Raw genomic sequence first — 114,345 nt, forward strand, 5'->3', positions numbered from 1 at the left:
CACGGGCAAGGAGGACGTACCCGCCATGGCGCTCAACAAGATCGCCGATCCTGTGCCCGGTGACGAGGCCCGCGCGGCGCTGGGACCCGTTCGTGATCTTGTCGAAGACGCGATGCACGAGTTCCGGGATGCCAAGCCGACCAGGGCCGACGCCTGGCTCGCCCCGCGGCTTCACGCGACCTTGCGGCTCGACCGCCGGGAGGCAGCCGACCGCCGGATGTGGAACTACCTGGCGCTGGGCGTGGCCCCCGACTACGTGGTCTGGCGTCACATGTCGGTGAAGAAGGACGACAAGGTTCCGAAGGTCGCTGCCGCGCGATTTCGCGGTATGCACTACACGCAGGCCTTCGCCAGGCTCTGGTGGGCGGCAGAGCTGTTCCGCGACGGCTCGGACTACGGACCGGTGGTGACGGCCTGCTCCCATCAGGACATGCTCAACACCGCCCTGCGATTCGACGTGGTCGACCACCGTCCGACGGCTCAGGCGATGCTTCGACTCATCGAACGTGGCACCGTGCCGGGCGGCCGTGAGATCAACGCTCTGGCGTCGGCGGTCAACGCTTCCGCGGCAACGCTGATGTACGACGTCGTCGCCCCGGACATCGAACGGGACGGCCGTCCGTTGCGGGAATGGGTGGATGCCGCCGAGTGGGCGCCGCCCGTGCCGCGCAGGGCGCTTCCGGAAGGACCGGCCGAGGAAGGAGCTCCGGAAAGCTCGGTGGCCGAGCTCGTCGACCGTTTTGCGGGACTCTTCGCCGAGGCCCCCGTGCGCGGCAAGGAAGGCACGGACGACAGTGAGGCCGACGCGGTCTGAGAGACCGACCTGCCGCCGGCCTCAGGCCTCTTCGGGAAGTGCCTCGTTCGTGGACCGGGCCGGCGGCTCCCAGTCCTTCAACCGCGTGAACCACTCCTCCTTCGGGGGCTCGCGCAGGAGGGCGATGCTCAGGATGTGGAGGGAGAGGCGTGGCGGAATGGCGTTGCCGATCTGCTGGGCCACGTCGGTGGAACGCCAGGGATACCGGGCGGGGAACGACTGGAGGAGGCCGGCCTCTTCGAACGTCAACCGGTCCAATTCCTCGCCGACTTCCTTCGTGCCCGACTCTCCTTCCTTCAGAAGATAGAGGCGGTTCCGTCGGACCTTGCCGGTGACCGTCGCAGCGGGCTCCTGCGAAGTGCGGCGGCCCCGATTCTTCGGGTCGCCGCCCGAGCCGTAATTGGAGACCATCACAAAGTCGTGGGGCCGCGTCGCCGCGAGGGCGTCCTGCATGGCCACCCAAGGCTCGACCTCGTCTCCGACAGTTGTCGAGAACAAGGTGTCGTTCGGGTCCTGCTCTTGCTCCGTCCGTTTCCGGAGCCGCTCGACCCCCTTCTGATACCGCTGGTGGGTCGGCTTGGGGAACAGAACCTTCCGCTCCACGTTGTTCGGGTCGTACTGCGCGATCAGTACGGCCCGTCGACGTGCTTGGGGCACGCCGAAGTCCTCGGAGTGCAGAACGTGTGCCTCGGCGGCGTACCCGGTCTGCTTGAGGATCTTGACGTAGTGCCTCCAGACCGGGAGGACCGTCGGTACCTGCTCCAGGACGATCACCTCGTACGGCTTTCCGCGCCGGAGAAGGGCTTCCATGATCCAGCGCAGTGGCTGGAGTACGAGCCCTGTGCGCTCGTCGGACATGGCGTCGGTCTCGCCCTTGACCGCTTTCCACGCCGCCTCGAAGGATGCGAAGTCGTCATGGCCGGCGAGGCATGTGGCCAAGCGCGTCACGTCGTCCAGGGCCTTGTGGCCCTTCCGATTACCGGCGACGGAGAAGGACTGGCACGGCGGGCCACCGGTCAGCACAGTTGCGTGGGCGACATCGGGGTCGCACGGGCCGAGCTCGGCGACGTCCTTCGCTTCGGTGGTCAGGAGACCGGCAGCCCTTCGGGTCTCCCGGGTGGCGTCGTCCCACTCGACTCCGATGCTCTCCACGCCGTCCATGATCGTGGCGGCGATGTCGAGGCCGCCGGGGCCTGCGAAGAGATCGACGATCCCGAATTTCGCAGGCGGAAGCGGTGGATCAAGTGGGCGGGTCATGAGGTGCAAGTGTAGCCGGCGTAGGAGGTCTCCGGTCCCGGCATGCGGTCCTCGCGGGCCATGACGGATCAGGCGCCCAGCGCTGCCACGATGGCGTCTCCGAGCGCCTTGCCGACCGGCGGTGGCGAGGCGTGCCCGATCTGCCGGTAGCGCGCGGTCTTCCGGCCGGCGAATCGCCAGCTTTCCGGGAATGCCTGCAGCAGCGCGGCCTGTGAGTCGGTGAGTTTGATCGGCTCCGACGGATCGTCGTCGGGACCCGGAACGTCGTCCGCCAGGGCGCCCCCGTTGACTCCCATACGAGCCCAGGCCTTCTTGCTCCCCGTCGGCCCGAGATCGGCTCCACCCCGATATTCGGAGCCACCCACCAGTGTGGGTGCCACGCTCACGGCCCGAGCTGCCCAGCTGTCGGCGCCCGGCCAGCCGCGGGACGCCATGGAACGACGCAGCGCACGGCCGACCGAGAGGTGGGTTCCGACAGTTGGGGCCGGCGGCCGAAAAGCGTCGAAGTACCGCTCCTTCATCGCCACCAGCACACCCTGCTTGCGGTCCTGCGGTACGCCGAAGTCTGCCGCGTTCAGAACGAACCAGCCGAACCGATATCCCAGGTGCTCCAGTTCCTCGCGGATGAACTCGCGGGTGGACTCGAAGTTCGGAGCATCGACCAGTCCGGGCACGTTCTCGATGAGGAGTGCGCGTGGCTGGACGGAGTGGACGAGGAGAACCGCGGCCTCCAGAAGACGCAGCTCCCCCTCGGTGTCGGCCCGTGCTGCGGTTGCGCTGGATTTCACCCGTGGGAGCCCCGCCGACAACAGGTCGACGTCGTAGGTTTCCGGATGTTCGTCCGGGACGAAATCCAGGAGGTCCATTTCCAGGACCTTCCACCCCGGGCGGTTGAGATGCAGCGTCTCGCAGGCCACGGGCTTCCGGTCCAGCAGCAGCACCGGTTCGAACCCGGCCTGTTCCAGCCCCAGCGCCAAGCCACCGGCCCCGGCACACACATCCACGAACCGCAGCGCTTTCTCCCTCACAGGTCCCCACCTTCTTGTCGTGTTCGGCGCCCGGAGCGCTTCTGATCGACGACCGCGGCCACCTGCTCGGCGATCCTGGCCGGTGACTCGTGTTCCCAGAAACGCAGAACGGTCCATCCCGCTCTTGCCATGTGTTCGGTGGTCTCGGTGTCCCGATCCATGTTTCGCTGCAGCTTCTGCCGCCACCACTCCGCGTTCGCCTTCGGCTGCGTTGCGTGTTCAGGGCAGCCGTGCCAGAAGCAGCCGTCCAGGAAGACAGCCACTTTCGCGCGGGTGAAGGCGATATCGATCGTTCGACGCGGCATGTCCGGAACGCGCACGTTGAGTCGGTAGCGGCGCCCAGAGGCATGCAGCAACTTGCGCACCGCCAGCTCGGGAGCGGTGTCCCGACTGGCTTGGCGACTCATGCGGGCGGAGACGTCGGGGGAGGAGGGCTTGGCGGTACTCATCACTGACAAGTTTCCTACTCGACGCCGTCTTCGCGATCAATGATCACGCGATCACGCTTCCCCGAGTCGATGGCGCGGAAGCGCACGCGGCGTTCCCGCTCACCGTCCTTCGGCAACGGTGCGACCAAGGAGAACGCCATCACCAGATGCCGGGGGTCGAGTGTTCCGTCGGCGAGCAGCCGAGGCTCGTCCTCGATCACGGGATACAGCACCAGGGCGCCTCGTCGCCCCCGGGTCGGCAACTCTGCCGACGGGTCTTCCGTACTGTTCGGCGCACCTGCCACGGCCAGGGCGACGCCACGGTGCTTCGGTTCGCTGACCGCGCCGAAGAGATCGCCGCGGCGCCGTGTTCGATGCGCCAAGGAGAGAGGGCGGGAACCGAAGATCCTCGCTTCGGTACGGCGGAGCGACGTCTGCTGTGGGACGATCACCAGCCAATCCTCGATACGGTCGGCTCTGCCGGCCGAGACGAGTGACGCCAGGTGCGGCGAGAAATGCGTGGGGATGGACCAGCGCAGATCACTCAGAATCCCGACCAGGGCATCGTGGCCCAGGGTGCCGAGAACAGCTTCGTAACCGCCGTTCCGGCCGTGAGTGGGGGAGACGTGCCTGGGCGTGGGGTCCAGACCTTCCAGAACGGGGCGCCAGGCCTCCGCATTGTGAACGAGGTCCGTCGGGTCGGTCGGATACGCGGTCGGCTCCACCCACTCGCCCGGCGACCGGATCTCCACCAGCTCCGCATTGAACATCTTGTTCCGTGCTGCGGGCCTGAGCCAGGGGAGGTGCTGCGACACCAGCGGTGGAATCTGCGCGGGCGTCAACTGGGGCTTTCCGTCGATCAGTTCGGCGTACCGTGCCAGCTGCCCTCGGAAATCCTCCTCGTCGCGGCAGATCGCCTCGAAGGCCTCGTACAGATCGACCGTTCCGGACTTGCCCAACGGCTCGTTTCGCCCGATGTACAGGCGTACCAGGTCGCGGTATCCCGGGCGGAAGCCGAACCATCGACCCATCTGCATCAGAGTGTCCGCCTGCTGTGTGGTGCGGCGGTAGTAGGTGACCGTCAGGCCCTCGACCGTGAAGCCACGGGAGAGCTTGGTGCCACCCACAAGGATCTTCCAGACGTGCGGGGTGCGATCGAAGTCCAGACCGAGTTGTTCGAAGTAGCGGTCCGAATCACCGTTGACGACGATCACCGGCCTGCCGCCCTGCCCTATGAGCTGGCGGGCGCGGCTGACGTACGGGCGCAGCTCGTCGTACGACGAGGGAGTGGGCAGGCCACCTGCATGCGCCTCGCTCACCCGGGAGAAGTCGTCGGCGAAAAGTGCTGCCAGGCGGTCGTGGCCCGCCATGGAGGCATAACCGGCCTCGTGCCACATGGAGTTGATACGGAGTGCCAGTTCGGCGTGATCGTCCTTCTTGACCGACTCGTGTACCAGCATGGTGTGGTGGCGGAAGGGCGCTTCGGGAGTTCCGTCGGCCGCCCGGAAGAGCTTCATGGCGCCCGAGAGGACGAAGGCGTCCATGGCCTCCTGCAGGCGGTCGTTCGACGCGTCGTGGATGCCTCGTACATGTGCCAACTCCTGCGAGTCGGCGCACGTGCGTTCGCCGTCGCTGACCGGCTTGTCCAGGTCGTGGAAGTCCTGGACTCCCATGTATCCGGCCGGCCGTGGCAGCGATATGAGGAAATCCGTGGGGAAGATGTCCTCGACATCGCTCGGGTCGATGAAGACGTTCGCGAAGGGCGTCGCGGTGTAGCCCACGTACTGGGCCCGGGGGAGGAGTTCGAGGAGTTGGGAGATCAGCGAGTTGATCGCGGTCCGCTCGGCTCGGCCCTTTTCCCAGCGCTTCGGATTGGAGGTGTTCACCGAGGCCTGATCGGACTCGTCATCGATGATCAGGACCGGGAGTTCACCGAGGAGCCCGTGGATCTGCTTCAAATCCTTGACGAGCTTGGTGAGAACAGACTTGTTCTTCTTGACCACCATCACGCGCGCGTCGGCATGATGCAGATTGCGTGGGTCGTGCAGGGGGAGGGTGTGTTCGCGCTTCTCGACCTCCAGGGCGCGGATGCCCTGAGCCAGACTGTTGTAGTCCTTGTCCCGGGTCGTCAGCCGTTCGATGTCGAAGTGCCCCAGCATCGACGGGCGGCCCCCGTGACGCACGAACGTCGACCAGTCGGGGTCGTCTCCGACGTAGTCCACACCGATCAGCGTGTCCGCGTCCGCAGGGTTCGCGCCACGCAGGATGTTCTCCTGACCGATCAGTTCCATGTCCATGCGGCGTTGTGTCTGCGCGCGGAGCAGGTTGAGGGTGCCGCCGAGGACGATGACCAACCGGTAGCCCGCGTCGATCGCTTTTGCCGCCACACCGGTGAAGTTGGCCGTCTTACCGGACTGCACGTAGCCGACGACGAGGCCCTTGGCCTGGCGTACAGCCGACTGCTCGGGGTCCGTGAGGCGCTCGACGACCGCGCGGCTCGCCTCGTCGAGGCTTGCGATCGCCGCGTCCGACCAGCCCTTCGCGCGAAGGGTGCGCTCGTAGGCCGTCCAGTAGAAGGAGTGCGCCGCCACCCGGTCGGAGGTGTACCAGGGGGTGAACTCGCGTGCGATGACAGTCGCGCCCTGCACCGTGTTCACCGGGATCGCCGCGTCAAGCACCTTGCGCAGGTCCGGGCCGATGCGAAGTCGTTCGTACGCCGCTGTACGCCGCGCGTCGGTACGGGGCGGCGTGTCCGACGCCCACCGCGGGGTGTCGGCGAAGTCCCAGGCTGTCAGGGCTCGGCTCCACAGCGCGATCAGGAGTCCGTCCCCGCCGGCGACGCACGCCCGGAACGTCTCCTCGGTGAGGTCGGCGTCGGGGTGGTCCTCGTCGGCGGCGAGCGCCGCCCACTTCGCCAGGTGGCGTGGGCTGTCCTGCATACCGGCCAGTGCGGAGGCGTGAATCTTGAGAAGTACGTCGCTCATGGGGGAAATCCTCGGAAGTTGACGGCCGGCGGTGTGCTGAGTCAGGGCCGGCTACGGAGACGGCGCTCGCGCTGTGCTCGCACTGACGCGAGCAGAATCGCGTTCCAGTAGTCCAAGCGGTCCGCGCGGGCCTTCTCCCAGCGGCCCAGCCCGAAGCAGTCCTCGACGAGTAGATAAAGGAGTGTCTTGGTCACCGGCGCGTCATTGGCGCCGCCGCGCCGCCCGTCGTTGAAGTCGTCCCGGAACTCACCGTTGAGGACGACGACGTTGTTCTCGCGGTCGAGTCGGAAGAAGCAGTCGTCGGGCAACGGGCCCCAGACGAAAGCGATGGGAGTCTCCCCGGGCTTCTCCGGTAGCTCCTCCTTCACGGCACGCTTGACCTTCGGGTCCAGGCCCTTGCCGGGAGCCGTCACTGCCTTCCGCACGATCTCGGACCGTTTGCCGCCGTCCCTGTACGCGGCTTCCGCGTCGGCGAGGTAGGCGTGGAAGGAATGTCCGGACGTGTCCGTGGCCTTGTCCATCCCCAGGGTGAACGCCGGCGTGACGGTGACGTCCTCCTTCTTCACATCCAGGCTGAACACACTGTTCGGTTCGGCAGGCAGGTCCACGGCCACCCGGGCCAGGCCGAGGTGACCTTCCGGGCCCCTCAGATCGTTCCAGCCCCCTGCCTGAACGAGACGGTCGTTGCGGTAGAAGTAGAACCCCTGCCGCTCGTGGAGCGCACCGATCTGGCGGAAGCCCGCGTGCTTGGACTTCGCCGGCCAGATGTGGGCCGTCAGCCGGACATCGCCGACGCCTTCCACCGGCGCGGTGAGCACGCGCGGGTAACCGGCCCTGCCCGGTATCACGTAGCCGAAGGGGTCCAGGGGGTCGACCGAGATGTGGTCGACCTCCTCGCCGAGTTCATCCGTGCCCGTTCCGACGTCCCACACCGCGATGTCCAGCTTCAGGCCGCGGGCGAGGAAACGGTGAAGGTACAGACCCAGGTGGGTTTCCAGTCGGGATATCGCCTTGGACAGGTACTGCTCGCTCTGCCCACGCGCGACCGTCTCGAAGGCGCGCACCTGGTCCCAACGCACAACTGTGCCGTGCCACTCGATGACGCCGTCGTAGCGGTCGATGAGGTCCTGTGCGTAGCGGGGGTCCACCGTGTCGCAACGGAAGCCGTCCTTGATCCCCTCGGCGGTGAGGCGGCGCCCCGCGGCGCGGCTGCGTTTCGTGCGGCTGACGACAGTGAGTTCGTCGGCAAGTGAAAGGGACGCGGACTTCAGCCCGGTGCCGTACATGCCCAACGCGTTCTCGCCGTAGGAGCGCAGCCGCCCCACCGTCATCGCGGCGTCCAGCCCTGCGTCGTCCATTCCTTTGCCGTTATCGACAATGAGAAGCGTGAGGATGCGGTCCGTGTCCCGCAGGAAGTGCACGACGATCTCGCCGGCAGCCGCGTCGATGGAGTTGTCGATCAGATCCGCGACAGCGGCCTCGAAGCCATAACCCTGGTTCGTGAGTGCCTTGCCGTAGTCGGCGTCCGGGGGCAGATGAGTACTGCCGCTGGTCGGTACGTCGTACTGCCAGCCGGCACCGGGCTCGTAGGGCATGTATTACCTCGCACGCGCAGCGGACTGTGCCTGCGTGGGGGACGGGCGGCAGTCGAATCACTTCTACTGTTCGTGAAGATACTGCAAAGGCAACGTGACAGTCATGCGGTCACCGATATTGCTCTCGGCGCCTGAACGGCTGTGTGCGGGCCGTTGGACTCGGGCGGTGCGCAGCTCGTCGTCGTGGGGCCTGTGCCCCATGGCGGCCCCGATGCACCAGCCCAACCGGACCCGCCCGTCGGCGAGTCGGGTAGTCCCTCGCTCCGGCCTCGGACCGTGATCTTGCTGGTTGTCAGGGTCGGCGCGGGGACAGTACGGCCATGTTGATCATCGTGACTTGTGCGGACTGACCAGGAGGCGGTGGTCGCAGGTCACAGCATGGTTGCGTGCGCGATCGGCCGGGCTTGCGCGCCGCTTTCTGGGTAGGCGCGCGGCACAGGAACACCGATCTCTCTCGGTGAGTGGCGTGCGGAGCTGATGTAGGGCCTCCCGTCGCGTTGCCCCCCGGAGGGCAGTCCCCGGCCCGGCCAAGTGGCTTGTGCGGAAGAAGTCTTGGACCGACGGCCTGGCTGAGCCGGGGCGCAGGGACAAGGGGATGTCGTATGGCCGATATATCCAACTCTCCGACTGGGTCCTCGGAGAAACCAAGGCTACGGCGAGACATGGGCCGGATCAGTCTGTTGTTCGCCGGCGTGGGGTCGATCATCGGCTCGGGCTGGCTCTTCGGTGCGCTCAATGCGGCCAAGCTGGCTGGGCCGGCCTCGATCTTCTCGTGGGCGATCGCCGCCGTGATGATCCTGCTCATCGGGCTGTGTTTCGCCGAGCTGGGGACCATGTTTCCGGTATCCGGTGGAGTGGTGCGTTTTCCGCATATCTCCTTCGGGTCGTTCGCCAGTTACACCACGGGATGGATCAACTGGATCGCCGCGGCGACGGTAGCTCCCATTGAGGTGGAAGGCGCCCTTCAATACGCCACTAAATGGGCAGATTTCACCCAGTTCCATCCGGATAGTGGGGCGCACACTCTGACGTCACTCGGTTATGTGGTCGCGGTCATCGCGATGGCGTTCTTCGTGGCGTTGAACTACTTCGGTATCCGCTGGTTCGCGCGGGTCAACAACGCGCTGGTGTGGTGGAAGCTGGCAGTCATCATCCTGGTGGTCGTCGCCTTCGCCGTCACAGCGTTCCACGGCCGGAACTTCACCGCTGCGGAGTACGGCGGGTTCGCACCGGGCGGGATGAAGGGCATTTTCACGGCCATCTCGACCGCCGGCATCACCTTCTCCTTCCTCGGCTTCCGCCAAGGCGTCGAGCTGGCGGGTGAGACGGACAACCCCAAGCGCAACGTCCCGTTCGCGGTCATCGGTTCGGTGCTGGTCACCGGAGTGATCTACATCCTGCTGGAGATCGCCTTCATCGCCTCCGTCCCGGGGCACGATCTGAAGTCCTCCGGCGGCTGGCTCAGCCTGACGTTCGCCAACGACTTCGGCCCGCTGGCGGCGATCTCCAGTGCCATTGGGCTTGGCTGGCTGGCGTACATCCTGTACGTCGACGCGGTGCTCTCTCCCGCGGACACCGGACTGGTCTACACGACGGTCACGGCTCGTATCTCGTATGCCATGGGACGGAACGGGAACGCGCCGGAGGCGCTGACGAAGACGACCTCGCGGGGAGCGCCGATGATCAGTCTGATCGTCACGTTCGTGCTGGGGCTGATCGTCTTCCTGCCCTTCCCGAGCTGGCAGCAGCTGGTCGGATTCATTACTTCTGCGACGGTGCTGTCCTTCGGTTCCGGTCCGCTCGTGCTGGCTGCGATGCGGCGCCAGATTCCGGACTGGGACCGGCCGTTCCGGGTGCCCGGCGGTGATGTGATTCCGTTCCTCGGGCTGTACTCGGCGAACCTGATCGTCTACTGGGCAGGCTGGAACACCAACTGGAAGCTGTTCGCGACCATCGGCATCGGCTTCGTTCTCCTGGCCATCTTCGAGGTCACCGACAAGGGCCGAGCCCCGAAGCTGGACTGGCGGGCGGGTCTGCCGTGGCTGGCGCCGTGGCTGGTGGGCCTGGCCATCGTCAGCTGGATGGGCGATTACGACGGGGGCCAGGGGTACATCGGGCTCGGCTGGGGCTTCCTGGCCAACCTCGTTCTCGCCGCGGTCGTCTATCTGCTGGCGCTGAGGTTCAGGCTTCCGGCGGCACGGGTGGAGCGTCATATCGAGGAGGCCCGTGCCGAGGCCCGGGTTGAAGAAGAGGAACTGGGCTGACGGAGTAGCGGGCGCCCGTCCTGCGGTGGTGAGCGGCGCCGGCCCCGGCGTCGCTCGCACCACCCCGCCCGGCGGCGAACCTGTCGCTCGCCCGGGGGAGGCCCGCGGAGGCGGGGGCGCTCCGCGTAGCGTGGCTGTATGAGTACAGGCACGACCCCCGGCACGCTGACGCTGCACATCGGGCACGAGGAAGTGGCCATCCGGCGGCGTTACGAGGTTGCCAGCATCCTCAACGACATCCTTGTCGCCGTGTGGTTCATCGTCGGCAGCGTGATGTTCTTCTCCGACGACTGGACCGTGACGGGGACGTGGTGTTTCCTCATCGGCAGCATCGAACTGCTGATCCGCCCGGTCATCCGCCTCTTTCGGCACCTGCACATCCAGCGTGTCCGTTCCTCCTCCGAGAACGGGCAGGTCACTGACTCCGCGCAGGATTTTTAGCTGGCTTATCAGCGCTGGATTACGAGGGCTGGATCATGAGGGCCGTGACCTCAGGGGCTGTCCGGCGGATCCGGTCGGAGGACAGCCCCTGAGGTCGCGGCCCGCCGCGCCGACCCACCCGTAGCGCTATGAGGAACGTCCAGCGGCGCCCTATGCCCCGTGGCACTCCCGGTAGGCGCTCCCCGACCCGCACCAGCACCCCGCGTTGCGGGCCGGCGGCCACGGTACGGCCCGGCCGCGGGCTGCCAGTGTGGTGGCGTACAGGGGGAGCAGTTCCGTCTCCGACGGGGACGCCGACTCCGAGGCTGCGAAAGCCTCGTACGACGGGATGCTTCCCGTCACGATGCCCAGGTTGGTCGTGCCCGCCGCGGACAGTTCCCGCAGTGCCGCTTCGATTTCGATCAGGTGCGTCGCGTGGGAGGGGTACTCCGACTCCAGGGCCGGGTACGCCGCCAGGAGTTCGGCGAGTTCCTGGGCCTGCCAGTGCAGGACCGCCACCGGGAACGGGCGGGACAGCGCCGCCCGGTAGGTGCCCAACTCCGACTGGAGGCGGGCGATTTCCGCGCGCAGGACCGCCGGGTCGTTCGAGCCGAGGGCCCACAGGCGGTTCGGGTCGTGGAGTTCGTCCAGGCTGATGTCGCCGGTGTGCAGGGAGTCCGCCAGGGCGTCCCAGGCGTCGTGCTCGTTGCCCAGTGCCCTGCTCACGCGGTGCCGGCCCGTGAGAAGGGCCTGGGCCGCGTACGGGACCTCTTCCGCCGGGTCGACCAGCAGGGTCAGGGCCTTGGTGAAGGTGGCGTGGGCGGCGTCCGGTTCGTCGTGGGCCTCCAGGGTCTCCGCGACGATCGCCCACGGAGCCGGGTCCTGCGGCGTGGAGGCGCGGATGCCGTCGATCATGGCGCGGGCTTCCGCCTCGTGCCCGTACTCCCACAGGTTGGCCGCCTGTAGAGCCTTGATCAGGGCGAGGTTCTCGGCCGGGCCTGTCAGCAGCCGGTCGTAGAGCGTCGTGGCGCGGGCGCGGTCGCCGGCCAGTTCCAGGTGGGCCGCGGCCTGGAGCAGCAGCGGCTCCTGGTCCTCCGGGTACTGCTCTGCGGTGCGCAGCAGCCGCTCGGCTTCGGCGTGGTGATCAGCGGGAGTGTCGGGGCGCATGCTGCACACCGTACTGCCGTACGGGACTCTGGAGACTTCTGGATCCAGCGCTTATGGTGCCGCCCGTGCAGCAGCCGATGCGGGACGCGATTCCGGTAGTGGTGCGGCGGGCGGCCTCACGGCGCCGTACCGTCCTCGCGCGCGGGCTGTGGACCGGCGCCGAAGTGACCGTGACACTGGGGTTGATCGTGCTGCTGTTCGTCGTGCAGCAGCTGTGGTGGACCAACCGCGAGGCCCGGCAGGGCGCCACCCGTCAGGTGCAGGCGCTGGAGCGGCAGTGGGACAGCGGCTCGGGGCGCGGAAGTGGTGCGGGCGACGGGGATGTGACTCCTGCCACTCCGTCGCCCCGTCCGGACGGCAGTCCCGCGGCGGGTTCCGGTGGCCGGTCGCGGCCCACGTCGGGAGGCGGCCAACGCGCGGCCCGTGCGCCCGTCTACGACAAGGCGTACGCGGTGATCCGGATCCCGCGCATCGGGATCACCGCGCCGATCGCCCAGGGGGTCAGCAAGCAGAACATTCTCAACAAGGGATATGTAGGGCATTACGTGCAGACCGCCGGGCCCGGCCAGGCGGGGAACTTCGCGCTCGCCGGACACCGCAACACCCATGGCGAACCGTTCCGTTACATCAACCGGCTGCGGCACGGCGACACCGTCACCATCGAGACCGGCAGCGCCGTGTACACGTACGTCGTCGACAAGGGGATCCCGCAGACCTCCGCGCGCGACAGCGGGGTGATCGCCGCCGTGCCGCGCAGCACCGTCAGGCCGCAGTACGGCTACAGCACGCCCGGCTACTACCTGACCCTGACCACCTGCACCCCCGAGTACACCTCACGCTACCGGCTCGCCATCTGGGCCACCCTGCGGTCCATGCGGCCTCGCTGAGCGCACCGGAGCCGGGACACCGCCCCCCAATTGCCGGTGGGGCTAAGGTCATTTACGTGCTCAGACGTCGTCCTCAGTTGTTGTGGCTGCTTGTGCCCTTTGTGCTGTTCCTGGGGGCGGTGCCGTTGGTCAATCGCGTGCGGCCCGTTCTGCTCGGACTGCCCTTTCTCTTCCTCTGGATGATCGCGGCGACGCTCCTCACGCCGCTCGCCGTCTGGCTCACCCACCGCGCGGACCGGCGTGCGGGCCGGGGCGCGGGCGGGAGCGCGGGCCGGGGCGCGGATCAGCGGGGTGGTCGTCGGTGAACGCGGCCATCGCCACGTCGATCTTCGCGGTGTTCATGGTCGCGACCGTCGTCCTCGGACTGGTCGCCGTCCGCGGCGGCCGGACCGGCGGGCTCGCCGAGTGGTCCGTCGGCGGGCGCAGCCTCGGCCCGGTCTTCATCTGGGTCCTGATGGCCGGCGAGGGTTACACCAGCTTCAGCTATCTCGGCGCGGCCGGCTGGGGCTACAACTTCGGGGCCCCGGTCCTCTACGTGGTCGCGTACATGTCCTGCGGATACGCCCTCGGCTACGTCGTCGGGCCGACGCTCTGGGCGTACGCCGGACGGCACGGTCTCGTCTCGATCACCGACATGATCGCGCACCGCTACGGCAGGCCCTGGCTCGGCGCGGCCGTCGCCGTCCTCGCGACCGTCTTCCTGCTGCCGTACATCCAGCTCCAGATCACCGGCATGGGTGTCGTCGTCTCGACCATCTCGTACGGGGCCATCAGCCTCAACTGGGCCTATTTCGTGGCCTTCGCCGTCACCACCGGCTTCGTCGTGATCAGCGGGCTCCGGGGGAGCGCCTGGGTCTCCGTCCTCAAGGACGCGCTCGTCATCGGCACCCTCGCCTTCCTCGCGCTCTATGTGCCGTTGCACTACTTCGACGGGTACGGCGACTTCCTGCACCGTGTCGTCACCGAGAAGAGCGACTGGCTGACCTTCCCCGGCCACGGCGGCTCCGGGCCGGGCGGCAGCGGTCTCGGGCAGGCCTGGTACGTGACGACCTCGCTGCTCAACTCGCTGACCGTGGTGATCTTCCCGACCACCGTCGCCGGATACCTCGGGGCGCGCAGCGCCGACGTACTGCGCAAGAACGCGGTCTGGCTGCCCGCGTACAACATCCTGCTCTTCGTCCCGATGTTCCTCGGCCTGGCCGCCCTGTTCGTGGTGCCGCACCTGACCGGCGCCGACTCCAATCTGGCGCTCTTCAAGCTGGTGGTGGACTCGCTGCCCGCCTGGGCCGTCGGCGTCATCGGGGTCGCGGCGGCGCTCTCCTCGATCGTGCCGATGGCCATCTTCATGCTGGTGATCGGCACGATGTGGGGACGCAGCGTGCTCTCGCTCGTACCGCGCTGGCAGGAGCGGCAGAAGGGCGCGTCGCAGTGCGTGGTGGTCGTCGCGGGCACGCTGGCGCTGGTGCTGACGTACGCCGCGCCCAACACGCTGGTACGCCTGTCCCTCATCTCGTACGAGGGGATGGCGCAGCTCCTGCCGATGCTGCTGCTCGGTCTGGTGTGGCGCCGGCTGACGTTGCTCGGCGCGGGCAGCGGACTGGTGGTCGGGGTGGGGGTGGTCTGTGCCTTCGTGTTCAGCGACCACGATCCGGTGTGGGGTGTGAACGCGGGGATCGTCGCGCTCGGCGCCAACCTCGTGGTCGCGCTGGCCGTGACGTACGCGGGGCCGCGGGACCGTGACCCGCGGCCGGACGGGGAACTGCTCGCCCGCGACCCGATCGGGGCCGCGGGCGGTGGCGGTGGCGGTGGCGGTGGCGATGACGGTGGCGGCGCGGGCGGAGCTGATGTCCTCGCCTGAGGCGGCCATGCGGCTTCGCGGGGGCGAGGCGTCTCAGTGGCTCGTGTCTCAGCGGTGCGCGTCTCAGCGGTGCGTGTCTCAGTGGCGCGGGCGGAGCAGCAGCATGCTGAGCACGCCCAGCGCCGTCAGACCTGCCGAGACCAGCAGCGGGGCGTTGCTGCCCGCCGGGGCCACCGCGATGACCAGCGCCACCCCGATCGACGAACCGATGTAGCGCGCCGTGTTGTTGGCGCCCGAGCCCATCGCCGCACGCTCGGGCGGGACGGACCCGACGGCGACGCGCGGCAGGGCGGCGTTCAGCAGCCCGCTGCCCACCCCGGCGATGAACAGCCCCGGCAGCAGCCGTACCAGCGAGCCCGCACCCACCGCGCCGAGCATCGTCAGCACACCCACCGCGTGCAGGGCGAAGCCGATGGCCAGCTGATGCCGGGCCTGCACCCGGTCCGCGAGACGCCGGGCCTGGAGCGCGACCAGGAAACCTGTGCCCGACCAGAGCACGAAGAGCCAGGCACCGGTCAGCGGGGAGATGCCGAGCGCCTGCTGGAGCAGTGCGGGCAGAAAGCTGAACAGCCCGATCACCGCGAGCCCCGTGAACAGCGCCCCCGCCGTCGACGCCAGGAACTCCGGGCGGCGCAGCAGCCGCAGATCGATCAGCGGTGTCGCGGTGCGCCGCTCCACGGCGACGAACACCGCCGCGAGCACGACCGCCGCGAGCAGCAGCAGGCCGACGGGGGCGCGCAGCCAGCCGTCCCTGCCGAGCGTCAGCGCGCTGACCAGCGAAGTGAAGGCGAGGCCGAGTGCGGCGGCGCCGGCCAGATCGGGGCGGCCGCCGCGCGGGGCCCGCGACTCGGTGAGCGTGCGGGCGGCGACGATCGCGCCGGCCAGGGTGGCCGCCGCGAGCACGCCGTACGTCAGCCGCCAGCCGTACGGAGCGAGCAGGCCCGCAAGCAGCGGGCCCACCGCGATACCGGCGCTGACGAACGCGCCCCACACACCGGTGGCCCGGATCCGGGCGGAACCGGCGGGGAAGGCATGGACCAGCAGGCCGAGACTGCTCGCCAGGACCGCCGCGGTCGCCGCGCCCTGGGCGGCGCGGGCGAGCGTGAAGGTGAGCGTGGTCGGGGCCATGGCGCCCAGCGCGATCGTGAGGGCCAGTCCGAACGTGCCGATCAGGAAGAGCCTGCGCCTGCCGTAGTCGTCGGCGAGGCTGCCCGCCACCAGCAGCAGCGCGGCCAGACCGAGCGGGGTGCCGTTGATCAGCCAGGCCTGGGCGCCGACCGGGGTGGAGAAGGAGGCGGTCAGGCCGGGGATCGTGAGCATGGGGGCCGTGTAGTTCATCAGCGCCACAGCGGTGACGGCGCTGGTGACGGCGAGCGTCGCACCCGAGCCTGCCGCTCTCCCGGCAGCCGGTGCGGTCTGCGTCGCCGGTGCCGCTGCCGGCCGTGCTGTCGGTGTTGCGTCTGCTGTCTGTGCCGACCGTGCTGCCGGTGTTGTCCGTGCCGCTTGCTGAGCCATGATTCCCGCCAGGTGATGTCATAGGTTCAGTGAATGAACTCACGCTATCACGGTCGGTTCATTCATTGAACCTGTGGAGTAGGGTGGGCGTATGGCACTGGGCAAGGACTACGCGGCACAGCAGTGCTCCATCGCACGGGCGCTGGAGGTCATCGGCGAGCGCTGGACACTCCTCGTCGTGCGCGACGCCTTCTACGGCGTGCGCCGGTACAACGACTTCCTCGCCCACCTCGGGATGCCGCGGGCCGTCCTGGCCGCCCGTCTCCAGGCGCTCATCGAGGCCGGTGTCCTGGAGAAGCGCCGCTACCAGGAGTCCCCGCCGCGCGACGAGTACGTACTGACCGAGGACGGCGTCGCCCTCTGGCCCGTCCTGCGCTCCCTGGGGGTGTGGGGGCGCGACCACGTCCCGGGCACGCTCCCCATGCGCACCTTTCACCACGCCGCCTGCGGTACGGAGCTCGGCGCGTACGGCGAGTGCCCGGCCTGCGCCCTGGCCGTACCGCCGGGCGATGTGGAGATGCGCCCGGCCGCGGGGCTTGATCCGGAGCCGGGCAACCCGGTCGGTCGTGCGCTCCTTGAGCCCCGGAGGCTGCTGGAGCCGATCGAAGCGAGTCGTGTATAACGGCTGGAGATACGTTTTTCAGCATCAGCAAGCATCGGCAAGCATCAGCAAGCGTTCAGAGTGCAGTGATCAGCGCATTCAGCTGCTGCGCGGACCGGAACAGGAAGGGGGTGGGAGATATGGCCGCTCGGCTCATGCGTCTGTCCCGCCCCGCCATGGCGCTGTTCTTCTTCCTCCTCGCCGAAGCACTGCTCGCCGAGAGCGGCACGCTCACCTCCGCCGTCGCACTGGCCGCCACCGCCGCGGTCGGTTCCGCGGTCGCCGCCTTCGCGCTCATCGCCTCGCGCACCGCGCCCGCCGTGCCGCGCACCCGGATCCGTACGGCCATCCGCGACCGTGAACGGCGTACGGCCTTCCTGCCGCAACGCGATCCCGACGCCTCGGGCAGGCCCAGGCCCCGAGCACCCGGCCGTCCCGTCCCGACGGCCGCGTAGGACACCCCTCCGCCCCACGTACCACCCCAGTTTCCGCTGCGGTCCGTCACGCCGACATGTCTTCCTGTCCGGCCCGCGACGAGACCCCTCGGAGGGTTTTCCCGTGTTCTCTTCCGTCTTCGCAGCGTTCGCCAGCCTGGTCACGCACCTCGCCGACCTGCTCCAGCCGCTCTTCCACGGGTCGGCGACCGCCGCCGCGATCATTCTGTTCACCGTCTGCGTACGGCTCGCCGTGCACCCCCTCTCGCGGGCCACGGCCCGGGGCCAGAAAGCCCGCACCAAACTCGCCCCGCGCGTGGCCGAACTGCGCAAGAAGCACGCCAAGGACCCGCAGAAGATGCAGAAGGCCATCATGGAGCTGCATGCCGAGGAGAAGATCTCCCCGCTCAGCGGCTGCCTGCCGAGCCTTCTCCAGATGCCCGCCTTCTTCGTGACGTACCACCTGTTCTCCAGTCCGCAGATCGGCGGCTCGTCCAACTCCCTGCTCGGTCACACCCTCATGGGCAGCCCCCTCGGCGGCCGGCTGCGGGACGCGATCGGGCACGGCGGGCTCCTCGGCGAACAAGGCGTCATCTACCTGGTGCTCTTCGCGATCGTCACCGCCGTGGCCACCTTCAACTACGGCCGTACCAAGCGGATGATGGCCGCCTCTCCGACCCCCGCCGCCGAGGGGCCCGGCGCCGGTGTGATGGGCGCGATGAGCAAGGTGATGCCGCTGATGTCGTTCATGACGCTGCTCACGGTGTCCTACGTGCCGCTCGCGGCCGCGCTGTACGTCGTCACCAGCACCACCTGGACCGCCGTCGAGCGCGCCTTCCTCTACCGGGACACGATGCCCGCCGCGGCAGCCGTCGCCAGCCCGATGTAGCGGTCCGGCCGATCCCCGTGCAGGGGGCCGTCCGACCGGGCGGCCCGGCCTCCGCACCGGCCTGAGCTGCGGCTCGGCCGGGCGCCATCGCGGAGCCCGGCGGTCCACCTTGTGAACGGGGTCTTGCGGCCTGGACCTCGAACTTGGAGGATCAGCCAATCCCCCGATGGCCGCAACCCATCGGCCGGACCGGTCCAATCGTTGGGAGACTGACCATGAAGCTGCTGCGTGTCGGAACGGCCGGGGCCGAGCGCCCCGCACTGCTCGACGCCGACGGAACCCTCCGTGACCTCTCCGCGCTGGTTACGGACATCGACGGAGGGCTGCTCGCCGACCAGGCGGCGCTCGACCGGATACGGGCCGCCGCCGCGGCCCGTGTGCTGCCCGCCATCGAAGGCGACGCGCCGCGGATCGGGCCGCCGGTCGGCCGGATCGGCAAGGTCGTCTGTATCGGGCTGAACTACCACGACCATGCGACGGAGACGGGTGCGGCCATCCCCGCCGAACCGATCGTCTTCATGAAGGCGCCGGACACCGTGGTCGGCCCCGACGACACCGTGCTCGTACCGCGCGGCAGCGAGAAGACCGACTGGGAGGTCGAGCTGGCCGTCGTCATCGGGCGTACGGCCCGATACCTCGGGTCGGCGGAGGAGGCGCTCGGCCATGTCGCCGGGTACACGATCGCGCACGACGTATCGGAGCGGGCCTTCCAGATCGAGCGCGGCGGCCAGTGGGACAAGGGCAAGAACTGCGAGACCTTCAATCCGCTCGGCCCGTGGCTGGTGACCGCCGACGAGGTGGCCGACCCGCAGGCGCTCCCGCTGAAGCTGTGGGTGAACGGCGAGCTGAAGCAGGACGGCACGACCGCCGACCAGATCTTCCCGGTCGGTGAAGTGGTGCGGTACCTGAGCCACTTCATGACGCTGTATCCGGGCGATGTCATCAACACCGGTACGCCTGCCGGGGTGGCGATGGGGCAGCCCGAACCCAAGCCCTATCTGCGGGCCGGGGACGTCGTGGAGCTGGAGATCGAAGGGCTCGGACGGCAGCGGCAGCCGCTCAAGGACGCGTAGCGGCAGGTCCGGCCGCCTGCGGGCCGTCTGCGGGGGCTCGGGCCTGTTACTGGATGGCTGCGGGCGGCCCGGTCTGTTGCTCCGGACCGGCTGCGGGCCGGTGGGCGGCCACCGGCCCGCGGGCCGCCCCCGCTGGGCGTCGGGCCCCCGATTGCACGGCCCCCGGTCGTCACCCCGCCCGGCTCAGGCCGGGGTCCTCCGGTCCGGGGCCGGCCGGCGGAGCGGTTCCGCCGGACCCTCCGCGGGGGCGCGGCGGCCCTTCGGCAGCAGCAGTGCCGGTACGGCTGCCAGGGCCAGCAGCCCGACCGCCCACCAGTAGGTGAACTGGAAGGCGTCCGCCCGTCCCGCGCCGCCCGGCGGACCGGACGGGCGGGACGCCAGCAGGACCGAGACCAGCGCCGTACCGGCCGATGTGCCGACCTGCGAGACGATGTTCAGCACCGTGCTCCCCGACGGCACGTCGTCGGGGGCCAGCCCGCGGGTCGCCACCGTGTTGACGGGCATCATCACCATGCCGACGCCCGACCCCATCACCAGCATCGCCGCGCACAGCCGCCAGTACGGAGTGTCAGGACCGACCTGCACGGCGAAGAGCGACAGGCCGAGAGCGGCCACCGCGATGCCGGAGACCACGATCAGCCGTGGGGACACCCGGTCGGTCCGCCGGGTCGCGATCTGCATCGAGATACCGACGGCGACCGCGAGCGGGATGCCGAGCAGCCCGGCCCGGGTGGCGCTCAGGCCGCGCGCCGTCTGGTAGTACATCGGCGTGAGCAGCATCGAGCCGAAGTAGCCGCAGGGGAACAGGACCATTGTGGCGATCCCCGCAGCGAAAGTACGGTCGCGGAACAGCCGCAGCTTCAGCAGCGGATACCGGGCGGTCAGCCCGCGTACGACGAACCCCGCGGTCAGCAGCAGCCCCGCGACGGCCGGCAGCAGCGCCCCCGGCGAGGTGAAGCCGGCGTGCGCGCCGCCGGTGGAGAGGCCGTAGATCAGCAGGGCGAGACCCGGCGAGAGCATCAGCAGTCCGGGTACGTCCAGCGGCTGCGCCGGCTGCGGCTCGTCGCGGCGCAGCAGCCGCGCCGCGAGCACCAGGGCCACCGCGCCGATCGGCAGGTTGACCAGGAAGATCCAGTGCCAGGACGCGGCGTCGATCAGCCAGCCGCCGAGTACCGGACCGCTCACCGGCCCGATCAGTACGGGGATGCCGAGCAGCGCCATCGGGCGGCCCATTCGTTCGCGGTCGGCGGCGCGGACGACCATCGCCATACCGACCGGCATCAGCAGCCCGCCGCCGAGCCCCTGGACCACCCGGAAGAGCACCAGTGTTTCGATGTTCCAGGAGAGCGCGGCCAGCCCGGAGCCGAAGGCGAAGAGGGCGATGGCGGTGAGATAGGTGCGTTTGGCGCCGAAGCGGCGCATGGCCCAGGCCGCGAGCGGGATGACGGCGGTGAGCGCCAGCGTGTAGCCGGTCGACACCCACTGGACGGTGCTGACCGGGGCCCCGAACGCGACGGCGAGCGGGTGCAGGGCGACGTTGACGATGGTCACGTCCAGCACGGCCATGACCGAGCCGACGATGACGACGGTGAGGATGCCGGTCAGCCCGGGAGCCGCTCCGGCGCGGAGGTCTGCGGTAGGCATGGCAGGCCCGGTCAGCTGCCGTACGGGTGGTCGGCGCGGGCGGTGCGCAGCGCGCGGCCCCACCAGACCAGCTGGTCGACCATGCCCTTGGCGGCGCCCGCGCAGACCGCTTCGTCGAGCGGCTTGCCGTCCGCGCCGAGCCCGGACCACGGCCCATGCAGGCTGACGGAGTCCCGCACGGTCATCGCGTGCAGCTCGGCGAAGACCTGCCGCAGCTGCTCGACCGCGCGCAGCCCGCCGCCGAGCCCGCCGTACGAGACGAAGCCGACCGGCTTGGCCTGCCACTGGCTGTAGTGCCAGTCGATGAGGTTCTTGAGCGAGGCCGGGAAGCTGTGGTTGTACTCGGGCGTGACGACGACGAACGCGTCCGCCCCGGCCAGCCTCGGGCTGACGTCGCCCAGCGCCGCCCGGGTCTCCGCAGAGGTGGCGGGCAGGCCGTCCCAGCCGGGCATGTGCACCGGGAGTTCCAGCTCCGCGACGTCGACGACGTCCAGCTCGATGTCCGTACGGTCGCTGACGGCGCCGGTGAACCAGTCGGTGACCGTCGGCCCCAGACGGCCGCCCCGGACGCTCCCGACGATGACGGCGACCCGGAGGGCGGAGTCCCGGCAGACGCCGCCACCGGCGGGGGCGGACCCGGGAGCAGTCCCGGCGGCAGTTCCGGTCGCAGCCCCGGTCCGGGAAGCGTTCGCCGTCTCTATGTCGGTCTCGGGCATGGGAGTCCCCCTGGGCGTCGTGTGATGGGGCCGCGTTCTGCGGCCACATCCAGTAAGCTACAACGCACGTTGTGGAAATTGCAACGCACGTTGTAGATAGGGTGATGCCCATGATGAAGGAGCGCCGATGACCAGCACGGGTACCGGGGGGAAGGCGGCGGCCGCGCCGCGCCGCGCCAGGACGAACAAGGCGGCGTCGATCTCGCACGCCGCCTGCGAGGTGTTCGGGCGGGACGGTTACTCACGCGCGAGCATCGACACGATCGCCGCCGAGGCCGGCGCCTCCACTCGTACCCTGTACAACCACTTCCCCGGCGGGAAGGAAGAGCTCTTCCGTACGGTGGTGCAGTGGAGCTCCGGCCAGGTGCGGGACGCTCAACTGGCCCTGCTGAAAAGGTATCTGGACGTGGACCGGCTGCCGCGCGCGGCGGATCTGGAGCGGGACCTGCTGGCTCTCGCCCGTGCCTGGGTCGGCCTGATGGCGGAGTTCCGCAACCACTTCTCGCTGGTGCGGCACATCTATGCGGAGGCCGGACATGTCCCGGCCGAGGTCCTGGACGCCTGGCAGGAGGCGGGGCCGCGTGCGGTGGTGCGGCAGTTCGCCGTCGCGATGGCCGCGCTGGACGCGGCGGAGCTGGTCGATGTGCGCGGCGACCCCGCACAGGCCGCCGCGCACTTCATGACGCTGACGTCGACCGACATCGTGCACCGGTCGTACTGGGGCATCAGCCCGCTGCCCCCGGAGGAGACCGACCGGATCACGGCAGTCGGGGTGCAGGTCTTCCTGCGGGCGTACGGCCGCTGATCCGGTCCGGGCCGTACGAGTGCGTCCCGGCCGGAGAGCGCGAACAGCCTTTCCGAAAAAGGGCGTTGGCCTTTGCCACCGTACGGTCGGGTGGTCAGGCGGCGCTTACAGCTCCACCGTGACGCCGTCGCGCGCGGAGGTCCGCGCGGCCTCGATGACGTCCAGCGTCGCCGCAGCCTCGTCCGCCGTGACCGGCGGCCGGCCGCCGTCGCGCAGGGCCTTCGCGACACCCGCGTAGTACGCCGGGTAGTCGCCGGGCAGGGTCGGTACGGGCGAACCGCCGCCCGTCAGCGGGGACTCGCCCGCACCGATGCGGCCCCACAGCGACTCGGGCTCCACGCCCCAGTGCGCCGTGGTCGCGGGGCGCACGCCCTCGCGCAGCGCCGCCTCCTGGGGGTCGAGCCCGTGCTTCACATAGCCGGCCGCCGAGCCGAGCACCCGGAAGCGCGGGCCGAGCTGGGCGGTGGTGGCGGAGGCGTACAGATGGGAACGGACGCCGTTCGCATGGGTGAGGGCGATGAAGGTGTCGTCGTCGGCGCGTGCGCCGGGGCGGCGGACGTCCGACTCCGCGTACACCCGGACGGCCGGGCCGAAGAGGGCCAGCGCCTGGTCGACGATGTGGCTGCCCAGGTCGTAGAGGAGCCCGCCGATATCCGACGGGTCGCCGGACTCGCGCCAGCCGCCCTTGAGCTGCGGGCGCCACCGCTCGAAGCGGGACTCGAAACGCTGGACCTCGCCCAGCCGGCCCTCGGCGATCAGCTCCCGCAGAGTCAGGAAGTCGTTGTCCCAGCGGCGGTTCTGGAAGACGGAGAGCAGTAGGCCGCGTTCATCGGCGAGCGCGGCCAGCTCGCGGGCCTCGGCAGCCGAGCCCGCGAGCGGCTTGTCCACGACGACCGGCAGCCCGGCCTGGATCGCGGCGGTCGCGAGCGGTACATGCGTCCGGTTCGGGGACGCGATCACGACCAGATCCAGCTCGTCCGCGTACGGCCAGAGCTCGTCCGGGGAGCCGGCGAACCGGACGCCGGGGAACTCGGCGCGCGCCTGCTCCCGGCGCTCCTCGTTCGAGGTGACGACGGTGTCGAGAACCAGGCCGTCGGTGGCCGAGATCAGCGGTGCGTGGAAGACGGAACCCGCGAGGCCGTAGCCGACGAGTCCGACGCGGAGCGGGTCCGCAGTCGTGCGAGCGGTCATGCGAGCAGTCATGCCAACCACTTAAGCAACGGTGTTGCCAAAGTGCAAGTGTGCCGCACAATGGGGGCGTGAACAGGAGCGAAACCGCCGGGTCCGGCGCCAACCTGCCCGCGCTGCGCAGCCATAACGCGGCGCTCGTGCTCGAACTGCTGCGTACGGCGGGGGAGGCAGGCATCAGCCGCCTCGAACTCGCCGAGCGGACCGGCCTCACCCCGCAGGCCGTCAGCAAGATCACCGCGCGGCTGCGGGCGGATGGTTTCGCGGCGGAAGCGGGCCACCGGGCCTCCACGGGAGGCAAGCCGCGCACGGTGCTGCGTCTGGTGCCGGGCGCCGCGTACGCGGTCGGGCTGCATCTGGACCGGGACCGGGTGAGCGCGGTGCTGGTGGACCTGGCGGGGGCGGTCGTCGCCGACCGGAGCACGGAGCTGGACTTCGGGGCGGGCGCCGACGCGGTGGCCGGGGCCGTGGCCGATGCGGTGTCCCGGGTGGTGGCCGATGGAGTGTCCCGGGTGAGGGCGGGCGAGGTGCCACGAGTGGCGGCCGGAGCGGTGTCGCCGGTGGGGGTGGGCACGGGCGGGACGGATGCCGTCGGCGGCCGGCCCGCGGTCCTGGGCGTCGGGGTCGCCGCCCCCGGTCCCCTCGACCACGACACCGGGGTGCTGCGCCGGGTCACCGGATTCCCGCAGTGGGACGGCTATCCGCTGCGCGACGCGCTCGCGGAACGCCTCGGCCTGCCCGTCGTCCTCGACAAGGACACCAACGCGGCCGCCCTCGGCCTGGCGCTGCGTGGACCGGGCGACTCGTTCGCCTATCTGCATCTCGGGACCGGGCTCGGCGCCGGTCTGGTGCTCGGCGGCGCGCTCTACCGGGGGCCGCGTACCGGCGCCGGGGAGTTCGGGCACCAGACCGTGCAGCTCGACGGCCCGCTGTGCGGCTGCGGCGGCCGGGGCTGCGTCGAGGCGCTCTGCCTGGCCGCCGTCGCCGGGGGCGACCACGCGGCCGCCGCGCGCTTCCTCGGTGTCGGCGCGGCCAATCTCGTACGGCTGCTCGACGTCGACCGGGTGCTGCTCGGCGGCCGTACGGTGGACGCCGCCCCGGATGTCTTCGTACGGGGCGTGGGCGCCGTACTCGCCGAGCGGGCCCGGCACGCGGGCGGCGCGGAGGCGGTCCCGGTGGCGGCGGCGGGTGGTGGGCGACGGCTCGTCGCCGAGGGGGCGGCACAGCTGGCGCTCGCCCCGGTGTTCGGGCACTTCGGGCGGGCGGCGGTGCCGTTCAACGCCCGTAGGACTTGATGACAATGGGCTGATCAGGCGGGAAGGTCCGGGGCATTCGGCGGTACGTGGTCGTGGCGGGCCCGGCGGGGCGGCGTGGTGCGGTTCGGTGTACGGAGCCCGGACCTACGCGATCAGCAAAGGCGTCCCCATGCGACTGCGCAGTGCCCTCCCCACCGGAGCGGCCCCGGCCGCCGCCACCTCTGCTCTGGCCGCCCTGCTGCTGCTTGCGGCCGCGCCACCGGCCATCGCGCAGGACGTCACCGCGCGGAATGCCGCTGTCCGGGACGGAAGCGACTCCGCGCCCGTCTGTGCCGACCGGGACGGCTCCGCCTTCCCGGTCGAGGCCAGGATCCACGGCGGTCCGACCTCGTATGTGCCCGGCGGCGCGTACGACACCTGGTCGCTCGAACTGACCAACACCTCCGACGGCGCTTGCCAGGACATCCACCCGGTCGTTGTCCTCGTCGACCGGGGCAGGGAACTGAAGGACAGTCAGATCCAGTTGGAGTTCAACGACCCCGCCGCGCACCGCTGGCGGCCCGTGCCCTTCACGACCACCGACGAGGACGAGCACATCGGCCCGTTCGGGGACGGAACCGACGGAACCGACGGGACTGATGGGACCGATGGGACCGATAAGGCGGGCAAGGCCGACGGGGCTGCCGGGACCGACAAGACTGCCGGGGTCGGCGGTTTCGACATTCCGGCGGGGCGGACCGTCTCCGTCCCGGTCCGGCTCGCCTTCGCCGATGGCACCACCCCGGACGACGTCACCGCCAACGCCGCGGTCGTCCGGCGGCACGGCGACGACGGTGACTGGGTCGGAGAATCCGACGACTACAGCTTCGCCATCGACGGCGCCCCGCCCGCCGACCCCACCAGGACGGACGTCCCCGGCGAGCGCGTACCCGGGGAACGCATTCCCGGCCGGGAACACAACGGGGACATCGGCGGCCGGATCGGCGTGGGGCCCGAGGTCGGCCCCCGTAACGGTGCCCACCGTTTCGCCGGTGAGCTCGCCAGGACCGGTTCGCACCGGCTGCGCACGCTGGGCACCATCGCCTGCACCAGCGTCCTGCTCGGCGCGGCTCTGGTCGTGGGATCACGGCGCCCGAGAATCCAGCGCCGCCGGCAGCAGCACATCCAGTAGCAGCAGATCCAGCAGCAGCGCAGCCCGTCGCGGTACAGCCCGTCGGAGTACAACAGCGGCACCACCGCCGTGGCGTGCCCGTTCACCCTGGTCTGGGACCATCGCCCCGTGGACTACCCGCACAGCCAGGCACCTGGCGCACCGATCCGCTCCGGCATCCCGGAGCACGGCCGCATCCCCAAGTACTACGCGGTCAAGGCTCATGTCTCGCTGCTCATGGAGGAGTTGGGCGAGGGCGAGGCGTTGCCCACCGAGCGCGTTCTGGCCGTACGGTACGAGGTGTCCCGCGAGACCGTACGGCAGGCGCTGCGCGAACTGGTCCTGGAGGGGCGGCTGCGGCGGCAGGGGCGGGGGACCGTCGTCGCGGGCCCCAAGCTCGAACAGCCGCTGTCGCTGGCGAGTTACACCGAGGGAGTGCGCCGCCAGGGCCGCACCCCGGGGCGCCATCTCATCTCGCTGGACCGTTTCCCCTGCCCCGAAGCGCTCGCCGCCGAGACCGGGCTCGGCCGGGGTGAGCCGGTCTGGCATCTGGAGCGGGTGCTGCTCGCGGACGACGAACGGGTCGGCCTGGAGAGCACCTATGTCGCGGTGGCCCGAGTCCCCTCCCTGGAAAGCGAGTTCGACCCCGACTCCTCCTTCTACGGCTTCCTCCGCGACCGGCAGGGCATCGTCTTCGGTGACGCCGACGAGCGGATCGAGACGGTCCTGGCCACCCCGCGCGAGGCGCTGCTCATCGGAACGCCGCCCGCGCTGCCGATGCTGCTGATCCACCGGGTCTCCCGTGACACGGAGGGGCTGCCCCTGGAGCGTGTACGGACGCTCTACCGGGGTGACCGGTTCAGCTTCACCACCCACCTCGCGCCGGGCTGATCCGGGACGCCCGCACCGCGCCCGTACCCGGGCCACTCCGGTAACAGAAACATAACGGGTCTAGTCCAGACTTGTGGGGCTGTTCACCGTGCCGTTGCCCTGGGGTCGGTACCGGGACACCCGCTCCCAGCAGCGTTGCCGTCGTGAGAGTCATCGTCGTAGGAGCCGGCGTGGTGGGAACCATGCACGCCTGGCACGCAGTGGAACGCGGCCACGAGGTCGTACAGATCGAGCGCGAGACCGAGGCGCGGGGCGCCTCGCTCCGTAACTTCGGGCAGGTGTGGGTCAGCGGGCGGGCCGGCGGGGAGGAGCTGGCGACCGCGCTGCGCGCCCGGGAGCTCTGGGAGGAGATCGGGAAGCGGGTGCCGGGTATCGGCTTCCGTGCCACCGGGTCGCTCACCCCCGTACGGAACTCCCTGGAACGGGACGTCGCGGAGGCCGCGTCGAAGCGGGACGACGCGGCGGCGCGCGGGTACCGGCTGCTGACCGCGCAGGAGGCGCGCGAGATCAACCCGGCCCTCCGGGGTGAGTTCGAGGCGGCCCTGTGGTGCGGGCAGGACGCGGCCGTGGAGCCGCGCACCGCCCAGCTGGAGCTGAAGAAGGCCCTACTGGCATCCGGGAGATACACCTACATCGGCGGGCGTGAGGTCCGTGCCGTCGTCGGCGCCGGCTCGGTGCGCGACGACCACGGTGATGTGCACACCGGCGACGTCGTCGTCCTCTGCACCGGGGCCTGGCTCGGCGGTCTGGTGCGCGAACTCGCCCCCGAGCTGCCGGTCCGGCGGGTCCGCCTCCAGATGATGCAGACCGAACCGCTCGGCGAGCGCCTCACCACGTCCGTGGCCGACGCCGACTCCTTCCGCTACTACCCGGCGTACGCCTCCGGGGCCCTCGACGCGCTCAACGCGCAGCAGGCCCAGGACCCGGTGGCCGCCGCACACCGGATGCAGCTGCTGATGGTGCAGCGTGCGGACGGCGGGCTGACCATCGGCGACACCCATGAGTACGAGCACCCCTTCGCCTTCGACGTGCGCGAAGAGCCGTACGAGCACGTCGCCCGCGTCGCCGAGTCCTTCCTCGGGCGCCCGCTGCCGAAGATCCGCCACCGCTGGGCCGGGGTGTACGCGCAGTGCACCGACACCGCCCGTGTCATCCACCGCGAGCAGGTGCGCGACGGCGTGTGGCTGGTCACCGGGCCCGGCGGGCGCGGCATGACCTGTTCCCCGGCGATAGCCGAAAAGACCGCGAACGACCTCGGATGGTGAGTGAGTTGACCGTGAACAAGCCGATCAATCTGGTGGTGCTCGACATGGCGGGCACCACCGTCGCCGACGGGGGTCTCGTCGAGCGGGCCTTCGCCGCCGCGGCCCGGCGGATGGGCGCCGAACCGGACTCGATGCTCGACCATGTCCGCGCCACCATGGGTGAGTCCAAGATCTCCGTCTTCCGGCACCTCTTCGGCGATGAGGAGAAGGCCCGGCAGGCCAACACCGCCTTCGAGGAGGCGTACGGCGAGCAGGTCGGCGCCGGACACATCGCTCCCGTCCCCGGCGCACGCGAAGCCATCGAGCGGATGCAGGGCGAGGGCCGGACCGTGGTCCTGAGCACCGGTTTCGCCCGGGCCACCCAGGACGCGATCCTCGCCGCGCTCGGCTGGCAGGACCTGGTCGAGCTGACGCTCTGCCCGGCCGACGCGGGCGGTCGCGGACGGCCCTACCCGGACATGGTGCTCGCGGCGTTCCTGCGGACCGGGGCTGTGGACGGGGTGGAGCAGCTCGCGGTCGCGGGCGACACCTCGTACGACATGCTCAGCGGCGTACGGTCCGGGGCCCGTGTGGTGGCCGGTGTCCTTACCGGCGCCCACGACCGCGGTCAGCTGGAGCAGCACGGCGCCACCCATGTCCTGGGCTCGGTCGCCGAACTGCCCGATCTGCTGGCACGGTTGGCCCCGCCGGTGCAGATATGACCAGCAGCACCAGCAGCACCAGCAGCACCAGCAGCACCAGCACCAGCGCCGGCACCACCAGCGGCATCCGCTTCGACGGGGTCTCGGTCGCGTACGGCGCCAGGGGCAGGAGCGGCGGGACCACCGTTCTGGACTCGCTGGATCTGACCGTCGAGCCCGGTGAGGTGATGGCCCTGCTCGGCCCCTCGGGATCGGGCAAGACCACCGCCCTGCGCGCCGTCGCCGGCTTCGTCCAGCCCGTCGCCGGGCGGGTCCTCATCGGTGGCCGCGACGTGACACAACTGCCCCCGCACCGGCGGGGCGTCGGCATGGTCGTCCAGCAGTACGCGCTCTTCCCGCACATGCGCGTCGAGGACAATGTCGCCTTCGGCCTGCGGGCGCAGAAGGTGTCCAGGGGCGAGATCCCGGAGCGCGTCGCCGAAGCGCTCGGGATGACGGGCATGGCCTCCTACGCCAAGCGCTACCCGCGCGAACTCTCCGGCGGCCAGCAGCAGCGCGTCGCCATCGCGCGGGCCCTGGCCATCCGGCCCGGGGTACTGCTCCTCGACGAGCCGCTCTCCGCACTCGACGCCCAGCTGAGGTCCGGGATGCTGGCCGAACTGGCCCGACTGCACCGTGAGTTGCCCGAGGTGTCGATCCTCTACGTCACACACGACCAGGTCGAGGCGCTCACGCTGGCTGACCGTATCGCTGTGATGGACCGCGCCCGGCTCCAGGACTGCGGGACCCCGCAGGAGCTGTACCGCCGCCCCCGCACCGAGTTCACCGCCTCCTTCGTCGGCAACGCCAATCTCCTGCCGGTCACGGTACGGAGCGCGGCAGCAGGCGCCGACGGCGGCGCCGTGGTCTCCTTCGCCGGTACGGAGCTGACCGTGACCGGTACGGACGGCGCCACCGCGGGCGCCACGGCCACCCTGTGCGTACGCCCGCATCTGGTCGGGCTGGGCGAGGGCCCGAACGCCCTGCGCGGCAGGATCGCCGAGGTCCAGTGGCGCGGCTCCACCCACCGGCTGCTCGTCGACGTGGACGGCCACCGGGTCAAGGCCGATGTGCGCGAACTGCGCGAGACCCCGGCGCTGGGCGACGCGGCGACGCTGCACTTCGCCGCCGAGGACGCGGTGCTGCTCACAGCAGGCGTGACAGCGGGGGAGACACCGGGCGGGTCACTGGGCGGGACGGCAGCGGTTACCGCCACACCGGACCCGACGACACCCGGCGGTATCGCCGACAGGGCCGCAGGGGCATCAACACCGGCGAACGCGGGCGCGGGAGTGTCCGATGGCTAGCGCCACAGCGGTCGCGGCGACCGCCCGGACCGCCCCCGCCGCGCCCCGTTCACTGCCCCGCTGGCTCTGGGCGCTGCCGCCCGTCACCGTGCTGGCGCTGGTCTTCCTCTACCCGCTGGCGCTCGTCGTCCAGCAGTCCTTCACCCCCGACACGGGCGGCATGTCCGTCGCCCCGTACACCCAGGTCTTCGCATCCGACGCGTTCCGCCAGGCGCTGACGACGACCGTCTGGCTGGCCGTCGGATCCACCGCCGGCTGTCTCGTCCTCGGCTTCGCGCTCGCCGTGGTGATCGCTTTCGTGCCCTTCCCCGGCGGGAAGGCGGTCGCCCGGTTCATCGATGTCTTCCTCTCCTTCCCGTCCTTCCTGATCACGCTCGCGCTGCTCTTCGTCTACGGCTCGGTCGGCATGGCCAACGGCGCCTGGACGGACATGACCGGCGCGCACCAGGGGCCGTTCCAGTTCCTCACCACGCCGTGGGGCGTACTCCTCGCGGAGATCACCTACTTCACGCCGTTCGTGATGAGGCCACTGCTCGCGGCCTTCTCCCAGCTCGACACCGCGCAGCTGGAGGTGGCCTCGTCGCTGGGCGCCGGCCCGGCCCGGATCGTGCGGCGGATCATCCTGCCCGAGGCGCTGCCCGCGCTCGCCGCCGGCGGCAGCCTGGTGCTGGTGATGTGCCTCAACGAGTTCGGCATCGTGCTCTTCACCGGAGCCAAGGGCGTGACGACCCTGCCGATGCTCGTGTACAGCAAGGCGATCCTCGAATCCGACTACCCGGCCGCGTGCGTGGTCGCCGTCGTCAACGTGGCGATCTCCGTCGGGCTCTACTCCCTCTACCGGATGGTGGCGCGCCGTGCTGGTGCATAGCCGTACGGGCAAGTGGACCACCTGGGTCCTCTTCTTCGCCCTCTTCCTGCCCCTGTTCGCCCTGCCGCTCCTGGTGATCCTGCTGGCCTCGTTCGCCACCAACTGGTCGGGGGCCCTCCCCTCGGGCGCGACCGTGAGCCATTACGCGGCCGCCACCAGCGGGGACTCCCTTCAGGCCCTGACCACCAGCCTGGTCACCGCCGTGTGCGCGAGCGTGCTCGCGCTGACCATCGGGACTTGGGCGGCGCTCGCCGGGGCCGCACTGAAGAGGCGCGGACGGCGTTTCATGGACGCCCTGTTCATGCTGCCGGTCGCGGTGCCCTCGGTGGTCGTGGGCCTCGCCGTGCTGGTGGCGTTCAGCAAGCCGCCGGTCCTGCTCAACGGCACCTCCACGATCGTGATCCTGGCGCACACCATTCTTGTCACGGCGTTCGCCCACCAGTCGGTCTCGGCTGCCATCCTGCGTCTCGACCCGGTGTACGAGCAGGCCGCGGCCTCCCTGGGGGCCCGTCCCTCGTACGTGCTGTGGCGGGTCAGACTGCCGCTGCTGCTGCCGTCCCTGACAGCGGCGGCCGGGCTCTGCTTCGCCCTGTCCATGGGGGAGTTGAGCGCCACGATGATGCTCTACCCGCCCGACTGGACTCCGCTTCCCGTCCAGATCTTCGCGACCACCGACCGGGGCTCGCTCTTCACGGGCGCGGCGGTCGCCGTGGTCCTCATGGCGGCGACGCTGCTGGTCCTGTCCGGGGTCTCCCGCATCCGGACCAGGGCGTCCTACCGCTGAACCTGCTCTGCCGGCAACCGACTTCACCTGACTCCAGAACCCAGCACCCAGAACCCAGAACCCCAGGAGACACGAAACGTTATGCGCCACTCCATCAAGCCGCTCGCCGCCGTCGCCGGGGCCCTGGTCCTCGCGGGTTCCCTCTCCGCCTGCGGTGGTTCCTCTTCGGCGTCCGACGCCAAGGTCGTCACCGTCTACAGTGCCGACGGCCTCAAGGGCGAGAACAACGACGGCTGGTACGACCGGGTCTTCAAGGACTTCCAGAAGCAGACGGGCATCAAGGTCAATTACGTGGAGGGCGGTTCCGGCGAGGTCGTGCAGCGCGCGGTCCGCGAGAAGTCCAACACCCAGGCCGACGTGCTCGTCACCCTCCCGCCGTTCATCCAGCAGGCCGACGCCAAGGGGCTGCTCCAGAAGTACGCGCCCAAGGGCTCGGGCCAGGTCGCCCCGGCCGACAAGGGGACCGACGGGACCTGGACCTCGGTCGTCAACAACTACTTCGGCTTCGTCTACAACAAGAAGGAGCTCAAGACCGCCCCCACCACCTGGGACGAACTGCTCAGCGGTAAGTACAAGAACAAGCTCCAGTACTCCACACCGGGTGTCGCGGGCGACGGCACCGCCGTACTCATCAAGGCGATGCACGACTTCGGCTCCAAGAAGGCGGCCATGGCGTTCCTGGGCAAGCTCCAGGCGAACAACGTCGGCCCGTCCGCCTCGACCGGCAAGCTCGCGCCCAAGGTGGACAAGGGCGAGATCCTGGCCGCCAACGGCGATGTCCAGATGAGCTACGCGCAGTCGAAGACCATGCCGAACCTGGGCATCTGGTTCCCGGCGAAGTCGGGCGGCGGCAGCCCGACCACCTTCGCGCTGCCGTACGCGGCCGGTCTGGTCAGCAAGGCGCCGCACTCGGCGAACGGCAAGAAGCTGCTGGACTTCATGCTCGCCGAGCAGGCCCAGAAGGAGGTCAGCGAGATCGGCGGCGGTTTCTCGTCCCGCCAGGACGTCAAGGCCACCGACGCCAACGCGACCGCGCTGAGTGCACTGATGAAGGGCGTCGACGTCTTCGCACCCGACTGGAACGACATCTCCAAGAACCTCACGTCGTACGTCGGGGACTGGCAGTCCGCCACCCACAGCTGATCACTGTGGCCACTGAACAACCGCCCGGGAACCGGGTGTTGGTGAGAACTTCACCGCACGCGTCTGGCCGTCAGCGATCTATTGCGAAAAGATAACGGGTCTAGTCCTTTGCTCAACGCCCCTGTCCCGACAGGGCCGTTGGGCTGCCCGCACCCTCAGCACCCCACCCCTCACCGGAGGATCACGTGTCTTCGCAGCTGTCGCGCCGCTCCCTCCTCATCGGCGCCGCCTCCCTCGCCGTCGCGGCGGGCCCCCTCGCCCAGGTCGCCCGCGCCGCGGACAGAAAGCCCAAGGTCCTGGTCATCGGCCTGGACGGCACCCTGCTCAGCAAGATCGAAGTGGCCGACGCACCGCACCTCAAGGCGCTGCGGGCCGCAGGTCTGACCGCGGCATCCCCGCTGTACGCCGCGCCCTTCGCCCCCACGCTCTCCGGGCCCGGCTGGTCGACGATCATCACCGGCGTCTGGCCCGACAAGCACAAGGTGATGGACAACACCTTCGCCGGCCAGAACTTCGCTCAGTACCCGGACTTCCTGACCCGCGTCGAGAACGCCCGGCCGGCCCTCGGCACCTACGCCATCGCGTCCTGGAACCCGATCACCACCACGGTCTTCTCCTCGAAGGTGGACACCCGCGTCAACACCCCGAGCGCCGAGTACGACACCGGGACCACCTCGCGGCTGGTGAGCCAACTCGCCACCGGCAACTCCGACGCGCACTTCGTCCAGCTCGACGGCGTGGACGAGGCGGGCCACGAACACGGCGCCGCCAGCCAGGAGTACCTCGACGCGATCCACGCCGTGGACACCTCGGTCGGGCAGTTCGTCGCCGCGATCGAGGCCCGTAAGACGTACGCGTCGGAGAACTGGCTGATCATGGTCACCGCGGACCACGGCCACACCGACCCCGGCGGCCACGGCGGCTCCAGCTGGCAGGAGCGCCAGACCTTCCTGATAGCGCGGGGCGCCGGGATCGGAGCCGGTTCGACGCGGTACGACATCCGGATGCCGGATGTCGCCGCCTCCGCCCTCGCCCACCTCGGTATCGCCATCGACCCCGCCTGGGGCCTCGACGGCAGGCCGCTCCAGCAGCCGGGAGACGACGCCTTCGACGCGCTCCGCCCCCGGCTGACCGGACCGGTCGACGAGAGCGGCATCGGGGCGGGCGTCATCGGCTTCACCCACACCCCGCCGCCCGGCTGGTCGGTCGACAACTCCGCGATGGGCACCGGCGGGGTCACCGAGTGGCGCGGCTGGTCCTTCACCACCGACGAGTTCTGGACGAAGGCCGAACCGGACCAGCAGCGCGAGTCCAACGTCCGGGCGCGCGGCGTCTTCGCGGTCGCCGACGGGGACGAATGGTCGGACAAGTCCTTCACGGGGACCTTCGACTCGACCCTGATCAGCCCGGCCTACCGGGTGCGGGGCGGGCACCCGGCGACCCTCACGTACACGACCTACTACCGCCAGGAGGCCCCGCAGCGCGGCGAGGTGCTGGTCAGCTACGACGGCGCGGCCCCGGTGAGCGTACGGACGTACACCGCGGACACCTCGTCCCGCGTCGAGAACCTCACGCTCCAGGTCCCGGCCGGGGCCACCAGCGCGCAGGTGCGGTTCCGCTACACCGGGGGCAACAACTGGTTCTGGACGGTCGACGGGGTCGGGGTCACCGCAGGGTGACGAGCCGGGGCGCCGGTCTCACTGAAGCGGTGGGACCGGCGCCCCCGGGTTGGCCGTCCGATCGGATACGGATACGGATACGGGGCAGTGTCCGGTCAGATGAGGTCGACCAGGTCGGCGATGGAGTCCACGACCGTGGTCGGCCGGTACGGGTAGCGGCCGATGTCGTCCCTGCCGGTCAGCCCGGTGAGTACCAGGAAGGTCTCCATCCCGGCCTCAAGTCCCGCCAGCACGTCGGTGTCCATCCGGTCACCGATCATGGCGGAGCTCTCGGAGTGGGCGCCGATGGCGTTGAGCCCGGTGCGCATCATCAGCGGGTTGGGCTTACCGACGAAATACGGGTCCTTGCCGGTCGCCTTGGTGATGAGGGCGGCCACGGAACCCGTCGCGGGCAGGGCGCCCTCCGGCGAGGGGCCGGTGTTGTCGGGGTTGGTGGCGATGAAGCGCGCACCGTTGTTGATCAGGCGGATCGCCCTCGTCAGCGCCTCGAACGAGTAGGTCCGGGTTTCCCCCAGGATCACGAAGTCGGGGTCCGCGTCGGTCAGGATGTACCCGGCGTCGTGCAGGGCGGTGGTCAGCCCGGCCTCGCCGATGACGTACGCGGTGCCGCCCGGGTGCTGGTTGTCCAGGAACTTCGCGGTCGCGAGGGCGGAGGTCCAGATGTTCTCCACCGGCACTTCCAGGCCGATCCGCTGTAGCCGCGCGTGCAGGTCACGCGGGGTGTAGATCGAGTTGTTGGTGAGCACGAGGAACGGCTTGCCGGTGTCCCGCAGCTTCTTGATGAAGGCATCGGCTCCCGGCACGGGGACGCCCTCGTGCATCAGTACGCCATCCATGTCCGTGAGCCACGATTCGATGGGCTTGCGCTCTGTCATGCGGGCTGGCTCCTGGCGGCTCGGCGGGATGGTCACCGGAGATCCGAAAGGTACGGGGGCTCCGAGCGGCCATCCTATTCACGCCGGTCCGGTGGCCGGAACGGGGGCGAACCGCTTCGGCGACATCGGCTGCGGGCGCCCCGATCGGACGTATGTGCGGCATTCCGGGATGCGCGATGGCTTCCCAGGCAGCAACCTTCGTAACAGGAGGTTCACTATGCGTCTGATACCCATCACTCTCTGTGCCGCAACGGCGGCCGCGGCTGCCCTGTTCCCCGCAGCCGCGATCGCGGCTCCGGCCGAAGGGTCCTCGGGGACGGTCACGGTCAGCCCGTCCGTCATCGCCCCCGGTGAGGAGGTGGACCTCAGAGTGAGCTGCAGGAGCGGCAAGCCGTTCGGCAGGTCCGACGCCTTCGACTCGCAGGCCCAGTTCTCGCCCGCCGCCGACCGGGGCTCCATGTACGCCGCCGCGCGAATCCGCGCCGACGCGGAGTCCAAGGACTACACGGTCCAGGTCAAGTGCGGGCGCACCGTTGTGACCGGCACGATCACCGTCGTCCGGGAGGGCGGCGACCATCACCGTCCCATGCCGCTGCGCACCCCGATCGCTCCCGTCCACGCGGGTGGCGGGGCCACCGCCACGGTCGCGGCTCAGGAAGCGGCTCCGGGTACTGGACACACCGTCGTCGGCCTGGTGCTCGCAGGGATCGCCGCCGTGGCAGTGGCCGGGCGCAGCGTCCGGCGCCGGCGCAGCAGCTGACATGTCGTCCGAAGGCTCGTCATCGGGAAGCGGCCGGCTGCTGACCGGGGTCGCCTGGGCCGTACTGCTGCTCGGGCTGTGGCTGTGGGGCCGCCAGATCACCGAAGGCCCCGAGGGGAGTTCGGGGCCGAAGACCGGCGACGTGGCCGCGGTGGGCCGCCCGCTCGGCGTCACGCTGCCACCGGCCCATGACCCGCTCGCGGGAGAACGGCCGCGGCGGGTGCAGATCCCCTCGGTCGGGATCAACGCCCCGATCGTGCCGCGGGGGCTCGACGCGCACGGTGCGGTCGACCCGCCGCCGTTCGGGGCTCCGGGCGAGGTCGGCTGGTTCGGTGCCGGCACCCGTCCCGGCGCCGTGGGGGCCGCGCTGCTGGTCGGCCATGTCGATACGAACACCAGGAAAGCGGTCTTCTACGGCCTGAGTGCGGTCCGTCCTGGCGAGAAGGTGCGGGTGACGGGCTCCGACGGCTCGGTCAGCGAGTTCACCATCGACGATGTCCAGGTCTTCCAGCGCAGCCACTTCAATGCGAAGAAGGTGTACGGGGAGCGGGTGCACGGCCGTGCGGAGCTGAGGCTGATCACCTGCGGCGGCTCGTTCGACCGTACGACGCGGGCATACAGCGCAAATGTGGTGGTTTCGGCCTACCTCACGGGTGTGCCGAAGAAGTGAGCGGCCGGAGGAGGAGGGGCTGGAGTGAGCGGCCGGGTGGGTGGCGGGCCGTTTTGGTCCGGATTCGCCCGGTCTGTTCGGTATCTGCCCGGACTCTGTGACCTGTTTGATCTACTCGGCCGAATTTGTTTCGCTCGATCCACTTGAGATCCACCGTGGGGAACACCAGAGGGGCGTCCGACGGGCGCCCCTCTGGTGTGCCGTGTGCACCGGGCCGGCGCGGGGTACGTGGGCGTGCCCCATCCGGGCCTCAACTCCCTTGTGGTGCAGGTGAGATGAAGTGGACCGGAGCCCCCGCGCTCGGGTGGCTGGGGGAGGGGAGAACGACCGAAGCCCCCCACCGCGAGGTGGGGGGCTTCGGTATCGCGTGCGCCGCCAGGGACTCGAACCCCGGACCCGCTGATTAAGAGTCAGCTGCTCTAACCAACTGAGCTAGCGGCGCCTGCTGACCTGGAGAACTTTACCGGACCGGCGGAGGTGCTCCGGACCTCACAGCAGGTCATATGTTCCTTTTCTCCCCATTCAATCCGTCAAAATGCGATTCGTCCGCATAGTTGAGAAGCTGACGACCGTGCAGATGCGTCATTGCGGAACTTCACCAACGCGGAGGGGACACGTATGACGGTTCCGGTCTTCGAGGAGTACGAACCTGCGAGCGACTGCGGCTGTGCGGGGTGCGTCGAGTGGCGCCGCTCGGCCTTCCACACCCTCTCGCTGAGAGAGGGCGGCCATCCGGCGGCCCACGGCGCGCGGCGCGCGCTCGTCCTGGCGACCGCCGCCGGAGTGGTACTCGGCGGGGGGACGGCGGCGGCTGCCTCCCCCGGCCCCGGCGGCCAGGGCCAGGAGCCGGCCGCGGCGCCCGCCGAGCCCACGAAGCTGCCCGCCACCACCAGGTCGGCGATCATCAGCCGCGCCGCGAAGTGGGTGGCGGCCAAGGTCCCGTACCGCATGGACAAGAACTGGAAGGACGGGTACCGGCAGGACTGCTCCGGCTTCGTCTCGATGGCCTGGGGGCTGGGCGGGAGCGAATGGACGGGAAACCTGGCCCAGTACGGGGTGCGGATAGACAAGAACAATCTCCGGCCCGGCGACATCCTGCTGTTCCACAACCCGGCGAACCCCAACAAGGGCTCCCACGTCACCATCTTCGGTGGCTGGACCAACTCCGCCCACACCTCCTACCTGGCGTACGAGCAGACGCGGCCGCACACCCGCGCGCAGTCGACCCCGTATGCCTACTGGTCCCACTCCAGCCGCTATGTGCCCTACCGCTACAAGGGGCTCAAGGCCGGCAGCGGCGGTTCCCGGCCGGCCGTCGCCCACCCCGGGGCGAAGTCCTTCGGGAAGGGCGCGAAGAACGGCAACGTCACCCGGCTCGGCCGGATGCTCGTCGCGCGCGGTGGCGGCCGTTTCTACCTGCAGGGCCCCGGCCCGAGGTGGGGTGAGGCCGACCGCCGGGCCACGCAGGCGTTCCAGCGAGCCCAGGGGTGGACCGGCTCCGACGCGGACGGAATGCCCGGCCCCGTCACCTGGAACCTGCTGGTGAAGGGCGGCGGCAAGAACATCCCGCCCGTCGGCAGGAAGACCTCACCCACCGGCAAGGACACCCGGCCCGCAGGGAAGGGCCGTACCGCAGGGAAGGGCCGTACCGAGGGCAAGGGCACCACCACCGGCAGCAGTAGTGCGGGGAGTCCCATCAGCACCAGCAAGCCCGCGCACACCAGCAAACCTGTCCCCACCACCAAGCCCGTCCCCACCACCAAGCCTGCCCACACCGGCAAGCTCACCAGCACCAACAAGCCCACCAGCACCAACAAGCCCACCAGCACCGGCAATCCGCCCACCGCGAGCAGCCCCGGCAGCCCTGTCGGCACCAGCACCCCCACCGGTCCGGCCACCCCTGCCGGTCCGGCCACCCCCACCCCCGCCCGTACCAAAACCCCCGCCCGTACCAGCAGCGCGGCGAGCGGCAAGGCCTTTCCCGGTGCCTCGTTCTTCAAGCCGGGGCAGTCCGGTCCCCACGTGAAGCAGCTCGGCAAGCAGCTGGTGAAGAAGGGCTTCGGCAAGTACTACAAGGCCGGTCCCGGGCCCCGGTGGTCCGAAGCAGACCGGCGCAATGTTCAGGCGTTCCAGCGGGCCCAGGGATGGACCGGCGCGGCGGCCAACGGATATCCCGGCCCCGAGACATGGAGGCGACTCTTCGCATGACCGAGACGACAGCAGCAGCCGGTGGACACGCCGGGCTCGGCGGGCAGGCCGAACCTGTGGGACCAACGGACTGGCCCACAGGGCCGATTGAGCGGTTCGACCCCCTGGAGCAGGCCGGGCAGGCTGGGCAGACCGAGTGGGCCGAGCAGGTCGAGTCCGCCGAACCGGTCGAGCCGAGGCGGTTCGAGGAGCCGGCCGGGGGTCGGCCGGCGATGCGCAGGACCTCGGTCATCATGAACGAGTCCACGACCGAGATCCCCGTCCACCTGCTGTTCCGTGACGATGCCCCCGGGTCCGTGGCGACGGCCGTACGGACAGTCGGGCGGCCCGCGGGTCGTCCGGGGGTTCCCACCGGGCCGAAGCGGCAGCCGGCCCGGACGGACGCCCGCGTCCAGGGCTCCGTCCGGCCCGCACCGTCCGTCGACCCCCGGCTTGCCGAGCGCCCCGGGGCCTCGCTGCCCGGGGCCCTCGCGCTGCTCGGCGGCGCCGTCGCGCTCGTCGGTTTCGCGGTGGTGCTGTGGAGGGCCGGGGCGGTTCCGGCCCCGTTGGCCGCACTGCTGCGGCTGGACACGGTGCCGTACGACGGGATCGGGCCCGAGGCGGGTGCGGTGCTCGCCGTGCTCGGTGCGCTGGCGCTCCTCGCGTTCGGCGGGCTCGGGCGCGGGCGGGTTGGCCACGCGTGGGTCCTCTCGCTCTTCGGCGACTACCGGGGGAGCGTGCGGCGGACCGGGCTGGTGTGGATGAGTCCGCTGGTGCTGCGCCGCCGGGTCGACGTACGGCTGCGGCACTGGCGCAGCGAGCCGCTGCCCGTCGTCGACGCCGACGGCACGGCCCTGAGCGTCGTCGTCCTGGTGGTGTGGCGGATCAAGGACACGGCCAGGGCCGCGTACGCGGTGGGGGACCACGAGGCGTATCTGTGCGAGCAGGTGGAGGCGGCGATGGCCCGGGTGCTCTCGCAGCTGCCGGCCGACGCCTTCCACGATGACGGTCCGACGCTGCGCGACAGCGAGGCGGTCGGTGACGCGCTGACCCGGATGGTGAGGGCGGAGACGTTCCCGGTCGGCATCGAGGTGTTCTCGGCGCAGCCGACCCGGATCGAGTACGCCCCGGAGGTCGCGGGCGCGATGCAGCGGAGCCGGGTCGCCGCGATCGACGCCCGGCACCGGGACACCGTGCTGACCTCGGTGGTGGACGCGGTGGACGACACGGTGACCCGGCTGACCGCGCGCGGGCTCGTCGAGCTGGACGGCTATGAGCGCAACGCGCTCGTCAGGGATCTGACGGTCGCCTTCTACTCGGGGCGCAGCGGCATCTCCTATCCGTCCTGAGCCCACTCCAGGGTCTGACCCGCACTCCTTGCGCTTCCCCGCGCTTCCCCACACTCCCTGTCCGCCCCCGCGCTACCCCGCACTCCCCGTCCGCCCCCCCGCGCTTCTCCTGCCCGTCCCTCGGAATTGGTGCAGACCTGTGTTTGATATGGACACGGCGAACTGGTGTCCATACCCTGAGCCTTGGTCTAGACCGCAGCTCGGCACATCGAACTCCCCCACGTTCCGAGGAGTGCAGTATGCGCAAGAAACTGGGTGCGGCCGTGGTCGGCCTTGCCGTGGCGGGCGTCTCCCTGCTCGCCACCGGCAGCGCCAGCAGCCACGGGTACACCGACCAGCCCATCAGCCGTCAGAAGCTGTGCGCCAACGGCACCGTCACCAACTGCGGTGCCATCCAGTACGAACCGCAGAGCGTCGAGGCCCCCAAGGGCTTCCCCGGCGCCGGGCCCGCCGACGGCAAGATCTGCTCCGGTGCGCACGACGACTTCGCCCAGCTCGACGGGGCGAAGGCGCCGGACGGCGGCGCCTGGCCCACCACCAAGCTGACGGGCGGCCAGGCGTACACGTTCCGCTGGCAGTTCACCGCCCGGCACGCCACGACCGACTTCGAGTACTTCATCACCAAGAACGGCTGGGACGACACCAAGCCGCTCACCAGGGCCGACCTCGAACCGCAGCCGTTCATGACGGTCCCGTACGGTGGTCAGCAGCCGCCCGGAACCGTCTCGCAGCAGGGCACCATCCCCACCCAGAAGACCGGCCACCACATGATCCTCTCCGTGTGGAACATCGCCGACACGGGCAACGCGTTCTATGCCTGCTCGGACGTCAGCTTCTGACGGGCGGTGCGCTTCCGGCCGTTCAAATCCCTGACGGATGCGTTCAGTTCTGACGGGTAGTCAGTTAACCTGCGGCGCCATGAGGAGCGCAGACACCTTCGCGGAGCTCGTACAGCGTCAATGGGGCGACCAGCGGCCCGGCCTGAAATCCGGTCAGCTGATTCTGAGTCACCATCAAGTCGCCTCGGGCGCTGCCGCGCGGGCCGCGCTTCTCGTGGATCTGCTCCCGGCCGGAGCCGAGCCCCACATCGGGGTGCTGCTCCACAACACCCCGGAATTCCCGCTCTGGCTGAGCGCGGCGGCCCTCGCGGGGGCCGCCGTCGCCGGGATCAACCCGACGCGGCGCGGGGCCGAACTGGCCCGCGACATCGTGCACACCGACTGCCGGGTACTGATCACCTCGCGGGAGCTGCTGCCGCTGCTCGACGGCCTGGAACTGCCGGGCGTACGCATGCTGGTCACCGACTCCGACGCCTACCGCGAGCTGCTCGCCCCGTACGCGGACGCCGTCCCCGGCGAAGCGGTCGTGGCGCCGGTGTCCCCGTCCGCACGGATGCTCCTCTACTTCACCTCGGGCTCCACGGGCGCCCCCAAGGCCGCGATCTGCACCCAGGGACGGCTGGCGGCGGCCGGACAGTCCCTGGTCACGCACTTCGGCACCGGCGGGGACGACGTCCACTACATCTGTATGCCGCTGTTCCACGGCAACGCGGTGATCGCCAACTGGGCCCCCGCCGTGGCGGCGGGCGCCGCCGTCGCGCTGCGCCCCCGCTTCTCGGCTTCCCGCTTCCTGGATGACGTACGGGCCCACGGCGCCACGTACTTCACCTATGTCGGCCGGGCCGTGCAGTATCTGCTGGCCACCCCCGAGCGCCCCGATGACCGTGCGCACCCGCTGCGGACCGGCTTCGGTACGGAGGCGGGGGCGGTGGACGCGGCGCGTTTCGCCGAACGGTTCGGCGTGCGGCTGATCGAGGGGTACGGATCGTCCGAGGGCGGCGCGGCCGTCCAGCACACCGCAGGCACACCCCCGGGCGCGATCGGCCGGGCTGCGCCGGGTGACGACCTGGCGGTGGTCGACCCGGACACCCTCGACGAGCGGCCCCGTGCCGTCTTCGACGAGCGCGGCCGCCTCACCAACGGCACTGAAGCGATAGGTGAGTTGGTCAACCGGGGGCCCAACCCGTTCGAGGGGTACTGGCGCAACGAGACCGCCGACGCGGACCGCAGACGCGGTGGCTGGTACTGGACCGGTGACCTCTTCTACCGCGACGCCGATGGCTTCCTCTACTTCGCGGGCCGTACGGACGACCGGCTGCGCGTCGACAGCGAGAACCTGGCCGCCGCCATGATCGAGAACATCCTCGCCCGCTGGAAGGACGCGGTGGCGGTCGCGGTGTACGCGGTACCCGACCCGGTGGCCGGCGACCAGGTGATGGCGGCGCTCGCCCTGCGCGAGGGCGCCGCCTTCGATCCGGTGGCCTTCGCGGACTTCCTGCGCGAACAGCCCGACCTGGGAACGAAGATGGCGCCCGCCTACGTACGCATTGTCCCCGCGATGCCGGTCACGGCGACGAACAAGGTGCACCGGGTGGGGCTGCGCCGTGAGGGCTTCCGCTGCGGGGATCCGGTGTGGCGGGGGGTAGACGGAGGCTACGGGCAGCTGACTGCGGAGGACGTGGAACGGCTGGTGGCGGAGTACGGGGCGCGGGGGCGCGCCGAGCTGCTGACCCGGTAGCGGTTCCGGCCACGCCGGGCCGGGGGACGGGCGCGGCACTGCGCCTCCTCCGTCCCGCCCACCCCGCCGGCCTGCCACCCTCATTCGCCCCGGCCCCGCCCGGACTACGCCGCCAGCTCCGCCGGAGCACCGGCCGCCTCATGCCTCACCGCGTTCTTCCGCCCCCGCAGCAGCACTACGGCCAGGACCGCCCCCGCCAGCAGCAGCACCGCGCCGCCCGCCGCCGCGAAGTGCATCCCGTGCACGAACGCCTCCTGCGCCAGATGCACCATGCCCGGGTCGCCCACGGCCCGGGCGCCGCCCAGCGTCTCCCGTACCTGGTGGGGCGCCGACGCCGGAATGTCCGCGCGGTAGACCGCCGTGCCGATCGAGCCGAGTACCGCCATTCCCATCGCCCCGCCGAACTCCTGCCCGGTCTCCAGGAGCGACGCTGCGGAACCCGCCTTCTCCGCGGGGGCCGATGCGAGTGCCAGGTCGGCGACCAGCGCCATCACGGTCACGATGCCGGAGCTGCTGACGGCTGCACCGGCCAGCAGCAGCCAGAGCGAGTGCGTACCGGTGAGGTTCAGTACGACGAACCCGGCCGCCGCGATGACGAACCCGGCGGCGACCACCGATGACCGCTGCACCCGCTGGGCGACGGCGGTGGCGGTCGGCGCGGCGATCCCCACCGAGACCGACGGGGCCAGGGACCAGAGCGCGGCCTCCATCGTGCTCATCCCGAGCACCGACTGGAGGTACTGCGTGGTGAAGTACGAGGACCCCATCATCGCGAACGCGGCCAGCGCGTTGAGCGTGATCCCGGCGCCGAACTCGCGTTTCCGGAACAGCGCGCGGCTGATCATCGTGGAGCGGCCCGAGCGCTGCCGCTGCACGAAGACCGCGCCCACGGCCAGTCCCGCCAGGACGCACAGCAGCATCGGGACGCTGAAGCCGTGCGCGGCCATCTCCTTGATGCCGTAGATCACCGGAAGCACGGACCCCATCGACAGCGGCACGCTCAGCAGATCGAACCTGCCGGGCGCCGGGTCCTTGAACTCCGGCACCAGGACGGGGACCAGGACCAGCAGCAGCACCATCGCGGGCACATTGATCAAGAAGACCGAGCCCCACCAGAAGTGCTCCAGCATGATGCCGCTCATCACGGAACCGAGGGCGATCCCGCCGGCCATGGCGCCCGACCAGATACCGACCGCCTTCGTGCGCTGCTTCGTGTCGGTGAACATGTTGCGGATCAGCGCCATGGTGGAGGGCATCAGCGTCGCCCCGCCGACCCCGAGCACGGCCCGTGCGGCGATGAGCATCTCGGCGCTCTGCGCGTACGCGGCCCCGACGGATGCCACACCGAAGGCCGCGGCCCCGAACAGCAGCAGCTTCCGGCGGCCGATCCGGTCGCCCAGCGAGCCCATCGTGATGAGCAGCCCGGCCAGGGCGAAGGCGTAGATGTCGAAGATCCAGAGCTGCTGGGTGCTGCTCGGGTCGAGCTCCCGGGTGATGGACGGGATGGCGAAGAACAGGACGGACACGTCCATCGAAACCAGCAGAAGTGGCAGGAGCAGGACAACGAAGGCGGTCCACTCCTTGCGGCCGGCGCGTGCTGTTGTCGGGTTGGGGTTCGTCGAACTCGTGTCGTTCGTCGGCTGACTCATGACGGCGACTGTACGAGCGTCTTAAACGCTTGTCTAGTACGCATGTGTAATACGACTGTCTGGATCTCAGGATGTGCGGAACTGGGCATGTGCGGATCTGGGCATGTGTGGGTCCGGGGTTCGAGTCCCTGGCCCCGAACACGAAGAAGCCCCCCGCTTTCGCGAGGGGCTTCTTCCGTCTGTGCGCCGCCAGGGACTCGAACCCCGGACCCGCTGATTAAGAGTCAGCTGCTCTAACCAACTGAGCTAGCGGCGCCTGCTGACTCGGAAATAGTAGCTGGTCCGGCGGGGTGCTCCAAACCAGGTCGGGATCGCCCCCGGAACCGGCCTCAGATGGTGAGCGAGAGCACTACGGGGGCGGCCTGCCGGTTCAGCGAGTCCGCCGCCGCGCGCAGCCGGTGGGCGTGCTCGATCGGCAGTGAAAGGGCCAGGCATCCGACAGTGGAGCCCGCCGTGAGCGGCACCGCGGCGCAGACCGTGCCCACCGCGTACTCCTGGATGTCCAGCACCGGGACCGTGGCCGGCTGAGCGTCCAGCTTGGAGAAGAGGACCCGCTCATTGGTGATCGTCTTCGAGGTGAGCCGGGCGATCTTGTGGCGCGAGATGTGGTCCCGGCGGGCGTTCTGGTCGAGCTGGTTCAGCAGACACTTGCCGGCCGCGCTGGCGTGGGCCGACGAGCGGAAGTCCACCCACTCCTGGACCGCGGGCGTCAGTGGCCCGTCGGCGACCTGGGTGATCTTCATTTCGCCGTCGATGTACCGGCTGATGTAGACGGCGGCACCGACCGAGTCCCGCAGCTGGTCCAGAGTGTTCTGGAGCTTGGCCTGAAGTGCCGCCTCGCGGGTGGTGCCGGAGCCGAGAAGGACGAGTGAGTCGCCGGTGATGTAGGCGCCGTCGCTGACCTGCTCGACGTACCCCTCGCGGCGCAGCATCAGCAGCAGGGAGGAGAGGTGGAAGGTGGGCAGGCCGGTCTCACGCGCGATGTCGGAATCGGTCACGCCCCCGCCGTACCTGGAGACGGTCTCCAGTACGCGGAGCGCGTACTGCACCGAATGGAACGGCGCGGTCGGCTCGGGCTTCAGCGCCACGGTTCCCCCTACAGGTTGTGACCGCTTGCTCGCGTACCACGATAGCCGCCAAGGGGCCGTTGTGGGGGGCCTGTTGATGACTTGCTGGCGCGCCCCGTGCCGTCAAGCTGGGGCGCGCCACCATGGCATATGCCAGAGTCCTGGTTCCGTCCGGGAGTCTCAGGTCAGAGCACTGCGCTGAGGAACTCGCGCGTACGTTCGTGCTCCGGGTCGCTGAAGATTTTTTCCGGAGAACCGGACTCGATCACCTTGCCGGAGTCGAACATCAGCACGTCGTCGGAGATGTCCCTGGCGAAGTTCATCTCGTGGGTGACGCACAGCATGGTGATGTCGGTCGTACGGGCGATGTCGCGCAGCACGTCGAGCACCCCGGCCACCAGCTCCGGGTCGAGCGCCGATGTGACCTCGTCGAGCAGCAGCACCTGTGGACGCATCGCCAGTGCGCGGGCGATGGCGACGCGCTGCTGCTGGCCGCCGGAGAGCTGGTTCGGCTTGGCGTCCGCGCGGTCGCCGAGTCCGACCAGGTCGAGCAGGCCCTTGGCCCGTTCGGACGCCTCGTCCTTGGACATGCCGAGGACCCGGACCGGGGCCTCGGTGATGTTGCGCAGCACCGACATGTTCGGGAACAGGTTGAACTGCTGGAACACCATGCCGATGTTCTTGCGCACCTCCCGTATCTGCTTCTCGCCCTTCGACGGGAAGAGCTGATCACCGTTGACGGTGATCACCCCCTCGTCCGGCTTGAGCAAGGTCATCAGAAGTCTGAGAATCGTCGTCTTCCCGGAACCGGAAGGTCCGATCAGGGTGACGTGCTTGCCCGGCTGGACCGAGAAGCAGAGGTTGTCGAGGACGGTGTTCTCGCCGAACCGCTTCGTGACGTTGTCGAAGCGGATCAGCTCGTTCGCGGTGACCGGCTTCGTCGGGGTCTTGATGACCTCGGCCGCCGTGGTGGCCGAGGTGTTCCCGGCGTTCCCGGCGTTCTCGGTGGTCTCGGTGGTCTCTGCGGTGCCGGTGGTCTCGGCGTTGTCGGCGTTGTCGGCGTTGTCGGGGGTGTTGGCGTTCGCGTCAGCGGACAAGGCGGCGCTCCAGGGCTCGTACAAGAAGAGATGCCGGGTAGGCGATGACGATGAAGGCGACGCCGACGACGGTGAGCGCCTCGTTGTACTGGAAGGTCATGCCGCCCTGCAGGCGGGCCTGACCCAGCAGGTCCAGCACGCTGATCGCGACGACCAGAGGGGTGTCCTTCAGCATCGCGATGACGTAGTTGCCGAGCGCGGGAAGCACCCGGCGGATCGCCTGCGGCAGAATCACCGCGGTCCAGGTGCGGCTGCGGGGCAGGGAGAGCGCGGTGGCCGCCTCCCACTGCCCGACCGGCACCGCGTCGATGCCGGCCCGGTAGACCTGGGCGGTGTACGTCGAGTAGTGCACGCCGATCGCGACCGTGCCGGTGGTCAGCGCGGAGAACTGGATGCCCCACTCGGGAAGCACGAAGAAGAGGAAGAACAGCTGCACCAGCAGGGGGGTGTTGCGGATGAACTCGGTGATGAAGTTCACCGGCCACCGTACGAAGCGTGTCTTCACGCGGTAGCAGAGCGCCCAGACCAGACCCAGCGCGAAGGAGAGCACCGAGCCGAGCACCAGAATCCGGAGGGTGGTGAGCAGCCCGTCCCAGAAACGTGGCATGAAGTCCGCGACGGCGGACCAGTCCCAGCTGTTCATCGGGCACCTCCGGTGGCCGTGAGGCCGAGATTGGCCCGGGTCTTGCGCTCAAGTGCCCGCATCCCACGGGTGAGTACGAACGCGATGACGAAGTAGATGACCAGGACCACGGAGTAGATCTTGGAGCTCTCCTGGGTGGCGAGCCGCACCAGGTAGGCGGCGAACGACACGTCCCCGACACCCAGCAGCGAGACCAGCGCCGTGCCCTTGAGCAGCTCGATCAGCAGGTTCGAGAACGGCGGCATCATCTCGGGTATCGCCTGCGGCAGCAGGATCAGCCGCATCCGCTGCCACGGGGTGAAGTTGAGCGCGACACCCGCCTCGCGCTGTGCGGGCGCGACCGCGTTCAGCCCGCCGCGGACGATCTCGGCGCCGTATGCCCCGTACGAGAGGCCCAGGGCCAGCACCGCGGCCCACATCGGCACCAGCGCCCAGCCGAACAGGTTCGGCAGCACGAAGAAGATCCAGAACATCAGCACGAGAGACGAGGTGCCGCGGAAGATCTCGGTGTAGAAGCCGGCCAGGAAGCGCACCACGCGGGAGCGGTGGGACCGCGCCATGCCGATGCCGAAGGCCACCACGACGGCCAGAGCGGCGCTGTATAGGGTGAGTTGGATGGTGATCCAGATGCCCGGAAGCACCCAGTGCTGCCACAGTCCGGACGTCATGATGCGCACAGCTCCTTGGCCGTCAGCGTGGTCATCTCGTCCTTGGTGAAGCCGAACGGCCGCAGCACCCGGAAGAGTTCGCCGCTCTTCTTCATCTTGTGGATCTCGACGTTGAAGGCGTCACGGAGTGAGGTGTCGGTGCGGCGGAAGGTGAACCCGCCGCCGTCGATCTTCTTCTTGCCGTCGATCGTGGTCGCGAAGGCCTTGGTGGACTCGGCCTTGTGACTCTTCTTCACCACCTCGCGGACGGTCAGCGCGGTACCGGCGAAGACATCGACCCGGCCGGACTCGACGGCGTTCAGACCTGCCACCTGGTCCTGGAGAATGACGATGTCCTTCTCCTTGTAACCGGCTGCGACGGCGTAGGCGATCTCGGCGTACGCGGTGCCGGTGGCGAACTTCGCCTTGGCCTTCACGCAGTCCTGGTAGGTGTGCAGGTTCTTCGGGTTGCCCTTGCGGACGATGAAGGCATCCAGCATCTGGTACTCGGGATCGGCGAAGATCACCTGCTGGCAGCGGTCCTTGTTGATGTACATACCGGCCGAAACGCAGTCGAACTGCTGTGAGTTGAGCCCGGGTATGAGGGAGGCGAAGTCCGTTGCCACTGGTTGAACATGGCCGACACCGAGCCGTTTGAAGATGATCTTCGCGAGTTCCACGGCCTCGCCGGTGAAGTCCCCCTGCTCATTGATGTACCCGTACGGCACCTCACCCGCGATGCCGAGCCTGACCGTGCCCTGCGACTTGAGCCTGGCGAGGGTGTCTCCGGTCGGTACTCGGGCGCAGCCGGCTGCCCCGAGCGCCCCCGCGGCGCCCAGACCCGCCATGCCGAGCAGCAGTGAACGGCGGCGTATGGTCTCGATGGGGCGAATGAGGCGTCTTGTGGTGCTTCCTGAGTCGTTCCCTGGTGGTGAAGCCATGGGCGCGCGGCTACCCGCCCCAAGCCGAGGTATGCCGGTCAATTTCAGCCCCTCGTGCGGAGAGGCGGCCTTGACCGCGTGGGGGCCCAGGGGGAAACCATGGGGGGATGAGCGATCGATTCGTGGAACTGTCCCTCGACAAGCGCGGTGTGAGCTGCACGGCGAAGCTCCTCGACGACAAGGCGCCGGTGACCTGTGTGGCGGTGTGGGACGCGCTCCCGCTGGGCGGGGACGTCTATCACGCGAAGTACGCGCGCAACGAGATCTACACCCTGGTCCCCGGCTTCGCGCCGCAGGAGCCACCACTGGAGAACCCGACGGTCACCCCCATTCCGGGGGATCTGTGCTACTTCACCTTCTCCGAGACGGTGTTGGGGACGGATTCGTACGGATACGAGACGGCGGCCGACCACCGCGGGCGTACCACGGTGGTCGACCTGGCCCTGTTCTACGAGCGGAACAATCTGCTCATCAACGGGGACACCGGCTGGGTGCCGGGGATTGTGTGGGGCACGGTGGTGGACGGGCTCGACCGGATGGCGGACGCGTGCCAGGACCTCTGGCGGTCCGGCGCGACGGGCGAAACGCTCAACTTCCGCCGGGCGTAGGTCCCTTCCGGGGGGGGGCGTGCGTTACGGAGCGGCCACCCCTGCGGCCACCCCCGCCTCGTACAGCGTGTGCGCGGCCCGCAGTACCACCGCGTCCGCGTGGCGTGCGCCCACCAGCTGTACCCCGACCGGCAGTCCCGCCGCGTCCGTCCCGCAGGGCACCGTGGCCGCGGGCTGCTGGGTCAGGTTGAACGGGTACGTGAACGGGGTCCACCCCGTCCAGCGCCGGTGCCCCGAGTCCCGGGGGGCCTCAAGCCCCGCCTCGAAGGCGGTGATCGGCAGGGTCGGGGTGACCAGCAGGTCGTACTGCTGGTGGAAGAGGCCCATGCGCCGGCCCAGCTCCATCCGTACGTCCACGGCCGCCAGATAGTCCAGCGCCGAGTACCGCTCGCCCTCCGCGACGATCTCCCGCAGACCCGGATCCAGCAGCTCCCGCTGCTCGCGGTTCAGATGCTCCGCCACCCGGGCCGCCCCGCTGAACCACAGGGTGTGGAAGGCGGCGACCGGATCGGTGAGGTCGGGATCGGTCTCCTCGACGTACGCCCCCAGCTCGGCGAGGCGGCTCACGGCGTGCCGGACCGCCGACGCCACCGCGGGGTCGACCGCGACCTGGCCGCCGAAGGCCGGCGAGTACGCGATCCGCAGCCCCTTCACCCCGCCGTCGAGAGCGGCGCGCAGGCTGCCGTCGGGCGGGGCCAGCTGCGACCAGTCGCGCGGGTCGGGGCCGCTGATCACATCCATCATCAGTGCCGCGTCCGCCGCGTCCCGGGTCATCGGCCCGACATGCGCGAGCGTCCCGAAGGCGCTCGCCGGATAGAGGGGGACCCGTCCGTACGTCGGCTTCAGACCGAAGATCCCGCAGAACGACGCCGGGATGCGGACCGAGCCCCCGCCGTCCGTCCCCAGACCCATCGGCCCTGCCCCGAGCGCCACCGCCGCCGCCGTCCCGCCGCTCGATCCGCCCGATGTGCGGGTGGTGTCGTACGGATTGCGGGTCACCCCGTGCTGCGGCGAGTCGGTGACGCCCTTCCAGCCGAACTCGGGCGTCGTCGTCTTGCCGACGAAGACCGCGCCGTGCTCCCGCAGCCGGGCCACCGACGGCGCGTCCTCGTCCCAGCTCCCGTCCGGCCGTACGGTCCTCGACCCGCGCAGCGTCGGCTCCCCGCGCAGCAGCAGGATGTCCTTGACCGTGACCGGCACACCGTCCAGCAGCCCCTGCGGCTCTCCCGCGCGCCAGCGCGCCGCCGACGCCGCGGCCTGTTCCAGGGCGGCGGCCGAGTCGATCCGGACGAAGGCGTTCACTTCGGGCTGGACCACCTCGGCCCTCTGCAGCACGGCGCGGGCCACGTCGACCGGGGTGAAGCTGCTCTTCCGGTAACCGGCCAGGAGTTGTCGGGCGGTGAGGTCGCAGAGCTCAGTCATGGCTGTGGACGTACCCACGTTTCTTATCGACCACGTTCGGCAGGGGCTCCCCGTTCGCCCACTTGTCGTACAGATCGAGGAACTGCTCGCCGAGGTCGTCGCGCCAGCCCACGGTGTCGCCGCTCATGTGCGGCGAGATCACCAGGTCGGGGACGTCCCAGAGCGGGCTGCCGGAGGGCAGCGGCTCCTCCGCGAAGACATCGAGCGCCGCGCCGGCCAGCCAGCGCTTCCCGAGCGCCTCGGCCAGGTCGTCCTCGACGACGAGCGCTCCGCGCCCCACGTTGATGAAGTGCGCGGACGGCTGCATGGTGCCGAAGGCGTGCGCGTCGAACATGCCGCGGGTGGCGTCGGTGAGCGGCGCGGCGCAGACCACCCAGTCGGCGCGGGGCAGCAGCAGATCGAGCTCGTCCTGGCCGTGCACCTGACCGCGCGCGGTCCGTCCGACCAGCGCCACCCGCACCCCGAGCGCCTTCAGCGTGGCGGTGATCGCCCGGCCGATGGGCCCCGACCCGACCACCACCGCCCGCGTCCCGGCGACGCGACGGGTCTCACGGTGCTGCCAGCGCCGCCGGCGCTGGAGCTCCAGCGTGCCGGGGAGGTCCTTGGCGAAGGCGAGGACGAGGCCCGCGACATACTCCGCGATCGGCTGGTCGAAGATCCCGCGGGCATTGGTGACCACGGTGTCCGAAGCGGCCAGTTCGGGGGAGATGAGGTGGTCCACCCCGGCGCTCGCGGTATGCACCCAGCGGGGGCGCGGACCCTCGCCCGGCCACGCTCTGCGGACCGCGTCGGAGAGGAAGTCCCAGACCAGCAATACGTCCGCGTAGGGGAGTTGGTCGCCGAGGGTGTGGGCGTCGGCGTGCACGATGTTCGCCCGGCCGGCAAGTTTCCCGAGGCGCGGAGGGGGGTCGGCGTCCAGCACGAGAAGGGTCGGTTCAGCGCTCTGTGCAGCGGGTTCGGGCATCTGCGCGGTCCTTCGACAGGAGGCGGTCGGGTTTCGTCGGAGTAAGCACATTGCAACGTCTGACATGTACGGATTGACCGGGCTCGCACCGTGACCCTACCGTCGACAGCAGAAGCACAGCGGCCTCACCCACATCACTTGGGGGGCAGTAATGGACATCTCCTTCCTCGGCGGACCACAGCCACAACGCGGTGTGGGTGTCGTCGCCCCTTTTGACTTCGCTCTCGACAGAGAGCTGTGGCGGTGGGTGCCGGACGACGTCTCGCTCCATCTGACGCGTACCCCCTTCGTACCGGTCGAAGTCTCCCTGGATCTCGCCCGGCTGGTCAGTGAACACGAGACGCTCCGCGAGGCGGTCCGTGCACTGGGCGCGGTCGCCCCGCAGGTCGTGGCGTACGCCTGCACCAGCGGCAGCTTCGTCGGCGGAGTAGCCGGAGAACGGGCCATGTGCACCGCGATGACGGCGGCGAGCGATCTGCCGTCGATCACCACGTCGGGCGCTCTCCTGGAGGCTTTCCGGGAGCTCGGGGTCCGGCGGATCGCGCTGGTCACGCCCTACACTGAATCTGTGACGTCCTCCCTGGAGGAATACCTCGGCGAAGCGGGGACAGTCGTCACCGGGCGGGCCTTTCTCGGTCTCACCAGACACATCTGGAAGGTCCCGTACCGCGATGTGGTGGACATGGCTCGACAGGCGGTGATCGGTTCGGCGGACGCACTCTTCATCAGCTGTACCAACCTTCCGACGTACGACGTGATCCCGCAGCTCGAAGCGGAGCTGCGGATGCCGGTGCTTTCGGCGAACCAGGTCACGATGTGGGCGGCGCTGCGCTGTATCGGTGCCCACGCCGTCGGTCCGTACCAGCGGCTGCTGATCGAGTCCGCGCCCACGCCCGTACCCGAGCCGGCACCGGCACCCCTGTCCGCGCCGGAGCCCGCCAGCGCAGTGGCAGAAGATCCGCCCGAAGAGCAGGGAGGCTGGACATGACAGCGGTCGGGTTCCTTTACCCGGGGCATTCCGCGGAGGACGACTACGAGCGCATCGAGCAGCTCCTGGCGTCCGACGTGAGACTGTCCGTCGTCCACACCGACATCGGCGAGGACGCGCACCGGGTGGACGCGCTCATCGAGATGGGCGCGGCGGACCGGCTCGCGGCAGGCGTCGAGGAGCTGCGGCTCGCCGGGGCCGAGGCAGTGGTGTGGGCATGTACGAGTGGCAGCTTCGTCTACGGCTGGGACGGGGCGCAGAAACAGGTCAGGGACCTGGCACGGGCGGCCGGAATGCCCGCGTCCAGTACGTCCTTCGCCTTCGCGCACGCGATCCAGTACCTCGGTGCGAAGAAGGTCGCCATCGCCGCGACGTACCCGGAGGACGTCGCGGCCTACTTCGCCGCCTTCCTGAAGGGGGCGGGTGTGGAGGTCACGGCGACCCGCGGCAGCGGCATCATCACCGCGGCCGAGGTCGGCACCTGGGGCCGGGACGAGGTCATCGAACTGGCGCTGTCGGGTGACCACCCCTCCGCGGAGGTGCTGCTGCTGCCCGACACCGCGCTGCACACGGCGGCGTATGTGCAGGAGCTGGAGCAGGTCCTGGGCAAGCCGGTGCTCACCGCGAACCAGGTGTCCGTGTGGGAGGGGCTGCGGCTGGCTGACCGGAAGGTCCCCGGGGAGCGGCTCGGGAAGCTGTTCGCCCGGACGGACCGGACGTGAACCGGCGGACATGACTCCGGTGGACATGACTCCGGTGGAGATGACTCCGGCGGACGTGAACCGGGCGGGTGTGGCCCCGGCGGTCATGGCCCGCCCGGTAGCGGTGCGGGAATAACCGGAGACCGTCCCCTGTTGCTGCGGCTGTACCTGGCCGACAACCAGAAAGGCCCAGCGCGGTGGACCCGATTCAAGGCAAGGCGGCCGGAACCGCTCCCGTACCCCTGTCCGTACTGGACCTGGTGACCGTGGGGGAGGGGCGTACCGCCACCCAGGCCATCCGTACCGGAGTGGAGATCGCGCAGCTCGCCGAGCGGCGCGGTTTCCACCGGTACTGGGTGGCCGAGCACCACTCCATGCCCGGGGTCGCCTCCTCGTCGCCCGCCGTACTGCTCGCGCACCTCGCCGCCCACACCGACCGCATCCGGCTCGGCTCCGGCGGTGTGATGCTGCCCAACCACGCGCCCCTGGTCATCGCCGAGCAGTTCGGCACGCTGGAGGCGATGGCTCCGGGCCGGGTCGACCTGGGCCTCGGCCGGGCCCCCGGCACCGACGGGGCCACCGCGGCCGCGCTCCGCCGCTCGGACCGGCTGCACGAGGGCGCCGACGAATTCCCGCAGCAGCTGGCCGAGTTGATCCGGTTCCTGGACGACAGCTTCCCGGACGGCCACCGGTACGCCCGGATCCACGCCGTGCCGGGACCGGTCCAGGGCCCGGCGGGCCGGCCGCCGGTGTGGCTGCTCGGCTCGTCCGGCTTCAGCGCGCGGCTCGCGGGCACGCTCGGGCTGCCGTTCGCCTTCGCGCACCACTTCTCGGCGCAGAACACCATCCCGGCCCTCGACCTCTACCGCGAGTCCTTCCGGCCGTCGGCGGTGCTGGACAGCCCGTACGCCCTGATCGGTGTCGCCGCCCTCGCGGCCGACGACGCGAAGGAGGCCCACCGGCAGATCCTCACCGGCGCACTGTCGATGCTCCGGCTGCGCACCGGGCGGCCGGGGCTCGTACCGACGCCCGAAGAGGCCGCGGCATACGAATTCAGCACGGTGGAGCGGGAGTTCGTGGACGGCTGGCTCGGCAACATCATCACCGGGACCGCCGACGAGGTCCGCTCCGGCCTCGACGATCTCCAGAAGCGCACGGGCGCCGACGAGCTGATGATCACGGCCAACGCGCACGGCGGCGAGGCGCGGCTGCGCTCGTACGAGCTGATCGCCGACGCTTACGGGCTGCCCGGGTAGAGCGGCACAGTGCGGGAGAGGGCGGGTGGCGGCCGGACCGGTCACCACCCGCTCTCTGGTGCCGGGCAGTTGTGGGCAGTTGCCGGCGGCGGCCGTCAGCCCCGCCGCGCGGTCGCACCCGCCACCAGGGCGCCGATTTCCTCCGGGGCCACCGCCCGTGAGTACAGATAGCCCTGCCCGGTGTCGCAGCCGATCCTGCGCAGCCGCGTCGCCTGCCCCGCGGTCTCCACGCACTCCGCCGTGACCGTGAGCCCCAGCCGGTGCGCGAGCTGGACCAGCGCCTCGACGATCATCTCGTCGGCCGGGTTCGGGTGCGCTCCCGCGTCGTAGCGGAATCCGCGTACGAACGACCCGTCCAGCTTCAGTACGGACACCGGCAGCCGGCTCAGATACGCGAGGTTCGAGTAGCCGGTGCCGAAGTCGTCGATCGCGATCTGCACGCCCATGTCGCTGAGGTCCTGGAGCGCCTGGAGGGGGCGTCCCGCGGAACCCATCACCGCCGACTCGGTCAGTTCCAGCTGGAGCAGGTCGGGCGCGAGACCGGTCTCGGCGAGAATCCCGGCGACGTCGGCCACCAGATCCGAGTCCCACACCTGCCGTACGGCGATGTTGACGCTCACGAACAGCGGTGGGCGGGTGGGGTGTTCGAGCTGCCAGGCCCTCGCCTGCCGGCAGGCGGTGCGCAGCACCCACGCGCCGAGCTGGACGATCGAGCCGTCCTCCTCGGCCAGCCCGATGAACCGGTTCGGCGTCAGCCGGCCGAACTGCGGGTGGTCCCAGCGCACCAGCGCCTCCACCCCTTTGAGCTCCCCGTCCGCCAGATCCACCAACGGCTGGTACTCCAGCACGAATTCACCGTCGTCCACGGCGGGCCGCAGGGTGGACGAGAGCGCCTGCCGGGTCATCCGGTGCGCGTTGCGCTCCGGGTCGAAGAGCGTCCAGCGTCCCTTGCCGTCCGCCTTCGCCCAGTACAGCGTGGTGTCGGCGTCCTGCATCAGGCCGGTGGCGGTGGTGCCGTCGGTGAGCCGCTCCACCACTCCGATCGACGCGGACACCGAGAGCCGCTGGCCGCCGAGGTCGAACGGCTCCTGGAGCGCGGCCAGTACGGACGCCGCCAGATCGGTGAGCTGGTCCGTACCGGTGGAGTCCTCGACGAGGAGGGCGAATTCGTCGCCGCCGAGTCTGGCGACCAGATGGCCGGTGCCGCCTCCGTAACCGGACTGGTCGGCGCAGTGGGTCAGCCGGGCGGCGACGACACCGAGCAGCCGGTCGCCGAAGCGGTGGCCGAGCGTGTCGTTGACGGCCTTGAAGCCGTCGAGGTCCAGATAGCAGAGCCCGATCCGGCCGGTGCCCGGCTGGTCGCACGCCGATGGGTCGAGCGCCGCGGACAGCCGCTCGAAGAACAGGGTGCGGTTGGGCAGCCGGGTCACCGGGTCGTGCATCTGGAGGTGGCGCAGCCTGGCCCGCAGTTCACGCCGGTCGCTGACGTCGGCGACCGAGAGCAGCACCTGGGAGCTGTCGGGGAAGGGGGCGACACTGACCTCCGCCCAGAGCGAGTGGCCGTCGGCGTGCTTGAGGCGGCGGGTGCAGCGGAAGCTGGAGCGGCGGCCCCGGAGGACCTCGCGGTACGCGTACCAGGTACGGGTGTCAGCCGCGAGGTCCACGAGGCAGGCCGCGGTCTGCCTGGCCAGCGCTGCGGGCTCGGTGCCGAGCAGTCCGCCGAGCGCGGCATTGGCGGAGACGACCAGTCCCTCGCGGTCGACGACGGCCATACCGAGCCGTGCGGTGTTGAAGGCGGCACGGTAGTCGTGCAGCTCGGCTGCGGTACGGCCGACGGTCTGACGCTCCGTGACCGGTGGCCGGACGGATCCCGGCACCGGCGACGGTCCTTCAGGGGTTCCGTTCACGGCTGGCTCCCGCGGTGCAGTCGTCTCGAACAGGTGGGGTCGGGGTTCGTCGGCCGGGCGGTGGAGGACCGCCGGATGCGCGCGTCCACATGGGAAAGTGTGCCGATCATAGAGGTTGAAGCAAGGACCGTTCCAGCCTCGTTGGCGCACGGTGATCCTTCCCGCGCCCAAGGGTGATCGTTTCTGCGCGGCTGTGGTCCGGGGTCTTTCTGACGTGATCGGTTGTGACTTTCCGTAAAGGTCCGGGGTGTCGGGTCGATCACTCGCCTGGGGCAACTGGACAGGACATAAACATATAAACCGCCCAGGGTGGTGGGGTGTCCCGCATCCCGAACCCGGAGGTTCCACGTGCAGCGTCCGCAGGCACCCGGGCGAGTGGACCGGCGCCGTCTGCGGCAGACCGCCGCCATCCTGGTCTCGTTCATGGCGTTCACCGCGACGTCCCTGGTCGCGGGGCCTGCGGTCGCCACCGTGGGCGGCGAGGGGCCGTGCGCGCTGCCGCGCACCGACGTCCACCACTCGGTCGGGCTCGACAGCTGGAACTCCGCCTACCCCCGGCCGGTCGGGGCACTCGACGCGGTCATGATCTTCCTGTCCTTCCCGGGGGCCCCGCCCGACACCACCCCGCAGGAGCTGACGGCCGACTACTTCCCCTCGACCACCACCTTCTTCCGGCAGGCCTCGTACGGGAAGTTCACGCTGCGGCCGCATCCGCTGCGGCGGTGGACCATGATGCCGAAGCCGGCCTCCGCGTACGCGATACGGCGTGACTGGAGTGCGGACGAGCGCGACGAGTATCTGCGGGACGCGGTGGCCGCGGCCGATCCGACGGTGGACTTCAGCAAGTACGACCTCGTCTACCTGATCGCCGACCCGGATGCGCCGGGTGTCGACTCGGACGCCACGAAGGTGGTCAATCTGGATACCCCGCTGCACGCCGACGGTACGGAGATCCGGCGTTTCGTCACCGGCTTCGAGCGGCATCCGCCGGACCGCGATGTGCTGGCCCATGAGACCGGGCACGTCTTCGACCTGCCGGATCTCTACCACCGCCCGTCGGACGACAAGGGCGACTGGGACACGTATGTGGGCGACTGGGACGTCATGGGCAGCCAGTTCGGGCTCGCCCCCGACTTCTTCGGCTGGCAGAAGTGGAAGCTGGGCTGGCTGGACCGGCGGCAGATCGGCTGTGTGCGCGGCACCCGGGCCCAGATGTTCACGCTGGAGCCACTGGAGGAGGTCGCGGCGCCCGGCACCGACACGGCCGGGACCCGGCTCATCGTCCTGCGGACCGGGCTGGAGAGTGCCCTCGCCATCGAGGCGCGCACGGCGGCCGGCAATGACGCTTCGACCTGCTCGGAGGGCGTCCTCATCTACCGGGTGAGGGCGGAGCAGGCCTCCGGCGACGGCCCGTTCCGGGTGGTCGACACCCATCCGCACAGCTCGGGCTGCTGGGGGCAGTCGGTCTACCCGCCGCTGGCCGACGCGCCGCTCGGGGTCGGGGAGACGTTCACGGTTCCCGGCAACGGGACGAAGGTGGAGGTGACGGACCGTACGCCGTCGGGAGCCTGGACCGTCGAGATCACGCCGGTGGTGTGAGGTGCCCCGTGGTGTGAGGCGCCCGTGGTGTGAGGTGCGTTGTGAGGTGCTGGGGGGGCACAACGAAGAAGCCCCCCGCTTCCGCGAGGGGCTTCTTCCGTCTGTGCGCCGCCAGGGACTCGAACCCCGGACCCGCTGATTAAGAGTCAGCTGCTCTAACCAACTGAGCTAGCGGCGCCTGCTGACGTCGTAGACCTTAGCACCCTGATCGGCGCGGGGAAAAATCGATAAGCCGTCCGTTCTCGTGGCCGGGGCCGCCGCCGCACGCGCCGCGCGGACACAGGCCCAGAGCATGACCTCGGGCCCCGGCAGCCAGGGATGGCGGGTATCGGGAGCCACCAGCCAGCGCGGGCCCGATCGGGGGACGGAGGAGGTCAGAGACGGTACGGTCACCGCGTCACCGGTGCCGTGGCAGAGCATCGGCGGCACCGCGTCGCCCCACTCCTCCCAGTGCAGCAGGGATGGCAGCCGCTGGGCCGTGCCGGGGGCGGCGAAGAGCAGCATCCGGCCCCGGTGACCGGCGACCGGGCCCGATCCTGGGCCCTCCGACCACAGGGTGTCCAGCATCCGGCGGCCGAAGATCGCGGGCACGTTGACCACGTCGAAGACCGAGCCGCAGTCCAGCACGGTGGGGGCGGTGGGCCGGGACTCCCAGAGCGAGAGCGCACTGCGCGGGTACGGGGCGGCGGACGCGAGCCATCCCGCGCCGGCCGGGGTGACCGCTGTGGCGTGCTGCCCGTCCTGCTCGTCGAGGATCCGGCTGAGCCCGGCCGAGGAACGGCCGCCCGGGACGTGGACGGTGGCTGAGCTCTGGATGCCGGGGCTGCTGATGCCTGAGCTTCGGGTGGCGGGGCCGATGGTTCCGGGGCTGCTGATGCCTGAGCCCCGGGTGCCGGAGTTGCTGAGCCCCGGGCCTCGGGTACCGGAGCTGCTGATCCCCGAGCTGCTGATGCCTGAGCCGCTGATGCCTGAGCCCTGGATGCCCGAACTCCGGAGATCGGAGCCGCTGCCGGAGAGGATTCCTGCGCTGTCGTCGTCTCGCTGCCATGCGCCCATGCCGACCAGGTCTACCCGGAGTGAGGGGTCCACTCCGCTGAGTTGGCCGAAACCGGGACAGGCAGGGGCGGGGAGGCGTATCTTGCCCACCGGTCTTGCCGACGGGCCCCGCCCAACGGCATATGCGCGAAGGGCTGAACGGGCTGAGCGGTCCGCGTAGGGCGGCAGGAGTTCGCCCGCCCGTCAGGTCGGCAAGCCGCGCAGCAGGTCCCGGCCGAACTCGACCATCTTCTGGGCGTAGTCCTCGGTCCACTGCGCGCGCTCGGCGATGTCCGCCACCGTCAGCCGGTCGAAGCGGCGAGGGTCGGCGAGCTGCGCGGCGGCGACCGCCTGGTACTCGACCGCCCGGTCGGTCGCCGCGCGGAAGGCCAGCGTCAGCTCGGTGGCACGGGCGAGCAGCACCGCAGGGTCGTCGATCGACTCCAGGTCGAAGAAGTGCTCGGGGTCGGTGGTGGCAGCGGAAGGCTCGAAGAGCAGCGGCGCAGGCCGCAGCTTCCGCTCGCGCTGTTCGGGCTCCGCCATGTGTGCCTCCTGCTGTGCCGTGCTGCCTGTGCCGTGCTGTGTGTGCCGTGCTGTGCTGTGTGTTGCGGTGCTGCGTCCCCCCGGAGGTCCGGCGGGGCCGGTCTCCGGGTGGTGTGCGGTGCTCGGGCCTCCGCCGTGGGATTCCGGCCACCGTCCATTGTCCCGCCCTGCGCAAGAGGACGTCCCGGGCAGCGGCAGGCACCCGTCACAGTGGCCGGTATCGCGGTCGTCGGCACCGCGTCACCGTGGCCGGTACGGCACCCGGTGTTCCGCGAGATGCGCCAGGACCGCATGGTTCGCCTCCCAGCCGTCCGGGAACTTCACTGTCACTCCCAGCTGCACCGGCTCGGTCGACGGGTGCTCGTCGAGCAGCCCGGCCACCCCCTCCCGGCACACCACGATGCAGGCGTGCCGGTGCCGCGATGCCAGGACGCAGAGCCTGCCCGTCTCCAGATGGAACGCTGTCGCGTCCGGGCGTCCGGACAGCGGATGCAGCACCACCGTGACGTCGAACTCCCGCCCCTGGAGGCGGTTGGCCGTGTCGACCGCGACGCCCGTCACCCCGAGCTCCGTGAGCGCCGACCGGACCGCGGCTGCCTGATCGCGGTGGGCCGTGCCGACCGCGATACGGTCCGCCGTCAGCGGCACCGGATCCGGCGACTGCTCACTCACCGCCGCGCCACCGCGGTCCAGCAGCCGCCGGACCACCAGGGCCACCGCCCGTACCGCCTCCGGGTCCGTACGCGGTGTGTGCCGGGCGGGCAGTTCCAGCAGGCCCCAGCCTGTTTCCGCCGCCTCGTCCAGCACCCGGTCGGGGCCCGAACCGTCCGACTCCACCCCGAAGGTCAGCCGCCGGTCACCGTGGTCCGTACCGCTGCGGAACGGTGTGTACGGGTAGAACGCGTCCGAGACCAGCGGCGCCGCCGACGCCGGCAGCCGCCAGGAGACCGGCAGCCGGTGCTGCGGCAGCTCCGGATTGTGCGCGAGCAGGGTCGAGACCGCGCTGGACGACGGGTCGTACGCCAGCCCCGCCCACTGCTCGGCGCCGACCACGCTGAACGGGTCGAGCTGGCCGGGATCGCCCACGAACAACGCCCGTTCGAACAGCCCGGCCACGGCCAGCAGGGCGTCCGAGCGCATCTGGTACGCCTCGTCCACGATCGCGTGCCGCCAGGGCTCGACGCCCTTCACATGCGCCCACTTCGCCGCCGTCGAGATCACCACGTCGAGCCCGGCGAGATCCGCGACCTTGGCGGACTTGCGAACGTTCGGCAGGTCGTCCAGCGCCTTGTCGTACGGGTCGGGGTCGCTGCTGTGCAGCCGGCCGACCGGCAGCTCGGGGTCCTTCCCGGCAAGGCGGGTGACCAGGTCGTCCACCTGGGCGTTGGTCTGCGCGACCACCATCAGCGGTCGTCCGGCGGCGGCCAGCTCACGGGCCGCGCGCACCACGAGCGTCGATTTGCCCGCGCCCGGCGGGGAGTCGACCACCACTCCGCGGGCGGTGCCGTGCAGCGTGTCATCGAGGATGGCCCGCGTCGCGCGGGCGGCCTCCGCGCCGGGATCGAAGGTCACAGCAGGTCCTCGGGGGTGACGGGGCCGGGGCTCGTCCCGGAGCCGGGAGCAGCGGATGCGGAGGATGCGGCAGTTCCGTTGGACATGGCAGTTCTGTCGGACATGGTGGACGAGCCGTCCGACGGGCCGGTGATGCCCGGCGGGCCGCCGTGTGTCCAGGGGGTGTCCTCCTGCGCGGGCAGCTCGGGTCCGCCCCGCGAGCTGTGCTCGAACAGCGTCCAGCACAGCCGGTCGCCCTTCTCCGGCACGGTCCCCGGGGCCGGATCCTTGGCGCGGCCCATGCCGTTGGTCAGCCGCAGCACCAGCGAGCCGTCCGTCTCGTACCGTACGAACTCGGCCGTCTGTGCCTTCGGCGGGTCGCCCGGGAGCGCGCGGTGGACCTTGGCCCGCTCCTCGATGTGCGGTGTGTCATCGGTCCGCAGCGTCACCAGGGGGCGAGGGCTCGGGCGCTTCGACTCGCTCCACGCCATCACCACATCCGTCACCTCACCGGTGAACGCCTCGCCCGCGAGCCGCCGCCCCGCCATCACCAGCGGGTCGTCCAGGGCCTCCTGTGCCTCCAGCTGTGTCTGCGCGGTCTCGCGGGTGGCGAGCTTCTGCGCCGCCGTCACCGCGTCGTCCCGGCGCGGCTGCGGCGGCTCGCCCGCCCGCACCCGGTCCCGGTGGCCGGTGAACGACCAGCGGTCCCGGGTCCACCGCTCGCTCGCCCTGGCCCCTTCGGGCAGCTCGCGCAGCAGCCCGATCCCGTGCCACACCGCGTCCCAGGTGGGCCGCAGCTGTCCGGCCAGCAGCCTGCGGATCTCCCGCTCGGCGGCCGTCAGCTCACCGAGCCGGTCGTCGGCCGCCGGACCGTCCTCGGCGGCGGCCAGCGCCGAACGCGCCGCGTCGTACCGCTCCACCGCCGGGGCCAGCAGCCTGTTGTCGAAGGCCGGATCGGTGGCGGGCCCGGCGGGCGGGCAGAGCAGCTGCCCGTCCCGGTCGCGTCCCAGCTCGGCCCGGAGAGCGGTCTCGGCGCCGGACGTCCCGTCGGCCGGGTCGATCCAGGCAAGCAGCGCGCCGAGGTGCTGGTCCTCCAGATTGCTCTGGCCGGTGGCCCAGTGACGGTTCAGCAGATCGGTCGCGGCGAGCAGCAGCGAGGACCCCGGGACCCGGGCGCGCTCACCGTAGTGCGTCAGCCAGCGGCCGAGCAGCGGGACGCGGGGCGGCGCCGGGTAGGGCGTCTCGGGATCCTCATCGGCCGTACGCCGGAAGCGCATCGACCGCCCGAGGAGCCGGACGAAGTCGATGCCCGCCCGGCCCGGCACGATCAGCTGCGGGGCGTCCGCGCACAGCTCGGTCTCGACCTTGACCTTCTTCTTGGTCTCCGGGTCGGTCTCGGAGCGCTCGGCGGCCTCGACGTCGTCGGCGTACCCGTCGATGTACGGCAGCACGGCCTCGGCCAGCTCGGACAGGAACGCGAACCGCAGATCCCGGTCGCGCGGCTGGGCGACGACCAGCAGCCTCGGCGCGGCGGGGTCCGTCCCGACGAGCGCCCCGAGCGGGGCGCCGGCCTCGCCAGCGGTGGTGAGGGGGACGAACACGAGCGGGCGGGCGGAGAGGTGGCGGTGCCGGACGGTCGCGGTGGGCTCCGCGCGTCCTGACCGCACGGCTTCCAGCCGGGCGAGCGTGCTGATCAGCGACATACCGGCGAGCCTTCCTGCTGGAGACTCGATGGCCGGAGACCTGATTGCTGGAGCCCCGACTCCCGTGGATCCGGCTGCTGGACATCCGCCCCCCGGAGCGCCGACTGACGGCCAGCCGACTCCCGGCCGGCCGGCTGCGGTGCCTCGGCCAGCGCCTCCGCCCGCAGCGCCGCGGCCCTGCGCAGCGCGGCCACCGTCGGATCCGACGGATCGCCCTCCTCGCCGTGCGCCGCGGCCAGCACCGCGTCGACCGTCGTCAGCCCGCCCAGCTCGCCGCGGACCCCCCGGCCCAGCGCCTCCACCGCGCCCGCGCCACGGGCCCGGTCGCGGCAGTGGAAGGCCAGCTCGCACGCGGCCAGGCACTCCGGTGCATACGCCGCGCGGACCGATTCGACCGCCGCCGTGAGCTCGGCGGGCGGCAGACCGGGGTCGAAGGTGGTGCCTTCGGGCAGGGCCGCCGCGATGTCCTCGATACGGGTCAGCCGGGTCAGCTGACGCCGGGTCACCGAGAGCTGCTTGCGTACGTCGACGGCCGAGGCCGTCGGCAGGTTGGAGAAGTCCTTCGGGCAGACCAGCAGGATCCGGTCGTGCACCGAAGCGCCGGCCGCGCCGCCCGCGCCGCCCGTGCTGTCTGTGCCGCCCGCGCTGTTGATATGGGCCGCGATCCGCTCCAGCGCCAGCACGTACACCGCGGACTGGCGGGCGGCCGCCCCCACCTTCGCCGCGTCCGCCGACGCGTCGATCATCGGGAACGACTTGATCTCGATCACCGTCCAGCGCCCGGCCGGATCCACCACTACCGCGTCCGGCTCCAGATACGCGGGCGAGCCCGCCACCTCCAGCGCCAGCATCGGGTGGTCGAACAGGGCCCACCCGCCGGCCTCCGTGGCCTCACGCAGGGCCAGTGCCGTGCGGGCCGCGCGGCCTTCGGGGCCCGCCGCCGTGAGATCGGGGACCGTCACGTCCACCGGCTCGGCCGTGCCCATGTGCTCCGCGAGGAGCCGCATCAGTTCGGCGCCGCCGTCGGCCTTGACCCTCGCCTCGAAGGCGTTGCCCCGCATGAAGGCGAACTGGGACTGGCCGAAGGCCGAGGGGGAGCCGAGGGCTTGTGCGAGAACCGTCTTGTTCACCCCGGCGCCGTCGAGGAGCGCGCGCCGCTCGCAGCCCGGGTTGGCCGCGAGGGCAGCCAGCGCGCGGGCGTCCAGCGGCTGCGGCGCGACGGACGGGCCCCGCAGCTCAGCGAGCCGCTGTCTGAGTGCCGTCGTCGGCTGTGTCGCCTGCTGACGCGGAAGAGGCGGAGGAGGTCCGCTGCCCGGGGAATCGCTCACCCGGGGAAGTCTTGCACCCGGCACCGACAATCGGGGACGGACTGTCGGCCGTACGGGAGGAGAACCGGGCCCGTACCCGGTCGGCCAGCCGCACCGCGGGCCGGGCGAGCAGCAGCCCCACACCCATCACCGCGACCCCCGCGATCGCGTCGAGCAGATAGTGGTTGGCCGTGCCCAGCACCACGAAAGTGATGGTCAACGGGTAGAGCACCCCGAGTATTCGGGCCAGCGGCGTACGGCCGTGGCGCCACAGCATCACCCCGCACCACAGCGCCCACCCCACATGCAGGCTCGGCATCGCGGCGAACTGATTGGTCATCCCGCCGAGTCCCCGCGGTGCGCTCGCGTCGTCGCCCCACCAGCCGTACGAGCTGTACTGCGCCATCGTGTCGACAAAACCCTCGGCATGGGCGAGCAGCCGCGGCGGACAGGTGGGGGTCAGCGTGAAGCCGATCAGACCGAGCAGGGTGGAGACCATCAGCCAGGTGCGCGCCAGGCGGTACTGGGCGGGACGGCGGCGGAAGAGCCATATCAGGATGCCCGGGGTCACCAGGTAGTGCAGCGACGCATAGGCGAAGTCGGCGGGTATCCCTATGGCCGGGGTGTGCGTGAACAGCCTGTTCAACGGGTGTTCGATGTTGATGTGCAGGAACTTCTCGGCACGCAGCAGCGAAAGGCCGTGGTGGACCGCGTCCTCGGTGCTGCCGCGTGCCAGCAGCCGCCCCGACGAGTACGCGGTGTAGACGACAGCGATCACAAGGAGCTCTGTCCACCAGCGGGGCCGGTCACGGTTCGCGGTGTACGGCATCCGAATGCTCTCCATCGTCTGTTCAAACGGGGCCTGTCACCCGGCGTACCACCATAGGGCGTATCGAATGACAAGTTCATTGCGGCCCCTCTGTGCGGGGCACGGTAGGAGGGACGCCGGAGGCGTCCGCCGGGTTGCTCCCGGAACCCGTGCGCGATGATGGGAGAAGCATCACCGCACGGGAAGAGAGAGCGTCATGGCACCCCGAATGCTGCTGGTCCGGCATGGGCAGACCGCGTGGTCGCTGTCCGGGAAACACACCGGCAGGACGGACATCCCACTGCTCGACGAGGGACGCGAGGGGGCCGAACTGCTCGGTGAGCGGCTGCACCGGGCGCCGTGGGACGCGGTGCCGGACGCCAGGGTGTTCACCAGCAGACTGCTACGGGCGAGCGAGACGTGCGCACTTGCCGGGTTCGCCGACCGCGCCGAGGAGTGGGACGCGCTCCTGGAGTGGAACTACGGGGTGTACGAAGGACTCACCCCGGCCGAGATCCAGGCGGTCAGGCCCGGCTGGTTCATCTGGCGCGACGGCGCTCCCGACGGTGAGTCCGTGGCCGATGTCACGGCACGCGCCGACGCGGCGATCGACCGGATCCGTACGGGCGGCCGCGACGTCCTGGTCTTCGCGCACGGCCATATCCTGCGGGCGCTCGCCGCACGCTGGCTCGGCTACGACCTGACCTTCGGCGCCCGCATCCGGCTGGCCCCGGCGTCGCTCTCGGTGCTGGGCTGGGCGTACGACGCCCCCGCGGTCGAGCGGTGGAACGACACCGGGCACCTGGAGCCGTAACAACCCGGCCCGGGACCGGAACACGTCGGTCCGGGACCCCGGTCAGCCCGGGACACCCGTCAGCCGGTCACCGGCCACTCCCGGACAGGCCACTCCGGGACAGAACCACTCCGGGCCGGAACCATTCCGACCGGGCGTCCGGGCCGACTCCGTTCAGACCAGCCGCGGGGTCGACGCGTGCCGCTCCAGGAAGGCCGGCACCCCGGCCGCCCGGCGCTCCGGGAGCAGCCTGCGGGCCGTGCCCGCGAGCATCGCCTGGATACGGGACGACTGGACCTGGTCCAGCAGGTCGAGCACCTGGTGCCCGGCCGCCGCCGCCCGGTCGGGAGCGCCCGCCCTGACCAGGTCGTCGGCGAGCTGCGCACGGTAGAGCGCCAGATTGCGGGCGAAGTGCGGGTCCTGGAGCTCCGCCGCGCGCTCGGCGTGCTGGGCCGCGCGCGGCCAGTCGCTCAGCGCGGACCAGCACTGCGCCTCCAGCATCTCCAGCTCCGCCTCGACGAAGAAGCTCATCCACTCCGGGTCGGCGTCCGACGTGCCCTGCCCGAAGAGGGACTTGGCCCGTACCAGCGTCTCCGAACAGGCCGTACGGTCGCCAAGACCCGCCCAGCCGCCCGCCTCCCGCAGGGTCAGCAGCGACAGGAGCCGGGGCGACGACAGCTGCTTCGCCGCGCGCTCCCCGGCCTGCGCGGCCCGCACGGCCTCGCGCGGGCGTCCCGCGTCCCGCGCCAGGAACGCGGTGTTGCAGAAGGCATGGGCCTCCAGCGCGGGATCGCCGGACACCCGTGCGGTCGCCAGGGCCTCCGCGTAGTGGGACCGTGCGTCGTCGAAGCGGCCCGAATCGTGCGCCAGCCATCCCACCGAGATGGCCAGTTCACCGGCGCCCGCGTGCAGCCGGTCGGCCGCGGACCGGCGGGCGGTTCCCGCGTCGAGCAGGGCGTACGCGGCCTCCAGCGGCTGCGCCGCCCGCCGGTAGAGACCGGCCGCGCCATGCCGGTCGTCGAGCAGCCGGATCTGCCGTACGGCTGCTTCGACGGCGTTGACCTCCGCCTCGCCGACACGGCGCCGGGACGGTACGGGGGCCGGGCCGAAGCCCAGTGAGACGGCGGCCAGAGCGGCGGAACCGCCGGCCATGAATGCGCGACGCAGCACGTCGCTCTCCTCGTTGTTCTGGCTGGTGTGGGGCTGGGGACGGGACTCGGACTGTCCCGGCGGCTCGGCGCCGGGACACATGCCCCGGCCGCGTACCGCCCCCCGGTCGGAGAACCCCAGGTCCTTCAGGGTCGAACCGGGGAACATATGCAGGAACACCCGCTCGTACGCATAGTTGGGACAGCGGATCTCGCCGGCCTCGACGCGCCCGATGTACCGCGCGTCACAGGCGACTTGCTCGCCGATCTCGCGCGCGGCCCGGCGGATCGCCGCCGCGAACTCACCGGGTGAGCGCTGTCCGCGCAACTGCCGGAAAGCCGGGTTGCGTACCTCCCGTGACATCGCCATGGCCGAGCCCTCTCTGGCGGATGGTGCTGCCGGCCCGGACCGCTCCGGCGCGCAAAACGTACCGTCTGTGATGAGACACACACGCCCGGTATAGCTACAAAACGGATATCTCACCCGCGATTTGCCATGAACTGCCATCCTTTACGGCGGTGCTGCGCCGTAGCCCTTGACGTCCGCAGGCGTTGAACCTTGCGGAGAACGAGGAGGGGTTGCCTTGTTGGAGACCGGTATCGAGATGAGCGGTTCGAGAACGACCGCCCGGCACACACCCAGTCAGGAGTTCAGCGCACCACCCGACGGTGTGGCCGAACCGTGCGATCTGGTAACGGTCCCTGCGAGGCAGGGGCTTGAGGCGGTGGACATCCTGCGCAGGGGAGCGGACTCGGCCGACGTCGGCCCCGTCCTGCACGACGGAGCCTGCGACACCCTCGGCTTCCTGGTGCCGCCCGGCACGGCCGACGGCTGGGACCTGCCGGGCAGCGCGTGTACGCAGACCAACGGACGCGGGCTGCGGATCCCCGAGGAGCCACCGGTCCGGGGCACCGGCTGGCTGCTGCCGCCCGAGACGGCGCCGGTCACCGATCCTTCGGTGCTCAGGGCTGCGCTCGGCGAGGCGGCACGTCTGATCGAGGCAGCGGACAACCGCCGGTGAGCAGCCCGTACCGCTGAACGCCGCCGCGGTACGGGAGGACGCGATACTGGGGGAGTGGCGAAGAACAAGCGGCAGGGCCGTTCCGCACCGGAGTCCGTCGTCGAGCAGGTGGACGGCGGGATCGCCGAACTCAGGCCCGACCGCGACCGTCCGCGCGCCTGGACCCTGCTGATCGACGGCGCCCCGCAGTCCCATGTGGACCTCGACGACCCCGCGTACCTCGACTTCGAGTACCAGCGCAGGCTCGGTCATGTCATCGACCTCGCGGGCCCGCCCAGGCAGCCGCTGCACGTCGTGCATCTGGGCGGCGGGGCGTTCACCCTGGCCCGTTACGTCGCGGCGACCCGCCCCCGCTCCACCCAGCAGATCGCCGAGGTCGACGGCCCGCTGGTGCAGCTGGTGCGCAGGGTGCTGCCGCTGGACCCCGGCGCCCGGATCCGCGTCCGCTCCACCGACGCCCGCGCCGCACTCGCGAAGATCCCCGACGGCTGGGCCGACCTGATCGTCGCCGACGTCTTCAGCGGTGCGCGCACCCCCGCCCATCTCACCAGTGCGGAATTCCTCACCGAGGTCCGCAGAGCGCTGAAGCCGGAGGGCTGGTACGCGGCGAACCTCACGGACGGCCCGCCGCTGACCTATCTGCGCGGCCAGATCGCGACCGCGGCCGCGACCTTCCCCGAACTGGCCCTGGCGGCCGAGCCGGCGGTACTGCGCGGCCGGAGGTTCGGGAACGCGGTACTGGTGGGTTCGGCGCTTCCGCTGCCCATCGCCGAACTGACCCGCAGGGTGGCGGGGGACGGGCACGCGGGGCGGCTGGAGCACGGCCGGGGCCTCACGGACTTCACGGGCGGGGCGAGGCCGGTACGGGACGCGGATGCGCAGCCGTCACCTCCGCCGCCGCCCGCGGTCTTCGGATAGCCGGCCGCAGACCCGGGGCGCGGCCACCGCACCGCGCTCCCTCAGCTGTCGTCCACCTCGACCGTCGGCTTGTGTCCGTTCCAGGTGCAGAACACCGACACCGACCGCTGCCCCTTCGTGAACGTCACCCGGATCCACTCCGGCTGCTTCCAGACCCGCATCTGCCAGCCGTCCGCAGGCGCCGCCGACACCAGCTCAGCCGAGGTCGCCCCCAGATCGAAGACGACCCGGCCGCCCGATGACGTATAGCTCCGTACGTCACCGGACGATCCGGATGAACCGGATGAAACTGAAGATTCTGACGAACCCGATGAAGGTCGCGAAGCAGGTGCCGACGCCGACGGGGACGGCGAGGACGGCGGGGAAGCGCTCCCGGACGCGTGTGCGGGGGAGGGGGAGCCCGGTGACTGCCCCGTCCCCGGGGACCCGGGATCCGGCTCCTCGGGCCGCTGGGTGGCCGACGAGAGCAGCTCCGGACTCCCCGCTGCCGGAAGCGCCCGGGGCAGGTCATAGGCCGTGCCCGCCATCACCGAATGCACCCCCCACCAGGTCAGCGTGGTCGCCGCACCGGTGGCGAGCGACCATGCCAGGGCCTGTGTCAGTCGCCGGATCATCGCGCCATACTGCCCCACCGGCCCCAGCGATGTCGCGACACGGTGAGACGCATACCCGGCTCCCCCGAATGGCGTACGGTGCCGCCCATGGCAAGTGTGCTCGTGGTCGAGGACGACCAGTTCGTACGCTCCGCCCTCATCCGGCACCTCACCGAGGCCTCCCACACCGTACGGAGCGTCGGCACGGCGCTGGAGGCGCTGCGTGAGGTGGCCCATTTCGGCTTTGACCTGGTCATTCTCGATCTTGGTCTGCCCGATCTCGACGGGGCGGAAGCGCTGAAGATGCTGCGCGGCATCACCGACGTACCGGTGATCATCGCCACCGCGCGGGACGACGAGGCGGAGATCGTACGGCTGCTGAACGACGGCGCCGACGACTACCTCACCAAGCCCTTCTCCGTGGAGCATCTGTCGGCCCGGATGGCGGCCGTACTGCGACGCGCCCGCAGCAGCTCCGGCGCCGAACCGCCGCCGCGGCTCATCCGCGTCGGCGGGCTCTGCGTCGATCCGCTGCGCAGGCAGGCGGAACTGGACGGGGTACGGCTCGATCTGACCCGGCGGGAGTTCGACCTGCTGACCTTCCTCGCCGGACGGCCCGGTGTGGTCGTACCGCGCAAGGAGCTGCTCGCCGAGGTGTGGCAGCAGTCGTACGGCGACGACCAGACCATCGACGTGCATCTCTCCTGGCTGCGCCGGAAACTCGGCGAGACCGCCGCGAGCCCGCGCTATCTGCACACGCTCCGGGGTGTCGGGGTGAAGTTGGAGCCGCCCCTATGAGGTGGGCGCTGGTCAAAGTGGCGCTGGCCGCCACCGCCATGGTCGTGGTGGCCTTCGCCATTCCGCTCGGTCTGGTCATCAAGGAGATGGCCAGCGACCGGGCGTTCGCCGGCGCCGAGCGGAACGCGTCGGCCCTCGCGCCCACCCTCTCCATCACCACCGACCGCCTCGCGCTGGAGAAGGCGGTCGCCTCCACCCCGGCGGGCGCCGCAGGACGCGTCGCCATCCATGTGCCCGCGTCGGGCGAACCGGGCAGCCGGCCGACCGAGACCGGCCACCGGCGGGCAGCGGCCAAGGACATCGAGGCGGCCCGCCGCCAGGCCATGATCACCACGGTGCCCGGCGGCTCCGCGCTCCTCCAGCCGACCGCGCTGCCCACCGGAAGGATCGCGGTCGTCGAGGTGTACGTACCGCAGGGCGAGGTCTCCAACGGCGTCGGTACCGCCTGGCTGGTCCTCGCGGGCGTCGGCATCGCGCTGGTCGTCGGCTCGGTCGCCGTCGCCGACCGGCTGGGCGTACGGATGGTGCGCCCCGCGCAGCGGCTCGCGCGGGCGGCGCACGACCTGGGCGAGGGCAGGCTGTCCGTACGGGTCGTCGAGGAAGGACCGACCGAACTGCGCTCGGCCGCCGTGGCGTTCAACTCGATGGCCGACCAGGTCGTCCAACTCCTCGACAACGAACGCGAACTGGCCGCCGACCTCTCGCACCGGCTGCGCACCCCGCTCACGGTCCTGCGGCTCAACGCGGCCTCGCTGGGCGACGGTCCGGCCGCCGAGCAGACCCGCGCGGCCGTCGAGAAGCTGGAGCGGGAGGTCGACACGATCATCCGCACGGCCCGCGAACAGCGCCCGCGGCCCCAGGGGCTGCAACCGGCGGCCGCGGGCTGCGACGCCTCCGAGGTGATCCGCGAACGGATGGCCTTCTGGTCGGCGCTGGCGGAGGACGAGGGCCGTACGGTACGGCTGGCGGGTGTGGGCCGAGCGGCACGCATCCCGGTCATACGCTCCGAACTGGCCGCCGCACTCGACGCGTTGCTCGGCAACGTCTTCCGCCACACGCCCGAGGGCACCCCCTTCTCGGTGGACGTGCACCACGCGGAGGACGCCGTCATCGTGCTCGTGTCGGACGCGGGTGAGGGCATCGCCGACCCGGCGGCCGCCCTGACGCGCGGCAACAGCGGCGGGCGGACCGGCTCCACGGGGCTCGGCCTCGACATCGTGCGCCGGGTCGCCGAGTCGACCGGCGGCGATGTGCGGATCGGGCGCTCGGTCCTCGGCGGCACCGAGGTCCGGCTGTGGATCGCCCTCGACGGCGGCCGTGCGCTGCCTGCCCGCGGCCACCGCGTACGGGGCCGCAGGCGCGGGACGCTCCGGGGGCCGGTACCGGGCTGATCCGGGACAGCGGCACGCGGCACCCTCCCCGGCAAGCCGCAAGCAAGCCCCAAGCGAGCGCAAGCAAGCCGCAAGCAAGCCGCAAGCAAGCCCCAAGCGGGCGCAAGCAAGCCCCCAACAAGCCCCGGTATTAACCGCTCCCTTTGTCTTCCTTAAGCCCACCCTAAGATCCTCGGCTTCCCTCCTGAACTGCCCAATTGTCCGGTTCGGACTCGCTAGCGTGCTGCCACACCCCCCACTTCCGTAACGCAGAGGCAGGCACGCCATGAGTACGACGACCCACCGGCGCAAGGTGAGCGGCAAGACCAAGGCGATGGGCGCGGTGGTCGCCGCAGCCGTCGCAGGGGGCGGCGCGTTCGCACTGACCGGCACGGCGCACGCCGCCGACGTTGGCGCCGCCTACACCAAGACCAGTGACTGGCAGGGCGGTTACACCGGCCAGTACGTCGTCAGCAACGACGCCGGGAAGGCGCTGACCGACTGGAAGCTGGAGTTCGACCTGCCCGCGGGCACCAAGCTCAGCTCGCTCTGGAACGCCGAGTCCACGGTCGACGGGCAGCACGTCACGGTGCGGCCTTCGAAGTGGGACAAGACGGGGATCGCCGCGGGCAAGTCCCTCACCATCGGCTTCGTCACGTCGTCGGGCGCCACCGCGGGCGACCCCACCGGCTGTGTCATCGACGGCGCCAAGTGCTCGGTCGACACCGGTGGTGCGCCCGCGCCGAGCGGCCGGCCCACCAAGCCGTCCCAGCCGTCCGATCCGTCGAAGGCACCGCAGCCGTCGGGCAAGCCCACCGCAACCGCGTCACCGACCGGGAGCGCACCGTCGAAGCCCGCGCCCACGCCCACCAAGACGACCGGCGCCGGAACGGGCACCTCGTCCGGTGCGGGCTTCGCCCCGTACGTCGACACCTCGCTCTACCCCGCGTACGACCTGCTGGACACCGCGACCAAGACCGGCGTGAAGGAGTTCAACCTGGCCTTCATCACCTCCGGCGGCAGCTGCGCCCCGCTCTGGGGAGGTGCCACGGGCCTCGGCGACGACAAGGTGGCCTCGCAGATCAGCGGGTTGCGGGCCAAGGGCGGTGACGTCCGGGTGTCCTTCGGCGGGGCCTCCGGCACCGAGCTGGGCGCCGCGTGTACGTCGGCCGACGCACTGGCTGCCGCGTACGGCAAGGTCATCGACACCTACAAGCTCACCAAGGTCGACTTCGACATCGAGGGCGGTGCGCTGCCGGACACCGCGGCCAACACCCGTCGCGCGCAGGCCATCGCGCAGCTCCAGAAGTCCCACCCGGGGCTCGACGTCTCGTTCACGCTGCCGGTGATGCCCGAGGGGCTGACCCAGCCCGGCGTGGATCTCGTCGCCAACGCGAAGAAGAACGGCGTCGACATCTCCGCGGTCAACATCATGGCGATGGACTACGGGGCTTCGTACAGCGGTGACATGGGCGACTACGCCACCCAGGCGGCGACCGCCACACAGGCCCAGATCAAGGGTGTGCTCGGGCTCTCGGACGCCGCTGCCTGGAAGGCCGTCGCGGTCACTCCGATGATCGGCGTCAATGACGTCAACACCGAGAAGTTCACGGTGGACGACGCGAAGAAGCTGGCCGAGTTCGCCAAGGCGAAGGGGCTGGGGCGGCTCTCGATGTGGTCCGCCGCACGGGACAAGGAGTGCGCCGGCGGCGCGAAGAACTCGGCCGACCCGACGTGTTCGTCGATCGTCCAGGACGATCTGGCGTTCACCAAGGCGTTCGCCGCGAACAGCTGACGCCGCCTCCTGACGGACGCCCCGGCCGGTTCACCCCCCACCCGGCCGGGGCGTTTGCTGTGTCCGGATACGGAGAACGGCCCGCCGCCCGCCCCGCATCCGTAACTCAGTGCATCTCGGGCGGAGTTCGGTAAAAAAACGCGCAGCCCGACCAGAAACGGGTTCCCCTGCCAAGCCTCGTTCACTTTCTGTGTACGCCCGCGATCCCGGTTCCGGCGCGGCCCCTGTGGGCCCGCGGCCGGGTTCTCTGCGTTCATCACCCCTCCGGCCTGCGGTGATTGAACCCGTCTCGACGGTGCGCCGAAGCTCCCCGGGTCGTGGCAAGAGCCGTGCGGGACACGTTCGCGTGACGTGCGGGACACGCTCGGGCAACGGAACCGTCTTCAACTCTTGACACCCGCCCCTCCGAGGCAGCAACCTTCCGGCATCAGCGCGCATGGGAGCGCTCCCATATCGCTCTCGCACCGCACAGGTTTTCTCCGTACGGACAGAACGGCCCGTGTCTCCCCCCTCGCACTTCCCGGCACCCGTACTCACCAGCGCGTATGCCGCGCAGTAAGAACGCCAGTCCCCCCTGGACCAAGGAGTAGTGGAATGCGCATCACCCGCACCGCCGGCGGTCGCCGCCGCAGAGCCGCGGTCATCGCCACCACGGGCCTGACGGCCACCGCCCTGTTGCTGGCCGGCTGTAGCAGCGACTCGTCGGACTCGGGCAAGTCCGACGCCAACGGGCCGATCACACTGACCGTTTCGGACTACGGGCAATTCGGCTACAAGGAGGCAGGGCTCTTCGCGCAGTACCACAAGCTGCACCCGAACATCACGGTCAAGGAAGACACCACCGCCGATGAGAAGGTCTACTACCCCAAGCTGCTCCAGGAGCTGAACTCCGGCAGTGGCCTGTCCGATGTTCAGGGCATCGAGGTCGGCCGGATCAAGGAAGTGGTCGACACCAAGGCGAACAATTTCGCCGACCTCAGCAAGGTGATCAACGTCGACGACTGGGTGTCCTGGAAGGAGAAGCAGGCCACCACGTCGGGCGGACAGGTGATCGGCGCGGGTACCGACATCGGCCCGATGTCGCTCTGCTACAACACCGACCTCTTCAAGAAGGCCGGCCTGCCGACCGACCGGGACAAGGTCGCCCAGAAGGTCGCCGGCGGATGGAGCGACTACCTCGCGCTGGGTGAGGAGTACAAGAAGCACGCGCCTGCGGGCACCTACTTCATGGACTCGGCGAGTGCCATGTTCAACGCTGTGGTGAGCTCCAACACGCAGCAGTACTACGACTCCAGCGGCCAGCCGGTCTACAAGACCAGCTCCAGCGTCAAGGACGGCTGGAAGCTGGCGTCCCAGGCGGCTTCCGAGGGACTCTCGCACGGTCTCGCGCAGTTCGACCCGCCCACCTGGCCGCCGGCGCTGCGCAAGAACAGCGTCGCCACCGTCGTCTGTCCCGCATGGATGGCCGGTCAGATCTCGACCAACGCGGGCCCGGCCAACAAGGACCACTGGGACATCACCACGGCCCCCGGCTCGTCCTCGGCCAACTGGGGCGGCTCGTTCCTCGGCGTTCCCAAGAACGGTAAGCACGTGGCCGAGGCCAGCGCACTGGTCAAGTGGCTGACCTCGCCGGCGCAGCAGGCCGCCGTCTTCAAGGCAATCGGCGCCTTCCCGTCCAACAAGAAGGCGTACACCCTTCCCGAAGTGAAGAACGCCAAGCTTCCCTACTTCAACAACGCTCCGGTCGGCAAGATCTACGCGCAGGAGGCCAGCACCATCCCGGCTGCCGTGCTCGGCCCGAAGGACGCCGACATCAAGGACGCGTTCTCCACGCAGATCACCAACATGGAGCAGCGTCACACCAGTTCCGCGAAGGCCTGGAACGACGCGATCAACAACATCGACAAGACGGTCGGCTGATCAGCACCGGTGCGGGCGGCCACCGGGCCGCCGGCGCCGGGTACCGACGCGGGCGGCGCCCTGCCGATCAGGCCGGACGCCGCCCGGACGGTACGCACATGGACCAGCGCTCCGACACCGCCACACCGGGCCGGACGGGTCCGCTCATCGCGCCGGGTCGGCGCATCCCAGGGAAAGGACTCCCGCCTGTGGCAACCTCGACCCCCACCCGGGATACTTACGCCCCGCCTCCCCGCGGTTCCACGCAGACGTCGGCCCGCCGGCAGAAGTGGCGCAGCCGGCTGTGGCGGTTCGACGACAAAGCATCCCCGTACGCCTACATCGCCCCCTTCTTCCTGGTCTTCGGCGCCTTCGGTCTCTATCCGCTGATCTACACCGGCTGGATCGCCATGCACCGGGTGGAGATGACCGGCCTCGACCAGATGCAGTGGGTCGGCTGGGACAACTTCTCCAAGATCCTCCAGGACTCCGAGTTCTGGACGGCGGTCAGCAACACCTTCCTGATCGGCGTGATGTCGACGGTCCCGCAGCTGCTGGTGGCGCTGGGCCTCGCGCATCTGCTGAACTACAAGCTGCGGGCCAGTACCTTCTGGCGCACGATCATCCTCACCCCGTACGCCACTTCGGTGGCCTCCGCAGCCCTGGTCTTCGCCCTGGTCTTCCGGGCCGACGGCGGCCTGCTGAACTGGGTGCTGCACTTCATCGGCCTCGGCCACACCAACTGGGTCAACGGGCACTGGACCTCCAAGATCGCGATCTCGGTGATCGTGATCTGGCGCTGGACCGGGTACAACACCCTGATCTATCTGGCCGCGATGCAGGCGGTGCCCACCGATCTGTACGAGGCCGCATCGATCGACGGTGCTTCGCGCTGGCAGCAGTTCCGCAAGGTGACCATCCCCTCGCTGCGGCCCACGATCCTCTTCACGATCGTCATCTCCACCATCGGCTCCATGCAGCTGTTCGGTGAGCCGCTGCTGCTGGAAGGCGGCAGGCTCGGAGCGATCGGCGGCAACGAGAACCAGTACGAGACGCTCAGCATTTATCTCTACAACTACGGCTGGAATCTGGGGCATCTCGGACCGGCCGCCGCGGTGGCCTGGGCGATGCTCGTTCTGCTGCTGCTCATCGCCGCGATCAACTGGCTCATCAGCCGCTTCGTACGCACATCCGCGGCCTGACCGGGAGCGATATCCATGACCATGACCAGCCCCGCCCACGCGCCCGGTCGCGCCACCCCGCCGGCCGCCGCGCCTTCCGCGCCCCGCCGCCGCTTCAGGCCCGGCGCGGGCCAGCAGCTGAAGGGCGGCCCCTTCTCCTACGCCGCGCTGATCGTCGTCGGCATCGGCTCGATCCTGCCGCTGTACTGGACCCTGGTGGCGGCCTCCCACACCCAGGACGAAGTACTCAACACCACACCGCCGTTCCTGCCCGGCGGGCGGCTCCTCCACAACCTCGACTCGGCCTGGAACCAGGCCCACCTGGGCAAGGCGATCGTCAACTCCGTCATCGTCTCCGGCTGCATCACCGCGGCGACGCTCTTCTTCTGCACACTGGCCGGGTACGCCTTCGCCAAGATGCGGTTCCGGGGCCGCGGCGGGCTGATGACTGCGGTCATCGCCACTCTGACCATCCCCCCGCAGCTCAGCGTCGTGCCGCTCTTCATGATGATGTCCAAGATCGGCTGGGGCGGGAACCTGGAGTCGGTGATCTTCCCGACCCTGGTGAGCGCGTTCGGTGTCTTCTTCATGCGGCAGTACCTGCTGGAGGCGCTGCCGTACGAACTCATCGAGGCGGCCAAGCTCGACGGCGCCAACAACCTCCGCATCGTGCGCAGCGTGGTCCTCCCGGCGGCCCGCCCCGCGATGATGGTGCTGGGGATGCTCACCTTCGTCCAGGCGTGGAACGACTTCTTCTGGCCCTACCTCGCCCTGAACCAGCAGAACCCCACCCTGCAGGTGGCGCTCGGCCAGCTGAGCGCCTCGTACACGCCCGACCAGAGCATCGTGATGGCGGGCGCGCTGATCAGCACGCTGCCCCTGCTCGTGGTGTTCGTGATCTTCGGCAAGAAGATCGTCGGAGGCATCATGTCCGGCGCCGTCAAGGGGTGACGCCCGCGTCCCCCGCCCACCCCGGTGCGTCCCGTACGGCCCGTGCCCGACCGCAGGCCGTACGGGACACCTGAACCCCTTCTCCTCCTCCCCAACTGCCCCTCTCCGCCCACCCCTGGGAGCGCTCCCGCATGACCGCCGTACGATCCGAGACCACCACCCGTGAGCAGGCACCCGAGACGACGGACTTCCCCGTGGGCTTCGTCTGGGGCGCGGCCACCGCCGCCTACCAGGTGGAGGGTGCCGCCGCCACCGACGGCCGCACCGCGTCCATCTGGGACACCTTCAGCCACACCCCGGGCAAGATCCGCAACGGTGACACCGGCGACATCGCCGCCGACCACTACCACCGCTACCGCGACGACGTGGCGCTGATGAAGGAGCTGGGCCTCAAGGCGTACCGCTTCTCCGTCTCCTGGTCGCGGGTGCAGCCCACCGGCCGTGGCCCGGCCGTGGAACGCGGCCTCGACTTCTACCGCAGACTCGCCGACGAACTGCTCGAAGCGGGCATCACGCCGGTCGCCACGCTCTACCACTGGGACCTGCCACAGGAGTTGGAGGACGCGGGCGGCTGGCCCCACCGGGCGACCGCCGACCGCTTCACCGACTACGCGGCGATCATGGCCGGCGCCCTCGGCGACCGCGTCGGCATGTGGACCACGCTCAACGAGCCGTGGTGCTCCGCCTTCCTCGGATACGGCTCAGGGGTGCACGCCCCGGGCCGCACCGAACCGGCCGCGACCCTGCGGGCGGCCCACCATCTCAACCTCGCCCATGGCCTGGCGACCGAGGTGCTGCGCGGTCAACTCCCCGCCACCGCACAGATCTCGGTCACCCTCAATCTCCACCAGGTCCGCCCGCTGACCGGCAGCGCGGCCGACGCGGACGCCGCGCGCCGGATCGACGCGGTCGGCAACCGGATCTTCACCGGCCCGATCCTCGACGGCGGCTACCCCGAGGACCTGCTCGCCGACACTGCGCACCTGGTGGACTGGCAGGCGCTGGTACGGGACGGCGACCAGGCCACCATCGAGGCCCCCATCGACGTGCTGGGCGTCAACTACTACACGCCGACGCTGGTTTCGGCACCGGCGACCGGCACCGGGGACACCCGCGAGGACGGCCACGGCAGCAGCGACCACTCGCCCTGGACCGGCTCCGAGCACGTCGCCTTCCACCTCGCCGAAGGCAAGAAGCGCACCGCGATGAACTGGGCGATCGACCCCGATGGGCTGTACAGCCTGCTGACGGACGTCAGCCGGGACCACCCGGGGCTGCCGCTGATGGTCACCGAGAACGGTGCGGCCTTCGACGACTACGTATCGCCCGAGGGCCGGGTCGCCGACCCCGAGCGGATCGACTATCTGCACGGCCATCTCGACGCCGTACGGCGGGCGGTGGCCGACGGCGTCGATGTGCGCGGCTACTTCCTCTGGTCCCTGATGGACAACTTCGAGTGGGGTTACGGGTACTCCAAGCGGTTCGGCGCGGTCTACGTCGACTACGCGTCCCAGCGCCGGATCCCGAAGGCGAGCGCCCACTGGTACGCCGACGTGATCCGCCGCCACGCGCTGCCGCCGGTGGACTGACCCCCGCAGCCCCGGCCCGTCGGACGGCCGGGGCCCGGCCCCTGGGCCCGGTCCGGTCCTCCGTTATGCCCTCCGTATATCCGTATGCCCTCATGTCCTCCTGCCTTCCGTTTTCCGGCGGTCGTGCCCGCCCCGTAGAGTGGGAGCGCTCCCATCGGTGGCGCTCGCGTACGGGACGGGCCCACCCCCGAGCGTGTCGAGGAGCCGGTGACCGGACTTGGTCCGGTTATCCGACATGTGAGAAATTGACCGCGAACGGGAGGCAGCCATGGCGGCAGCGCGAGTACGGAGCGGCGGGCGGCCCACGCTCGAAGAGGTCGCGGCACGGGCCGGGGTCGGACGCGGCACCGCCTCCCGGGTCATCAATGGCTCTCCCCGGGTCAGCAGCCGCACCCGCGAAGCCGTCGAAGCCGCGGTCGCCGAGCTGGGGTACGTGCCCAACCGGGCGGCCCGCGCGCTCGCCGGGAACCGTACGGACGCCATCGCCCTTGTCGTCCCGGAGCCGGAGACCCGCTTCTTCGCCGAGCCGTACTTCTCGGACATCGTCCGGGGCGTCGGCGCCGCGCTCGCCGACACCGAGATGCAACTGCTGCTCACGCTGGTCGGCAGCGACCGTGAACGCGACCGGCTCGCCCAGTATCTGGCGGCGCACCGGGTGGACGGGGTACTGCTCGTCTCCGTACACGCCGACGACCCGCTGCCCGACCTGCTCCAGCAGCTCGACATCCCGGCCGTGGTGAGCGGTCGGCGCTCCGGCCACGAGACGCTTCCCTCGGTCGACTCGGACAACTACCAGGGTGCACGCGGCGCCGTCGGACACCTGGTCGCGCGGGGGCGGCGCAGGATCGCGACGATCACCGGGCCGTTCGACATATACGCCGCGCAGTGCCGCCTCGACGGCTACCGCAAGGCCGTCGCCGCGGCGGGCAGCGACGGCGACGAAGCGCTCGTCGCGCAGGGCGACTTCTCCGAGGAGAGCGGCCGCCGGGCGATGGAGCTGCTGCTCGACCGCCGCCCCGACCTGGACGCGGTCTTCGCCGCGTCCGACGTGATGGCGGCCGGCGCCCGCCAGGTGCTGCGTGAGCGCGGTCTGCGGGTGCCCGACGACGTGGCCCTGGTCGGCTTCGACGACTCGGTGATCGCCCGTCATATGGACCCGCCGCTGACGAGCGTGCGACAGCCGATCGAGGAGATGGGCCGCGCCATGGCCCGGCTGCTGCTCTCGGAGATCGGGGTGCACCGGTCGCCGGGGACGGCCGCCGCGGAGCAGACCCAACTGGTGCTCCCGACGGACCTGGTGCCACGGCTCAGCTCGTAGCAGGGGTCACCTTCACCTCGCGGTCGCAGTCGCGGTCACCGCACAGCCCCGGGCTCAGAGTGCTCAGAATGAAGATCCCGCCGTGTCCGGCCACGGTCCGGCCGGTCACGGTTCAGCCGGATTCAGGAACGAAAGAAGCCCCTGATCAGCGTTTCCGCAGATCAGGGGCTTCCTGGAGAGGGTGAGTAACGGGACTCGAACCCGCGACATCCTGGACCACAACCAGGTGCTCTACCGTCTGAGCTATACCCACCACGACCTTGTCGTTTCCGACCGGCCGAGAAAAAGTGTACAGGGTCCGGGAGGGTGCTCGCTCCCGCCTTTCGGGCGGGTCTCCGGCAGTCCTCCCGGATCGCCCCCAGCGGTCTAATCCGCAGGCAGGACGTACTTGGCCGCGATCTTCTTCGCGGTGTCCGAGTCCGGACCGGGCTGCGGTACGAAGACGGCCTCCCGGTAGTAGCGCAGCTCCGCGATCGACTCACGGATGTCCGCCAGCGCCCGGTGGTTGCCGTTCTTCTCCGGGCTGTTGAAGTAGGCGCGCGGATACCAGCGGCGGGACAGCTCCTTGATCGACGAGACGTCCACGATCCGGTAGTGGAGGTAGCCCTCAAGGTCCTTCATGTCGCGCAGCAGGAAGCCCCGGTCGGTGCCGACCGAATTCCCGCAGAGCGGTGCCTTGCCCGGCTCCTTCACGTGCTCGCGTACGTACGCCAGCACCTGTTCCTCGGCGTCGGCCAGCGTGGTGCCGCCGTCCAGTTCGTCGAGCAGGCCGGATGAGGTGTGCATCTTCCGCACCACGTCGGGCATGGTCTCCAGTGCCTCGGCGGGCGGGCGGATCACGATGTCCACGCCTTCGCCGAGCACGTTCAGCTCCGAGTCGGTGACCAGTGCGGCCACCTCAATGAGTGCGTCGTCCGTCAACGAGAGCCCGGTCATCTCGCAGTCGATCCACACCATGCGATCGTTCATACGCCCTACCTTAGACCGGTCGGCGGGACCGGTCGGCGCTCGCGCCTGACGGAGCCGGGGGGCCGGGCCCTGAGACCCGGCCCCCGCAGGCATTCCTACGTCGCGCTCCGCTGCCCGGGGACCGTCGGGCGGCCCGGGGCGTACGTGTCCGAGCCCGGCTTTCCCGGTTCGGACAGGGCGGGGGAGCCCTGCGGCGGTGCCGGGGGCTGGGTGCCGCCCGGTGCCGGGGTGCGGCGGGACTGCGGGACGCCGTCCGCCGCCGGGGCGGCCGGTACGGGCTCGGCCCCCTGCGGCCTGCGGGCCCGGTACGCCGTCCGGTACGCGGCAGGCGACGAGCCCAGCTGGCGCCGGAAGTGGCCGCGCAGCGCGACCGGCGAACGGAAGCCGCAGCGGCCCGCGACCTCGTCCACCGAGTAGTCCGATGTCTCCAGGAGGCGCTGCGCCTGGAGCACCCGCTGCGTGATCAGCCACTGGAGCGGCGCACTGCCGGTCAGTGAGCGGAACCGGCGGTCGAACGTCCGGCGGCTCATGTACGCGCGGGCCGCCAGGGTCTCCACGTCGAACTGCTCATGGAGGTGCTCCAGCGCCCAGGCGACGACCTCCGCGAGGGGATCGGAGCCGATTTCCTCCGGTAAAGACCTGTCGAGGTAGCGCTCCTGGCCGCCGCTTCTGCGCGGGGGGACCACCAGCCGCCTGGCCAGCGCTCCCGCCGCGTCCGCGCCGTGGTCCGTCCGCACGATGTGCAGGCACAGATCGATTCCCGCGGCGGTCCCGGCCGACGTCAGGACATCGCCGTCGTCGACGAAGAGCTCACGCGGGTCCACATGGACCGACGGATAGCGCTTCGCGAGCGTCGGCGCGTACATCCAGTGTGTGGTCGCGGGCCTGCCGTCCAGCAGTCCTGCGGCGGCCAGCACGAAGGCGCCGGTGCACAGCCCGACGATGCGTGCGCCCTCCTCATGGGCCCGGCGCAGCGCGTCCAGCGCCTCGGGCGGCGGCGGCGAGGTGATCGACCGCCACGCCGGGACGACGACGGTGCCGGCCCTGCTGATGGCCTCCAGGCCGTACGGCGCCGTGAGTTCCAGCCCGCCCGTGGTGCGCAGCGGGCCTTCCTCGCCCGCGCTCACCAGCAGCCGGTAGCGGGGCACTCCGGCGTCCTGCCGGTCGATGCCGAAGACGGAGAGCGGAATCGAGCTCTCGAATATGGGCCCGCCGCTGAAGAGCAGTACCGAGACGATCTCCTTGCGGCGGCGCCCGGAGAGCTTTCTTGCGGTCTCCGCCACGGTGGTGGAGTCCTGGCCCTGACTCATGGTGCTAAGCCCCCCTCGGTGCTCACGGCTCCCTGATCCTGTCGGGACTGTCGCTCCTGCAAACTGCTTTTAATCGTCACAGCCCCTCGGTCCAGCACGAGATCCCCCCGCCCTCTTACCCAAGATCGAATCTACTGTGTCCCGTGCTGCCGGCGTGACAAGTTCGACTGACGGCGTTATGTCGACATGGCAACTTGGCGCGAAGCATTCGATCAGGAAGCGTTTCACTCAGGAAGCCCCCAGGGAAGTGGGCAGCCCACGCATGGCCCGTCCCAGTAGGGTGCGTGAGCCGCTGTTGGTCCTTTCTTCCCTGGTGGCACGGGGGTTGACGTATCGTTCCGCCAAGGTCGGGGTAGGTCACATAAGTTGGCTGAAAACGATCGGGCGCGCGGGTGGGATTCAGTCAGTGGACCGGCGTGCGCTTCTCAGACTGTCACCGCAACCTGTGCGCTCCCGGTACGCCGGGCCCGCGCGGCGGGCGAACGGCGGACGTACGCCCCCCGCCTGCGCGACGAGTGGCGGGCGGGTGACGGGCCGGTGTCCGGGAGGTGTGCCGACCGCGCGGAGGAGTTGCGGACGGAATGCGTCCGGCGGTCGGTTCCCGACGCCGGGGGCCCGGGCGGGAAGCTGTAGATACCACCAGGCATTGCCATTTACCGGCCTGCTCGGGCATGCTCCCTGGAACGCCGGACTGGATCGGCGGGCAGTGGGCAGGAGAGGAGTGTCGCCGTACTCTGGAGGGTATGGGCTTGGGAAGATGATTCCCGGACACAGCTCCGCCGGACACGCTCCACCGTCAACTGCCGTTCCCTCCCAAGAGGAACTTCTTCGCCGAGACACCGATGGCCGGTTACGAATTCTCCGAACCCGCGGACCGCAGGCAGATCGCCGATCCATCGGCCGAACTCCATGCGGCGGATCAACCACGTCACGCATGTGATCCCGCTTTCAGACACGGGGTGGTCGTCGGTTTCGACGGCTCGACCTCCAGTGAGCGGGCGCTCGCCTATGCCATCGGCATGGCCGTACGACTGGGCTCAGGCCTGATCATCGTCCATGTCGCCAACCGGCTGCCGACCACGGTCTGGGCGGGCTGCGAGCCCCCCGTCTTCGTGGACGTGCCGGACCACAGGACCGAAGTGCTCGGCCTCGAACTGGCCTGCGCGGACTATCTCGCCGACGTGCCCTGGATCCTCGTGGAGCGCGGCGGCGACATCTGCTACGAGCTGGAGGAGGTCGGCCGGGAGTACTCGGCGAACGCGATCGTCGTCGGCTCGACGCACGGCATCGTCGGGCGGATCTTCGGCTCGGTGGCCGGGCGCCTCGCACGGCGCGCCCAGCGGCCCGTCATCGTCATCCCGTAACCCGGCCCGTCATCCCGTAACCCACGCCCGGCTGCCCGCCCGGTCATCGGGGCCACATCGGCGCCGAGCAACACCGGCTGCCCCCGGGGCGCTTGCCACCGGGAGCAGCCGGGACGGCCGTGCTGCGGGCGGCTACTCGACCGTGACGGACTTCGCCAGGTTGCGCGGCTTGTCGATGTCCCGGCCCAGGGACAACGCCGTGTGGTAGGCGAGCAGTTGCAGCGGGATACCCATCAGGATCGGGTCCAGCTCGTCCTCGTTCTTGGGTACCACGATCGTGTGGTCGGCCTTCGGCTGCTCCTGGTGCGCGACCGCCAGGATGCGCCCGTCGCGCGCCTTGATCTCCTCCAGCGCCGCCCGGTTCTTCTCCAGCAGATCGTCGTCGGGCACGATCGCGACCGTCGGCATCGCGGGCTCGATCAGCGCGAGCGGCCCGTGCTTCAGCTCCGACGCCGGATACGCCTCGGCGTGGATGTACGAGACCTCCTTGAGCTTCAGCGAGGCCTCCCGTGCCACCGGATAGCCGCGCACCCGCCCGATGAACATCATCGACCTGGCGTCCGCGTACTCGACGGCCAGCTTCTCGATCTCGGCCTCCCGGTCCAGGATCTCGGCGATCTGGCCGGGCAGCTTCCGCAGCCCCGCGATGATCCGCTTGCCGTCGGAGACCGACAGGTCGCGGATCCGGCCCAGATGGAGCGCGAGCAGCGCGAACGAGACCACCGTGTTGGTGAAGCACTTGGTCGAGACGACGCAGACCTCCGGGCCCGCGTGCACATAGACCCCGCCGTCGGTCTCGCGCGCGATGGCCGAGCCGACGACGTTCACCACGCCCAGCACCCGCGCGCCCTTGCGCTTGAGTTCCTGCACGGCTGCCAGCACGTCGTACGTCTCACCGGACTGCGACACGGCGACATACAGGGTGTCGGGGTCCACCACCGGATTGCGGTAGCGGAACTCCGACGCGGGCTCGGCGTCCGCGGGGATGCGGGCCAGCTCCTCGATCAGCTGGGCACCCATCTGGCCCGCGTGGTACGAGGTGCCGCAGCCCAGGATCTTCACCCGGCGCACGCCCCGCGCGTCCCGGGCGTCCAGGTTCAGACCGCCCAGGTGCACGGTGGAGAAGCGGTCGTCGATCCGGCCGCGCAGCACCCGGTCCACCGCCTCGGCCTGCTCGGAGATCTCCTTGTGCATATACGTGTCGTGGCCGCCCATGTCGTACGACTCGGCCTCCCACTCCACGGTGGTCGGCGTCGACGAGGTGGTGGAGCCCTCGGTCGTGTACGTACGGAAGTCGTCGGCCTTGAGGGTGGCCATCTCGCCGTCGTCCAGCGTGACGACCTGGCGGGTGTGCGAGACGAGGGCCGCCACGTCGGACGCGACGAACATCTCCTTCTCGCCGATGCCCAGGACGACGGGCGAACCGTTGCGGGCGACGACGATGCGGTCCGGGAAGTCCGCGTGCATGACCGCGACGCCGTACGTGCCCTCGATCAGCCGCAGGGCCTCGCGGACCTTCTCCTCCAGCGTCGCGGCCGGCGAGCGGGCGATGAGGTGAGTGAGGACCTCGGTGTCGGTCTCGGAGAGGAACTCCACACCGTCGGCGTTGAGCCGGGTGCGCAGGTCGGACGCGTTGTCGATGATGCCGTTGTGGACGACGGCGACCTTGTTCTCCGCGTCCAGGTGCGGGTGGGCGTTCAGGTCGCTGGGGGCGCCGTGGGTGGCCCAGCGGGTGTGGGCGATACCGGTGGTGCCCGCGAACCGCTTGGGTACCCGGGCCTCCAGCTCGCGGACGCGGCCCTTCGCCTTGACCATCTTCAGCGCGGCGGACTTGGGCGAGGAGATGACGATGCCCGAGGAGTCGTACCCCCGGTACTCCAGCCGTTGCAGCCCTTCCAGCAGCAGCGGGGCCACGTCACGCCTGCCGATGTACCCGACGATTCCGCACATATCGCTCCTTGGTTCCTAGCCGTAGATCATGCGGCGCAGCTGCCGCAGGGAGAGCTCGGGCGGCGCCACTGCACGATGAGGCAGCTCGTCCGAGATCTGTTGAAAAATATCCGGGTTTGTCTGTCCGCGGGCCTGTAGCTCGCGGTGGCGCCTGCGGACGAACTCCTCCGTCGTCTCGTCGAAGTAGGCCAGCACATCGAGGACCACCCGGGCCGCTTCGCCGCGCTGGAGGGCAGAGCTGCGCACCAGGTGGTCGATGAGGTCGTCGTACGACGGGCGGGATGATGCGGCCATCCGTTGATATTGGAGTGATGCGAGGCCGTACGCAATATTTCTGCCCGATTCCGGGCAGATGGGGGCGACTGGGCTGCTTCGGATTCCGTCGTTCCGGTCGCGAGGGAGATCCGGAGTGGTCTATACCCTTGACCCTTCCGGGGGGCCCGCGATACCCATGGGGCACGTTCGGCTGCCCAGCACCACAGTTGCGAGCCCCTCCGGAGGGAATCCGCTTGTGAGACTGCACAGAACACTCGAATCCAGGTCCCTGCCCCGGCTTCTCGGTACGTTCCTCCTCGTCGCGGCCGCCGGATTCGCCGGCACCGGCGCGGCCCCGGCCGCCACCCCCGCCGCCTCCGCCACCCCCACCGTCCGCCCACTCGGCGCGATCATCCCCGCGCCCTCCTCCGTCCACGCCGGCGGAGCCCCGTACGCGATCACCGGCAGGACGCACATCCGGGCGGACTCCGCAGCCGCGCGCCAGGTCGGCTCGTATCTGGCGGGGCTGCTCAGGCCCTCCACCGGATACCCGCTGCCGGTCACCGGCGGCTCGCACGGCGGCCGGGGCGACATCACACTGACGCTCAGCTCCCGTGAACACGGCCTCGGCGACGAGGGATATCGGCTGGTCAGCTCCGCGCACGGGGTCACGATCACAGCGGAGAAGGCCGCCGGGCTCTTCCACGGCGTCCAGACGCTGCGCCAGCAGCTGCCCGCCGCTGTCGAGGCACACCGGCGGCAGCCCGGCCCGTGGCAGGTCGCGGGCGGCACCGTCACCGATGTGCCCCGGTACGCCTACCGGGGCGCCATGCTCGATGTCTCGCGGCACTTCTTCACCGTCCAGCAGGTCGAGCGGTACATCGATGAGCTGGCGCTCTACAAGATCAACAAACTGCATCTGCATCTGAGCGACGACCAGGGCTGGCGCATCGCCATCTCCTCCTGGCCGAAACTGGCCACGTACGGCGGCTCGACCGAGGTCGGCGGCGGCAAGGGCGGCTACTACACCCAGGCGGACTACCGGGAGATCGTGCGCTACGCGGCCTCGCGCCACCAGGAGGTCATCCCCGAGATCGATCTGCCCTCGCACACCAACGCGGCCCTGGCCTCCTACCCCGAGCTGAACTGCGACGGGGTCGCGCCCCCGCTCTACACGGGCACCGATGTCGGCTTCAGTTCGCTGTGCGTGCCCAAGCCGGTGACGTACGACTTCGTGGACGATGTGGTGCGTGAGCTGGCCGCCCTCACATCTCACCGGCCGACCGCGCGTACCTCGACATGAAGTACACGGCGGACACCAAGCTCGGCCTGTCCTGGGCCGGTCTGGTCGAGGTGCAGCGTTCGTACGACTGGAATCCGGCGACCTATCTGGCGGGCGCGCCGGCCGGTTCGGTCATCGGGGTCGAGGCGCCGCTCTGGTCGGAGACGCTGACCACCAGCGAGGACATCGACTACATGGCGTTCCCGAGGCTCCCCGGGATCGCCGAGCTGGGCTGGTCGCCGCAGTCCACCCATGACTGGGGCGCGTACCGGACCCGGCTCGCCGCGCAGGCACCCCGGTGGGACGCGCTGGGCATCGACTACTACCGGTCGCCCCAGGTGGACTGGCCCGCGCAGCAGTAGCGGCACGAAGTGCGCCCGGCGTACGGAGAGGACGGTCTCCGTACGCCGGGCTGTTCTCTGCACGCCGGGCGGTTCTCTCCACGACCACCGTGGACCAGGACGACCGCCGTGGATCAGGCGATCGGGTTCTTCAGGGTCCCGGAGAGCTGGAGCGCACCCGCCGGGTCCTGAAGGTCCACCATCTGCTGGTTGTTGCGCAGCTGGAGCCGGTTGAGGCACGACAGTGCGAACTCCGGCGCGAACAGGTCGTACTGGCGGAACTTGTCGGCCAGTTGGGGCACCGAGCTCTGGTAGTCCCGTACGCAGGTGCCGACGGTCCGCCAGAACTCGTCCTCGCCGAGCACGCCATCGGTCGCCAGCGTCGCGCTGAGGAAGCGGAAGAAGCAGTCGAAGACATCGGTGAACAGCGACAGGAGTTTCATGTCGTCCGGTACGTCGGCGCGGACGCGCTCGACGTCCGGCGGCAGCACCGCGTCGGGGTCCATCACCGCGATCTCCTCGGCGATGTCCTTGTAGACCGCCCGCCGCACCACGCCGTCCTCGATGACCAGGATCACGTTCTCGCCGTGCGGCATGTAGACGAGGTCGTAGGCGTAGAAGCTGTGCAGCAGCGGGGTGAAGTACGCGTCGAGGTAGCGGCGCAGCCAGACGGCCGGTTCGAGACCCGACTCGGCGATGAGCGCACCCGCGAACGAGGCGCCGTCCCGGTCGGTGTGCAGCAGCGACGCCATGGTGGCGAGGCGCTCGCCCGGTTCGAGGGAGGGCACCGGGCTCTCCCGCCAGAGCGCGGCCAGCATCTTGCGGTACGGCGAGCCCTTCACGGTCGCCTGCTCGTACTGCCGGTGGTGGTAGCCGATCGAGGCGCGCTCACGGATGATCGTCAGGCCGGTGGCCTTCAGCAGCGGGTCGCTCTCGATGAGCTGCCCGAGCCAGTCGTTGATCGCGGGCGTGGCCTCCATGTACGCGGCGGAGAGCCCCCGCATGAAGCCCATGTTGAGCACCGACAGCGCTGTTTTGACGTAGTGCTTCGCCGGGTCGCTCGTGTTGAAGAAGGTACGGATCGACTGCTGCGCGAGGTACGAGTCGTCGCCGTGCCCCAGCAGCACGAGCCGCTGCCTGGCCACCTCGGCGGCGAAGGTGACGGAGAGTTTGTTCCGCCACTGCCAGGGGTGCACCGGGATCAGGAAGTACGCGTCGAGATCCAGGCCGAGCCCGGTCATGGTCGCGGCGAACCGCTCCAGGGTCTCCGCGCCCAGTTCGGCCCGGATCAGCGACTCGTAGTCGAGTCCTGCGCCCGCGCTGAAGGTGGCGTGGTCGCGCCGGGCGGCCAGCCAGATCAGCCGGACCGGGCTCGCCGCCTCCGGCGCGTAGCTGAGGTACTCGTCCGAACCGAAGCCCAGGCGGCCGTTGTTGGCGACGAAACAGGGGTGGCCCTCGGTCATCCCGGTCTCGATGTCCTGGAAGCCGGACGCGGCCAGCTGAGCGGCGGAGACGGGGTGTTCGGCCTGCCGGGCCAGTTTGTACGCCGTGCTGGACAGCGTGGAGGAGATCTCCTCCAGATAGACCGGCAGGATCGCGTCGCTCAGCCCCAGCACCTCCCGCAGCTCGATGAAGAACTCCAGTGCGTCCAAAGGGAGTTCTTCGGTGCCGCGGTGGCGGGTGATGGAATCGGCCGGGATGTGCCAGTGGTCGAGGGCGAGGATCCGGGCTCGGAACCGGTACTCGGTCCCGCCGTCGTCACTGCGTACGGAGAACTCGCCGTGTGCGGAGGACTCACTGGGTACGGAGGACGGGGTTTCCCCTGTTCCGGCGGGACCGAGAGGGGCGGGCCCGTCGCCGAGCGGCTGAGGGGACAGCAGCCGCTCGTGCGAGAACTCCGCCAGCGCCTTGCGGATCAACTGCCGCTCGGCCGCGGCCCAGAGTACGGGGGTCAGATGGCTGCTCATCGGCGGGCTCCCTCGAACGCGGCGCGGGTGCAGACGCTCAGCAGCGCGGTCTTCTCGGGCTTCGCCAGTTCGCGCACCGCCTCGAAGCCGACGGCCTTGTTGAGCGCGTGGACCGCCGTGTTGCGTACGTCGGGCTCCACCACGACCCGGCGCGTCGCCGGGTCCGCGAACAGCTCGGTCATCACAGCCGTGATCACAGCCCGGGTGAAGCCGTGCACGGGGGTGTCGGTGGGCGCGACCAGGAAGTGCATCCCGACATCGCCGGGTTCGGGGTCGTAGAGGCCCTTGAGCTCGACGTGCGCGGGGTCGTACCGCTCCATCAGGAACGCAGGTGTGGAGCCGTGCAGTCCTATGAAGGCGTCGTGGTGCTCCGCCGCCGCTATCGCCATGTACTCGCGCTCGACGTCGGTCAGGCTGAAGCCTTGCATCATCCAGTAGACCGACTTGGGGTGGGTGACCCAGCCGTGCACCAGCTCGGCGTCGGTACGGAGGTCCAGCGGGCGGATGGTGAAGCGGTTCATGCGGTGAACTCCTGGAAAGCGATGGTCTTTTCGACCGGGTAGTACTCCTGGCCGCCGAGCAGCTCGCGGATGATGCACGAGTTGCGGTACGCGGCCATCCCGAGGTCGGGTGCGACGAAGCCGTGGGTGTGCAGTTCGGCGTTCTGTACGTAGATCGTCCGGTCCGGGTCGATGCTGTAGTTGCGGTGGACGTCGAAACGGCCCTGCTCGTCCCAGTTGATCCGGTCGTGCACCGGGGCGAGGAATTCGGGCACCCGGTACTTGTAGCCGGTGGCCAGGACGAGCCCCTGGGTGGCGAGGGTGAAGTCCTTCTCCTGTTCCTGCTGGCGCAGCCCCAGCGTGTAGGTGCCGTGGTCGTAACCAGCCGTCTCCAGCGAGGTGTTGGTCATCAGCCGGGTCGCCACCGGGCCGCGCCGGTTCTTCGCGTACAGCAGGTCGAAGATGGCGTCGATCAGCTCGGAGTTGATCCCCTTGTAGAGGTTCTTCTGCGACACGTTGAGCCGGTCGCGGGTCCGGGACGGCAGCCCGTGGAAGTAGTCCACGTACTCGGGCGATGTCATCTCCAGCGTGAGTTTCGTGTACTCCAGCGGGAAGAAGCGGGGCGAGCGGGTCACCCAGTTCAGCGCGTACCCGTGCTGGTCGATGTCCTGGAGCAGGTCGTAGTAGATCTCGGCGGCGCTCTGCCCGCTGCCGACGACGGTGACCGACTCCTTGGCCTGGAGGGTTTCCTTCGCCTCCAGGTAGCGGGAGTTGTGGATCAGGTCGCCGCCGAGGTCACGGCAGGGTTCCGGGAGGTACGCGGGGGTTCCGGTGCCGAGGACGAGTCTGCGCCCCCGGTACACGGCGCCGCCCGCGGTGCGTACCGCGTAGACCGCGTCCCGCTCCTCGTACGTCACCTCGGTCACCGACTCGCCGAAGCGGATCGCGGGTATCTTCGCGGCGGCCCACCGGCAGTAGTCGTTGAACTCCTCGCGCAGCGGATAGAAGCTCTCGCGGATGTAGAAGGAGTACAGCCGCCCGGATTCCTTCAGGTAGTTGAGGAAGGAGTACGGCGATGTGGGGTCGGCCAGGGTGACCAGGTCGGACATGAAGGGCGTCTGGAGCGTGGAGCCCTCCAGGAACATCCCGCTGTGCCAGTCGAAGTCCGGCTTGGACTCCAGGAAGAGGCCGTTCAGTTCGTCGACCGGGTCGGCCAGGCAGGCGAGCCCCAGATTGAACGGTCCGAGCCCGACCGCGATGAAGTCGTAAGGCGCGTGGGGCTCAAGAGGCGTGGACAAGGGTTTCTCCCAGGTACTGGCCGGCGTGCTCGGCGAGGAGTTCGAGGACGGCCGCGATGTCGGCGAGGGTGGTCTGCGGGTTGAGCAGGGTGAATTTCAGATAGGCGCGGCCGCTGACCGTCGTACCGGCGACGACGGCGTCGCCCGACGCGAACAGGGCTTTGCGCGCATACCGGTTGGCCCGGTCGATCAGCGCGGGGCTGGTGACATCGCCGGGGATGTAGCGGAAGACGAGGGTGGAGAGCTGAGGTTCGACGGCCACATCGAAGCGCGGGTCGGCGGCGAGGAGCTTCCACCCCTCTTCGGCGAGGTCGACCACCTCGTCGAAGAGCCCGCCCACGGCGTCGGCGCCCATCACGCGCAGCGTCATCCACAGCTTGAGGGCGTCGAAGCGCCGGGTGGTCTGGAGGGACTTGTCGACCTGGTTCGGGATGCGGGCCTCGGCGGCGGAGCGCGGGTTGAGGTAGTCCGCGTGGTACGTGGCGTGCCGGAGGGTGACGCCGTCCCGTACCACCAGCGCGCTCGAACTCACCGGCTGGAAGAAGGACTTGTGGTAGTCGACGGTGACCGAGTCGGCGTGCTCGATGCCTTCGAGACGGGCGCGCCTGCGGGAGACGAGCAGCCCGCATCCGTACGCGGCGTCGACGTGCATCCAGGTGCCGTACCGGGCGCAGAGCTCGGCGATCTCGGGCAGCGGGTCGATGGAGCCGAAGTCGGTGGTCCCGGCGGTGGCGACGACGGCCATCGGGACGGCGCCGTCGGCGCGGCAGCGCTCCAGCTCACGGGCGAGCGCCAGGGTCTGCATGCGCTTGTCCTGGTCGCAGGGGATGGAGACGACCGCTTCGGGGCCGAGACCGAGCAGTTTCGCGGACTTCTGGACGCTGAAGTGGCTGCATTCGGAGGCGAACACCCGCAGCAGGGAGGCATCGGTGGTCTTCGCCTCCTCGCGGGCCAAAAGCAGCGCCTGGAGGTTGGACTGCGAACCGCCGCTGGTGAAGACGCCGTCGGCGCCCGGACCGTAGCCGATCCGGCCGGCCGTCCAGTCGATGAGGCGCTGCTCGATCAGGGTGCCGCCCGCGCTCTGGTCCCAGGTGTCCAGCGAGGAGTTGACGGCGGAGAGCACGGCCTCGGCGACCACCGCGGGGATGACGACCGGGCAGTTCAGATGGGCCAGATAGCGGGGGTGGTGGAAGTAGACGGCGTCCCGCAGGTAGACGGTGCCGAGTTCGTCCAGGGCGGCTTCCGCGGTGCCCAGCGGCTTGTCCAGGTCGACGGAGTCCAGGACGGGGGCGAGTTCCTGGTGCGAGATTCCGGTGAACGGCTTTTTGGTGGAGGCGAGTTGGGCCGCCACCCGCTCGACTGCTGCGGTGGCAGTGAGGCGGTACTGCTCCGCTGTCGTGTCGTTGAGCAGGTGTGAGCGCATGAACGGTCCTCCGGGGAAGGGAGAAGGGGGGCGAGGGCACTGCGACGTCGTAGCCGGGTAGTCGTAGTTAGGTAAGCCTAACCTAACTAATCCGGGCGTCGCAATGAGGCCTCACCCCCCTGGGGGATGTACCGGGTCAGGCGGCGCGCGCCGCGGTCTCCCTCAGCTGTTCCTCGCTGAGCCCACGGCGCCAGTAGCCGACGAACGTGACCTGTCTGCGGTCGACTTGGCGCTCCCGTACGAGATGGCGGCGCAGCTCCTTGACGCAACCGGACTCGCCCGCGATCCAGGCGTACGGGTGCGCGCCGGGCAGCTCGGCCGCGCGTACGGCGTCGATGGCGGCCGGGGCGCCCTCGTCCCGCACGAGCCAGGTGACCCGCGCGTTCGCCTCGGTCCGCAGCGGCTGCCGGTCGGCGGCGTGCTGGACCTCAAGCCAGACCTGGGCCCTGGTGCCGGCCGGCAGCCACTCCAGGATGGCCGAGGCGGCGGGCAGCGCGGTCTCGTCCGCCCAGATCAGCACCGAGTCGGTGCCGGTGGGCGGCTGGAAGCGGACGGCCGTGTTGTGCTCGACGGCGGGCCCCAGGACGCGGACCCGCTGTCCTGGCGTGGCCTGCCGGGCCCACCGGGAGGCGGGGCCGCTCGCCGTGTCCGCGGCCGAGGGCGCCGCGCCGTGCAGCGCGAAGTCGATGTCGACCTCGTCGGGGTCGCGGCGCTGCTCGCGCACGGTGTACGAGCGCAGCACGGCCCGTACGTCATCGGGCAGCGCCCGCCACTCGGCGAACCAGTTCTCGCCGGCGGGCAGTTGGGGCTCCTGCTGCCCCGGGTGGGGCAGGAAGAGGGAGAGGCTCTGGTCACGGCCCCCGGCGGCGAAGTCCCTGAGGTCCTCGCCGCCGAACGTGATGCGGACCATCGACGGGCCGAGCCGCCGGGTCCGTACGACATGAAGGCCGAAGAAACGGAAGGGGGCGATGGCGGCCGTCGTCATGGGTCAGCTGATCTTCTTCGCGGTCTCTATCGCCTTGGCCAGCGCCTCCAGGGCCGGGGCGCACTTGTCGTAGGAGAAGATCGGGTCCGTCGTGGAGCGCGGGATGACCTGTCCGGCCTTGACCGCGGGCAGCTCGCCCCAGGTCGGCTTGGACTTCAGCGCGGACGGCTGGATGGCGGAGCTCCGGTTGTCCATCATGATGATGTCGGCCGGGTACTTGTCGGCGTTCTCCCAGCTCAGGCTCTCGAACCAGCCGTCCTTGTCGACCTTGTCCGGTACGACGATGTTGACGCCGAGCTCCTTGAAGTACCGCAGGTCGGCGGAGGGTTCGGGGGTCGAGATGTAGAGCAGATCGGCGCTGGCCGAGCCGATGAGCACCTTGATCTTCGGGTTGGCCTTCGCGGCGGAGCGCAGCCGGGCCGCGGCCTTCTCGAAGCGGGCCTTGGCGTCGGTGACCTTCTTGGCCTTCAGGTCGGCGCCCAGGGACTCGGCCAGTTCGGCGTGGCGCTGGAGCGCGGCGGGCATCGAGGTGCGGGCGACCATCAGGGCGACGCTCGGGGCCAGCTTGAGGATCTTGGACTTCGACTCGTCGGGGACGTACCAGAGGGCGCCCTTGTCGTACATGCCGGTGATCAGCAGCTGGGGGCTGAGCGCCGCGTACTTCTCGACGTTGAACTCGCCCCAGACGTTGCCGAGTATCTCGACCTTGCTGATGTCGAGATCGCCGGCCTGCACATCGGCTTTGCCGTCCTTGGTCCTGGTCGGCCCGAAGACCCCGGTGACCTCGACGCCGTAGTCGTGCAGCGCCGCGGCGGTCCCGGTGAAGGCGACGATCTTCGTGGGGGTTGCGTCGGCCTTGGCGGTGATGCCACGGTCGTCCTTGAAGGACCAGGGGCCGGAGTCCGATTTCGCAGAGCCCGAGCTCTTGGAGTCGCTGCCGCCGCAGGCAGTGAGGGCGGCACCGATACCGATGACGCCGCCCGCGGCGAGGATGCCGCGACGGGAGATGTGAGAGGCGCGGGCGTTGGGCATGGCTGGACTCTGCTTTCCGTACGTGCCGGGACGGCCACTGGGCAATTCCTGGTCAGGTTAGCCTAACCTGACCTCTTGTCCAGGGGGTGGGGGACCGTCGCCGGGTACGGGGGAACCGCTGCGGGTTCCCAGCGTTGTGTCGCTACGGGCTCCGGCTTACGGGTTCCTTCTGGCTTACGGGGTCCTGTCGGCCAGTCCGTACCGCCAGGCCCAGGCGATCAGCGCACCGCGGTCGTCCAGGGCCAGCTTGGCCAGCACATGGTTGAGGTGCGTCTTGACCGTCGCCTGGCTGACGACCATCTCCTTGGCCACCTGCCGGTTGTTGAGCCCCTGCGCCACCAGCCGCACGACGTCGATCTCCCGCCGGGTGAGGCCCTCGGCCTCGGCCGGAACCCCGGGTGAGGCCGTGACGACGGGGGCGGGTCCGGGCGCCGGAGCGGTGGAGTCCGGTTCGCTGACGACCAGTTCGACCAGGCGGCGCTGGACCGCGGGGTCCAGAACGGTGTGCCCCGCCGCCACATCGCGGACCGCGGCGAGCACCGCCTCACCGGTGGCGTCCTTGGTCAGATAGCCGGACGCGCCGGCCCGCAGGGCCGGCATCACCGCGTCGTCGTCCGCGTACGTGGTCAGGATGAGCACCCGGACCCCGATGTCCGCGGTGACGACCCGGGCCGTCACCTCGGCGCCGGTCAGCCCCGGCATCCGCAGGTCGACGAGGGCTACATCGGGCCGCGACTCCGTGGCCAGCCGAACGGCCTCGTGCCCGTCGCCCGCCTCGCCGACCACCTCCATGTCGTCGGCCGATGACAGCAGCAGCACGACCCCGTCCCGTACCACTGCCTGATCGTCCGCCACCAGTACCCGAATCGTCACGCGTCCGCCTCCCCGCCCGTGTGCGGCGCCCGGACGCCGGCTGATGTGTTCACGACCCCATCTTCCCAGCCGGGCCCGCGCCACCCCCGGCCCCCGCGACCGGTACGCGCATCTCGATCCGCCAGCCCGCCCCGCCGGGCACCGGCCCCGCGGACAGCGTCCCGCCGACGGCCTCGATCCGCTCGGCCATGCTCCGCAGACCGGTGCCGCTCCCCTGCACACCCGAGGGTCCGCGGCCGGCCGGCAGCCCGTGGTCGCGGACGTCCACCCACAACTCCCGCTCCGACCACGCCACATCCACCTCGATGACGCTCCCGGTCGCATACCGCGCCGCGTTCGTCAGGGCCTCCTGCACCGCCCGGTACACCGCGTGGCCCGCCTCGGGGCCGAGCGGGCAGGGCCTGCCGGTGACCCGCAGGCGCGCATCGCCGGGGAAACCGCCGACCAGACCCTTGAGGTCGTCCACGCCCCGCAGCGGCGCGTGCCGCAGCGCACCGACCGCGGCGCGCGCCTCCTGGACGCCGTCCCGCGCGAGGTCCGCCGCCCGGTCGATGGGGCCGGTCAGCGACGCGGGCGCGCCCTCCCGGCCGGCGATCGCCCGTACCGCCTGCAACTGCACGGACAGACCGGCCAGGCTGTGCGCCAGGACGTCGTGCATCTCCCTGGCGATACGGCTGCGTTCCTCGACGGCCGCCGCCTCCTGCAGGGCCTGCCGGGACGCCTCGACCTCGGCCAGCAGCGCCACGGCCCGGTCCCGCTCCGCCTGGAGCGCGGTGTGCTCCACGGAGCGGTCGGCGAGGAGCCAGGCGCCCACCGCGGCCAGCAGTCCGGCCAGACTGCCGGTGACCACCATGATCGCGATCCCGAACGCGGCCGACATCACCGCGACGGCGGTCGTCCGCACGGGCCCCGCGGGCAGGCGCAGCGGGAGGACGGAGACGCCCGCGAGCACCGGGAAGGAGCCGAGTCCGGCCGGCACCAGGAGCGAGATCGCGAGGCCGGAACCCATGGCGATCGTCGCGCCCAGGGCGCCCAGGACGGACGGCAGGGTCCGCCGGCCGAGCAGCATCCCCAGCGCCGCGAGGACTCCGAGCGCACCGATGACGATCCTGAGGGGCGTCCCGTGGGCCTGGAGCACGGTGACCGTCATACAGGCCACCATGGCCGTCGCGCCCCTGAAAGTGCCCCGGTCCAGCGCTTTCCAGCCCGGTGCTTCCCAGACCGGCGTGCTCCACCAGCGCCCGTTCATCTCCGCACTCCGTTCTCCGCCGGCTGCTCCGCCCCGGTCAGACGTAGGTGCCGGGGCGCGGCGCCGGGGCGGCGGACACCGACGGGGTGCGCTTGGCGCGCGCGGTGAGGAGCCCCCCGCGGACGACGATCGTACCCAGCCGGACGACGACCTCACCGAATGCCATCAGGACGAGAGCCACCACCCACGCCTGGCCGCTGGTGATGTCATGGGCGACGGAGAAGTGCGCGAGATGGGCCTTGCCGGAGGGGTGGCTGGACCAGATGGCGAAGCCCAGCCGGAAGCCCATGCAGATCACCCAGAGCGCCGCGGCGCTCACGGTGGCCTTGATGCGCACGTGCCCTTCCGCGTAGCGGACGCGGGTCAGCAGGCCGGAGACGAGGCCGAAGACGATTCCCACACCCGCGAACACCGCGATCAGTGGCAGGTCGTTCCCCGCGGTGGGGAAGGCGTCCAGGTAGTTGAAGCCCGTCCAGGCGATGATGCCCAGCGGCAGGAGGATGGTGCGGGGGGTGAGCCGTTCCTCCCGCAGCTGGCGGAGGACGATGAGGAGAAGCGCGATGTCGATGATCCAGTCGGTGAGCGTCATGGCTTCGACTATTCGCTCCGGCGCCCCGGATTCCTTCAACCCACGGGTGGAAGGGGGGTGGAACGGGGGTGGAACCCGGGTGCAGCCGGGCCTCCACCCGGGGCAGGACCCCAGGGGGGAGGGGCCCGGGTGGAGACCGGGACGGAGGTCCGGGACGGAGGTTCGGGTGGAGACTTACAGCACCTTCGCCAGGAAGGTCCGGACCCGTTCGTTGTCGTTCCCCTCGGCGAAGAACTCCTCGGGCGGCAGATCAGCGGCGATCCGGCCGCCGTCGATGAAGACGACCCGGTCGGCCACCTTGCGGGCGAAGCCCATCTCGTGCGTCACCACGACCATGGTCATGCCCTCCTTGGCCAGGCCGGTCATGACTTCCAGGACGTCCTGGACCACCTCCGGGTCCAGTGCGGACGTCGGCTCGTCGAACAGCATCAGCTCGGGGTCCATGGCCACGGCCCGTGCGATGGCGACCCGCTGCTTCTGCCCGCCGGACAGCCGGTTCGGGTAGATGTCGGCCCGCCCGAGCATCCCCACCCGGTCCAGCAGGGCGCGCCCCCTGGCCTCCGCGTCCTGGCGGGTCCGGCCCAGCACGTTCATCTGCGGCAGGACCACATTGCGCAGCGCCGTCATGTGCGGGAACAGGTTGAACTGCTGGAAGACCATGCCCATACGGGCCCGCAGCTGGTCCAGGTTCGACTCGGTGGCGCTGAGCTCGTCACCCGAGAACACGACGCGCCCCGAGGTCGGTGTCTCCAGCAGGTTGAGGCAGCGCAGGAACGTCGACTTGCCGCCGCCACTCGGGCCGATGACGGCCACGACCTGCCCCGGCTCGATGGTGAAGTCGATGCCGCGCAGCACCTCGTGATCGCCGAACGCCTTGGTGATGCCCTGGGTTTCGAGGAGTGCCATCAGACGTACACCGCCATCTTCTTCTCTATTGCATGGGTCGCGAAGCCGATGATGTTGGTGAGGATGTAGTAGAGAAGGCCGATGAAGAGATAGACGGTCAGGGCGTCGAACGTCCTGGATATGACCACCTGGCCCACCAGGAACAGCTCGCTGATCGTGACGAACGAGACCAGCGTGGAGTTCTTCGTCAGCGACACGAACTCGTTCCCCAGCGGCGGAAGCATCCGCAGGAACGCCTGCGGGACGACGACATGGCGCATGGCCGACGCGTGGGACATACCGCAGGACCTGGCGGCCTCGATCTGGCCCCGGTCCACCGATTGCACGGCCCCGCGGAAGATCTCGGTGACGTACGAGCCGCTGTACAGGCCGAGCGAGAGCACACCCGCGACCATGGGCGGCAGTTGCAGCCCGAGCTGGGGGAGACCGAAGTAGATCAGGAACAGCTGGACGACGAACGGCGTGCCGCGGATCACGGAGACATAGGCGTTGCCCAGCCAGCGCACCGGCGCGATGCGGCTCAGCTTGGCGAACCCGCCCGTCATGCCGAACAGGAGACTCAGGCACAGCGACATGAGGATCACTTCGATGCTCACCACCAGGCCGTGCCAGATCTGGCCCCAGGAGTCGATGATCGTCTGCGGATTGATGAGCGCGTGCTTCTTCGCCTTGGCCGCGCTGCCGGAGCCGAACCACTTGTGGGTCAGCTTGCCGTAGGAGCCGTCGCTCTTCATGGACTTCAGCGCGCCGTTGAACGCGGTGGTCACGGCCGCGTCCGTCTTCGGGAAGGCATAGCCGTAGTCCTCGCCCGTCAGACGTTTGCCGACCTGCTTGAGGCCGCCCTGCTGGGCGATGAAGTACTGGCCTGCCGGGGCTCCGGTGACGACTGCCGCGGCCTGGCCCAGCTTCACGGACGAGAACATCTGCTGGTTGGTCTGCACCGTGACCACCTTGGCCCGGGGCTGGTTCTCCTTGACCCACTCGACGGACTTGGTGCCGACCTGCACCGCGACCCGCTTGCCCGCCAGATCGTCCAGGGAGTGGATCGTGTTGTCCTTGTCGGCGGTGAACATCGCGAGCCCGCCGGGGTAGTACACGTCCGAGAAGTCGATGACCTTGGACCGCTCCTTGTTGATGTAGATCCCCGAGGCGCCCATGTCGATCTGATGGGCCTGCAACGCCGGGACGATGTTCCCGAACGGCATCTGCGTGAAGGTGACCTTCTTGATGCCCGCGCGCTTGGCGAGTGCCCTGACCAGCTCGATGTCGAAGCCGACCCGGACGCCCTTGGCGTCGGTGAACTCGAAGGGCGGGAACGTCGCGTCGGTGCCCACGCGCAGCGTGGCCTTGCCCGAGCGCAGCTGCTGGAGCTTCTGAGCCCCCTTGTCCGCCTGCGGCGCTGCGGCGGCGGGCGAGGCTCCCGCCAGCAGAAGGAAGGACGAGAGGAGGCCGGCCAGAACGGCTGCGGCCCTTCGTCCCACGGGTGCTCTTACCATGTTCCACTCCATTCGGACCTTGCGTGATGCACGAGTTCAGGTGACGGGGCCGCGGTGCGTAACACCGGGCGCCCGGCGCACCCCCTCGTCACCGGCGGCTCCTCGTCACCGGCGGCCCGTGGGCTGTCCCGGGCCGTCATGGCAGCGGCTCGTCGAGACGGCCGATGTCCTGTGCCGCGGCATGGGTGAGGGTGAGCAGCGCCTGGTGATTGCGGCGGCCCCGGAACTCCGGGGCCATGGTGCTGACGGTTCCGGTGAGTTGCCCCTGCCGGTTGAGGACGGGGACGCTGACCCCCCACACGCCCTCGTCGACAGCTCCGGTGCTCATGGCGTACCCCCGGTCGCGGATACGGGGGAGGTCGGCGGTCAGCGCCTCGGCCTCACGGGGGCCGATCCGGTGCGCAGCACAGACCACGGCCACGCGGGCGGCCGGAAGATGGGCGAGGATCGCCTGGGCGCTTGCCCCGAAGGTCAGCGGCTGGCTCAGCCCCGGCGAGAAGCTGCACTTGATCACCCGCGACCCCTCGGCGGCCTCGACGCACAGAACGTGCTGGCCGCTGGGGATCAGGAAGGCCGCCAGCTCCTCGGTGTCGGACGCCAGCCGGTCCAGACGGCGCTTCACGCCCCCGCCGCTGAGCATCTCGCGCCGGTAGTTCACCGCCATCTGGACCGCGAGCGACCCCGCGCAGTACCGGCCACGCGTCCGCGTCTGACTGACCAGACCCAGCTGAGTCAGATCGCCCAGGTGGCGATAGACGGCGCTGACCGGAATGCCGGTGCGGCGGGAGAGGTCCTGAGCGGTCACAGAAGTCTGCTCGGCGAGCACGGCCAGGATGGCACCGGTTCTGTGGGCGGGACCCGGAGCGGTCTTTCCGGTAATCACTCGGCAGACCTTAGGGAACAAATCCAGCCACGACGAGACCGTTGTCTCACCCACTGGGAACTTGCCTATCAATCAGTGGGAGATGTGCGATGTGACGGAGTTGTCGACCGCTCGTGTGAATTGTTCCTCACTGTACGGATATTCCCGGGTGTGAGGCGGCTGGGGGTGCGGTCGATCAGCCGGAGGGGTGGCCGGTCAGGCGCTGGAACGTGGTGTTCCGGGGCAGCCTCGACAGCACTTTTCCGGCCATCCGGTCCGTCCGAGTGGTCACGGCCGTCACTGTTGGCCACGGAGGTTACGGAGGCCACGGAGGTTACGGAGGTCACGAGGTCAGGGGGCCGACCGGCCCGTCCCCGTCAGGTCAGCTCGTCGGCCAGCAGATCCATCAGCAGCCCGTCCTGCCGGACTCCCGCCCGGTCGAGCCCGTACTGCCGCATGATCCCCACCGGCTTGAACCCGACCTTGCCGTAACTGCGGATCGCCGCCGTGTTGGCCGCTGCTGGGTCGATGGTCAGCCGGTGGTGGCCGCGCTCCCGCACCAGCCACCGGGCCAGCGCGCGTACGGCATCGGTCCCGAGCCCCTCCCCGTGCCTGCGTGCCGTCAGGAAGATGTCGATGCCCGCACGGCGGAACTCCGGGTGGGTCTCCTCCGCGAACTGGACGGCGCCGATGACCTCGCCGTCGAGGAGTACGGCGAGCATCCCCTCGTAACCGGCCGGGGGCGCCCACCACTTGGCGACTTCCGGCTCCCGCACGATCCGGTCCAGCTCCGCGCCCTCGCCGTCCGCCACGGGCCGCAGTACGACCCGGTCTCCGTGAATCTCCATGCCCTGCATTATCGAGCGCGCACGTCAGGTGGCGCGCCGTCCCGGCTGTCGTCCCGGCCGCCGTCCCGGCTGTCGTCCTGGTCGTCGGGGGAGTCCCGTTCGTCGGAGGAACCCCGTACGAGCAGCGCGGCGAGAACCGCAGCCGTGAGGAATCCTGCGGCGCCGACCGACACCGCGGTGTGCAGCCCGCCCAGGAAGTCTCCCGCGACCAGCGTGCCGAAGACCGCGACGCCGATGGCGCTGCCGATCTGGCGCGCGGCGTTGAAGGCGGCGGCCGCGGCCCCGCCGCGGCCGGCGGGGACGGCCTCCATCACCGCCGCGGTGGAGGCCGGCATGGTGAACGCGGTGCCGAATCCCGCGGCGGCCATCGGGGCGATCACTCGCCTCCGAGGAGACACGGAGCGACGACGGCTCCACGGACGTCACCACCTATCTGCTCACGCCCCGGGGCAGACAGGAACTCGGCACCTTCGGCGTCGACGTGGATGCCCTGCCACGCCGGCGTGTCACGGTCCGCTACTGCGTCGACTGGTCCGAACAGCGCCACCACCTCGCCGGAGCGCTCGGCGCCGCGATCACTGACCGGATGTTCGCCCTGGAGTGGCTCCGCCACGGAAAGTACCGCCGCGTCATCCGTCTCACGGACACGGGCCGGGAGGAGCTGCGGACGGTGTTCGGCGTACGGGGTGACCTGATCGTGTGACGGGCTGCGCCAACAGCCCTCGGGGCAGGGCCTGTTGACCCTGGTCTGATGATCCTGGCCTGCTGACCGGGGCGACACCACTGCTTGACGCCGTATCGCCTGGCCCTTAACTTGACTGGTAAAACGTCATACCAGGCCGTTGAGACGGCGCGCCGTTGAACACCATGCGTGAAATGGCCATGCCGTTAAAACGTCATACCAGATCGCTCACCGGCTCGGTGTCGAGTGGCAGCAGGTGTGCACCTGTGCGAGCCGGCCGCCTGTCCGGCTGTGACTGTGACTGTCGAAGGAGACCCAGTGGAGACAGGAGACCCAGTGGAGACAAAGGGGCCCGGCAAGGCCAAGATCGTCGTAGCCGCTGCTGCCGGAAACTTCGTGGAATGGTACGACTTCGCCATCTACGGGTACTTCTCTCCCGTTCTCGCCAAGGTGTTCTTCCCCGACTCGGACGGGCTGAACGGCTTGCTCGCGACGCTGGCCATCTTCGGTGCGGCGTTCGTGCTGCGCCCGGTCGGCGCGGTCATCTTCGGGCACCTCGGCGACAGGAGGGGGCGGCGATGGGTGTTGTCCTTCGTCATCCTCACCATGGCCGGTGCGACGACACTGATCGGACTGCTGCCGTCCTACGCCTCGGCCGGAGTCCTCGCGCCGGTCGCCCTCACCGTGCTGCGTCTCGTCCAGGGACTCTCGGCCGGCGGTGAGTTCGGCGGAGCCGCGTCGCTGCTCTTCGAGCACGCGCCCTCCCGCAAGCGCGGCGTCTTCGGATCCGCCCAGGCCGCGAGCATCGCCGTCGCGCTCGCTGTGTCGGCGGGCCTCGGTACCGCCCTCACGGCGTGGATGAGCGATGCGTTCCTCCACTCGCAGGGGTGGCGCATACCGTTCCTCCTCGGTCTTCCTCTCGGTGTCGGCGGCTGGTACATCCGCAGGAACATCGACGAGACGCCCTCCTTCACGGCCATGCAGGAGCAGGGGCAGGTCGCTGACAGCCCGGTGAAGGAGGTCTTCCGTGGCCACTGGCGCATGATCATCGCGGGGACGGGGGCGATCGTGTCATGGACGGCCGGGGGATACGTCACGCTTCAGTTCCTCCCGGCCTTCTTCGAAGGCGTTCTCGACAGGAAACTGTCCGAGGGACTCACCGCCTCACTCTGCGGGCTGACCGCGTACGCCGGATTCATCGTCCTCGGCGGGTGGCTCTCCGACCGGGTGGCGCGGTGGAAGGTGATGATGGGCGGCGCGATCGGTCTGGCCGTGGTCGCCGTCCCCTGCTACCAACTCCTCATCCACGGGGGAGCCTTCAGTATCGGCGTCGCGGTCATTCTCTTCGCCGGCTTCCTCGGGCTCACTGCGGGGCCGACGCCCGCGATGCTGTCCGAGCTCGCCCCCGACAACGTACGCAACTCGTATCTCTCGATCGTCTACTCCGTCGCCAACGCCGCGTTCGGTGGGTTCGCGCCGTACATCGTCACCGCCCTCGTCTCGTCGAGCGGCAATCTGCTCTCGCCGGCGTTCTATCTGATCGGCCTGGAGGCGCTGGCGGTCGCCGGGCTCGTCGGAATCTCCGTGCACATGCGCCATCGCGCGCTTCTCCCCGACGCGATGCCGGCCGACGCCCGGGTGTGAGACGGCCGGGTGTGAGACGGCCGGTCGGCGATGGCGGGCGCTGAAGGCCGGTCCCTGATGGCCGGTCCCTTAACGCCGGTCCCGGAAGGTCAGGGCTTGGATCAAGCTAGTGTGTGTGTCAGCCCCGGGGAGGAACACACGCAATGGCCACTCTCGTCGACGTAGCGAAGCGGGCCGGCGTATCGGTCGGCGTCGTGTCCCGACTGCTGAACGGTGACGAGACTCTCCGCGTACGGGACGAGACCAAGCGGCGGGTCAGAGAAGCGGCCGCCGAACTGGAATACACGCCGAACTACGCCGCCAGGGCGCTGCGCAAGGCCAAGGTCGGTGTGATCGGCCTGGCGGTGCATGACGCGAGCAACCCCGTCTACAGCGAGATCATCGCGGGCGCCCAGGCCGAGGCGACGAAGGCCGGTTACGCCCTCATGCTGTCGGACGTGGACGCTCTCGCCACGGACGACGTGATGTTCAAGCGTGTGGTCTCCAGCGGTGCGATCGACGGGCTGCTCCTGCAGCGGGCCGGTACCGCTTCCGACGCGCTGGTGTCGAAGATCGCGTCCGGCCAGGTGCCGACCGTACTGCTCAACGACCGTACCCGGGGGGCCATCGGCAGCGTGGCCGTCGATGACTACGCGGCGGCGCACCTGGCGGTCTCGCATCTGATCGGCCTGGGCCACCGGCGGATCGGCCTGCTGCAGGTCGACGGCCCCCAGAGCCGTGCGCTCCGCAGGCGCAAGGGCTGGGCCGACGCTCTCGCCGCCGCCGGGCTCGACGCACCGCGCTCCCGCGTTTTCCCCGGCGGCCACACCGCCGAACTCGGTTACCGCGGTATGACCGAGCTGCTCTCCGCGCGAAACCGGCCGACCGCTGTGTTCGTCGCCAACGTTCTCTCCGCGGTCGGCGCTCTCAGCGCCGCCCATGACATGGGCGTCTCCGTACCTGACGGCATCTCACTTGTCGGCCTCCATGACGTCTTCGTCGCGAATTTCCTCCAGCCTCGGCTCACTGTGGTCCGGCTGCCGCTGTTCGAGCTCGGCGCCAGAGCGGTCACACTTCTCCTCAAGCAGCTGGAGAACGAACCGGCCCGGCACGAGAGCATCGAGGACCCCGCGCCCGTCATGGTGATCCGGGAATCCAGCGCTCCGCCCGCGGCGGGCTGACCCCAACACCCTTCCCTTGAGCGGGAGTTCATCTCCCGGTTTAGCCCCGCGGGTTCGCCTCGCGGGTTCGCCTGCGGGTCGGTACGCGGCGCCGTGCGCTCCTGGTCGGCACCCTCCTCGTGGGGCACCCCTGTCGGGCCCTGACCGGTCCCCCTTCATGTCCGGAATCCGTCGGCCCTGGTCTGTGTCCCGTACGGGTTCGGCGTCTGCCCTTTGCTCGCGCCGGCGGAAAAAGCTACATTGGTAATGCGTTTTACCAACCACGTTTTACCAACCATCGGCCGCAGTGCGCAGTCGACCCGGCGGATGGCACCTGACGAGCCGGACGAGGAGCTCTTGATGCGAAGCACGACCCGGCTTCGAGGCATGACCTGGGACCACCCACGCGGCATTGACGCCCTCCGGGCCGGCAGCGATGAGTTCGAACGGCTGACGGGGGTCGCGATCGACTGGACCGCGCGCCCGCTCCGCGAGTTCGAGGACACGTCGGTGGTCGAGCTGGCCGCGAGATACGACCTGGTGGCACTCGACCACCCCTTCATCGGCGACGCGGTGGCCGCCGGTGCCCTGATGCCTCTCGATACGGTCCTGCTCCCCGCCGAGCTGGCCGAACGGGCCGATGACTCCGCCGGTCCGAGCAACTCCAGCTACCACTGGAAGGGTCGTCCGTGGGGCGGTGCGGTGGATGCCGCCTGCATGGTCAGCGCCCATCGCGCAGGGGCGGTCGACCCGGCGGGGATACCGGGCCGATGGGACGCCGTGGCCGCGTTCGCACGGCGCTGCGGACGGGAGTCCGTGCTGCTGGCGGCGAATCCGACCCATCTGTGGGGCACGGTCCTGTCGCTGTGCGAGGCCGTCGCCAACACCGCGGTCGGCCCGCGTGACGGCTGGCGCCGGAGTGGTGACGGTCGCCCGGACTGGTGGGGTGACGGCGGTATCGAACCCGCGGTGCTGGACGAAGCCGTCGACAGGGCGCTCCGTCTGCTGCCGCTGTGTGCCCCCGAGTCGCTGCGGAGCGATCCGATCACCGTGCTCGAACGCCTGGCCAGGTCCGGCGATCCGGCCATGTACACACCGTTGGTGTTCGGCTACATCACCTACGCCCGGCCCGGTGCGCGCGGTGAGCTCGTGGCGTTCAGTGACGCACCGCGCGTGGGTGATGACCCTGTCGGCACTCTGACGGGCGGGGTGGGTCTCGCCGTCTCGGCACATGCGGACTCCGGCCGGGAGGCCGCCGCCTTCGTACGTTTCGTGACGTCGGCGAAGGTGCAGGGCGGACTCTCGCACGACGCCGGAGGGCAGGCGGGCCGCCGGTCGGTCTGGACGGACGAGGACGTCAACGCCCAGGTCACGCACTTCTACCGCGACACCCTCGCCACCATGGACCGCTCCTTCCTGCGCCCCCGGTCGCCTGGTTACCCCTCCTATCAGCGGGCAGCGGCTGACGCGCTGCACCGTGGCGTCCTGAACGGTGTGGGGCGACGCGAGATCGTGGCCGAACTCGGAAAGCTGTGGTGCGTGCATGTCCAGGCCTGAATTCGACCTTACGGATCCTGCTGCCCCTGCTGCCCCTGCTGCCCCTTCGGACCACACGGACACGACTGATGTGACGGGCAATCAACCGTGCACGGTTGCAGAGCAGTTCGCGCTGGCCGAGTCCGCCTACGGCGACCACCCGGCCCTGCGGTCGGCCCCGACCGGGCCGGGCCGGCGGTGCGGCTGGCTGACGTTCTCGGAGGTCGCCGAACTCGCCGGGGCTGCCGTTGCCCACCTGGTCGAGCACGGTGCCGCCTTCGGCGACCGGGTCGTGCTCGCCCTGCCGAACAGCATGGTGCTCCGGATCCTCGACCGGGCCGTGCTCGGGTCCGGGCTCGTCCGGGTCGCGCTCTCCCCGCGCCTGCACGCACGGGAGATCGCCGACATCGCGCTCGACTGCGGTGCCCGTGCGGTGTGTTGCTCCCCCGGGGCGGCGGAGGAGATCGGTGCGGCTCTCACCGCTGTGGGGTCCGCCGCGGTCGTGATCGGCTGCGCGGACGGAACGCCGCATCCCGGCCGCCCGCCCGCGACGCTCACTCCGGCCTCGTTGGCGGCCTCGCCCCCGTCGCCTCCCGTAACCCCGCGGCCCACAGCCTCACGTACCGGCGCACCCTGGCCTGCGCCGGCCCCCTCCGACATCGCGATGCTGATGTACAGCTCGGGGACCACGGGCCGGCCCAAGGGCGCCGTCGTGACACACCGGACCTGGGTGGCGCAGACCCGCCGGGCACTTCGTGAGCTGCCGTTGACCGGACCTGGCGACGTCGTCCTGGCGGTCGCCCCGATGAGTCACTTCGGCGGATCGATCGGCCTCGACTGCGCTGTGAGCGGGGCGGCCACGGTGACGATGCCCCGGTTCGAACCCCGTGCGGTCCTTGAGGCCGTCGAGAGGTACGGAGTGACGGTCCTGCCACTCGCGCCGATCATGCTCGAACGGCTGGCACTTGCCGCCGTCGGAGTGACCGGCCCGCTGCGCGGCGTCCGGGTCGTTCCGTACGGCGGCTCGCCCATCAGCGCCGATTCGCTCGCGCTGGCCGAGAAGCTCTTTCCCGGTGCTCTCACCCAGTTCTACGGGCTGGCCGAAGCGCTGGCGCCGCTCACGGTGCTGTCGCCGGCCGACCACGCCACGGGGGTCCCCGGGCGGCTGGCTTCCGCGGGCCGGGTCTCCACCGGAGTCGAACTGCGCCTCGTCGAAGGAGAGATCGTGGTCCGGAGCGACACGGTGATGACCGGTTACTGGAACAGGCCGGAGCTGACCGCCGCGGTGCTCTCCGACGGCTGGTTCAGGACCGGCGATCTGGCGCACCTGGACCCGGACGGCTATGTCCACCTCAACGGCCGTTCCAGCGACATGATCGTGACCGGGGGGTTCAACGTCCACCCCGCCGAGGTCGAGCGAGTGCTCGCCGGGGTCCCCGGGATCCGTGACGTCGCGGTGGTGGGGATGCCCCACCCGGTGTGGGGCGAGGGCGTCACCGCTGCGGTGGTACTCGACGGCGACCGATGGGGCGCCGCTGACGACGTAGCCGACCGGGACGTGATCCTCGCGGGCATCAACCGCGCCTGCAGATCGGCCATCGCGGGCTACAAGAAGCCCGTAGCGGTGCACCGGATCCCGGAAATTCCCCGCAACGCCGCCGGAAAGACCGACCGCAAGGCGTTGCGACACCTGCTGTCCGGCCTGTCCGACCCGTACAGCACGCCCGACCCAACCGACCCGTCCGGCCGAGAGGAACACTGAGACATGCAAGCGCTTGACGCCATCCGCGTTCTCGATTTCACACAGATGATGCTCGGCCCCTTCGCCACCCAGCTCCTGGCCGACCTCGGCGCCGACGTCATCAAGGTCGAGCGGCCGGAAGGGGAATGGGAGCGGGACCTCGCCATGATGGGCGAGTACGTCGACGGGGAGTCGGCGGCGTTCCTCGCGATGAACCGCAACAAGCGTTCCGTGGCCCTCGACCTCAAGGATCCCCGGGCCAAGGACGCGTTGCTGAAGCTCGCCGCGACCTGCGACGTGGTCGTCGAGAACTTCCGCCCCGGTGTGATGGACCGGCTCGGCCTCGGTTACGCGGACTTCAAGGCAGTCAGGGACGACATCATTTACTGCTCGGGCTCCGGCTGGGGCCAGGACACCGGCTTCGCCAGGGAGGGCAGGCCCGGCCAGGACCTGCTCATCCAGTCGATGTCGGGCCTTGCCGCATCGACGGGACGCGACATCGATCCGCCGACCCCGGCCGGTACGGCCATCGTCGATCACGCCACCGCGCTCACCCTCGCCAACGGCATCATGGCCGCCATCATCGCCCGCAGCACCCACGGCATCGGCCAGCGGGTGGAAGTGGATCTGTACTCGACGGCCATCGCGATGCAGTGCCAGGAGATCTCGGCATTCGTGAACCAGGGCGCCGAGTACCGGCGGTCGGGCTCCGGCATCGGACAGCCGTGGTTGTCCGCCCCGTTCGGAATCTACGAGACCAGCGACGGCTGGATGGCGATCGCGATGGCACCCCTGGAGACGGTCGCCTCGGCCGTCGGGGTCGCCGGCATCGCCGACTTCGACGCCTGGACCGAGCGCGACGGGGCCAAGAACGCACTTGAGGCGATCATCCGGACGAACACCGCTCAGCACTGGCTCGACGTGCTGCTCCCGGCCGGGGTCTGGGCGGCAAAGGTGCGCAGTACCAAGGAAGCCGTGGACGAACTGCGGGAACAGGGGTCGGATCTGCTGGTGACCGTCGACGGTCCGGCCGGCACCCCGATCGAGCTCGTCGGCTGCCCGGTCTCGCTCAGTGGTACGCCGTGGCGGCAGCGCCTCGCGCCGCCACGGATCGGTGAGCACACCGCCGCTGTCTTCGGTGAGGTGCTCGACGACGTGAGCCTGGCGAACCTGGTCGGTGACGCCCGATGAGCGCTCAGCAGGAGCCACCCACGGTGACGGCAGGGCCGGTTGGGTATCCCCACCCGAATCTCGCAGTCCAGGATCACGCCGTCCAGGACCACACGGTCGCCGGGGCCGGCGCGGGCACCGTCCGCGTGCTGCGGATCGACAGGGAGGACAAGCTGGGTGCGCTGTCGGGCGGGCTCGTCGTGGCGCTCGGCGAGCAGGTCGCCCGGATCCGGCAGGACCCGGGGATCCGTTCCGTTGTCCTCACCGGCACCGGCCGCGGGTTCATCGCGGGCGCTGACGTGGGCGAGTACTTCGAGGTGAGTACCGAAGCCTTCATGGCGTACCAGCGGACCTCGCGCGAGGTGTTCGACGCCCTCGAAGGGCTGCCGCAGCCGACCGTCGCCGCCGTGAACGGTTACGCCTTCGGCGGTGGGTTCGAGGTGGCGCTCTGCTGCGACTTCATCATGGCATCGGAGCGGGCCCGATTCGCCCTGCCGGAGGTCACGCTGGGCCTGATACCGGGAGGCGGCGGCACCCAGCGGCTGGCGCGAGCGGCCGGGACACGTCTCACCAAGGAACTCGTGATGACCGGTCGCCGTATGCGCCCGGACGAGGCCTTCCGGCACGGCCTGCTGACCGGGATCACCGAGCCGGGAGCCTTGCAGGCACGCGCCGTCGAGTTCGCCGCTTCCCTCGCGGTCAAGGCCCCTCTCGCGGTCCGCGAAGCCAAGCGGATCATCGACGGCGGGGTGGCGCAGGAGCTGAGCGCGGCCCTCTCGGCCGAACAGTCCGCTCTGGGACGGCTCTTCGACTCCGCCGACGGACAGGAGGGAATCCGCGCGTTCCTTGAGAAGCGCGCGCCTGCCTTCACCGGCTTCTCCTCCACCGGCCTCGTCCCATGAGGACGGCTGCGTCACCACGGTCGGCCGGGCGGGCCGTACGGACTCTTCAGCACCGTACGGCCCCCCGGCACACACAAGACCCCAGGGCGGACCTCACCCCGTAGGCAGCCCCAACTCCCGTGCGATCAGCATCCGCTGGACCTCGCTCGTGCCCTCGCCGATCTCCAGGATCTTGGAGTCGCGCCACATCCTGGCCACCGGATACTCGTTCATGAAGCCGTACCCGCCGTGGATCTGTGTCGCCTCGCGGGCGTTGTCCACCGCCACCGTCGAGGAGTACAGCTTCGCCAGCGCCGCCTCCTTCTTGAACGGGTCGCCGCTCACCAGCCGTGACGCCGCGTCCCGCCATGAGACGCGCGCCGTGTGGGCCTTCATCTCCATGTCCGCGATCTTGAACTGGATGGCCTGGTTGTCGCCGATCGGGCGGCCGAACGCGTGGCGCTGCTTCGCGTACGCCAGGGACTCGTCCACACAGCCCTGCGCCAGGCCCGTCGCCAGGGCGGAGATCGCCACCCGGCCCTCGTCGAGGATGCGCAGGAACTGGGCGTAACCGCGGCCCTCTTCGCCGAGCAGGTTCGCCGCGGGGACCCGGACGTCCGAGAACGACAGCTCGCGGGTGTCCGACGCGTTCCAGCCGACCTTCGAGTACGGGGCCGCCACCGTGAAGCCGGGGGTGCCCGAGGGGACGATGATCGCGGAGATGTGCGGGCGGCCGTCCGGCTTGCGGCCGGTGACCGCGGTGACTGTGACCAGGCCCGTGATGTCCGTACCGGAGTTGGTGATGAAGCACTTGGAGCCGTTGATCACCCAGTCGTCACCGTCGCGCACCGCCGTGGTGCGGGTGCCGCCCGCGTCCGAGCCGCACTCCGGCTCGGTCAGGCCGAACGCGCCCAGGATCTCGCCCGAGCACATCCGGGGCAGCCACTCACGCTTCTGCTCCTCCGTGCCGAAGCGGAAGACCGGCATCGCGCCCAGCGAGACGCCCGCCTCCAGGGTGATCGCTACCGACGAGTCGACGCGGGCCAGCTCCTCCAGGGCGATGCCCAGGGCGAAGTAGTCGCCGCCCATCCCGCCGTACTCCTCCGGGAACGGCAGCCCGAACAGGCCCATCCGGCCCATCTCGCGGATGATCTCGTACGGGAACTCATGGCGCTCGTAGAAGTCGCCGATCTTCGGGGCGACCACATCGTGTGCGAACGCCTCGACCGTGCGGCGGAGTTCTTCGAGTTCGGTGCTCAGACGGTGGTCCATCGTTACTGCTCCTGGTGGGAGAGGGCACGTACGGTGCGGGACGGGCTGGGTCGGCCCAGTTGTCCGGCCATCCACACACTGGTGTCGGTGAGGCGGCCGAGGTCGACGCCGGTCTCGATGCCGAGTCCTTCGAGCATCCAGACGAGGTCTTCGGTGGCGAGATTGCCGGTGGCGGACTTCGCGTACGGGCAGCCGCCGAGCCCGCCCGCCGACGCGTCCACCGTGGTCACGCCGTGCTGGAGGGCGGCCAGGGTGTTGGAGAGAGCCTGGCCGTACGTGTCGTGGAAGTGGACGCCGAGCGAATCGGTGCCGACGCCGGCTTCGTTGAGGCCGGTGAGCAGGGCCTGTACGTGGCCGGGCGTCGCCGTCCCGATGGTGTCGCCCAGGCTCAGCTCGTCGCAGCCGAGGTCCAGCAGACGCCGGGCGACCCCGACCACCCGGTCGACCGGGACCGGCCCCTCCCACGGGTCGCCGAAGCACATCGAGAGATAGCCGCGCACGTGCAGTCCCGCCGCGCGGGCCTTCGCGACGACCGGCGTGAACATGGCGAGCGACTCGTCCACGGTGCGGTTCAGATTGGCCTTGGCGAACGACTCCGTCACGCTGCCGAAGACCGCGATCCGGCGGGCCCCGAGCTCCAGGGCGCGGTCGAGGCCGCGGCTGTTCGGCACCAGGACCGGCAGGTCCACGCCCCGTAGGTCCGCGAGCTGCGGGAACAGCTGCTCGGCGTCGGCCAGTTGGGGCACCCACTCGGGGCGCACGAAGCTGGTCGCCTCGATGGTCGTCAGCCCCGCGTCGGCCAGGCGGTGGATGAACTCCGCCTTCACCTCGGTCGGTACGACCGTCTTCTCGTTCTGCAGCCCGTCGCGGGCGCCGACCTCGTGGATACGGACCCGGGCCGGAAGCCCCTCCGCCGGTACGGACATGGGCAGGCCGTTGGTCATGACTCCTCCTGCGGGATTCCGGCCGGGTCGCCGATCGGGATGCTGCCCGGGAGGACGTCGGCCGGGATTCCGGCCGGGACGTCGGCGGGGGCCCCGGACGGGACGTCTGCCGGGGTGCCGGCCGGGACGTCCAGGGCGTCGGCCGGGGTGACGACCGCCAGCACCTGGTCCATCGCGACCGTCGTGCCGGGGGCGACGTCCAGTTCGGTGACGGTGCCCGCGTGCGGGGCGGTGATCACGTGCTCCATCTTCATCGCCTCGACCACCAACAGGCCCTGACCGGCGACCACTTCGTCCCCGGTGGCGACCTTGACCACGGTGACCGTGCCCGGCATCGGCGCGGTGAGCGAACCGGCGCCGCCCCGGCCCGCCGCCGCGTCCAGCGTGGTCTGTACGGGGTCGTGGTCCTGGACGTGCCAGGCGTCGCCGTCCCGGCCGAGCCAGTCCCCGGCGTGGTGGAAGGTGTGCACGGTCCCGTCGACCGTGACCGTCACCGTGTCCGGTGTGACCCGGCCCGCGCCCCCGGTCAGTACTGCCTCGTGCCCGGTGATCTGAAGCCACCGGGTCACCGGCAGGGCGGGGCCGCCCAGCCGCCAGCCGCTCGGCGCCGAGAACGGGTCGGTCCAGCCGCCGGCGTCCGGTTCCGGAGCCGCCCCGGCCGCCCGTACCGCGGCCGCGGCCGTGTACACCTCGGGCGGCACCGTGTCCGGCACCAGGCCGTCCGCCTCCCGCTCCACCAGACCGGTGTCCAGCTCGCCCGCGACCACCGCCGGATGGGCCAGCAGCCGCCGCAGGAAGCCCGCGTTGGTCGGGACGCCCAGGGTGACCGTGCCGGCCAGCGCCGCCCGCAGCTTGCGCAGCGCCGTCGCGCGGTCCGGGCCGTACGCGATGACCTTCGACAGCATCGGGTCGTAGCGGCTGCCGACCTCCACGCCCTCGCTGAGGCCCGAGTCGGTCCGTACGCCGTGCCCCTGCGGTTCGCGCAGCGCCAGCACCGTGCCGCCCGACGGCAGGAAGC

The 114,345-nt window shown here is 70.2% G+C and carries 99 protein-coding genes, 4 tRNA genes and 3 pseudogenes (2 of these 106 only partly in view); 53 read left to right on the top strand and 53 right to left on the bottom strand.

Features of this window, described 5'->3' with window-relative positions; translation table 11 throughout:
• Positions 1-814, top strand: the 3' portion of a protein-coding gene (locus tag OG385_RS21305) for a DUF6339 family protein (protein ID WP_266856656.1). It extends 86 nt beyond the left edge of the window; the window shows 814 of its 900 coding nt (coding positions 87-900); its start codon lies off the left edge, out of view; its stop codon occupies positions 812-814.
• 21 nt (positions 815-835) lie between these two features.
• Here the strand turns inward: OG385_RS21305 and OG385_RS21310 are convergent, their stop codons facing one another.
• The 5 genes from OG385_RS21310 to OG385_RS21330 form a co-directional block, all read right to left on the bottom strand.
• The gene (locus OG385_RS21310) at positions 836-2,071 is read right to left on the bottom strand and encodes a DNA cytosine methyltransferase (protein WP_266856658.1); all 1,236 of its coding nucleotides are present in this window, start codon (positions 2,069-2,071) and stop codon (positions 836-838) included.
• A 68-nt stretch (positions 2,072-2,139) separates the two neighbouring features.
• The gene (locus tag OG385_RS21315) at positions 2,140-3,075 is read right to left on the bottom strand and encodes a DNA cytosine methyltransferase (protein WP_266861040.1); all 936 of its coding nucleotides are present in this window, start codon (positions 3,073-3,075) and stop codon (positions 2,140-2,142) included.
• A gap of 20 nt (positions 3,076-3,095) precedes the next feature.
• On the bottom strand, positions 3,096-3,548 hold the full coding sequence (locus tag OG385_RS21320) for a very short patch repair endonuclease (protein ID WP_266856660.1): 453 nt from the start codon (positions 3,546-3,548) through the stop codon (positions 3,096-3,098).
• A 14-nt stretch (positions 3,549-3,562) separates the two neighbouring features.
• The gene (locus OG385_RS21325) at positions 3,563-6,511 is read right to left on the bottom strand and encodes a Z1 domain-containing protein (protein ID WP_266856662.1); all 2,949 of its coding nucleotides are present in this window, start codon (positions 6,509-6,511) and stop codon (positions 3,563-3,565) included.
• A gap of 41 nt (positions 6,512-6,552) precedes the next feature.
• A complete protein-coding gene (locus OG385_RS21330) occupies positions 6,553-8,106 on the bottom strand; it encodes an ATP-binding protein (RefSeq protein ID WP_266856663.1) in 1,554 nt (517 codons plus the stop codon).
• Positions 8,107-8,768: 662 nt separating this feature from the next.
• Between OG385_RS21330 and OG385_RS21335 the strand changes: the two genes are divergently transcribed.
• On the top strand, positions 8,769-10,370 hold the full coding sequence (locus tag OG385_RS21335; protein ID WP_266856665.1) for an APC family permease: 1,602 nt from the start codon (positions 8,769-8,771) through the stop codon (positions 10,368-10,370).
• A 138-nt stretch (positions 10,371-10,508) separates the two neighbouring features.
• Complete coding sequence (locus OG385_RS21340; protein ID WP_266856667.1) at positions 10,509-10,811, top strand: YrhK family protein; 303 nt, start codon at positions 10,509-10,511, stop codon at positions 10,809-10,811.
• A gap of 150 nt (positions 10,812-10,961) precedes the next feature.
• Here the strand turns inward: OG385_RS21340 and OG385_RS21345 are convergent, their stop codons facing one another.
• Entirely contained in the window at positions 10,962-11,957 is a 996-nt protein-coding gene (locus OG385_RS21345; protein ID WP_266856669.1) for an SEC-C domain-containing protein, read from the bottom strand.
• 77 nt (positions 11,958-12,034) lie between these two features.
• Between OG385_RS21345 and OG385_RS21350 the strand changes: the two genes are divergently transcribed.
• From OG385_RS21350 to OG385_RS37480, 4 genes are read left to right on the top strand one after another with little or no spacing between them, the layout of a single operon-like run.
• Complete coding sequence (locus tag OG385_RS21350; RefSeq protein ID WP_266861042.1) at positions 12,035-12,844, top strand: class E sortase; 810 nt, start codon at positions 12,035-12,037, stop codon at positions 12,842-12,844.
• Between the two features lie 56 nt (positions 12,845-12,900).
• Positions 12,901-13,149: a DUF3311 domain-containing protein gene (locus OG385_RS21355; protein ID WP_266856671.1), complete on the top strand. Its 249-nt coding sequence runs from the start codon at positions 12,901-12,903 to the stop codon at positions 13,147-13,149.
• The gene (locus tag OG385_RS21360; protein ID WP_266856672.1) at positions 13,146-14,702 is read left to right on the top strand and encodes a sodium:solute symporter; all 1,557 of its coding nucleotides are present in this window, start codon (positions 13,146-13,148) and stop codon (positions 14,700-14,702) included. Before OG385_RS21355 ends, OG385_RS21360 begins: the two co-directional genes overlap by 4 nt.
• A complete protein-coding gene (locus OG385_RS37480) occupies positions 14,699-14,812 on the top strand; it encodes a pentapeptide repeat-containing protein (RefSeq protein WP_353963181.1) in 114 nt (37 codons plus the stop codon). Before OG385_RS21360 ends, OG385_RS37480 begins: the two co-directional genes overlap by 4 nt.
• On the opposite strand, the gene OG385_RS21365 is transcribed toward OG385_RS37480, so the two are convergent.
• Positions 14,781-16,217, bottom strand: coding sequence for an MFS transporter (locus OG385_RS21365; RefSeq protein ID WP_266856673.1), 1,437 nt, complete (start codon positions 16,215-16,217; stop codon positions 14,781-14,783). The two genes, OG385_RS37480 and OG385_RS21365, sit on opposite strands and share 32 nt — an antisense overlap.
• A gap of 91 nt (positions 16,218-16,308) precedes the next feature.
• On the opposite strand from OG385_RS21365, the gene OG385_RS21370 reads away from it, so the two are divergent.
• The 4 genes from OG385_RS21370 (at position 16,309) to OG385_RS21385 (ending at position 19,214) form a co-directional block, all read left to right on the top strand.
• The gene (locus tag OG385_RS21370; RefSeq protein ID WP_266856674.1) at positions 16,309-16,839 is read left to right on the top strand and encodes a helix-turn-helix domain-containing protein; all 531 of its coding nucleotides are present in this window, start codon (positions 16,309-16,311) and stop codon (positions 16,837-16,839) included.
• 119 nt (positions 16,840-16,958) lie between these two features.
• Entirely contained in the window at positions 16,959-17,273 is a 315-nt protein-coding gene (locus tag OG385_RS21375; protein ID WP_266856676.1) for a DUF6412 domain-containing protein, read from the top strand.
• Between the two features lie 103 nt (positions 17,274-17,376).
• Positions 17,377-18,141 (top strand): YidC/Oxa1 family membrane protein insertase, encoded by a 765-nt coding sequence (locus OG385_RS21380; RefSeq protein WP_266856678.1) that lies wholly within the window; start codon positions 17,377-17,379, stop codon positions 18,139-18,141.
• 215 nt (positions 18,142-18,356) lie between these two features.
• Positions 18,357-19,214: a fumarylacetoacetate hydrolase family protein gene (locus OG385_RS21385; RefSeq protein WP_266856680.1), complete on the top strand. Its 858-nt coding sequence runs from the start codon at positions 18,357-18,359 to the stop codon at positions 19,212-19,214.
• Positions 19,215-19,397: 183 nt separating this feature from the next.
• Here the strand turns inward: OG385_RS21385 and OG385_RS21390 are convergent, their stop codons facing one another.
• Complete coding sequence (locus OG385_RS21390) at positions 19,398-20,858, bottom strand: DHA2 family efflux MFS transporter permease subunit (protein WP_266856682.1); 1,461 nt, start codon at positions 20,856-20,858, stop codon at positions 19,398-19,400.
• An 11-nt stretch (positions 20,859-20,869) separates the two neighbouring features.
• Positions 20,870-21,574, bottom strand: coding sequence for an NADPH-dependent FMN reductase (locus OG385_RS21395; protein WP_266856684.1), 705 nt, complete (start codon positions 21,572-21,574; stop codon positions 20,870-20,872).
• A 127-nt stretch (positions 21,575-21,701) separates the two neighbouring features.
• Between OG385_RS21395 and OG385_RS21400 the strand changes: the two genes are divergently transcribed.
• Complete coding sequence (locus OG385_RS21400; protein WP_266856686.1) at positions 21,702-22,379, top strand: TetR/AcrR family transcriptional regulator; 678 nt, start codon at positions 21,702-21,704, stop codon at positions 22,377-22,379.
• 105 nt (positions 22,380-22,484) lie between these two features.
• Here the strand turns inward: OG385_RS21400 and OG385_RS21405 are convergent, their stop codons facing one another.
• A complete protein-coding gene (locus tag OG385_RS21405) occupies positions 22,485-23,570 on the bottom strand; it encodes a Gfo/Idh/MocA family oxidoreductase (RefSeq protein WP_266856688.1) in 1,086 nt (361 codons plus the stop codon).
• Between the two features lie 68 nt (positions 23,571-23,638).
• Between OG385_RS21405 and OG385_RS21410 the strand changes: the two genes are divergently transcribed.
• The 10 genes from OG385_RS21410 to OG385_RS21455 all read left to right on the top strand — a co-directional run bounded on the left by OG385_RS21410 (position 23,639) and on the right by OG385_RS21455 (position 34,590).
• A complete protein-coding gene (locus OG385_RS21410; protein WP_266856690.1) occupies positions 23,639-24,862 on the top strand; it encodes an ROK family transcriptional regulator in 1,224 nt (407 codons plus the stop codon).
• 130 nt (positions 24,863-24,992) lie between these two features.
• Positions 24,993-25,994, top strand: coding sequence for a hypothetical protein (locus OG385_RS21415; protein WP_266856692.1), 1,002 nt, complete (start codon positions 24,993-24,995; stop codon positions 25,992-25,994).
• Between the two features lie 108 nt (positions 25,995-26,102).
• The gene (locus OG385_RS21420) at positions 26,103-26,864 is read left to right on the top strand and encodes a GntR family transcriptional regulator (RefSeq protein WP_266856694.1); all 762 of its coding nucleotides are present in this window, start codon (positions 26,103-26,105) and stop codon (positions 26,862-26,864) included.
• Between the two features lie 143 nt (positions 26,865-27,007).
• The gene (locus OG385_RS21425) at positions 27,008-28,129 is read left to right on the top strand and encodes a TIGR03364 family FAD-dependent oxidoreductase (protein ID WP_266856696.1); all 1,122 of its coding nucleotides are present in this window, start codon (positions 27,008-27,010) and stop codon (positions 28,127-28,129) included.
• Complete coding sequence (locus tag OG385_RS21430; protein ID WP_266856698.1) at positions 28,123-28,830, top strand: phosphonatase-like hydrolase; 708 nt, start codon at positions 28,123-28,125, stop codon at positions 28,828-28,830. The genes OG385_RS21425 and OG385_RS21430 overlap by 7 nt, the downstream gene beginning before the upstream one ends.
• A complete protein-coding gene (locus tag OG385_RS21435; protein WP_266856700.1) occupies positions 28,827-30,116 on the top strand; it encodes an ABC transporter ATP-binding protein in 1,290 nt (429 codons plus the stop codon). Before OG385_RS21430 ends, OG385_RS21435 begins: the two co-directional genes overlap by 4 nt.
• The gene (locus OG385_RS21440) at positions 30,109-30,984 is read left to right on the top strand and encodes a 2-aminoethylphosphonate ABC transporter permease subunit (protein ID WP_266856701.1); all 876 of its coding nucleotides are present in this window, start codon (positions 30,109-30,111) and stop codon (positions 30,982-30,984) included. The genes OG385_RS21435 and OG385_RS21440 overlap by 8 nt, the downstream gene beginning before the upstream one ends.
• A complete protein-coding gene (locus OG385_RS21445; protein ID WP_266856702.1) occupies positions 30,971-31,768 on the top strand; it encodes an ABC transporter permease in 798 nt (265 codons plus the stop codon). Before OG385_RS21440 ends, OG385_RS21445 begins: the two co-directional genes overlap by 14 nt.
• An 81-nt stretch (positions 31,769-31,849) precedes the next feature.
• A complete protein-coding gene (locus tag OG385_RS21450) occupies positions 31,850-32,911 on the top strand; it encodes a 2-aminoethylphosphonate ABC transporter substrate-binding protein (protein WP_266856703.1) in 1,062 nt (353 codons plus the stop codon).
• 185 nt (positions 32,912-33,096) lie between these two features.
• Positions 33,097-34,590, top strand: coding sequence for an alkaline phosphatase family protein (locus tag OG385_RS21455; RefSeq protein ID WP_266856705.1), 1,494 nt, complete (start codon positions 33,097-33,099; stop codon positions 34,588-34,590).
• 95 nt (positions 34,591-34,685) lie between these two features.
• On the opposite strand, the gene OG385_RS21460 is transcribed toward OG385_RS21455, so the two are convergent.
• Positions 34,686-35,465, bottom strand: coding sequence for an HAD-IIA family hydrolase (locus OG385_RS21460; RefSeq protein ID WP_266856726.1), 780 nt, complete (start codon positions 35,463-35,465; stop codon positions 34,686-34,688).
• Positions 35,466-35,682: 217 nt separating this feature from the next.
• Here OG385_RS21460 and OG385_RS21465 point away from each other — a divergent pair, with 217 nt between their 5' ends.
• Positions 35,683-36,225, top strand: coding sequence for a hypothetical protein (locus tag OG385_RS21465; protein ID WP_266856727.1), 543 nt, complete (start codon positions 35,683-35,685; stop codon positions 36,223-36,225).
• 1 nt (position 36,226) lies between these two features.
• A complete protein-coding gene (locus OG385_RS21470; protein WP_266856729.1) occupies positions 36,227-36,895 on the top strand; it encodes a class F sortase in 669 nt (222 codons plus the stop codon).
• A gap of 368 nt (positions 36,896-37,263) precedes the next feature.
• On the opposite strand, the gene OG385_RS21475 is transcribed toward OG385_RS21470, so the two are convergent.
• Positions 37,264-37,337: transfer RNA gene (locus tag OG385_RS21475), tRNA-Lys, on the bottom strand.
• Positions 37,338-37,513: 176 nt separating this feature from the next.
• On the opposite strand from OG385_RS21475, the gene OG385_RS21480 reads away from it, so the two are divergent.
• The 4 genes and pseudogenes from OG385_RS21480 (at position 37,514) to OG385_RS21495 (ending at position 43,008) form a co-directional block, all read left to right on the top strand.
• Positions 37,514-39,103: a peptidoglycan-binding protein gene (locus OG385_RS21480; RefSeq protein WP_266856731.1), complete on the top strand. Its 1,590-nt coding sequence runs from the start codon at positions 37,514-37,516 to the stop codon at positions 39,101-39,103.
• A gap of 215 nt (positions 39,104-39,318) precedes the next feature.
• Positions 39,319-40,431 (top strand): annotated as a pseudogene (locus OG385_RS21485) (SPFH domain-containing protein); the annotation flags it as partial.
• Between the two features lie 239 nt (positions 40,432-40,670).
• Positions 40,671-41,270 (top strand): lytic polysaccharide monooxygenase, encoded by a 600-nt coding sequence (locus OG385_RS21490; protein WP_266856733.1) that lies wholly within the window; start codon positions 40,671-40,673, stop codon positions 41,268-41,270.
• Positions 41,271-41,349: 79 nt separating this feature from the next.
• Positions 41,350-43,008, top strand: a complete 1,659-nt coding sequence (locus OG385_RS21495; protein WP_266856735.1) for an AMP-binding protein — start codon at positions 41,350-41,352, stop codon at positions 43,006-43,008.
• Positions 43,009-43,112: 104 nt separating this feature from the next.
• Here the strand turns inward: OG385_RS21495 and OG385_RS21500 are convergent, their stop codons facing one another.
• The 7 genes from OG385_RS21500 to ehuB form a co-directional block, all read right to left on the bottom strand.
• Positions 43,113-44,657 (bottom strand): MFS transporter, encoded by a 1,545-nt coding sequence (locus OG385_RS21500; RefSeq protein WP_266856737.1) that lies wholly within the window; start codon positions 44,655-44,657, stop codon positions 43,113-43,115.
• A gap of 182 nt (positions 44,658-44,839) precedes the next feature.
• A tRNA-Lys gene (locus OG385_RS21505) sits at positions 44,840-44,913 on the bottom strand.
• 73 nt (positions 44,914-44,986) lie between these two features.
• Complete coding sequence (locus OG385_RS21510; RefSeq protein ID WP_266856739.1) at positions 44,987-45,745, bottom strand: IclR family transcriptional regulator; 759 nt, start codon at positions 45,743-45,745, stop codon at positions 44,987-44,989.
• Between the two features lie 164 nt (positions 45,746-45,909).
• The gene (ehuA, locus tag OG385_RS21515; RefSeq protein WP_266861043.1) at positions 45,910-46,677 is read right to left on the bottom strand and encodes an ectoine/hydroxyectoine ABC transporter ATP-binding protein EhuA; all 768 of its coding nucleotides are present in this window, start codon (positions 46,675-46,677) and stop codon (positions 45,910-45,912) included.
• A gap of 133 nt (positions 46,678-46,810) precedes the next feature.
• A complete protein-coding gene (gene ehuD, locus OG385_RS21520; protein ID WP_266856741.1) occupies positions 46,811-47,464 on the bottom strand; it encodes an ectoine/hydroxyectoine ABC transporter permease subunit EhuD in 654 nt (217 codons plus the stop codon).
• Positions 47,461-48,132, bottom strand: a complete 672-nt coding sequence (ehuC, locus tag OG385_RS21525; protein ID WP_266856743.1) for an ectoine/hydroxyectoine ABC transporter permease subunit EhuC — start codon at positions 48,130-48,132, stop codon at positions 47,461-47,463. Before ehuC ends, ehuD begins: the two co-directional genes overlap by 4 nt.
• Positions 48,129-48,959 (bottom strand): ectoine/hydroxyectoine ABC transporter substrate-binding protein EhuB, encoded by an 831-nt coding sequence (ehuB, locus tag OG385_RS21530; protein ID WP_266861045.1) that lies wholly within the window; start codon positions 48,957-48,959, stop codon positions 48,129-48,131. Before ehuB ends, ehuC begins: the two co-directional genes overlap by 4 nt.
• A 200-nt stretch (positions 48,960-49,159) precedes the next feature.
• Here ehuB and OG385_RS21535 point away from each other — a divergent pair, with 200 nt between their 5' ends.
• Positions 49,160-49,660, top strand: coding sequence for a DUF3830 family protein (locus OG385_RS21535; RefSeq protein WP_266856745.1), 501 nt, complete (start codon positions 49,160-49,162; stop codon positions 49,658-49,660).
• 24 nt (positions 49,661-49,684) lie between these two features.
• Here the strand turns inward: OG385_RS21535 and OG385_RS21540 are convergent, their stop codons facing one another.
• Both OG385_RS21540 and OG385_RS21545 read right to left on the bottom strand, forming a co-directional pair.
• The gene (locus tag OG385_RS21540; RefSeq protein ID WP_266856747.1) at positions 49,685-51,082 is read right to left on the bottom strand and encodes an amidase; all 1,398 of its coding nucleotides are present in this window, start codon (positions 51,080-51,082) and stop codon (positions 49,685-49,687) included.
• A complete protein-coding gene (locus OG385_RS21545; protein WP_266856748.1) occupies positions 51,075-52,046 on the bottom strand; it encodes a D-2-hydroxyacid dehydrogenase in 972 nt (323 codons plus the stop codon). Before OG385_RS21545 ends, OG385_RS21540 begins: the two co-directional genes overlap by 8 nt.
• Positions 52,047-52,197: 151 nt before the next feature.
• On the opposite strand from OG385_RS21545, the gene OG385_RS21550 reads away from it, so the two are divergent.
• The 3 genes from OG385_RS21550 to OG385_RS21560 all read left to right on the top strand — a co-directional run bounded on the left by OG385_RS21550 (position 52,198) and on the right by OG385_RS21560 (position 54,991).
• Positions 52,198-53,034, top strand: a complete 837-nt coding sequence (locus OG385_RS21550; RefSeq protein ID WP_266856749.1) for a decarboxylase — start codon at positions 52,198-52,200, stop codon at positions 53,032-53,034.
• Positions 53,031-53,756 carry a decarboxylase gene (locus tag OG385_RS21555; protein WP_266856751.1) on the top strand — a complete coding sequence of 242 codons (726 nt, stop codon included), beginning with the start codon at positions 53,031-53,033 and terminating at the stop codon, positions 53,754-53,756. Before OG385_RS21550 ends, OG385_RS21555 begins: the two co-directional genes overlap by 4 nt.
• Before the next feature lie 176 nt (positions 53,757-53,932).
• The gene (locus OG385_RS21560; RefSeq protein WP_266856753.1) at positions 53,933-54,991 is read left to right on the top strand and encodes an LLM class flavin-dependent oxidoreductase; all 1,059 of its coding nucleotides are present in this window, start codon (positions 53,933-53,935) and stop codon (positions 54,989-54,991) included.
• A gap of 95 nt (positions 54,992-55,086) precedes the next feature.
• Here OG385_RS21560 and OG385_RS21565 read toward each other — a convergent pair whose 3' ends face one another.
• Entirely contained in the window at positions 55,087-56,868 is a 1,782-nt protein-coding gene (locus OG385_RS21565) for a bifunctional diguanylate cyclase/phosphodiesterase (RefSeq protein WP_266856755.1), read from the bottom strand.
• A gap of 378 nt (positions 56,869-57,246) precedes the next feature.
• On the opposite strand from OG385_RS21565, the gene OG385_RS21570 reads away from it, so the two are divergent.
• A complete protein-coding gene (locus tag OG385_RS21570; protein WP_266856757.1) occupies positions 57,247-58,497 on the top strand; it encodes a M6 family metalloprotease domain-containing protein in 1,251 nt (416 codons plus the stop codon).
• A gap of 104 nt (positions 58,498-58,601) precedes the next feature.
• On the opposite strand, the gene OG385_RS21575 is transcribed toward OG385_RS21570, so the two are convergent.
• The 7 genes and pseudogenes from OG385_RS21575 to OG385_RS21605 form a co-directional block, all read right to left on the bottom strand.
• Positions 58,602-58,675, bottom strand: a tRNA-Lys gene (locus OG385_RS21575).
• Positions 58,666-59,253 (bottom strand): bifunctional DNA primase/polymerase, encoded by a 588-nt coding sequence (locus OG385_RS21580; protein ID WP_266861047.1) that lies wholly within the window; start codon positions 59,251-59,253, stop codon positions 58,666-58,668. Before OG385_RS21580 ends, OG385_RS21575 begins: the two co-directional genes overlap by 10 nt.
• Before the next feature lie 483 nt (positions 59,254-59,736).
• Positions 59,737-60,075 carry a hypothetical protein gene (locus OG385_RS21585; protein ID WP_266856759.1) on the bottom strand — a complete coding sequence of 113 codons (339 nt, stop codon included), beginning with the start codon at positions 60,073-60,075 and terminating at the stop codon, positions 59,737-59,739.
• A 240-nt stretch (positions 60,076-60,315) separates the two neighbouring features.
• On the bottom strand, positions 60,316-61,647 hold the full coding sequence (locus OG385_RS21590; protein ID WP_266856761.1) for an AAA family ATPase: 1,332 nt from the start codon (positions 61,645-61,647) through the stop codon (positions 60,316-60,318).
• Between the two features lie 134 nt (positions 61,648-61,781).
• Positions 61,782-63,329 (bottom strand): annotated as a pseudogene (locus OG385_RS21595) (hypothetical protein); the annotation flags it as partial.
• On the bottom strand, positions 63,320-64,657 hold the full coding sequence (locus OG385_RS21600) for a hypothetical protein (protein ID WP_266856763.1): 1,338 nt from the start codon (positions 64,655-64,657) through the stop codon (positions 63,320-63,322). The gene OG385_RS21600 and the pseudogene OG385_RS21595, both read right to left, overlap by 10 nt.
• Entirely contained in the window at positions 64,566-65,480 is a 915-nt protein-coding gene (locus tag OG385_RS21605) for a phosphatase PAP2 family protein (protein ID WP_266856765.1), read from the bottom strand. Before OG385_RS21605 ends, OG385_RS21600 begins: the two co-directional genes overlap by 92 nt.
• A 181-nt stretch (positions 65,481-65,661) precedes the next feature.
• Here OG385_RS21605 and OG385_RS21610 point away from each other — a divergent pair, with 181 nt between their 5' ends.
• Positions 65,662-66,258 carry a histidine phosphatase family protein gene (locus OG385_RS21610; RefSeq protein WP_266856767.1) on the top strand — a complete coding sequence of 199 codons (597 nt, stop codon included), beginning with the start codon at positions 65,662-65,664 and terminating at the stop codon, positions 66,256-66,258.
• Positions 66,259-66,411: 153 nt separating this feature from the next.
• Here OG385_RS21610 and OG385_RS21615 read toward each other — a convergent pair whose 3' ends face one another.
• On the bottom strand, positions 66,412-67,755 hold the full coding sequence (locus OG385_RS21615) for a tetratricopeptide repeat protein (protein ID WP_266856769.1): 1,344 nt from the start codon (positions 67,753-67,755) through the stop codon (positions 66,412-66,414).
• Between the two features lie 235 nt (positions 67,756-67,990).
• On the opposite strand from OG385_RS21615, the gene OG385_RS21620 reads away from it, so the two are divergent.
• Together OG385_RS21620 and OG385_RS21625 are read left to right on the top strand one after the other, a co-directional pair.
• Positions 67,991-68,407, top strand: coding sequence for a hypothetical protein (locus tag OG385_RS21620; protein ID WP_266861049.1), 417 nt, complete (start codon positions 67,991-67,993; stop codon positions 68,405-68,407).
• A gap of 54 nt (positions 68,408-68,461) precedes the next feature.
• Positions 68,462-69,325 carry a spermidine synthase gene (locus tag OG385_RS21625; protein ID WP_266856770.1) on the top strand — a complete coding sequence of 288 codons (864 nt, stop codon included), beginning with the start codon at positions 68,462-68,464 and terminating at the stop codon, positions 69,323-69,325.
• 41 nt (positions 69,326-69,366) lie between these two features.
• Here OG385_RS21625 and OG385_RS37390 read toward each other — a convergent pair whose 3' ends face one another.
• A complete protein-coding gene (locus OG385_RS37390; RefSeq protein ID WP_323183823.1) occupies positions 69,367-69,516 on the bottom strand; it encodes a hypothetical protein in 150 nt (49 codons plus the stop codon).
• A 510-nt stretch (positions 69,517-70,026) separates the two neighbouring features.
• On the opposite strand from OG385_RS37390, the gene OG385_RS21635 reads away from it, so the two are divergent.
• The 8 genes from OG385_RS21635 (at position 70,027) to OG385_RS21670 (ending at position 80,819) form a co-directional block, all read left to right on the top strand.
• Complete coding sequence (locus OG385_RS21635; protein WP_266856773.1) at positions 70,027-70,716, top strand: response regulator transcription factor; 690 nt, start codon at positions 70,027-70,029, stop codon at positions 70,714-70,716.
• On the top strand, positions 70,713-72,107 hold the full coding sequence (locus OG385_RS21640) for a HAMP domain-containing sensor histidine kinase (protein WP_266856775.1): 1,395 nt from the start codon (positions 70,713-70,715) through the stop codon (positions 72,105-72,107). The genes OG385_RS21635 and OG385_RS21640 overlap by 4 nt, the downstream gene beginning before the upstream one ends.
• 265 nt (positions 72,108-72,372) lie before the next feature.
• Complete coding sequence (locus OG385_RS21645) at positions 72,373-73,881, top strand: cellulose binding domain-containing protein (RefSeq protein WP_266856777.1); 1,509 nt, start codon at positions 72,373-72,375, stop codon at positions 73,879-73,881.
• A 594-nt stretch (positions 73,882-74,475) separates the two neighbouring features.
• A complete protein-coding gene (locus OG385_RS21650; RefSeq protein ID WP_266856779.1) occupies positions 74,476-75,801 on the top strand; it encodes an ABC transporter substrate-binding protein in 1,326 nt (441 codons plus the stop codon).
• Between the two features lie 188 nt (positions 75,802-75,989).
• The gene (locus OG385_RS21655; RefSeq protein ID WP_266856781.1) at positions 75,990-76,982 is read left to right on the top strand and encodes a carbohydrate ABC transporter permease; all 993 of its coding nucleotides are present in this window, start codon (positions 75,990-75,992) and stop codon (positions 76,980-76,982) included.
• Between the two features lie 15 nt (positions 76,983-76,997).
• Positions 76,998-77,912: a carbohydrate ABC transporter permease gene (locus OG385_RS21660; RefSeq protein WP_266856782.1), complete on the top strand. Its 915-nt coding sequence runs from the start codon at positions 76,998-77,000 to the stop codon at positions 77,910-77,912.
• 131 nt (positions 77,913-78,043) lie between these two features.
• Positions 78,044-79,501, top strand: coding sequence for a GH1 family beta-glucosidase (locus OG385_RS21665; RefSeq protein WP_266856784.1), 1,458 nt, complete (start codon positions 78,044-78,046; stop codon positions 79,499-79,501).
• A 268-nt stretch (positions 79,502-79,769) separates the two neighbouring features.
• Positions 79,770-80,819: a LacI family DNA-binding transcriptional regulator gene (locus OG385_RS21670; protein ID WP_266856786.1), complete on the top strand. Its 1,050-nt coding sequence runs from the start codon at positions 79,770-79,772 to the stop codon at positions 80,817-80,819.
• A gap of 180 nt (positions 80,820-80,999) precedes the next feature.
• Here the strand turns inward: OG385_RS21670 and OG385_RS21675 are convergent.
• The 3 genes from OG385_RS21675 to OG385_RS21685 form a co-directional block, all read right to left on the bottom strand.
• Positions 81,000-81,072: transfer RNA gene (locus tag OG385_RS21675), tRNA-His, on the bottom strand.
• Positions 81,073-81,185: 113 nt separating this feature from the next.
• The gene (gene orn / locus OG385_RS21680) at positions 81,186-81,788 is read right to left on the bottom strand and encodes an oligoribonuclease (RefSeq protein ID WP_266856788.1); all 603 of its coding nucleotides are present in this window, start codon (positions 81,786-81,788) and stop codon (positions 81,186-81,188) included.
• Positions 81,789-81,883: 95 nt separating this feature from the next.
• Positions 81,884-83,098 (bottom strand): GlxA family transcriptional regulator, encoded by a 1,215-nt coding sequence (locus OG385_RS21685; RefSeq protein WP_266856789.1) that lies wholly within the window; start codon positions 83,096-83,098, stop codon positions 81,884-81,886.
• A gap of 842 nt (positions 83,099-83,940) precedes the next feature.
• Between OG385_RS21685 and OG385_RS21690 the strand changes: the two genes are divergently transcribed.
• A complete protein-coding gene (locus tag OG385_RS21690; RefSeq protein ID WP_266856791.1) occupies positions 83,941-84,462 on the top strand; it encodes a universal stress protein in 522 nt (173 codons plus the stop codon).
• Between the two features lie 132 nt (positions 84,463-84,594).
• On the opposite strand, the gene glmS is transcribed toward OG385_RS21690, so the two are convergent.
• Together glmS and OG385_RS21700 are read right to left on the bottom strand one after the other, a co-directional pair.
• Positions 84,595-86,412 (bottom strand): glutamine--fructose-6-phosphate transaminase (isomerizing), encoded by a 1,818-nt coding sequence (gene glmS, locus OG385_RS21695; RefSeq protein WP_266856793.1) that lies wholly within the window; start codon positions 86,410-86,412, stop codon positions 84,595-84,597.
• A 15-nt stretch (positions 86,413-86,427) separates the two neighbouring features.
• The gene (locus OG385_RS21700) at positions 86,428-86,706 is read right to left on the bottom strand and encodes a hypothetical protein (RefSeq protein ID WP_266856795.1); all 279 of its coding nucleotides are present in this window, start codon (positions 86,704-86,706) and stop codon (positions 86,428-86,430) included.
• A 250-nt stretch (positions 86,707-86,956) separates the two neighbouring features.
• Between OG385_RS21700 and OG385_RS21705 the strand changes: the two are divergent.
• Positions 86,957-88,311: pseudogene (locus OG385_RS21705) on the top strand (beta-N-acetylhexosaminidase).
• Between the two features lie 113 nt (positions 88,312-88,424).
• Here OG385_RS21705 and OG385_RS21710 read toward each other — a convergent pair.
• The 14 genes from OG385_RS21710 to OG385_RS21775 all read right to left on the bottom strand — a co-directional run bounded on the left by OG385_RS21710 (position 88,425) and on the right by OG385_RS21775 (position 102,686).
• A complete protein-coding gene (locus OG385_RS21710; RefSeq protein WP_266856797.1) occupies positions 88,425-90,257 on the bottom strand; it encodes an IucA/IucC family siderophore biosynthesis protein in 1,833 nt (610 codons plus the stop codon).
• Positions 90,254-90,778, bottom strand: coding sequence for a GNAT family N-acetyltransferase (locus OG385_RS21715; RefSeq protein WP_266856799.1), 525 nt, complete (start codon positions 90,776-90,778; stop codon positions 90,254-90,256). Before OG385_RS21715 ends, OG385_RS21710 begins: the two co-directional genes overlap by 4 nt.
• Positions 90,775-92,055: a lysine N(6)-hydroxylase/L-ornithine N(5)-oxygenase family protein gene (locus OG385_RS21720; RefSeq protein ID WP_266856801.1), complete on the bottom strand. Its 1,281-nt coding sequence runs from the start codon at positions 92,053-92,055 to the stop codon at positions 90,775-90,777. Before OG385_RS21720 ends, OG385_RS21715 begins: the two co-directional genes overlap by 4 nt.
• The gene (locus OG385_RS21725) at positions 92,039-93,478 is read right to left on the bottom strand and encodes an aspartate aminotransferase family protein (protein ID WP_266856803.1); all 1,440 of its coding nucleotides are present in this window, start codon (positions 93,476-93,478) and stop codon (positions 92,039-92,041) included. Before OG385_RS21725 ends, OG385_RS21720 begins: the two co-directional genes overlap by 17 nt.
• Positions 93,479-93,614: 136 nt before the next feature.
• Positions 93,615-94,463, bottom strand: coding sequence for a siderophore-interacting protein (locus tag OG385_RS21730; protein ID WP_266856805.1), 849 nt, complete (start codon positions 94,461-94,463; stop codon positions 93,615-93,617).
• A 3-nt stretch (positions 94,464-94,466) separates the two neighbouring features.
• Positions 94,467-95,495 (bottom strand): ABC transporter substrate-binding protein, encoded by a 1,029-nt coding sequence (locus tag OG385_RS21735; RefSeq protein ID WP_266856807.1) that lies wholly within the window; start codon positions 95,493-95,495, stop codon positions 94,467-94,469.
• Positions 95,496-95,669: 174 nt separating this feature from the next.
• Positions 95,670-96,368 (bottom strand): response regulator transcription factor, encoded by a 699-nt coding sequence (locus tag OG385_RS21740; protein WP_266856809.1) that lies wholly within the window; start codon positions 96,366-96,368, stop codon positions 95,670-95,672.
• Positions 96,369-96,417: 49 nt separating this feature from the next.
• On the bottom strand, positions 96,418-97,617 hold the full coding sequence (locus OG385_RS21745; protein WP_266856811.1) for a histidine kinase: 1,200 nt from the start codon (positions 97,615-97,617) through the stop codon (positions 96,418-96,420).
• Between the two features lie 37 nt (positions 97,618-97,654).
• Complete coding sequence (locus OG385_RS21750) at positions 97,655-98,206, bottom strand: hypothetical protein (protein WP_266856813.1); 552 nt, start codon at positions 98,204-98,206, stop codon at positions 97,655-97,657.
• Positions 98,207-98,380: 174 nt separating this feature from the next.
• Positions 98,381-99,112 carry an amino acid ABC transporter ATP-binding protein gene (locus OG385_RS21755; RefSeq protein ID WP_266856815.1) on the bottom strand — a complete coding sequence of 244 codons (732 nt, stop codon included), beginning with the start codon at positions 99,110-99,112 and terminating at the stop codon, positions 98,381-98,383.
• Positions 99,112-100,608, bottom strand: coding sequence for an ABC transporter substrate-binding protein/permease (locus tag OG385_RS21760; RefSeq protein WP_266856816.1), 1,497 nt, complete (start codon positions 100,606-100,608; stop codon positions 99,112-99,114). Before OG385_RS21760 ends, OG385_RS21755 begins: the two co-directional genes overlap by 1 nt.
• Before the next feature lie 136 nt (positions 100,609-100,744).
• Positions 100,745-101,491, bottom strand: a complete 747-nt coding sequence (locus OG385_RS21765; RefSeq protein WP_266856818.1) for an IclR family transcriptional regulator — start codon at positions 101,489-101,491, stop codon at positions 100,745-100,747.
• A gap of 356 nt (positions 101,492-101,847) precedes the next feature.
• Complete coding sequence (aac(6'), locus tag OG385_RS21770; RefSeq protein ID WP_266856820.1) at positions 101,848-102,318, bottom strand: aminoglycoside 6'-N-acetyltransferase; 471 nt, start codon at positions 102,316-102,318, stop codon at positions 101,848-101,850.
• An 8-nt stretch (positions 102,319-102,326) separates the two neighbouring features.
• Positions 102,327-102,686 (bottom strand): MFS transporter, encoded by a 360-nt coding sequence (locus OG385_RS21775; RefSeq protein WP_266856822.1) that lies wholly within the window; start codon positions 102,684-102,686, stop codon positions 102,327-102,329.
• A gap of 113 nt (positions 102,687-102,799) precedes the next feature.
• Here OG385_RS21775 and OG385_RS21780 point away from each other — a divergent pair, with 113 nt between their 5' ends.
• The 7 genes from OG385_RS21780 (at position 102,800) to OG385_RS21810 (ending at position 111,132) form a co-directional block, all read left to right on the top strand.
• Positions 102,800-103,021, top strand: coding sequence for a hypothetical protein (locus OG385_RS21780; RefSeq protein ID WP_266856824.1), 222 nt, complete (start codon positions 102,800-102,802; stop codon positions 103,019-103,021).
• A 315-nt stretch (positions 103,022-103,336) separates the two neighbouring features.
• Positions 103,337-104,644, top strand: coding sequence for an MFS transporter (locus OG385_RS21785; RefSeq protein ID WP_266856826.1), 1,308 nt, complete (start codon positions 103,337-103,339; stop codon positions 104,642-104,644).
• A gap of 143 nt (positions 104,645-104,787) precedes the next feature.
• A complete protein-coding gene (locus OG385_RS21790) occupies positions 104,788-105,804 on the top strand; it encodes a LacI family DNA-binding transcriptional regulator (protein ID WP_266856828.1) in 1,017 nt (338 codons plus the stop codon).
• 339 nt (positions 105,805-106,143) lie between these two features.
• On the top strand, positions 106,144-107,340 hold the full coding sequence (locus tag OG385_RS21795; protein WP_266856830.1) for a hypothetical protein: 1,197 nt from the start codon (positions 106,144-106,146) through the stop codon (positions 107,338-107,340).
• A 70-nt stretch (positions 107,341-107,410) separates the two neighbouring features.
• Complete coding sequence (locus OG385_RS21800) at positions 107,411-109,081, top strand: class I adenylate-forming enzyme family protein (RefSeq protein ID WP_266856832.1); 1,671 nt, start codon at positions 107,411-107,413, stop codon at positions 109,079-109,081.
• 3 nt (positions 109,082-109,084) lie between these two features.
• Positions 109,085-110,251: a CaiB/BaiF CoA-transferase family protein gene (locus OG385_RS21805; RefSeq protein WP_266856834.1), complete on the top strand. Its 1,167-nt coding sequence runs from the start codon at positions 109,085-109,087 to the stop codon at positions 110,249-110,251.
• Positions 110,248-111,132, top strand: coding sequence for an enoyl-CoA hydratase/isomerase family protein (locus tag OG385_RS21810; RefSeq protein WP_266856836.1), 885 nt, complete (start codon positions 110,248-110,250; stop codon positions 111,130-111,132). Before OG385_RS21805 ends, OG385_RS21810 begins: the two co-directional genes overlap by 4 nt.
• Positions 111,133-111,225: 93 nt before the next feature.
• On the opposite strand, the gene OG385_RS21815 is transcribed toward OG385_RS21810, so the two are convergent.
• The 3 genes in view from OG385_RS21815 to OG385_RS21825 are tightly spaced (at most 2 nt apart) and all read right to left on the bottom strand, a layout consistent with a single transcriptional unit that may run on beyond the window.
• Entirely contained in the window at positions 111,226-112,383 is a 1,158-nt protein-coding gene (locus OG385_RS21815) for an acyl-CoA dehydrogenase family protein (RefSeq protein ID WP_266856837.1), read from the bottom strand.
• A gap of 2 nt (positions 112,384-112,385) precedes the next feature.
• Positions 112,386-113,327, bottom strand: coding sequence for a hydroxymethylglutaryl-CoA lyase (locus OG385_RS21820; RefSeq protein ID WP_266856839.1), 942 nt, complete (start codon positions 113,325-113,327; stop codon positions 112,386-112,388).
• Positions 113,324-114,345, bottom strand: the 3' portion of a protein-coding gene (locus OG385_RS21825) for an acetyl/propionyl/methylcrotonyl-CoA carboxylase subunit alpha (protein WP_266856840.1). It continues 1,045 nt past the right edge of the window; only the last 1,022 of its 2,067 coding nucleotides appear in the window; the start codon falls outside the window, past its right edge — the gene reads right to left on this strand; the stop codon is at positions 113,324-113,326. The genes OG385_RS21820 and OG385_RS21825 overlap by 4 nt, the downstream gene beginning before the upstream one ends.

The sequence above is a fragment of the Streptomyces sp. NBC_01306 genome (genome assembly GCF_026340465.1).
Classification (GTDB): Bacteria; Actinomycetota; Actinomycetes; order Streptomycetales; family Streptomycetaceae; genus Streptomyces.

What these genes read in the sequence shown, in the direction of transcription:
- OG385_RS21310 (WP_266856658.1), bottom strand. Translation starts at nt 2,071, where the DNA reads ATGACCCGCCCACTTGATCCACCGCTTCCGCCTGCGAAATTCGGGATC.
- OG385_RS21320 (WP_266856660.1), bottom strand. Translation starts at nt 3,548, where the DNA reads ATGAGTACCGCCAAGCCCTCCTCCCCCGACGTCTCCGCCCGCATGAGT.
- OG385_RS21325 (WP_266856662.1), bottom strand. Translation starts at nt 6,511, where the DNA reads ATGAGCGACGTACTTCTCAAGATTCACGCCTCCGCACTGGCCGGTATG.
- OG385_RS21330 (WP_266856663.1), bottom strand. Translation starts at nt 8,106, where the DNA reads ATGCCCTACGAGCCCGGTGCCGGCTGGCAGTACGACGTACCGACCAGC.
- OG385_RS21335 (WP_266856665.1), top strand. Translation starts at nt 8,769, where the DNA reads ATGGGCCGGATCAGTCTGTTGTTCGCCGGCGTGGGGTCGATCATCGGC.
- OG385_RS21340 (WP_266856667.1), top strand. Translation starts at nt 10,509, where the DNA reads ATGAGTACAGGCACGACCCCCGGCACGCTGACGCTGCACATCGGGCAC.
- OG385_RS21345 (WP_266856669.1), bottom strand. Translation starts at nt 11,957, where the DNA reads ATGCGCCCCGACACTCCCGCTGATCACCACGCCGAAGCCGAGCGGCTG.
- OG385_RS21350 (WP_266861042.1), top strand. Translation starts at nt 12,035, where the DNA reads ATGCGGGACGCGATTCCGGTAGTGGTGCGGCGGGCGGCCTCACGGCGC.
- OG385_RS21365 (WP_266856673.1), bottom strand. Translation starts at nt 16,217, where the DNA reads ATGGCTCAGCAAGCGGCACGGACAACACCGGCAGCACGGTCGGCACAG.
- OG385_RS21370 (WP_266856674.1), top strand. Translation starts at nt 16,309, where the DNA reads ATGGCACTGGGCAAGGACTACGCGGCACAGCAGTGCTCCATCGCACGG.
- OG385_RS21375 (WP_266856676.1), top strand. Translation starts at nt 16,959, where the DNA reads ATGGCCGCTCGGCTCATGCGTCTGTCCCGCCCCGCCATGGCGCTGTTC.
- OG385_RS21385 (WP_266856680.1), top strand. Translation starts at nt 18,357, where the DNA reads ATGAAGCTGCTGCGTGTCGGAACGGCCGGGGCCGAGCGCCCCGCACTG.
- OG385_RS21390 (WP_266856682.1), bottom strand. Translation starts at nt 20,858, where the DNA reads ATGCCTACCGCAGACCTCCGCGCCGGAGCGGCTCCCGGGCTGACCGGC.
- OG385_RS21395 (WP_266856684.1), bottom strand. Translation starts at nt 21,574, where the DNA reads ATGCCCGAGACCGACATAGAGACGGCGAACGCTTCCCGGACCGGGGCT.
- OG385_RS21400 (WP_266856686.1), top strand. Translation starts at nt 21,702, where the DNA reads ATGACCAGCACGGGTACCGGGGGGAAGGCGGCGGCCGCGCCGCGCCGC.
- OG385_RS21405 (WP_266856688.1), bottom strand. Translation starts at nt 23,570, where the DNA reads ATGACCGCTCGCACGACTGCGGACCCGCTCCGCGTCGGACTCGTCGGC.
- OG385_RS21415 (WP_266856692.1), top strand. Translation starts at nt 24,993, where the DNA reads ATGCGACTGCGCAGTGCCCTCCCCACCGGAGCGGCCCCGGCCGCCGCC.
- OG385_RS21430 (WP_266856698.1), top strand. Translation starts at nt 28,123, where the DNA reads ATGGTGAGTGAGTTGACCGTGAACAAGCCGATCAATCTGGTGGTGCTC.
- OG385_RS21435 (WP_266856700.1), top strand. Translation starts at nt 28,827, where the DNA reads ATGACCAGCAGCACCAGCAGCACCAGCAGCACCAGCAGCACCAGCACC.
- OG385_RS21440 (WP_266856701.1), top strand. Translation starts at nt 30,109, where the DNA reads ATGGCTAGCGCCACAGCGGTCGCGGCGACCGCCCGGACCGCCCCCGCC.
- OG385_RS21450 (WP_266856703.1), top strand. Translation starts at nt 31,850, where the DNA reads ATGCGCCACTCCATCAAGCCGCTCGCCGCCGTCGCCGGGGCCCTGGTC.
- OG385_RS21460 (WP_266856726.1), bottom strand. Translation starts at nt 35,465, where the DNA reads ATGACAGAGCGCAAGCCCATCGAATCGTGGCTCACGGACATGGATGGC.
- OG385_RS21465 (WP_266856727.1), top strand. Translation starts at nt 35,683, where the DNA reads ATGCGTCTGATACCCATCACTCTCTGTGCCGCAACGGCGGCCGCGGCT.
- OG385_RS21470 (WP_266856729.1), top strand. Translation starts at nt 36,227, where the DNA reads ATGTCGTCCGAAGGCTCGTCATCGGGAAGCGGCCGGCTGCTGACCGGG.
- OG385_RS21480 (WP_266856731.1), top strand. Translation starts at nt 37,514, where the DNA reads ATGACGGTTCCGGTCTTCGAGGAGTACGAACCTGCGAGCGACTGCGGC.
- OG385_RS21490 (WP_266856733.1), top strand. Translation starts at nt 40,671, where the DNA reads ATGCGCAAGAAACTGGGTGCGGCCGTGGTCGGCCTTGCCGTGGCGGGC.
- OG385_RS21495 (WP_266856735.1), top strand. Translation starts at nt 41,350, where the DNA reads ATGAGGAGCGCAGACACCTTCGCGGAGCTCGTACAGCGTCAATGGGGC.
- OG385_RS21500 (WP_266856737.1), bottom strand. Translation starts at nt 44,657, where the DNA reads ATGAGTCAGCCGACGAACGACACGAGTTCGACGAACCCCAACCCGACA.
- ehuD (WP_266856741.1), bottom strand. Translation starts at nt 47,464, where the DNA reads ATGAACAGCTGGGACTGGTCCGCCGTCGCGGACTTCATGCCACGTTTC.
- ehuC (WP_266856743.1), bottom strand. Translation starts at nt 48,132, where the DNA reads ATGACGTCCGGACTGTGGCAGCACTGGGTGCTTCCGGGCATCTGGATC.
- ehuB (WP_266861045.1), bottom strand. Translation starts at nt 48,959, where the DNA reads ATGGCGGGTCTGGGCGCCGCGGGGGCGCTCGGGGCAGCCGGCTGCGCC.
- OG385_RS21535 (WP_266856745.1), top strand. Translation starts at nt 49,160, where the DNA reads ATGAGCGATCGATTCGTGGAACTGTCCCTCGACAAGCGCGGTGTGAGC.
- OG385_RS21540 (WP_266856747.1), bottom strand. Translation starts at nt 51,082, where the DNA reads ATGACTGAGCTCTGCGACCTCACCGCCCGACAACTCCTGGCCGGTTAC.
- OG385_RS21545 (WP_266856748.1), bottom strand. Translation starts at nt 52,046, where the DNA reads ATGCCCGAACCCGCTGCACAGAGCGCTGAACCGACCCTTCTCGTGCTG.
- OG385_RS21550 (WP_266856749.1), top strand. Translation starts at nt 52,198, where the DNA reads ATGGACATCTCCTTCCTCGGCGGACCACAGCCACAACGCGGTGTGGGT.
- OG385_RS21555 (WP_266856751.1), top strand. Translation starts at nt 53,031, where the DNA reads ATGACAGCGGTCGGGTTCCTTTACCCGGGGCATTCCGCGGAGGACGAC.
- OG385_RS21585 (WP_266856759.1), bottom strand. Translation starts at nt 60,075, where the DNA reads ATGGCGGAGCCCGAACAGCGCGAGCGGAAGCTGCGGCCTGCGCCGCTG.
- OG385_RS21605 (WP_266856765.1), bottom strand. Translation starts at nt 65,480, where the DNA reads ATGGAGAGCATTCGGATGCCGTACACCGCGAACCGTGACCGGCCCCGC.
- OG385_RS21610 (WP_266856767.1), top strand. Translation starts at nt 65,662, where the DNA reads ATGGCACCCCGAATGCTGCTGGTCCGGCATGGGCAGACCGCGTGGTCG.
- OG385_RS21615 (WP_266856769.1), bottom strand. Translation starts at nt 67,755, where the DNA reads ATGGCGATGTCACGGGAGGTACGCAACCCGGCTTTCCGGCAGTTGCGC.
- OG385_RS21620 (WP_266861049.1), top strand. Translation starts at nt 67,991, where the DNA reads ATGAGCGGTTCGAGAACGACCGCCCGGCACACACCCAGTCAGGAGTTC.
- OG385_RS21635 (WP_266856773.1), top strand. Translation starts at nt 70,027, where the DNA reads ATGGCAAGTGTGCTCGTGGTCGAGGACGACCAGTTCGTACGCTCCGCC.
- OG385_RS21640 (WP_266856775.1), top strand. Translation starts at nt 70,713, where the DNA reads ATGAGGTGGGCGCTGGTCAAAGTGGCGCTGGCCGCCACCGCCATGGTC.
- OG385_RS21645 (WP_266856777.1), top strand. Translation starts at nt 72,373, where the DNA reads ATGAGTACGACGACCCACCGGCGCAAGGTGAGCGGCAAGACCAAGGCG.
- OG385_RS21650 (WP_266856779.1), top strand. Translation starts at nt 74,476, where the DNA reads ATGCGCATCACCCGCACCGCCGGCGGTCGCCGCCGCAGAGCCGCGGTC.
- OG385_RS21660 (WP_266856782.1), top strand. Translation starts at nt 76,998, where the DNA reads ATGACCATGACCAGCCCCGCCCACGCGCCCGGTCGCGCCACCCCGCCG.
- OG385_RS21665 (WP_266856784.1), top strand. Translation starts at nt 78,044, where the DNA reads ATGACCGCCGTACGATCCGAGACCACCACCCGTGAGCAGGCACCCGAG.
- OG385_RS21670 (WP_266856786.1), top strand. Translation starts at nt 79,770, where the DNA reads ATGGCGGCAGCGCGAGTACGGAGCGGCGGGCGGCCCACGCTCGAAGAG.
- orn (WP_266856788.1), bottom strand. Translation starts at nt 81,788, where the DNA reads ATGAACGATCGCATGGTGTGGATCGACTGCGAGATGACCGGGCTCTCG.
- OG385_RS21685 (WP_266856789.1), bottom strand. Translation starts at nt 83,098, where the DNA reads ATGAGTCAGGGCCAGGACTCCACCACCGTGGCGGAGACCGCAAGAAAG.
- OG385_RS21690 (WP_266856791.1), top strand. Translation starts at nt 83,941, where the DNA reads ATGGCCGGTTACGAATTCTCCGAACCCGCGGACCGCAGGCAGATCGCC.
- glmS (WP_266856793.1), bottom strand. Translation starts at nt 86,412, where the DNA reads ATGTGCGGAATCGTCGGGTACATCGGCAGGCGTGACGTGGCCCCGCTG.
- OG385_RS21700 (WP_266856795.1), bottom strand. Translation starts at nt 86,706, where the DNA reads ATGGCCGCATCATCCCGCCCGTCGTACGACGACCTCATCGACCACCTG.
- OG385_RS21710 (WP_266856797.1), bottom strand. Translation starts at nt 90,257, where the DNA reads ATGAGCAGCCATCTGACCCCCGTACTCTGGGCCGCGGCCGAGCGGCAG.
- OG385_RS21715 (WP_266856799.1), bottom strand. Translation starts at nt 90,778, where the DNA reads ATGAACCGCTTCACCATCCGCCCGCTGGACCTCCGTACCGACGCCGAG.
- OG385_RS21725 (WP_266856803.1), bottom strand. Translation starts at nt 93,478, where the DNA reads ATGCGCTCACACCTGCTCAACGACACGACAGCGGAGCAGTACCGCCTC.
- OG385_RS21730 (WP_266856805.1), bottom strand. Translation starts at nt 94,463, where the DNA reads ATGACGACGGCCGCCATCGCCCCCTTCCGTTTCTTCGGCCTTCATGTC.
- OG385_RS21735 (WP_266856807.1), bottom strand. Translation starts at nt 95,495, where the DNA reads ATGCCCAACGCCCGCGCCTCTCACATCTCCCGTCGCGGCATCCTCGCC.
- OG385_RS21745 (WP_266856811.1), bottom strand. Translation starts at nt 97,617, where the DNA reads ATGAACGGGCGCTGGTGGAGCACGCCGGTCTGGGAAGCACCGGGCTGG.
- OG385_RS21750 (WP_266856813.1), bottom strand. Translation starts at nt 98,206, where the DNA reads ATGACGCTCACCGACTGGATCATCGACATCGCGCTTCTCCTCATCGTC.
- OG385_RS21755 (WP_266856815.1), bottom strand. Translation starts at nt 99,112, where the DNA reads ATGGCACTCCTCGAAACCCAGGGCATCACCAAGGCGTTCGGCGATCAC.
- OG385_RS21760 (WP_266856816.1), bottom strand. Translation starts at nt 100,608, where the DNA reads ATGGTAAGAGCACCCGTGGGACGAAGGGCCGCAGCCGTTCTGGCCGGC.
- OG385_RS21775 (WP_266856822.1), bottom strand. Translation starts at nt 102,686, where the DNA reads ATGGCCGCCGCGGGATTCGGCACCGCGTTCACCATGCCGGCCTCCACC.
- OG385_RS21790 (WP_266856828.1), top strand. Translation starts at nt 104,788, where the DNA reads ATGGCCACTCTCGTCGACGTAGCGAAGCGGGCCGGCGTATCGGTCGGC.
- OG385_RS21795 (WP_266856830.1), top strand. Translation starts at nt 106,144, where the DNA reads ATGCGAAGCACGACCCGGCTTCGAGGCATGACCTGGGACCACCCACGC.
- OG385_RS21805 (WP_266856834.1), top strand. Translation starts at nt 109,085, where the DNA reads ATGCAAGCGCTTGACGCCATCCGCGTTCTCGATTTCACACAGATGATG.
- OG385_RS21810 (WP_266856836.1), top strand. Translation starts at nt 110,248, where the DNA reads ATGAGCGCTCAGCAGGAGCCACCCACGGTGACGGCAGGGCCGGTTGGG.
- OG385_RS21815 (WP_266856837.1), bottom strand. Translation starts at nt 112,383, where the DNA reads ATGGACCACCGTCTGAGCACCGAACTCGAAGAACTCCGCCGCACGGTC.
- OG385_RS21820 (WP_266856839.1), bottom strand. Translation starts at nt 113,327, where the DNA reads ATGACCAACGGCCTGCCCATGTCCGTACCGGCGGAGGGGCTTCCGGCC.